This is a genomic window from Micromonospora sp. NBC_00858 (assembly GCF_045207365.1).
In the GTDB taxonomy this organism is placed as follows: Bacteria; Actinomycetota; Actinomycetes; order Mycobacteriales; family Micromonosporaceae; genus Micromonospora.
Window position 1 is genome coordinate 6921321 of the sequence record NZ_CP108828.1, and the last position, 112964, is coordinate 7034284.

Consider the following 112964-nt stretch of genomic DNA (forward strand, 5'->3'; position numbering starts at 1 on the left):
GTCTTCGCGCTGATCATCCAGGGTGTCGCGCTGGTGCACGCCGTCACACAGCGCTCCGACGGCTTCCCCGCCATCGGGACGCTGCCCAAGGGTGGCTGGATCGCCATCCTGGCGGTTTGCCTGGTGCTGACCCTTCTCGGCTTCGGTCCGATCAGCCTCTTCGGACTGATCGGCATCGCCGCCGCCCTCATCTACCTGCTCGACGTCCGGGTCGGCCTGCGCGACCTGAGCGACGGCAAAGGGTTCTGGTGAGAAGTTTCCGCTGGCCACCCCCGCCGGACGGTGGGCCCCGCACCTGGGGGCCCGGTCCGGGTGGTCCGCGTACCGGCCGGCCGGCGCTGCCGGAGCCGGAGACCGAGCTGGTCACCACCCCGCACGGGGTACGGCTGGAGCGGCTGGTCACCGGCACCGGTGATCCGGTCACCGTGTTCGCGCACGGGCTGGGCAACGGCATCGCCACCACCCGCCCCTTCGGCAGCGGGGTGACCGGCCGCAAGGTGTTCTTCCAGTTCCGCGGGCACGGCCGCTCCGACGCGCCGGCCGGGCCGTGGAGCTACCTGGACCTGGCCCGGGATCTGCGCGCCGTCGCGGATCTCGGCGGCGCCAGTCGGGCGTTCGGGGTGAGCCTCGGCGCGGGTGCGCTCTGCCGGCTGCTGGCCGAGAGCCCGGAACGCTTCGAGAAGCTGGTCTTCTTCCTCCCGGCGGTGCTCGACCAGCCGCGCGGCCAGGTCGCCCAGGAACGCGTCACGGACCTGCTGGAGGCGGTGGAGAGCGGGGACGCCTCGGCGGTCGCCGACATCGTCTCGCTGGAGCTGCCCACGGCGGTGCGCAACACCCCGGCCGGCTGGGCGTACCTGCGGCAGCGACTCGACCAGCTGCTCCGCGACGGTCTGGCCGACGGTCTGGCCACCCTGCCGGAGCAGGCGCCGCTGCGCGACGCCACCGCCCTGGCGGCGGTCACCGCACCGGCGCTGGTGATCGGCTGTGCGGGCGACGATCTGCACCCGGTCGAGGTGGCCGAGCAGCTCGCGGCCGCGCTGCCCCAGGCCACCCTGCACGTCTACGACCGGCCCGGCGTGCTCTGGACGGAACGCGCCGACCTGCGGGAGCGAGTGTCCAGCTTCCTGAACGAGTAGCGTTCCCTGTCATGGGCGTCACACAACATGGCCGGACGCACCGGCTGGACCTTGCCGACCCGACCCTGCGCGAGTGGACCTGCACGGTCCTGCACGCCGACCCGGAGCAGGGCATCGTGCTGGACCGCTCGGCCTTCTATCCGGGCGGCGGGGGGCAGCCGCCGGACCACGGGGTGCTGCTCTGGCAGGGCGTGCAGACCCGGATCGTCGGCACCCGCAAGGGCGACGACCCGTACCTGATTCCCGCCGAGGGTGACCCGCTGCCGCCGCCCGGCACCGAGGTGACCGGCGCGGTGGAGGACGAGCGCCGCACCCGGCTGATGCGCACCCACTCGGGGCTGCACGTGCTCTGCGGGGTGGTGTTCCGCGACTTCGGCGCGCTCGTGACTGGAAACTCGATGGAACCGGGCGAGGCTCGGATGGATTTCAACCTGCCCGAGGTGCCGGCCGACTTCAAGAGCCGGATCGAGGAGCTGGTCAACGCCGAGGTGGCCGCCGACCGCGCGGTTGCCGTCCGGGTGCTGCCGCGCGTCGAGGCGCTGTCTTTGCCGGACATCATCCGCACCCAGTCCAACCTCATTCCGCCGGACGAGCAGGAGGTCCGGATCGTCGACATCGTCGGGCTGGACGTGCAGGCCGACGGCGGCACCCACGTGGCCTCCACCGCCCAGATCGGCAAGGTGCAGGTGGTCAAGGTGGAGAGCAAGGGCCGGGCCAATCGCCGGGTCCGCGTCCGGCTCGCGGACTGAGGGGCGCTGTCGCTTGGTGGACTGAGGGCGCTGCCGCCTGGTGGACTAGGCGTCCCGGCGGGCGCGCAGCGACCGGACCTTGTGCCGGTTGCCGCAGCGCTCCATGCTGCACCAGCGGCGCTGCCCGGGGCGTGAGGTGTCCACGAAGACCAGGTAGCAGTTGTGCGCGCCGCACTCCCGGATCCGGTCGGCGTACGGCCCGCTGAACAGGTCGATCGCGTCCCGGGCGATGCTGGCGAGGGCCTGCTGCCCGCTGGCCGGGAGCACCCAGTGCCGCGTCCCGTCCGCATCCAGCCGGGGCGCCAGCGGCGCAGCGGCCGCCGCCTCGTTGAGGGTGTCGAGGTCGCCGGGCGTCGCGTCGAAGTCCGTGGGCGTGGTGGCCGGTGGCCGGGTGCCGGTGCGGGCGCACACCAGCCGCCACAGCGCGTCCCGCAGGCGCCGCGCGGTGGCCAACTCCGCCGGGTCGACGTCGACCCGGGCAGGGTCCAAGCGCAGCCGCGACCGCCCCAGCCAGTCGGCGAGATCCGCCGGGCGGTGCAGCACCTCGAAACGGGCCCCGATGCCCGGCCCGCCGCTGGTGAGGAACTCCAGGCAGAGCGCTCCTGGATCGAAGAGGAAACGGGCCCCTTGCAGCGACACCAGGGTGATTCCACTTGCGACGTCGGTCACGTAACCACTATAAACGGTTACAGGGGTGGTCCGCACGCTGCGGGTCGCCGACGAAGGTGAAGGGGATCCAGATGGCCCTGGCATGGAAGCTCGTCGTCGACTGCGCGGAGCCGATCGCGCTGGCCCGGTTCTGGGCGGCGGCCCTCGAATACGAGGTCGAGGACAACAGCGCCCTCATCGACCAGTTGGCCGCGGCCGGCAGGGTCGGTCCGGACGAGTACGTCGAGGTCGACGGCCGGCGGGCCTTTCGGGAACTCGCGGCGGTCCGCCACCCAGAGGACCCGGTCCAACCGGTCAGCGGCATCGGTCTCGGCCGCCGGCTGCTGTTCCAGGCCGTGCCGGAGCCCAAGCAGGTCAAGAACCGGCTGCACATCGACCTGCACGCCGGCCCGGACGAGCGGGAGGCGACGGTGCAGCGGCTGGTCGGGCTTGGCGCCACCGTGCTGCGCGAGGTCGCCGACCGGGGCAGCGTGCACACCACCATGACCGACCCGGAGGGCAACGAGTTCGACGTGCAGTGACAGCCGGGCAGCCGTTCGGCCGGGCATGACTGGATGCGGGCCTGTCGAGCTGCCCCAGATATGGGGCGTGGTACGGGTGGCTCGCCGCCCGTCGAGCGGGCCCAGACGTCGAGCGGGCCAGACGTCGAGCGGGCCTAGACGTCGAGCGGGCCTAGACGTCGAGCGGGCCTAGACGTCGAGCGGGCCTAGACGTCGAGCTGCCCCACAAATGGGGCAGCTCGACAGGGCGGCGTGGATGCCCGCCGGCCGCTCGTGACCCGATCCGGAATTCGGACGGAGGCTGTCAGGTATTGCTGGCAGCCTCGAAGGCATGACACAACCGCTCGCAGGAAAGATCGCGCTCGTCGCCGGCGCTACCCGGGGTGCCGGTCGGCAGATCGCCGTCCAGCTCGGCGCCGCCGGGGCCACCGTGTACGCCACCGGCCGCAGCAGCCGCGCCGGCCGCTCGGAGATGGACCGGTCGGAGACCATCGAGGAGACCGCCGAGCTGGTCACCGCCGCCGGCGGCGTCGGCATCCCCGTCCGGGTCGACCACCTGGTGCCCGAGCAGGTCCGCGACCTGGTCGCCCGAATCGACGCCGAGCAGGGCCAACTCGACGTGCTGGTCAACGACATCTGGGGCGGCGACCCGCTGGTCACCTGGGAGAAGCCGATCTGGGAGCAACCGCTGGACGCAGGCTTCCGCACCCTGCGCCTGGCCATCGACACGCACATCATCACCAGTCACTTCGCGCTGCCGCTACTGATCCGCAAGCCTGGCGGCCTGGTGGTGGAGATCGGCGACGGCACCAAGGCGTACAACGACGACAACTATCGACTCTCGGTCTTCTACGACCTGGCCAAGGCCTCGGTCAACCGACTCGCCTTCAGCCAGGCGCACGAGCTGAAGCCGCACGGCTGTACCGCCGTCGCTCTCACCCCAGGCTGGCTCCGCTCCGAGGCGATGCTGGAGATCTTCGGCGTGACCGAGGAGAACTGGCGCGACGGGGCGGCCACCGACCCGCACTTCCTCATCTCGGAGACGCCGGCCTTCGTCGGACGCGCGGTCGCCGCGCTGGCCGCCGACGAGGACAAGGCCCGCTGGAACGGCGAGTCCGTCGACGCCGGCTCGCTGGCCAAGGTGTACGGGTTCACCGACGTCGACGGCAGCCAGCCGGAGGCCATCCGGTACATCACCGAGGTGGTCAACGCCGGCAAGCCGGCGGACGTCACCGGCTACCGGTAGAGCTCGCGGAGCCGGTCCGCCGCGTCGGCGAACAGCTCCCGTAGCGCGGGTGGTTCGAGGACCTCCACCTCGGGGCCGAGCCCGAGAAGTTGGTGGTACGCCACCTCGACGGACTCGACCGGCAGCCGGGTTACGACCCGCCCCTGCCCGTCGGGCTCGTCGGCGGTGGCGACCACCTCGTCGTACACGAAGGGGGCGTCCACCAGGTGCCGGAGCTGGCGCAGGCCGGCCGGGCTGAGCCGGACGGTGACCTCGGCGCGCAGCATGGTCCGCAGGAACGACCCGGCCTGCTCGCGCCAGTACCCGGCCAGGTCAAAGTCCTCGTCCCGGTCGAAGCTCTCCTCGCCCACCTCGACCCCGGTCACCCGGTCCACCCGGTAGGTGCGGGCGTCCTCGCCGACCCGGCCGACCAGGTACCAGACCCCGCTCTTGAGCACGAGCCCGTACGGCTGCACCCGGCGGGTCGCCTCCCGGTCGCCGCGCCGGTACCCCAGCTGCACCACCCGGTCCCGCCAGACCGCCCGGGCCAACTCGGTCAGCCATGGCGGCGGTCCGGTCTCCCGGAACCAGCCCGGGACGTCCAGGTGGAACCGCTGCCCGGCGCGGGCCGGGGCATCCCGCAGCGCGGGAGGCAGCGCGGCGAGCACCTTCAGCTCAGCGGCGGCGACCGCGTCGGCGAGCCCCATGTCGCCGGCCGGCCCGGGCAGGCCGGAGAGGAAGAGCGCCTCCGCCTCGTCCCGGGTCAGCCCGGTCAGCCGGGTCCGGTAGCCGCCGAGCAGCCGGTACCCGCCGGCCCGGCCCCGGTCGGCGTAGACCGGCACCCCGGCGGCGGAGAGCGCCAGCACGTCCCGGTAGACCGTCCGCTCGGAGACCTCCAGCTCCCGCGCCAGCTCGCCCGCGGTCATCGACCCGCGGGCCTGCAACAGCAACAGCAGCGAGATCAGTCGGGAGGCGCGCATCCGCCCATCCTGCCCGGCCCCCGCTCACCGCCCGCCGGGGGTGAGCAGGCCCCGGTCGTACGCGACGGCCACGGCGGCGGCACGGTCGTTGACCCCGAGCTTGGCGTAGACGTGCAGCAGGTGGGTCTTCACCGTGGCCTCGCTGATGAACAGCCGGGCGGCGGCCTCCCGGTTGGACGCGCCCTTCGCCACCAGGGTGAGCACCTCCAGCTCCCGCTGGCTCAGCGGCTCCTCGGCGGGCGCGCGGAGCCGTCCCATCAGCCGACCGGCGACGCTGGGGGACAGCACCGACTCGCCCCGGGCGGCGGCCCGTACCGCTCGGACCAGCTCGTCCCGGGGAGCATCCTTCAGCAGGTAGCCGGTCGCGCCGGCCTCGATGGCCGGCAGCACGTCGGCATCCGTGTCGTACGTGGTGAGCACCAGCACCTTGGCGGAACTGCCGGAACGGGCCAGCCGGCCGATCGCGGTCACCCCGTTCATCCCGGGCATCCGCAGGTCCATCAGCACCACGTCCGGACGCAGGTGCGCGGCCAGCGCGAGCGCCTCGGCACCGTCACCGGCCTCGCCGACCACCTCGAAATCCGGGTCGCCGGTGAACATGCCACGCAGGCCGTCCCGTACCACCGGGTGGTCGTCGACGATCAGCAGCCGGACCGGGGCGTTCACCCGGCACCCCCGGAAAGTGCGGGCACGGACGCCGAGACGGCGGTGCCGCAGCCCGGCTCACTCTCGACGGCCAGCTCGCCGCCGACGCCGGCCACCCGCTGCCGCATGGCGATCAGACCGTATCCGCCGTCGGGACGGTGGAGGGCGGGCGGGTCGGTGACCGGGAAACCCGTGCCGTCGTCCCGGATGTCCAGGGTGACCACGTCACCCATGTACGACAGGGTGAGCCCGACCCGGGACGCCTTGGCGTGCCGGGCCACGTTGGCCAGCGCCTCCTGAGCGGTCCGCAACAGGGTCACCTCGACCTCCGGGTGCAGCGGGTGGGCGTCGCCGGTCACGTTCACCTCGGCGCGTACCTCGTTGATCGTCGACCAGCGCCGGGTCAGCTCGGCGAGCGCCTCGGGCAGCCGGGCGGCCTCCAGCGCCTCGGGGCGGACCGCCCGCACCGAGCGGCGTGCTTCGGTGAGGCTCTCCCGGGCCAGGGCGACCGCGGTGTCCACGTGCCGCTGCCAGTCGGCGTGCCGGTCCCGGGCCACCCCGGCCGCCTCCAGCTGGGTGATGATGCCGGTGAGGCCCTGCGCCAGGGTGTCGTGGATCTCCCGGGCCATCCGCTGCCGCTCGTCGGTCACCCCGGCCTCCCGGGCCTGGGTGAGTAGCTGGGCGTGCAGCCCATCGTTTTCCCGCATCGTCTCGGCCAGCCGGCGGTTCGCCTCGGCCAGCTCCTCGACCAGCCGTTTGCGGTTGGCGTGCTGCCGCTCGGCGATGGTGGCGAACCAGATCATCCCACCGGCCGCGCCCAGGTTGAACAGCACCAGCACGCACCAGAGCAGCCAGTGCGACAGAGAGTGCGGCAGACCGCCGCCCTGCGCGGTGCCTGCCAGGACGGCCGAGGCAGCCACCCCGGCGAACCGCCAGTTGCCAGGCAGCATCATCGCGTGCAGGAATCCGGCCCAGCTGAAGAAGCCGTACCAGGGGCTGCTCAGCACCAGCATGGCGCTGAGCGCGAGCAGCCCGACGTAGTAGACGACCATCAGCGTGCGCCGGGTCGCCCAATCGGGGTGCAGGCTGACGAACCAGGCAATCCAGCCCGCCGCGATTGCGGCGACGAGCAGGTGGGGGATCGCTGAGCGGCCCAGGGGCGCCGGCGCGGCGGTGGTGAGCAGTGCCCCGACGGCCAGCCCGATGAACGGGAGCACCCGGTGGAGGCCCGCCTCCCGGGCCTCCCAGGTTGCCAGCCGGTCAACCTGCTCGGCGATGCTGGTCATCGGACCCCCGCTCACTCCCAGCGGAACAATTTCGCCGCGACGGAACCAGCGAGCACGGCGATGACCGCCATTATCGCCAGGTGCAGCGGCTGCGGAGCATCCGCGGTCCAGGCATCGAGCAGCGCCTGCACCCCGGGTGGCGTGTAGTCGCCGATCCGGACCAGGAAGTCCGGCAGGAGGAACCGAGGCACGTAGACGCCGCCGAAGAACATGACCGCCATGAACAGCGGCACGGCCAGCGCCTGCGCCGACTTGGTCGTCCGCGCCACCGCCGCCACCAGCAGGCCCAGCCCCAGCAGGGCCGCCGTACCGAGGATGAGGGCCAGCGTGAAGCCCAGTGGGTGCTGGGGCAGCGGTACGTCGAACGCCAACCGGCCGACCACGACGAGCAGCACGGCGCTGACCAGGATGGTGCCGAGCGAGATGACCAGTTGGGCGGCCAGCAGCGCGGCCGGGCTGGCCGGGGTGGTGGCCAGCCGGCGCAGCACCCCACGTTCCCGGTAGGTGGCCAGCACCGTGGGCAGGATGTTGACCGCCGACATGGCGAGCGTGATCACCAGCAGCGAGGGCGCGAAGTACTGGACGAAGGACAGGTCGCCGAACTGCGCCTCTGGGTGGCGTCCCGCCGGAATCAGCCCGAACACCAGCAGCAGTGCGAGCGGCAACGCGACGGTCGTCAGCGGCGAGCCGAAGTCCCGCAGGAAGAGTCGTGTTTCGATCTTGAGGATCTGCCCGAAGGCGTGCATGTCGGTTCTCCCTCAGGCGGCGGGCCGGTGCCCGGTCAGCTCGACGAACGCGTCGTCGAGGGTGGACTGTTCCAGCCGCAGGTCGGCGGCGATGATCTGGTTGCGGGCGAGCGTCGAGGTGACCGCGTGCAGCACGTCCCCGGTGCCGGTCACCACCAGTTGACTGCCGGTGCGGTGTACGGAGATCACCTCGGGCAGGTCCGTGAAGAGCTGGTCGTCGACCGGGGCGGACGGCCGGAACCGGACCCGCTGCTCCGGGGCCACCGTCGACACCAGGCCGGCCGGGCTGTCCAGTGCGACGACCCGTCCCCGGTCGATCACGGCTACCCGATCGCAGAGCCGCTCGGCCTCCTCCATGAAGTGGGTGACCAGCACGATCGTCACGCCGCTGTCCCGAATCTGCTCGATGAGGGCCCAGGTGTCCCGCCGGGACTGCGGGTCCAACCCGGTGGTCAGCTCGTCCAGGATCGCGACGCTCGGGTTGCCGACCAGCGCCAGCGCGATCGACAGCCGCTGTTTCTGGCCGCCGGAGAGCTTCTTGTACGCGGTGTTCCGCTTCTCGCCCAGACCCAGCCTGTCGATCAGGCCCGCCGGGTCGGCCGGGTTGCGGTAGAACGAGGCGTACAGCTCCAGCGCCTCGGCGACCCGCAGCTGGTCCGGCAGTTGGCTCTCCTGGAGCTGCACGCCAACCTGCTGGCGGAGTTGGGCCGCGTCCCCACGGGGGTCGAGCCCGAGGACCGACACCCCGCCCCCGTCCGGGACGCGGAGCCCCGCGACACACTCCACCGTGGTGGTCTTGCCGGCGCCGTTCGGGCCGAGGACCCCGAAGATCTCCCCGGCCTCGACCGTGAACGACACGTCGTCCACGGCCACCAGGTCGCCGTATCGCTTGTGCAGGTTGGTCACCTCAATGACCGGCATCGTGCCGCCTTCCGCCGTCGTACCCGTACCTCTTCAGCGTGGCGGCGGCGGCTCGGCGGCGAATCGACCAGCCGTTGGTGATCTTTCGTGGCAGCGGCTGACCCCGGCGATCCACCAACCGGTTGATGTGCACGGACGGGATCCCTGTCAACGCGCCGCCCGGCGGCGGTTGGCACTGATCGCTAGGCTGCTCGGTCGTGGACGCCAGCAGAATCGCCAGCCCGGTGACCGGGGTCGTCGGACGCTTCTTCGCCGGGGTCGGGTTGCTCCTGCGTGGGCTCGGCCTCTACGTGCGCAGCCCCGGGCTGATGCTGCTCGGCATCGTGCCAGCGTTGATCTCCGGTGCGCTCTTCGTGGCCGCGATCGCCACCCTGGCGTATTTCGTGGACGACATCGCCGCACTGGTCACGCCGTTCGCCGACGACTGGTCGACCACCGCCCGCAACCTGGTCCGGGTGATCGCCGGGTTGGCCATCCTGGGTCTCGGCGGGCTGCTCGGCGTGCTCACCTTCACGGCGGTGACCCTGGTGATCGGAGACCCGTTCTACGAGAAGATCTCCGAGCGGGTGGAGGAACGGCTCGGGGGCACTCCCGGCGCGGTGGAGGTCTCCTTCTGGCCTTCGCTGCGCCGCAGCATCGCCGACTCCGTACGGCTGGTGGCCCTCGCGGCGCTGGTCGGCATTCCGCTCTTCGTCGCCGGTTTCATCCCGGTGGTCGGTCAGACGGTGGTCCCGGTGATCGGGGCGGCGGTGGGCGGCTGGTTCCTCGCGCTGGAGCTGGTCGGGGCACCCTTCTACCGGCGGGGGATGCGGCTGCCGGACCGCCGGTCGGTGCTGAAGGCGGACCGACCGATGGCGCTCGGCTTCGGAGTGGCGGTCTTCGTCTGCTTCCTGATCCCGCTCGGCGCGGTGCTGATCATGCCGGCCGCGGTCGCCGGTGCGACTCTGCTGGCCCGCCGATCCCTCGGCCAGCCCATCGACGAACGGGTGCCCGCGCCGCCGGTCGGCCACCCCATCGAGGGGCGCTGACATGCAGATCAACCTCGTCGAGGGCAACATCACCGTCCAGCGGGTGGACGCGATCGTGAACGCCGCGAACTCGTCCCTGCTGGGCGGCGGCGGAGTGGACGGTGCCATCCACCGGCGCGGCGGCCCGGCCATCCTGGCCGAGTGCCGGGCGTTGCGAGCGTCCCGGTACGGCCGGGGTCTGCCCACCGGGCAGGCGGTGGCCACCACGGCCGGGGAACTGCCGGCCCGCTGGGTCATCCACACCGTCGGGCCGGTCTGGTCGGCCGGCGAGGACCGCTCGGCGCTGCTGCGCGACTGCTACGCCAACAGCCTGCGGATAGCCGACGAGCTGGGCGCGTCCACCGTGGCGTTCCCGCTGATCTCCGCCGGCATCTACGGCTGGCCGATCGAGGACGCGGTCCGCCAGGCGCTGTCGATGCTGCGCCCTGCCGCGCCGGCGAACGTCACCGAGGCCCGCCTGGTCCTCTTCGGGGCGGACACCCACGCCACCGCGCGCCAGGTCTTCGACGCCGACCCCTCGGCGTAGCGAAAGCCCCCGGACGCGCCGGGTTCCTCGTGCCGACCGAGGCTGGTCAGGTCAGGTCGGCCAGGCAGGACCACTGGGACGCGACCGGCCGGTAGCCGAGCCGCGCGTTGATTGCCAGCATCGGCGCGTTCGCCTCGTCGTTCGAGGTGTACGCGACGCGGACGCCGCCGGCGGCGGCCCGCTGCAGCGCCGCCGTCTTGACCAGCCGGGCCAGCGCTCGACCCCGGTACGCCGGGACGGTGCCGGTGTAGTCCGACCACATCCGGTCCCCGTCCCGCTTCACCAGGCTGAACGCGGCGATCTCCCCGTCGACCTCGGCGGCCGTGCTGGCCGTCTTGTCCAGCCCGAGGTTCTCCCAGACGTCGTACTGCCAGCTCTCGTAGCTGACCGCGTCGATCGGGACGTCACTCGGCTCGTCGGCCCCCGCAGCCACGTTCGCCACGTACAGCCGGTGCGGGTCCAGGTCCGCGATCGGGTGCAGCCGTACGCCCGCCGGCAGGTCCGGCGCGGGCGGTGCCGGGTCCAGGTCGAGCGCGGAGTACCGCACCTCCCGGCTTGGCTCGAAGCCGTGCCGGCGGGCGAACGGCAGCGAGTCCGGCTGCGCCCAGGAGCGCAACCTGCGGATCCCCAGCGGGGCGAGGTGGTCCGTCGCGGCGGCCAGCACCGCGCTGCCGATGCCGCGCCGCCGGTGCTCCGGGTGGACGTGCAGCAGGGCGATGTCGCCGACGTCCGGCGTCGAGGTCCAGGCAACGCGCTGGGCGGAAGCCCAGCCGACCACCTGCCCGTCGACCTCGGCCACGAAGGCGGTCCACCCCTCCTCGGGCGGCGGTTCGGCGAGCATCTTGCGGGTCGACTCGACCCCGCGTACCAGGTACGGGTAGACGATGGCCCGCAGCGCCACCACGGCCGGAGCGTCGTCGGGTCGTGCCACGCGGATCCGCATCAGGCTCCCGTCCGAACGGCGGCGACGGCCTCGACCTCGACGAGCTGATCGGTGTAGCCGAGCACGGCCACCCCGAGCAGGGTGCTGGGCGGGTCGTGGTCGCCGAAGAAGTCCCGTACCACCTCCCAGGCCGTCACCAGGTCCGCCTGCCGTGACGACGCCACGTAGACGGTGGTCTTGACCACGTCGGTGAGCTGGGCCCCGGCCGCATTGAGGGCGGTCTCCAGGTTCGCCATCACCTGCCGGGCCTGCGCCGCGTGGTCGCCCGGCGCGACGGTCCGTCCCTCCGCGTCGAGCGGGCACGCGCCGGCGGTGAACACCAGCCGGGCGGGCGGCTCGACGGTTGCCGCGTACGCGTACTCGGCGACGTCGGTGAGGGCAGGGACGTGCAACAACGCGACGGATTGCGGCATGCCGGCGAGGCTAACCACGATCGGGTATCGGGGCGACGCATTAACCGGCGGCAGGCAGTTGTGTGGATCTTGTGGGCGCGCCCCGGCGAGCGCGGCCCGGCCGACTCAGGCCGAGTCGCGCAGGATCAGCTCGGTGGGGAGCATGACCGCCGGCTCGATGGTCTCGCCGGCGGCCAGCCGGAGCAGCTGTCGGGTCATCCGTCGGCCGATCTCCACGATCGGCTGCCGGACGGTCGTCAGCGGCGGCTCGGTGTACGCGGCGGTCTCGATGTCGTCGAAGCCGACCACCGCGACGTCCTCCGGCACTCGCCGACCGGCCTCGCGCAGCGTCCGCATGGCGGCGTGCGCCATCAGGTCGGAGGCGGCGAAGACCGCGTCCAGGTCGGGATGCTCGGTGAGCAGCCGGTGCATCGCCGCAGCCCCGGACTCCCGGGTGAAGTCGCCGATCGCGACCAGCTCGGGTAGCCCGGCGGCGGCAACCGTGTCGCGGTAGCCAGCGAGCCGTTCGATCCCGGCCACCATGTCCTGTGGCCCGGCGATGCTGGCGATCCGCCGGCGACCGCTGTCGATCAGGTGCCGCACGGCTGCCGTCACGCCGCCGACGTGGTCGACGTCCACGTACGGCACGGGCACGTCGCCGAGCGGCCGGCCGCTGCACACCACCGGGATGCCGAGTCGGGCCAGCGTTCCGGGCAGCGGGTCGGCGCCGTGCAGCGACGCGAAGAGCACACCGTCGACGTGCCGGCCGGTGGTGAACCGCTCGACCCGGTGGTGCCCGGCCGGTGACCCGGCCAGCATCAGCACCAACTGCTTGTCGGCCGCCTCCAACTCCTGGCTCACCCCGCGGATGATGCCGGGGAAGACCTGGTCGTCGGAGAAGACCCGGGTGGCCGCCTCCGGCATGACCAGGGCGATCGAGTCGGTGCGCTGGGTGACCAGGCTGCGGGCGGCCAGGTTGGGTACGTACCCCAGCTCGGCGACCGCCCGGTTGACCGCCTCCCGGATCGGCTCGGCGACGGTGGTGGAGCCGTTGACCACGCGCGACACGGTGGCCCGGGACACCCCGGCCAGCGCTGCCACCGCCTCGAGCGTCGGCCGTTGCGCCGTCGTCATAGCGCCTTCCCCCCGCTCGTCACAGCCCGTTCCGGGAGATCACCTCCTGGTACCACCGGGCGCTGGCCTTCGGTGTGCGCCGCTGGGTCAGGTAGTCGACGTGCACGATCCCGAACCGCTTGCGGTAGCCCTCCGCCCACTCGAAGTTGTCCAGGAATGACCATACGAGATAGCCGCGCAGGTCCACGCCCCGGGAGATCGCCTCGTGTGCGGCACGCAAATGCCCGTCGAGGTAGGCGATCCGGTCGGTGTCGATCACCTGCCCCGGCCCGTCGGGCGAGTCGGCGCCCGGCTTGTCGGGGAACGCCGCGCCGTTCTCGGTGATCAGCAGCGGCACCCCGGGGTAGTCGGTGGCGATCCGTTCCAGCAGCCGGGTCAGCCCGGCCGGCTCGATCATCCAGTCCATGTCGGTGAGCGGCCCGGCCGGCGGCAGGAACTGCACCGCGCCCTCGGTGCCCGGGTACGCACCGCCGCCGCCAGCGCCGTCGGGCCGACCGGCGACGTAGCTGGGCTGGTAGTAGTTGATCCCGAGGAGGTCGATCGGGGCGGCGATCAGCTTCTCGTCGCCGTCCCGGATGAACGTCGGCTCGACGATCCGCGCCACGTGCTCCCGCACGTCGTCCGGGTAGCCGCCGGCCAACAGCGGGTCGAGGAAGATCCGGTTGTGCAGGCCGTCGACCAGGCGGACCGCCGCAGCGTCGGCGGCGCTCTGCGGATCGGCCGGCCGCACGTCGGCCGGATTGAGGGTGATGCCCACGCTGCGTGCGCCGGCCGCCCGCAGCGCCCGCGCCGCCAGGCCGTGCCCGAGCAGCAGATGGTGTACGGCGGTGAAGGCCGCCGCCGGGTCCCGCTCGCCCGGGGCGTGCACCCCGTTGCCGTAGCCGAGGTAGGCCGAGCACCACGGCTCGTTCAGCGTGGTCCAGACGTCCACCCGATCGCCGAGCCGGGCGTACATCGCCGTGGCGTACGTGGCGAAGTGCTCGGCGGTGTCCCGGTTGGTCCAGCCGCCCCGGTCGCCAAGGGTCTGCGGCAGGTCCCAGTGGTAGAGGGTGACGATCGGGTCGATCCCCCGGTCGAGCAGCGTGTCGGTGAGCCGGTCGTAGAAGTCCAGGCCGCGCGGGTTGACCGGGCCGGTGCCGTCCGGCTGGATCCGTGGCCAGGCGACCGAGAACCGGTACGCCCGCAGCCCCAGCTCGGCCATCAGCGCCACGTCGTCGGCGTACCGGTGGTAGTGGTCGCAGGCGACGTCGCCGGTGTGGCCCTGGTACACCCTCCCCGGTGTGCGGCTGAAGGTGTCCCAGATGGACGGGCCGCGTCCGTCGTCGCGGGCCGCGCCCTCGATCTGGTACGCGGCGGTGGCCGCTCCCCAGAGGAAGTGCTCGGGAAACCGGAGTTCATTCACGCCTTGACCGCACCTTCCATGATCCCGCCGATGATCTGCCGGCCGAACAGCACGAAGACCAGCAGCAGGGGCAGCGTCGCGATGGCCGTCCCGGTGAACACCTGCGACATGTCCTGGTAGTACCCGTCTGACAGCGCCCGCAGGGAGAGCTGAACGGTCGGGTTCGCCGGGTCGTTCAGTACAGCGTACGGCCACAGGAAGTCGTTCCAGGTGGTCATGAACGTGAGCAGGCCGAGCACGGCGGCTGCCGGTCGCAGCGCGGGCACCACCACGTGCCACCAGATCCGGGCCGTGCCGCAGCCGTCCATCCGGGCGGCCTCGATCAGCTCGTCGCTGACCGCCTGTCCGGCGTACTGCCGCATCATGAAGACCCCGAACCCGGTGACCAGTGCCGGCACGATCACCGCGGGCAGCCGGTCGTTCCACTGCAGCCGGGTCATCAACATGTACAGCGGGATCACGCCGAGCTGGGTCGGCACCATCATGGTCGCGATGATCGCCAGCAGCAGCGCGTTGCGGCCACGGAACCGTAGCTTCGCGAAGGCGAAGCCGGCCAGGCTGGCGAAGAACACCACGGAGACGGTCACCGTGCAGGCCACGATCGTCGAGTTGATCAGGCCGGTCAGGAAGTACGCGTCGGTGTTGTCGAACAGCCGGGCGATGTTGGCTCCCAGGTTGCCGCCCGGGGTCATCGGCGGCGGCAGTTGACCCATCGCGTCGCTGGACCGGCTGGCCACCACGAACATCCACCAGATCGGAAAGACCGACATCCCAGCGGCGATCACCAGGGCCAGGTACGTCAGCGGGCTGGCCCGCCAGAGCCGGCTCATCGAGCCGCTCCCTTCCCGGGACCGGGTCCCGATCCGCCGCCCATCCGGCGCAGGACCAGCACGTTGACCGCCGCCACGATCGCGATGAGCGCGAAGAGCAGCCAGGCCACGGCCGAGCCGTACCCGAAGTTGTAGTGCGGTGCGAAGGCGTTCTCGAACATGTACATGGTCACGGTCTGCGACTCCCGGAGCGATCCGCCCCGGATCGGGTTGGTGCCGGAGTGGAACAGCCGGGGCTCAGTGAAGAGCTGCAACCCGCCGATTGTGGAGATGATGACGCAGAAGATGATCGTCGGCTTGAGCAGCGGCACGGTGATCGACCAGAACTGCCGGACCCGGTTGGCGCCGTCGATCGCCGCCGATTCGTACAGGTCGCGGGGGATAGCCTGCATCGCGGCCAGGAGGATCAGCGCGTTGTAGCCGGTCCACCGCCAGTCGACCATGGCGGAGATGGCCACCCAGGAGGCGACCCGGTCGGATTTCCAGGCCACCGGGTCGACCCCGACCAGGTCGAGCATCCAGTTGATCATGCCGAACTCGCGGCCGAAGAGCACCCCGAACACGATCGCCACGGCGGCGGTGGAGGTCACGTTGGGGACGAGCACCGCCATCCGCCAGCCGGTACGGGCCCGCAGCCCTCGGTTGAGCAGGTTGGCCAGCCAGAGTGCGGCGAGCAGTTGCGGGACGGTGGAGATGACGAAGATGCCCAGCGTGTTGACCACCGCGTGCCAGAAGTCGGCGTCGGCCAGCAGTTGGGTGTAGTTCGCCGCGCCGACGAACGGGTGGTCGGTGCCGAGCAGGTCCCAGTCGTGCAGCGAGACCCAGAAGGTGTACGCCAGCGGGTAGACCCCGAAGACCGCGAAGAGCAGGAAGAACGGGGCGATGTAGAGGTACGGGGAGTAGCGGGTGTCGAGTCGGGTGAGTCGACCCGACGATCGGCGGCGGCTGCCGGGCGTCGGTGCGGCCGGCGGGCGGGCGTCGAGCTGGACGGTCATGCCCGGGAGCTCCTTTCGCGGTGCGGGCGGGACTCCGGCAGCCGGAGCCCGCCCGCACGCTGGGTCTGGCTACTTGGCGGCGGCCTTCTTCGCGTTGGCCACCGCGTCGGTCCAGCCCTGCCCGGGGTTGCGCTGCCCCAGCTCCACGGTCCGTACGGCGTTCTCCACCTCGGTGCGGACGGCCTGGTTCTTCGGGCCCATGTAGACCGGCTTCAGGCTCTTCGCGCCGGTGCCGAAGATGGCGCCGACCGGTGCCCCGGTGAAGTACGCGTTGGTCGCGCCGGTGATCGCCGGATCGTCGAGCGCCTGCGGCGAGGAGGGCAGCGGGCCCTTGGCCTTGAACGCGCCGATCTGGCCCTTGGCGCTGGTCAGGAACTTGGCCAGCTCGATCGCCTCGGCCTGGTGCTTGCTCTGCTTGGGTACGGCGAGGTGTGACCCGCCCCAGTTGCCGCCGTTGCCGGGCACCCGGGCGATGTCCCACTTGCCCTGGGCGGTCGGGCCGGCGTTGCTCTCGATGACCCCGGTCATCCAGGCGGGGCAGGCGATGGTGGCGAACTTCGACTGTTTGAAGGCGGAGACCCACTCCTCGGACCAGGAGCCGTACTTTCCGGAGAGGCCCGAGTCGATGATGTCCATCGTGGTGTCCCAGGCCTGTCGTACCGCCGGGTTGCTGTCGACGACCACGTTGCCGCTGGTGTCGTAGTAGCTGTACCCGGTCGTGTTGCCGGCGGTCTGCAGCAGGATGGTGTTGAAGGTGTTGGTTGCCGCATCGAGGAACGACGCCCCGGTCTTCGCCGCGACGAACCGTTCGCCGGTGGCGATGTAGTCCTGCCAGGTCGGCCAGAGCTTGGAGACCTCGTCCCGTTCGGTGGGCAGGCCGGCCTTGGCGAAGAGATCCGAGCGGTAGCAGATGGCGATGCCGCCGACGTCGGTGCCGAGGCCGATCAGCTGCTTGCCGTCGGCGGTCAGCCCGGCGTTCCACTTCCATTCGAGGAAGTTGCCCTTGAGGTCGGCGGCGCCGTGATCCAGCAGGTTGACGAAGTTGCCGGGGTTGGCCTTGTACTCGACCATCAGGCCTTCCTCGATGGCCACCACATCGCCGGCCCCCCGGCCGGCGGCGAGCCACTGGGTCAGCTTCGGCGAGTACTCGTCGAGGTTGGTGCCGGCACCGCGTTCGACGATCTTCACGTCGGGGTGCGCGCTCATGTACTCCTGGTAGAGCTGCTCGTAGCCGAACTGGCCGAAGACGTCGACGGTCAGCGTGACCGGTCCGTCCCCGTCCGCCTCGTCGGCGCCGCCGCAGCCGGCGGTGGCGAGCAGGGCGGTGGCGGCGGCGAGGGCCACCGCGGCGAGGCGGCGGCGCGGGAAGACAGCCATGGGATTCGGACCCCTCTCAAGGTGATCGGGTGGTGGCAAGTGGCTGGGAGAGCGCTCTCACGGACAGGGTGCTGGGTCGTTTCCGCGCTGTCAAGAGAGCGCTCTCTCGGTTTTCATTCGTTACCGAGACATAGACGCCAACGAGGGCGCCACCCCTGCGGGGTGACGCCCTCGACGTGCGGGCCGGGTGGCGGTCAGTCGGTGCGCAGGCCGTCGAGCAGGGTCCGGTCGCCGCTGACATCCAGCGTCTCGAAGCTGACCCGGCCCCAGAGCGCCAGCAGCAGGTCGCTCGCGTTGCCGCTGACCTGCGCCCGGGCGTGATGGTCGTCGTGGTCGAAGATGGTCGAGGTGTCGAGCAGCGCCACCCCCTGGCCGCGCAGCCGCAGATACCACACCTGGGCCGCGTCGACCGCGGAGAGCTGCACCACCCCGTGCCAGTCGCCCGGCACCTGCCGTCGGCCCGCGGGCAACCAGGTGTCCAGCACCTCGCTAACGCCGTCGGCGGCCAGCTTCGCCTCGACCGGGTCACCGGCTCCGATGGCGAGCTGGGCATCCCAGCGGTGTACCGCCGTCTCGTGTGCCATCCGGCGCGGCCAGAAGCCGGCCTTCTTCGGCTGTGGAGCCCAGTTCCACGCCGGGGTCTCCGGGTCGAGCCCGTCGAAGAGGGTCATCAGCTGGTCGTACCCCTGCTGCCAGAACTGGAGAGCGCTCAGACCCCGGGCCGCCTCGGCCCGGTCCGCCTCGACCTGGACCCGGGGGGCCGGCGCGGTGGTCACGCCGGAGCCGGCGAACGAATAAACCCAGTGGTAGATGCCGGCGAGGTGCAGCGTGAGATCGTTGACCGTCCAGCCGGGACAAGACAGCACCGGTGTCTCCGGCGGTGCCTCGGCCACCGCTGCGGCGAAGGCCGGGCCCTCCGTTCGGAGCGCCCCGATCCAGAAATCCTTGCTGCCGTGCAGTCTGCTCATCGCCATCCTCCCGGGGGTGCCGGGCCACCAGTGGGTGCCGCGGCTACCCCTCAGCCTAAGGTGAAAGACGTGTCAGACGCCTACGCCCAGTCGACAACCGAAGCCGATCGTGCCATCCCTGGTCCACTGGCCAGCTACACCACGCTGCGGATGGGCGGACCGGCCGGGCGCATCGTGGCCGCAGGCGGTGCCGACGAGATCATCCGGGCCGTGCAGGCCGCGGACGAGCCGGTCCTGATCCTCGCGGGCGGCAGCAACGTGGTGATCGGCGACGCCGGCTTCCCCGGCACGGTCGTCCTGGTGCGCTCCGGTGGCCTGCGGGTCGTCGCCGAGGATGCCGGGTCAGTCACCGTACGGGTCGAGGCCGGCGAGCCGTGGGACGACCTGGTCGCCGCCACCGTGGCCAACGGCTGGGCCGGCGTGGAGTGCCTCTCCGGCATCCCCGGCTCAACCGGTGCCACCCCGATCCAGAACGTCGGCGCGTACGGCCAGGAGGTCGCCGAGACCATCACCGGGGTCGAGGTGTACGACCGGGTCGGGGGCACCCGTCAGTTCATCCCCGCCGCCGACTGCGGGTTCGCCTACCGGGGCAGCATCTTCAAGTACCGGGACCGCTGGGTGGTGCTCTCCGTCGACTTCCGGCTCGCCCGGTCCCCACTCTCCGGCCCGGTGCGCTACGCCGAGCTGGGCCGGGCGCTCGGAGTCGAGGTGGGCGAGCGGGTGCCGCTGGCGGACGCCCGGGCGGCGGTGCTGCGGCTACGCGCCGGTAAGGGCATGGTGCTCGACGCCACCGACCCCGACACTCGCTCGGTCGGCTCCTTCTTCACCAACCCGGTGCTCGACCGGGCGACGTACGAGCTGCTCCGGGAGCGCGCCGTCGAGCTGGGCGAGCCGCCCCACTGGCCCGGGGCCGACGACACGGTCAAGGTGAGCGCGGCCTGGCTGATCGACAAGGCCGGCTTCGTCAAGGGCCACCCGGGCCCGGACGGGGTGGCCATCTCCAGCAAGCACACGCTGGCACTCACCAACCGCACCGGCACGGCTCACACTGCCGACCTGATCGCCCTGGCCCGCGACATCCGCGACACGGTGCACACCCGCTTCGGCGTAACCCTCCACCCGGAACCCGTCCTCATCAACTGCACGGTGTGATCCCGCCCCGGCACCCCTCGCCGATCTTGCGCTGATGGGGCAAACCGGCCTTGACGGTGCAAAAGCGGCGAAAGTGCGGGGACCGAGATCAGGTTCGGGGGGCGATGGTGGGCCAGGGGAGGGTCAGTTCGCCCTGGCGCCAGCGGTGCGGGCCGTCGAGGATGGGCCAGTCGGCGCTCTTGAGCTGGGTTACGGCTCGTAGCCAGCGCTGGCGGGGGCCGAAGGGGGCGTACGGGGCGGCGGCCTGCCAGGCGTCGTCCAGCGCCCGGATCAGATCGTGCACCGGTTCACCGGGGACGTTGCGGTGGATCAGCGCCTTGGGCAACCGCTCGGCCAGCTCGGCGGGGCTACCCAACGTGACGAGCTTCGCGGCCAGGGTCAGCGTCCGGGGGCCGTCAGAGTCGATCAGCAGCCAGCTGGCGAGTCGGCCCAACTCGTCGCAGGTGCCCTCGATGAGCGCCCCGCCCGGGGCGAGCGCGGCGGTCATCGTCCGCCAGGCCTCGGGCACCTCGCTCTCGTCGTACTGGCGCAGCACGTTGAACGCGCGCACCAGCACCGGCCGGAGCCCAGCCAGCTCGAACCCGCCGCGAGCGAAGGTCAGGCCGGGCGGGTCGGCGGCCGGTGCCGCGGCGGCCACCCGGGCCGGATCGATCTCCAGCCCGACCAGTCGTACGTCCGGACGGACCCCGGCGGCCAGCCGGGCCCGCAGCTCCACCGCGGTCACCGGGGTGGCGCCGTAGCCGAGATCGACCACCAGGGGGTCGGCCGTTGCCCGCAGTCGGTCGGCGCACGTGGCGACGATCCAGTTGTCCACCCGGCGGAGCCGGTTCGGGTTGGTCGTGCCCCGGGTGACCACGCCGAGCGGCCGGCGTCGCGCCGCTCCGCTCATCCCGACCTCCCGCCCCGGCTCACTCCTCGCGCTTCACTGCCGATCCCGTTCGCGACTGCGGGGCTCGCAGGCCCGGCTCACTCCTCGCGCTTCACTGGCCGACGCGGTGCACCTTGTGCTGGGCAGCCTGCGCCCGCGGCCGGACCACCAGCCGGTCCACGTTGACGTGCTCCGGGCGGGTGGCGCACCAGGCGATGCAGTCGGCCACGTCCTCGGCGACCAACGGCCCGGGCACCCCGGCGTAGACGGCGGCGGCTCGCTCCGCGTCGCCGCCGAAACGGACCAGGCCGAACTCGTCGGTCTTCACCATGCCCGGGTCGATCTCGATCACTCGCAGCGGCCGACCGCACAGTTCCAGCCGGAGCGTGCCGGCGATGGCGGTCTGCGCGTGCTTCGCGGCGGTGTAGCCGCCCCCGCCCTCGTACACGGTCAGGCCGGCGGTGGACGAGACCACCACGATGGTGCCCGCGCCCGACGCCTCCAGAGCCGGCAGCAGCGCCTGGGTCACCCGCAGCGTGCCGAGCACGTTGACGTCGTACATCCACTGCCAGTCGGCGACCGACCCGGACTCCACCGGCTCCAGGCCGCGCGCGCCACCGGCGTTGTTGACCAGCAGGGTCACCGGCCCGGGTGCCCGTGCGGCGGCCTCGGCCAGCCCGGCCACCGACTCGTCCGAGGTGACGTCGCAGGTCACCGCGGTGGCCTTTCCACCGGCGGCGGTGATCTCGGCGACCAGGTCGGCGAGCCGGTCGGGGCGGCGGGCGGCGGCGAGCACGTGGAAACCCTCGGCGGCGAGCCGGCGGGCGGTGGCCGCGCCGATCCCGCTGGACGCTCCGGTGACGATGGCGACAGAGGTCATCCCGTCATTGTCACCCCGCCGATCTGACCCGCTCCGGGCGGGCGTGGGGGCCGCCGCAGGCGGGCACGGAGGTGAGGCACGGAGATGAGGTCCGTCACCCCCGGGGGACCGCCGGGGAATTTCCGTAGCCCGATGGGGAAGATGACATCCGGCGTACAGGTTGAGCGAGAAGCGCCGGTCGTGCGACGGCATTAACCGTGACAAGAGGAGCGGACGTGGCGGAACTGCACACCGGTGTCGGTCGTCAGCGAGGTACGCAACCGTGGCCCCGGCCCCGTCGTATCGCGACCCTGTCCGTACACACCTCCCCACTGCACCAGCCCGGCACGGGTGACGCTGGCGGGATGAACGTCTACATCCTCGAGGTCGCCCGGCGGCTCGCCGAGGCCAACGTCGAGGTGGAGATCTTCACCCGGGCCACCTCCGGCGACCTGCCCCCGGTGGTCGAGATGGCGCCCGGCGTGCAGGTCCGGCACATCACCTCCGGCCCGCTGGAGGGGCTCACCAAGGAGGAGCTGCCCGGCCAGCTCTGCGCCTTCACGGCCGGGGTGCTGCGGGCCGAGGCGTCCCGCCCGCCCGGGCACTACGACCTGATCCACTCCCACTACTGGCTCTCGGGCCAGGTCGGCTGGCTGGCCAAGGAGCGCTGGGGGGTGCCGCTGGTGCACACCGCGCACACTTTGGCGAAGGTCAAGAACGCCCAGCTCGCAGCCGGCGACCGGCCGGAACCCAAGGCCCGGGTGATCGGCGAGGAGCAGGTGGTCGCCGAGGCGAACCGCCTGGTCGCCAACACCCGGGTGGAGGCCCGCGACCTCGTCGAACGGTACGACGCCGACCCGACCCAGGTCGCCGTCGTCCCGCCGGGCGTCGACCTGGAGCGGTTCCGGCCCGCGCCGGGCGACCGGTCCGCGGCCACCCGGGCGGCCCGCCGCCGGCTGGGGCTGCCGGTCGACGGGTACGTGGTGGCCTTCGTCGGTCGGATCCAGCCGCTCAAGGCCCCCGACGTGCTGATCCGCGCGGTCGCCGCGCTGCGGGAGCGCGACCCGGCCCTGGCCAACGAGGTGACCGTGGCGATCTGCGGCGGCCCCAGCGGCAGCGGGCTGGACCGGCCCACCGCGCTGATCGAGCTGGCCGCCAACCTGGGGGTCACCGACCGGGTGCGCTTCCTGCCGCCGCAGACCGGGGACGACCTGCCCGCCCTGTACCGGGCCGCCGACCTGGTCGCGGTGCCGTCGTACAACGAGTCCTTCGGGCTGGTCGCCCTGGAGGCGCAGGCCTGCGGTACGCCCGTACTGGCCGCCGCCGTCGGCGGGCTGGTCACCGCCGTGCGGGACCAGGTGAGCGGGGTGCTGATCGACGGGCACGACCCAGCGGACTGGGCGGTCGCGCTGGCCCGCCTGCTGCCGGATCAGGCCCGGCGGGCGGAGCTGTCCCGAGGCGCCGAGCAGCACGCCCGCCATTTCTCCTGGGACCGTACGGTCGCCGGCCTTCTCGCCGTCTACGGCGAGGCGATCACGGCGCACCGCGCCCGCCTCGCCGCCGACCTGGCGGGCGATCCCGCGCTCTCCTGCTCCTGGTGACCGGGGCTACCGGTCGCCGCCGGGTGCACCGGCCGGGTCGGTCGTAGAGTGGGTCCGGTGAGCCCGAAGAGCGACCTTGCGACCCTGATCGAGTCCGTCTGTGCCGAGCGGGACCTGGCCTGGGAGTCGACCGGGCCGGGTTCGTACGCGGTGACCCTGCCGGGCACCCACAAGCTCAAGACGGTCTGCAACCTGATCGTCGGCGAGCATGCGCTACGCGTCGAGGCGTTCGTGATGCGTCAGCCGGACGAGCGGCGCGAGGAGCTGTGGGCCTGGCTGTTGCAGCGCAACGCACGGATGTACGGGGTCTCCTTCTCCACGGACGCGGTCGGCGACGTGTACCTGACCGGGCGGGTCAACCCGGCCGGGGTGGACGCCGACGAGCTGGACCGGCTGCTCGGCGCGGTGCTCACGTACGCCGACGAGTCCTTCGACACCATGTTGGAGATCGGCTTCGGCAGCTCCATCCGCCGGGAGTACGAGTGGCGGGTCAAGCGCGGTGAGTCGACGGCCAACCTGGCCGCCTTCGCCCACCTCTTCGAGCCGTCCGGCGCCGGCCCCGACCCCGCCTGACGGTGGGCCCAGACCCCGCCTGACCGTCTGTCCTGACCGGTCCGACCCGACTGTCTGCCGGCTGGTGGTTCGGACCGCTCCTGACGGGTATGCCGCACCGCGCGGTGCGGCACAGGGACCCCCGCGCGCCGAGGACGGAGTGTCGAGGAGCGTGAGCGTCCCATGGCTCAGCGGAACAGCTCAGGTCGCGGCGGGACTGCGACCACTACCAAACGACAGGCTGGCAACCAGACGCCGAACACACCGGGGATCTCCGAGTCGGAGATCTCCCGGATGCGGGTGGACGACATCCGCGGGCAGCTGCGCAAACGCGGGGTCTCCGGGATCTCCGCACTGCGCAAGCCCGACCTGGTGAAACAGTTGGTGCGCTCGTTGCGGGCCGAGCGTGGCGGGGCCGGCCGACGCAGCACCGGCCCGGCCGGCCGGGCCACCGGCACCAGGGCGTCGGCGGGCCGTGCCGCCGCGACGAAGAAGTCGGCGGCCAGGGCGGTGCCGAGCCGCGCGAAGGCCGCGCCGGCGAACAAGAGCGCCCCCGCGAAGCGGGCCGCCGCGAAGAAAACGGCCGCCGTGCGAAAGACGGCGGCGGCGAAAAAGACGACCGCCGCGAAGAAGACAACGGCGGCGAAGAAGACAGCCGCCGCGAAGAAGACGACGGCAGCGGCGAAGTCGACGGCCGCCCGTAAGACCGCGCCCGCCCGTAAGACGACGGCCGCGCGCAAGACTGCACCCGCGCGCAAGTCGACGACCGCCCGCAAGGCGACGGCTGCCCGCAAGACGACGCCGGCACGTAAGACGGTTGCCGCCCGTAAGACGGCGGCCGCCCGCAAGACGGCGCCGGCGCGCAAGACGACTACGGCCCGTACCGCGCCCGCGAAGAAGGCCCCGGCGAAGAAGGCCCCGGCGCGACCGGCGGCGAAGCGGGCGGCGCCCGCGAAGCGCGCTGCGCCGAGCCGGCCGGCCGGCGGTGGCACGACGGCGGGTGGGATCCGGGTAGGGCGAAGCACCGGGCGATCGGTTCGCAGCTCGCAGGTGATCTCGTCGATCGCGGACCGGCCGGAGCGCCCGGGGCGGAGCCTGATCACGGCGAACCACGAGGTGATCATGCGCTGGGCCCGGGAACGCGGGGCGAAGCCGGCGACCATCGCCGGCACCGAGCGGGACGGCCGGGCGGGGGTTTTGACCTTCAACATCCCCGGTTACCGGGAGAGCAGCCGGATCCGCGAGATCACCTGGGATGCGTGGTTCCACACTTTCGACCTGCGGCGACTGAACCTGATTTATCAGGAGCAGATGCGCGACGGTCGGCAGAGCAACTTCTTCCGGACGGAATCACCGGATCGAGAGGACGGTTGAGGTGTTTGCGGGAATGCGCGACGGGTATGCGGCTGTTACCAAAGACCGAGGCCCGAGCAGCGGATACTCGCGAGTTGTGATCGGCGAGACAGCCGATCTGGGTTGAATCCAGAATCCGGGCGAACTAGCTTTATTGCACCGCGTCACGCTTGGAAACGTTCGGGGGAGCGGCGGATCGATCAGATCCGTGCACCGAGTGAGACGCGAGGGGACGGGTGGATCAACCGTTGGGGGACGGTGCCCACCTGTTTGGACCGGCGGCGTGAGCGGGCGATGCTTACGGGGGTGAGTGTTGCCCGCCGCCGCCGGCCCCGCCGGCGGGCGCCCACCACGACCTTCGGGCCGTGGTGGGCGCTTTGCGTCTGTCGTACCCCGTGGGCGGGGTGGGTAGGTCACGCAGCCGGCACGCGGTCCGCGGGCGGTGTCGGCTCCCGGTCGGCCCGGCGCAGCGCGGCGACGTGCCGCTCCCGGGGCGGTCCGGCCAGCAGGTGGCCGAGCGCGGCCAGCAGGCCGAGCCCGCCGACGATCAGCCAGTGCCGGTCGCCGAGGTATTGCAGGCTCACCCCGCCGAGCGTGGGTGCGACGAACGCCGCGGCCGGGAACGTCAGGTAGAAGACCGACTGATACCGCGCGCGCAGCTGCGGCGGCGCCAGATCCGCGTTGATCTGCGCGTTGGGAGGGGCGGCGAGCATCGAGCCGACCGTCCAGACCACCGCGGCGCCCAGGTAAACGGCCAGTTCGTCGGCGACGGCGAGCGCGCCGAAGCCGAGCGCGAGCAGGGCGGTCGAGGCCGCCAGCACGACGGCCTTGCGATGCCGGTCGATCAGCCGGGGCACGAACAACTGGCCGATCACGATCAGCGCTCCGCCGAGCGCCACCACCAGCCCGTACGCCGACGGACCCAGGCCGTCCGCGCGCATGGCCAGCGGCATGATCGTCGAGGTCTGCAGGGTGAGTACGGCCAGCACGAAGGTGAGCCCGACGAAGACCAGGAAGGTCCGGTCGGTGAGTGCGGTGTGCAGGCCCGGCTGCCGAACCCGGCTCGCCCCCGGCGCCGATGGGGTGGGCGGCGGGAGGTCAGCCGTCGGTGCGGTGCGTCGAAGCGTCTCCGGCACCTTCCAGGCGATCACGCCGGCGGCGGCCAGGGTGGCGCCCGCGTCCACCAGGAACAGCGCGGTGAAGCTCGCCTCGGCCAGCACGCCGGCGAGCAGCGAGGCGACCGCCATGCCCAGGTTGAACGCCCAGAACTGGAGGTTGAACGCGCGCGAGCGACGCTGCGCGGGCACCACGTCGACGATCGCCGCGACGAAGGCCGGGCTCGGCATCGAGTGCACCACGCCGACCAGCGCGGAGAGCACCGCGATCAGCACCAGGGGTCGGCTGAAGGCCAGTGCCACCATCAGGCCGGCGGTGGCCAGGTGCGCGGCGAGCAGGGTGGCTCGGCGACCCCACCGGTCGGCCAGCACCCCGCCGAGCAGGACGCCGGCCGCCCCACCGGCCCCGTACGCGCCGACCACCGTGCCGGCCAGCGCCTCGCTGGCCCCCCGCGCGTCGGTGAGGTACAGCGACAGGAAGAGCATGGCGAACGCGCCGGCTCGGTTGATGAGCAGGCCGGCCCAGAGGTACCAGAAGGTGGCGGGGAGCCCACCTGCGGTGTCGTGCCACCAGCGCCGCAGGGTGTGCACCCGACCTCCCGACAGTTCAGTTTCCTAACCGTTTCTCCTGCACGGTAGGAACTCGGGCCCGGTCCCGCTAGTCGATTTCCTGATCATGGGCCCTTCGTCACAGCGATGGGGCCACCGTCAGACGGCAGCCTCGGCGGGCTGCGACGCCGGCGGCCGGGGGTTCTCAACCGGTGCCAGCGCCTCGCCGGAGCGACGCAGCGCGGTGGCGCGGCGCTCGCGCGCCGGGCCGGACACCAGGTGGGCCACCGCGGTCAGGACGCCGATCGCGGCGCAGCCGAACCAGAGCGTGTCGTTGCCGGCGTGCTCGCGCACCAGGCCGCCGAGGATCGGCGCACAGGCCCCGGCGATCTGCCAGGAGAGGGAGAAGACGCCCTGGTACCGGCCACGTAGCTCGGCCGGGGACAGCTCGGCGATCAGGGTGGAGTTGGACGGTGAGTTCAGCATCTCGCCGACCGTCCAGATCAGCACGGTCAGCCCGTAGAACCAGGGGGTGCCGGCGAACGCGGTCAGCCCGAACCCGACACCCATCACCACGGCGGCCAGCGCGAGCACGTGCGAGCGGCTCCGGCCCCGGATCAGTCGGGGCACGAAGAGTTGGCCGACCACGATCAGGACGCCGTTGAGCGCGATCACCGAGCCGTAGGTGGCCGGGCTGAGACCGTCGTCGCCCATGGCGATCGGCAGCATCGAGATGTGCTGGAGGAAGACCAGCGCGGCGAACAGGTTCAGCGCCACGAAGCCGAGGTAGACCCGGTCGTTGAGGATGGTGCGCAGTGCGCCGCGTTGGGCGGTGGCCGCGGGGGTGACGGTACGTCCGGTCTGCTGGGTCTCCGGCACCTTCACGAAGATGATCAGCGCGGTGATCAGCATGGTGGCCGCGTCTACCACGAACAGCAGCAGGTAGTTCGCCTGCGCGGCGAGGCCGGCGAGGATGGCGGCGCAGGCGAAGCCCAGGTTGATGGCCCAGTAGTTGAGCGAGAAGGCGCGCAGGCGGTCCTTCGCCGGCACCACGTCGATCATCATGGCACCGAACGCGGGCCGGGCCGCCTCGGCGAACATGCCGAGCAGCAGCGCACCCAGCGCCACCGCCCAGAGGTCCCGGGCCAGCCCGAGGCCCAGCATCATGGCGGCCGCGCCCACGTGCGCGGTGAGCAACGTGGGTCGCCGTCCCCACCGGTCGGCCAGGGTGCCGCCGGCGGTGGTGCCGATCGCGCCGCCGACGCCCCACAGGCCGAGCACCAGGCCAGCCTGGGACGCGGAGAAGCCGCGTTCCTGGGTCAGGTAGATGGCGAGGAAGACGAGCACGAACGAGCCGAGCCGGTTGATCAGGGTGCCGCTCCACAGGTACCAGAAAGTGGTGGGCAGGCCGCCGGTGGTGTCCCGGAACCAGCTCCGCATCGTCCGCACGTGGTTCCCCCGCTTGCAAGTAATGACCGATGTGACTACAGCGCCTTACAACCCTAGTGCTGGGCGGATCCGCAGGTCACCCGCTTTTTCACGTGGTGGTCGTCACCACAGTGCCCGCGTGTCACGTCCCCGGGTGGGGCAGGATGATCCGCATGACTGCGAGCGAGGGGCCCACCGTCGGGACGCTGGTCCTGCTGCGGCACGGTGAGAGCGACTGGAATGCCAAGAACCTCTTCACCGGCTGGGTGGACGTCGACCTGACCGAGAAGGGCGAGGATGAGGCGCGGCGCGGCGGCGAGCTGATGCGCGAGCACAGTCTGCTGCCGGACGTCGTGCACACCAGCGTGATGCGCCGGGCGATCCGCACCGCCGAGCTGGCGCTGAACGCCGCCGACCGGCACTGGATCGCGGTGCGCCGGTCGTGGCGGCTCAACGAGCGGCACTACGGCGCCCTGCAGGGCAAGAACAAGAAGCAGACCCTGGAGGAGTACGGCGAGGAGCAGTTCATGCTCTGGCGCCGGTCGTACGACACCCCGCCGCCGCCGATCGCGGACGACGACGAGTGGTCGCAGGTGGGCGACCCGCGGTACGCGCTGCTGCCGACCGAGCTGATGCCGCGCACCGAGTGCCTCAAGGACGTCGTCGACCGGATGCTGCCGTACTGGTACGACTCGATCGTGCCGGACATCCTGGCCGGCCGGACGGTGCTGGTGGCCGCGCACGGCAACTCGCTGCGCGCCCTGGTCAAGCACCTCGACCAGATCTCCGACGAGGCGATCGCCAAGCTGAACATCCCGACCGGCATCCCGCTGCGCTACGACCTCGACCCGCAGCTGCGCCCGCTCACCCTGGGTGGCACGTACCTCGACCCGAACGCCGCCAAGGCGGCCGCCGCCGCGGTGGCCAACCAGGGCCGCTGAGCCTACGGCGAAGGCCCCCGGGAACCCGGGGGCCTTCGCCGTACCTGGATCAGCTCGCCGTGGGCGAGGTCTGCCCGGTGATCAGGTAGACCACGTGCTCACCGGCGTTGACCGCGTGGTCGGCGAAGCGCTCGTAGAAGCGACCCAGCAGGGTGGCGTCGATCGCGGTCTCCACCCCGTACGGCCAGTCGTCGCCGAGCAGCACCGCGAACAGGTTCTTGTGCAGCTCGTCCATCGCGTCGTCGTCGCGGTCCAGTTCGCCGGCCAGGTCGGCGTCGGGCTTGGCCAGCACCGAGCCGATCTTCACGGCCATCCGGTCGGCGATCTCGGCCATCTCGGTGAAGATCGTCCGCAGCTCGGCCGGCACGGCGGGCGAGGGGTGCCGGCGCAGCGCGGTCTTCGCCACGTGGTCGGCAAGGTCGCCCATCCGCTCCAGGTCGGCGGCCACGTGCAGTGCGGTGATCATGGCGCGCAGGTCGGAGGCGACCGGCGCCTGCCGGGCGAGCAGGTCACAGACCCGCTCCTCCACGTGCCGGTAGAGGTCGTCGATCTCGGCGTCCCGCTCGATGACCGTCTCGGCGGCCTGCCGGTCGGCGGTGAGCAGGGCCCGGGTGGCCTGGCGCATGGCGGCGCGGACGCCCTCCGCCATGTCCACCAGCAGTTGGCTGACGATCTGGAGGTCGGCCCGGAACTCGTCGCGCATCATCACGTCCTGTGGTCGGTCGCCGCCGACGGGTGCCGGCGCAGGGGTTGAGCAGGTGCGACGCCAACGGTAGGTGGCGCGGACGGACCCCGGATGAACCCCGGTGAACGGCACCGGACGCAGGGGTGAACATTCGCGAAAGTGAGGGTGGTTCGTCCTGGTCTGTGTGGTAGCCAGGTTAACAATGACCCTACGATCGCCGGGTGGAGTGGGTGGTGGCGGTCGTGGTGGCCGTGGCGTTGGTGGCCGGGTTGGCCGCCGGTTTCCTGCTGCCCCGGTTCCTGCGGACGCGGGACGGTCTCTCCACGTCGACGGGGAGCGCGAGCTCCCGCTGGAGCAGGGGGAGGCCCGCGATAGTCGACGAGCAACAGGCCGGGCTCGGCCGCCGGACGATCGACTCGCTCCGGGCCGGTGTCGTGGTGCTGGATGACGACGACGTGCCCGTGCTGATCAACCCGGCCGCCCGCGCGATGGGTCTGCTGCGTACCGGCAGTACCGCAGGGTCGATCGCCGCGCACCCGTTGATCCGTACTCTCGCTGGCCAGGTGCGGCGCACCGGGGTGCGGCGCGAGATCGAGCTGGACCTGCCCCGGGGTCGCGACAGCGCGGGGGAGAACCCGCTCGGCGTGCACCTGCGGGCGATGGGTCTCGGCAACGGCTTCATCGCGGTGGAAGCGGTCGACGTGACGGAGTCGCACCGGCTGGCCCGGGTGCGACGCGACTTCGTGGCCAACGTGAGTCACGAGCTCAAGACCCCGATCGGGGCGCTCCAACTGCTCGCCGAGGCCTTGCTGGACGCCACCGAGCCGGCCGACGCCGCGACGCCCGACCTCTCCGAGGACCTGGTCGCCGCCCGTCGGTTCGCCGAACGGATCCAGCACGAGTCGACCCGGCTGGGCCGGCTGGTGCAGGAGTTGCTGGAGCTGACCCGGTTGCAGGGCGCCGAGCCGCAGCCGCCAGCGGAGCCGGTCGCGCTGGACTGGGTGATCGCCGAGGTGGTCGACCGGACCCGCACCACCGCCTCCGCCCGGGGCGTCGAGGTGACGGTGACCGGCGAGCGCGGCCTCACCGTGTACGGCAGCGACACCCAGCTCGCCACGGCGGTGGCGAACCTGGTGGAGAACGCCATCAACTACTCCGGCGACGACACCACGGTGCGGGTCACCACCCGCGGTGACGACGAGCACGTCGAGATCGCCGTCGCCGACCAGGGCATCGGCATCGCCCCGACGGACGTGGACCGGGTCTTCGAGCGGTTCTACCGGGCCGACCAGGCCCGCTCGCGTGCCACCGGCGGCACCGGGCTCGGATTGGCCATCGTCAAACACATCGCGAGCAACCATGGCGGAAGGGTGGAGGTGTCGAGCACTCTTGGTGGTGGATCGACGTTCACCCTCCGGCTGCCCGCCAGTCCACCGGACGACCTGCTGGCGACACTGCCGCCGGCTGGGATCGAGGCCGGTCCGGCCGAGCTACGGCAGGTCTGACAGCAATGAAAGGAACACCCCGTTGAGCCGCGTTCTGGTGGTCGAGGACGAGGAGTCGTTCTCCGACGCCCTGTCGTACATGCTCCGTAAGGAGGGCTTCGAGGTTTCGGTCGCCGCGACCGGCACCGACGCCCTCACCGAGTTCGACCGGACCGGCGCGGACATCGTGCTGCTCGACCTGATGTTGCCCGAGATGTCGGGCACCGAGGTCTGCCGGCAGCTCCGGCAGCGCTCGGCCGTGCCGATCATCATGGTCACCGCCCGGGACAGCGAGATCGACAAGGTGGTCGGGCTGGAGATCGGCGCCGACGACTACGTCACCAAGCCGTACTCGCCCCGGGAGTTGGTGGCCCGGATCCGGGCGGTGCTGCGCCGGCAGAGCCCCGAGGTGGCCGACGCGGGTGTCCCGACGCTGGCCGCCGGGCCGGTGCGGATGGACATCGAGCGGCACGTGGTGACCGTCGAGGGCGGCGCGGTGCAGCTGCCGCTCAAGGAGTTCGAGCTGCTGGAGCTGCTGCTGCGCAACGCCGGCCGGGTGCTGACCCGGGGTCAGCTCATCGACCGGGTCTGGGGCGCCGACTACGTCGGTGACACCAAGACGCTGGACGTGCACGTCAAGCGGCTGCGCTCCAAGATCGAGCCGGAGCCGTCCGCGCCGCGCTTCATCGTCACCGTTCGGGGTCTGGGCTACAAGTTCGAGCCGTGATCGGCGTACCGAAGGGGGCCCGCGCGCGGCGCGGGCCCCCTTCGGCGTTTCCGGCATCGGTCAGAACAGTTTGCGCAGGGCGGCCGCGATGTCGCCGACCTCGGTCACCCGGCTCTCCGCCACGCTGATGACCAGGTCGTACGCGACGTCCTGGTTGGTTTCGTCGAGCTGGGCCACGGTCACGGCACGGTTCTGAAGCAGGAAGGCAACGGCCACGATCCAGCCGATCCGCTTGTTGCCGTCGACGAAGGGGTGGTTGTTGACCAGCGAGTGCAGCAACGCCGCCGCCTTGGTCCACAGGTCGGGGTAGGCGTCCTCGCCGAACACGCTTGTCCTTGGGCGGGCCACGGCCGATTCGACGAGGCCGGCATCCCGGATCCCGACGCCGAGCTTGCGGGCGATGCCGGCGACGTCGGTGAGCGTGGGGTAGTGGACCTCGGTCATCACTCCGCCAGGCGAGCGAGCAGTGCGGAGTGGCGCTCGATGATCTCGTCTGCGAGTTCGCCGAACTGACGGGCGTTGCGCCGTGCCAGGTAGTCGTCAATGGCGGTGACGACGACGGCGTGCATCGACCGCGTCTCTTCCTCCGCGACAAGACGGAGTCGCTGTTCACGTTCGTCGTCGAGCCGGAGCGTCATGGCCATACCTCGAATGGTAGCAAGAGTGCTACCAAGATCACGCTGACTCGTCAGATGTCGTCGGCGGGGTGCGGGGCGACCAGGCCCTGCTTCGTCCGGGCGGCGCACAGCTCGGCCAGCCGCTCGTACGCGGCCGCGCCGATCAGCGCGGTCAGCTCGGGGGAGTACGAGAGGTACATCGGCTCGGCGCCGACGTGCGCGTCCGTCGAGGAGGTGCACCACCAGTCCAGGTCGTGCCCGCCGGCACCCCAGCCCCGCCGGTCGAACTCCGACAGCGTGGAGACCAGCACCTTGGTGTTGTCCGGCCGCTTGACCCAGTCCTGGTCCCGCCGGATGGGCAGCTGCCAGCAGACGTCCGGCTTGTACTCCAGCGGGTGCACACCGTCGCGGAGCGCCTGGGCGTGCAGCGCGCAGCCACCCCCGCCAGCGAAGTCGGCGTCGTTGAGGAACACGCACGGCCCCTCGGTGCCCTGGGTGGCGGTCCGGCGGGCCGGGGTCTTGCCGTCGATGGTGTCCTCGTCGGTCCAGTTCCGGAACCCACGCCGGAAGTGCTGCCAGGTCGACGGGGTGAGCCGCTTGACGGCGTTGCGGACCCGCTTCTCGTCGTCCGAGTCGGTGAAGAACGCGCCGTGCGAGCAGCAGCCGTCGGCGGCCCGGCCGGCGATGATGCCGTGGCAGCCCTGGCCGAAGATGCAGGTCCAGCGGGAGAGCAGCCAGGTCAGGTCCGCCCGGATCAGGTGATTCTCGTCCGCCGGGTCGGCGAACTCGATCCACTCCCGGGGAAAGTCCAGTGGGACCTCGCGGCTGCGCGGGTCGCCCGGGTCGTCCACCACCACGCGGAGCTCCATCGTCACCCGGCCCAGCGTACGCGCGGTGACCTCCGCGGGCCGGCGAGCCGCGCAAACGTGTTGCACCTAGTGTCTTCACCATGCGACTGGGTGTCCTCGACGTCGGATCCAACACGGTGCACCTGTTGGTGGTGGACGCGCACCACGGCGCGCACCCGTGGCCGGCGCACTCCGAGAAGGTGGTGCTCCGGCTGGCCGAGCAGATCGGCCCGGACGGCGCGCTGACCGACGCGGGCGCGGACAGCCTGGTCAAGGCGGTCGGCATGGCCAAGGCGGCGGCCGCCGGGCTGGAGGCGGACGATCTGATCGCGTTTGCCACCTCGGCGGTACGCGACGCCACCAACGCGGCCGAGGTGCTGGCCCGGGTCCGCGACGAGACCGGCGTACGCCTGGCGGTCCTGTCCGGGGCGGACGAGGCGCGGATGACCTTCCTGGCCGTGCGGCGCTGGTTCGGCTGGTCGGCTGGCCGGCTGCTGGTGCTGGACATCGGTGGCGGCTCGCTGGAGATCGCCGCCGGGATCGACGAGGACCCGGACGTCGCCGTCTCACTGCCGCTCGGTGCCGGTCGGCTGACCCGGGAGCGGCTGCGGGTCGACCCGGACAGCGCGGCGCCTCCATCCGCGGAAACCGTCGAGAAACTGCGGGAGTACGTGGACGGTCGGCTGGACAAGGTGGTCGACCAGATGACCGAGGTGGGTTGGGAGCGGGCGGTGGCCACCTCGAAGACGTTCCGCACCCTGGCCCGACTGGCCGGGGCGGCGCCGTCCGGGGCCGGGCTCTGGGCGCGGCGCAGCCTGACCCGCGCCGGGTTGCGGCAGGTCATCGGCTTCATCCGGCACATCCCGCCGGCCCAGTTGATGGAGCTGGAGGGGGTCAGCGCCGGCCGGGCTCACCAGTTGCTGGCCGGGGCGGTGGTCGCCGAGGCGGTGATGCGCCGCCTCGATCTGGACTCGCTGGACATCTGCCCGTGGGCGCTGCGGGAAGGGGTCATCCTCCGTCGGCTCGATCAACTCGAACCGGTATGACCGGGCCGGGTGGTTACGGCCGATTTGCCGGCGCTCGTCACGGTGGCCCTACCCGCGCCGGGCTACCCTGGCTGATGTGACTTCCCGCGTTCCGGTGCTCCTGTCCAGCTCGTCGGTCTTCCCCGAGCCGACCGCGGCGGCGTTCCAACTGGCCGCGGCGCTCGGCTATGACGGCGTCGAGGTGATGGTCTGGACCGACGTGGTCAGCCAGGACCTGGGCGCGCTGCGCGGCCTCTCCACCCACTACGACGTGCCGGTGCTCTCCGTGCACGCGCCCTGCCTGCTGGTCACCCAGCGGGTGTGGAGCCCGGACCCGTGGGAGCGGCTGCGCAAGGCCGCCGAGCTGGCCGAGACGCTGGGGGCGCCGACCGTCGTGGTGCACCCACCGTTCACCTGGCAGCGCGACTACGCGCGCACCTTCACCGAAGGGCTCGCCGCGGTCGCGGACCGGTTCACCGGGCTGCGCTTCGCGGTGGAGAACATGTACCCGGTGCGGATGGCGGGCCGGCAGTTCGTTCCGTACGTGCCGGGTTGGGATCCCACGGAGACCGGCTACCCGTCGTACACCCTGGATCTGTCGCACTGCGCGGCCTCGCACAGTGACCCCCTGGAGATGGCCGACCGGATGGGCGCCGGGCTGGCCCACGTGCACCTTGGCGACGGCACCGGCGAGGGCCGCGACGAGCACCTGGTGCCCGGGCGCGGCACCCAGCCCTGCGGCCAGCTGCTCTCCTCGCTGGCCGGGCGGGGCTTCACCGGGTCGGTGGCGGTGGAGGTGGCCACCCGGGGCGCGAAGAGCCGCGCGGTACGCGAGGCGGACCTGCGCGCCGCGCTGGAGTTCGCCCGCCAGCACCTGACCGCGCCGTCCCCGGTCGACGCCTGACCCGTCGTCCCCACACAGGGCGGGCCGACCGGTACGGCGTCAGCTAGCTGACCGGGGTGAGCGACTCGGCGCCCGCGGTCGGCTGCGGGGCGACCGTCACCTGCTCGCCGACCGCAGCCCGCTTGCGGGCCCGGTGCGCCGCCACGTGCGAGCGGGTGGCGCAGCGCTCGGAGCAGAACCGCCGGCAGCAGTTGGACGACGTGTCCAGGTAGACGTTGCCGCACCGCTCGTCGGCGCAGACGCCGAACCGGGCGCTGCCGTACTCGCAGAGCCAGACCGACAGCCCCCAGACCGCACCGGCCAGGTATTCCGCGCTGACCGATGCGCCCCGGCTGGTCACGTGCATGTGCCAGTCGCTGGAGTCGTGCCCGGAGATGCGCGGTTGGACCGGGAACGCCTCGAGCAGCGCGTTCAGCTCCGTCACCGCCTGGGCGTCCCGCCCCGAGGTGCCGTACTCGAAGACGTCGCGCAGCCGCTTCTGCGCCCGCCGGAAGGTCGCGACGTCCCGGTCCGCGACCTCGTCGCGCATCCAGGCGTTGTCGTCGGGGAAGATGGCCCGCAGGTCGTCGAGGTCGTCCAGGCGGGCGTTGACCAGGTCAACACCGGTCCGGGCGTACGCGTCGAAGTTCACGCCCCCAACGGTAGACGACTCACGGGGTGCGCGGCGCGTCGATGTAGTGCGGCAGGAACCGCGCGTAGCCGTCGGTGATCAGACTGGCGCTCTCCCGCACCCCCACCCCGGCCGATTCGCCGTCGACGATCCAGCTGCCCAGCACCATCCGATTGCCGGCGAACTCTGGCAACGCCCGGAATTCCTGGTAGCACCAGCCCTCGTCGCCGTAGATGCCCGGGTTGGTGATCTCCTGCTCGGCGGTGACGATGCGCACCGAGCCGCCCTCCCGTCCGAGCAGCGGCTTGGCCACGTACTCCGACATTCCGCGGGGCGAGTCGAGGTACGCCGGGAGCAGGTAGTCGTGGCCCGGGTACAGCTCCCAGAGGACCGCGAGCAGCGCCTTGTTGGACAGCAGCAGCTTCCAGGCCGGCTCGATCCAGGTGGTCGGGGTGCCCGGAGCCAACGCCGCCGGCCCGTACGGCTCGGCCAGCATCCACTCCCACGGGTAGAGCTTGAAACAGGTGGTCACCGGGCGGTCGGCGGCGTCGACGAACCGCCGGCCGTCCCAGCCGATGTCCTGGATCGGCAGCAGGTCGACGGTCAGCCCGGCCTGGCGGGCGGTCTCCGCGAGGTAGCCGGCGGTCATGTGGTCCTCGCCCGACTCCTCCTCGCTCGACCAGAGCACGTGCACCCGGGGATCGTGCAGCCCGGCGCCGATCTTCGCCCAGGCGCCGACCAGCCGCTCGTGCAGGCTGTTCCACTGGTCCAGCTCCGGTCGGGTCTGCTCCAGCCAGTACCACTGGATGATGCTCGCCTCGACCAGCGCGGTGGGGGTGTCGGCGTTGTACTCCAGCATCTTGGGCGGCCAACTGCCGTCGTAGGCGAGGTCGAAGCGCCCGTAGAGGGTGGGTGGCGCCTCCCGCAGCGACCGGGCCACCGCCTCGGCCGCCCACTCCGGGATGCCGAACTCGGCGTACCGGTGGTGGGCCACCACGTGCTCGGCGGCGGCCACCGACATCCGGTGCAGCTCCTCGGTGGCCTCCTCCAGCCGCAGCACCTCGTCCAGGTCGAAGGCGTACGCGGCGGTCTCGTCCCAGTACGACATGATCCCGCCGTCGGGCAGCTCGGTGTCGACGTAGACCAGCCCCTGCGCCCGGATGGTGGCGTCCCAGTCGGGTCGGGGCGCGACCGATTCGCGGCGCACCTCAGCCGCCGCAGGAGGCGAGGTGGGTGCCGAACCCGCCGCGCTCGGGCACGGCTGCGGTCGTCGGCTCCGGTGCGGCGCGGCCGGCGGTCGGCTCGGCGACCCGCATCGCCAGCGCGACCGTGTCACCGCCGCCGGCCGGCCCGAGGGCGCAGTCGTCGTCATCGTCGTCGTCCGAGGTCATGTTGCAGCCGGAGAGGGCGAGCGCGAGAGCGGTGAGCGCGCCGAGCTGCACGGAGGCCGACCGGAGCCGGCGGCGGGGGCGTTGGTCCACGGCATCGTTGTAGCCGATCGACGCCACTGCCGCCGCCCCGCCCCACGGTGAGGAACGACTCCTTGTTATCGGATTTTGTTGTGCAAGGGGCACTTTCCAACTCGGGAGTCGGGTGCTGGCTGCCCCTCGGCGGAGGGCCCAGCAGGGGCGATACGCTCGGCTCATGCTCCGTTCCGTCATCCTCGCCGCCTCCCGGTCATCCCAGGTCGAGCGGCTCGTCGCGACTGCCCCGTACACCCGGGACGTCGTCCGCCGGTTCGTCGCCGGCGCCGCCACCGACGACGCGTTGCGCGCGACCCGCGAACTCGTTGACGACGGTCTGGCGGTCACCCTCGACAACCTGGGTGAGGACACCGTCACCCCCGAGCAGGCCACGGCCACCAGGGACGAATACCTGCGGCTGCTGAAGATGCTCGCCGGGGCGGGGCTCACCCCGGCCGCCGAGGTGAGCGTGAAGCTCTCCGCTCTCGGCCAGATGTTCGACGAGCAGTTGGCGTACGACAACGCGCGGGCGATCTGCGCGGCGGCCGACGCGGCGGGCACCACGGTCACCCTGGACATGGAGGACCACACCACCACCGACTCGACGCTGGAGGTGCTGGGCAAGCTGCGCAAGGACTTCCCGTCGACCGGCGCGGTGCTCCAGGCGTACCTGCGCCGGACCGAGTCGGACTGCCGGGAGCTGGCCTACGCCGGGTCGCGGGTGCGGCTGTGCAAGGGCGCGTACAAGGAGCCGGAGTCGGTGGCGTACCAGTCCGCCCGCGAGGTGGACAAGTCCTACGTCCGCTGCATGAACATCCTGATGTCCGGCGACGGCTACCCGATGCTGGCCACCCACGACCCTCGGATGATCGCCATCGGTGAGGACCGGGCCCGCTGGTTCGACCGGGGGCCGGAGCGGTTCGAGTTCCAGATGCTCTACGGCATCCGCCCCGAGGAGCAGGCCCGGCTGGCCGGCGAGGGCTACACCGTGCGCACCTACGTCCCCTACGGCGACGAGTGGTACGGCTACCTGATGCGCCGGCTCGCCGAGCGTCCGACCAACCTGGTCTTCTTCGGCCGTGCCCTGATCTCCAAGAAGTAACCCGGACGGACCGGCCAACGGGCCGGCGGTGACCCTCGTGGTCCCCGCCGGCCCGTTCGCGTATCCGGCTTGACGATGCTGGCTAATGGGGTTAGCTTTATGGCTATGACAACTAGCCAGATGCGGCGGGACGGCGGACACATCGCGTACGAGGTGCACGGGGAAGGCCCGCTGGTCGTCCTCTCGCACGGCATGGGTGAGAACCGGGCGAGCTACCGGCACCTGGTGCCGCTGCTGGTCGCGGCCGGCTACCGGGTCGCCTCGGTCGACGTCCGGGGGCACGGGGAGTCCAGCGTCGGCTGGCCCACGTACGCCCCGGCGGAGGTCGGCGCCGACCTGCTGGACGTGGTCCGCGACATCGACGCCGGCCCGGCCGTGCTGGTCGGCAGCTCATCCAGCGCGGCGGCGGTGGTGTTCGCGGCAGCCGAGGCGCCCGACCTGGTCTCCGGCATCGTGCAGATCGGCGGGTTCGTCAGCCAGCCGAAGCTCAACCCGCTGATGCGGATGGCGCTGGCAGCGGTGGTGCGCAGCCCTCGACTGTTCGGGATGTTCCACAAGACGCTCTTCCCGGTGCACCGGCCCGCCGACGACGCGGCGTACCGCCGGTCGATGGTGGCCAAGCTGCGCGAGCCCGGCCGGATGGCCGCGACCCGCGGCGTGGCCGAGCCGGTCGAGCCGCACTGGACCGCCCGCGCCCCGCAGGTCCGGCAACCGGTGCTGGTGCTGATGGGTGCCAAGGACCCGGACTTCCCCGACCCGGGCGCCGAGGCACGGGCGGCCCGCCGGCTCTTCGGCACCGCCGAGGCCCGGATGGTCGAGGAGTCCGGGCACTACCCGCACGCCGACCGGCCGCAACGGACCGCCGAGGAGATGCTCGGCTTCCTGAAGGTGTTCACCGGTGCCTAGGGTCGGGCTCAACCAGCAGACCGTGGTGCGGGAGGCCGCCCGGCTGGCCGACGAGGTCGGCCTCCCGCAGCTCACCCTGGCCGCGCTCGCCAGCCGGCTTGGCGTGGCGCTGCCCAGCCTCTACAAGCACGTCCGAGGCGCCGACGCGCTGAGCCAGAAGCTCTCCGCGCTGGCCACCACCGAGTTGGCCACCGACCTGACCACCGCCGCCGCCGGCCGCGCCGGCGGGGACGCGCTACGGGCGATGGCCGATGCCTACCGCGGCTACGCCCAACGGCACCCCGGCCGTTACCCGACCACGCTGCGGGCGCCCGATCCGGCCGACCCCGAGCACGTGGTGGCGGGCGAGCGGGCGGTGGGCGCCATCTACGCGGTTTTGCGCGGGTACGGGCTGACCGCCGACGACGCGGTGGACGCCACCAGGGCGCTGCGCAGCGCCCTGCACGGGTTCGTGTCGCTGGAGGCGGCCGGTGGTTTCGGGCTGCCCCGCGAGGTCGACCGGTCGTACCACCAACTGGTCGCCGGCCTGGACGTCGCGTTCCGATCCTGGCCGCGCGCTCGTCGCGCCGTCGACCAGCCGGACCAGCCGTGATCCGGGCACTCGGGCTGCTCCTGGTCTTTCTGCTGGAGTTGGCCGTGCTGGCCATCGGCGCCCGGTGGGGCTGGTCCCTGGACGCGCCGACCGCCGGCCGACTGCTCGCCGCCGTCGGCGTGCCGCTGCTCCTCGCCGGGCTCTGGGGCGTCCTCGGCTCACCGCGCGCCCGGGTGCCGCTGCGCCCGCTGGCCAAGCACACCTTCCAGGCCTGCTGGTTCGTGTTGGGTGGCGGGATGCTCGCACTGCTCGGGCAGCCGTGGCTCGGCCTCGCCCTGGTCGTCGTCTGGGCGGTAGTCATCATCCTGCTCCGCCGCGCCGGCCGCCCGGCCTGAGTGCGGTCCAGGGGGTGGGGCGGGGCCGTGCCGGCCTCGCCCGATCCGTCCAGAGGTCGTACCCTTCGCCGGGTGACTGACGGGGTGCATCAGCCATCGCTGCGGCGGTTGTGGCCACTGTGGACCGGGCTCGTGGTGGTCGTCCTGCTGCTGGGCTGCGGGCTGCCGGCGCTGCTGGTGGCGGGGGTGGTTCGGGAGTCCGGCGACCGGGCCACGGTCGGTCGGATCGGTGCCTCGGCGACCGACGACCCGGCCACCGCGGTCGCCCGCGGGCTGGCCGACCGGATGACCGCCCAGCTTCAGCGGCAGTCCACGGCGCTGCTCGGCGGTGACTCGGCGGGCTTCCTCTCCGTCGCCGAGCCGGCCACGCACACCGACCTGCGCCGGCGCTTTGCCGCGCTGCGCGCGCTCAAGGTGACCGTCTGGCGGCCCGAGCCGAGCGGCCTGCCCGCTCCGGTCGTCGGCAAGCCGGGCGAGTGGCGACTGCTGGTGCGCTTCCAGTACTGCTTCGTGGTGCCGGGCTGCCGACCCAGCCCGGTGCTGATCGGCACCCGCTGGCGGGAGAACGGCGACCAGCCCCGACTGGTCGCCCTGGAGGAATCCAAGTCCGCGGAGACCGGCACCCGGCCGTGGGAGATCAGCGACCTGGCCGTGGCGGTCGGCGCGCGGACCATCGTGGCCACCACCCCGGCGCAGCGGGGCAAGCTGCCCGGCCTGCTCGCGCAGGCGGAGGCGGCGGCAAAGGTCGCCGACGGGTACGTGGTGGCCGGGGCTCCACCGGACCGGTACCGGATCTTCTACGCCGGCCGGGCCGAGTGGCAGCGCTGGTACGGCGGCGGACGACCACAGTGGACCGGGGGCTACGCGGTGACCGTGGGCGGCGGCCACCACGAGGTGGTGCTCAACGCCGAGGGTCTCTCCAGCAGCAGCGCCGATGACCTGCTCCGGCACGAGCTGACCCACGCCGCCTCGCTGCCGGAGCGCGGCTATCCGGGCAAGACGACATGGTGGCTGGTGGAGGGGCTGGCCGAGTTCGCGGGCGCTGGCGGGCAGCCGGTTGACCGGTACGAGGGGCTCGCCGAGGTGCGAAAGCTGGTCCGAGGCGGTTGGGACGGCCGGCTGGAGGGCATGACCCCCGCCGATGACGCCTCTGCCGAGCGGGTCGGCGGCAGCTATGGCGCCGGCTACCTCGCCGTCCGGCACCTCGTCGACCGGTACGGACCGCAGCGGCTGCTCACCTTCTTCAAGGCAGTGGTGCATGACCGCAAGGCCCTCGACGCCGCTGCCCAGGAGGCGTTCGGCGAGCAGTGGTCGACGTTGCACGACGAGTGCGTGGCGTACGTCCGGGCCACCGCCGTCTGACGACATGTCAGCGCTGTGACGGTGAGCCGTACCATCGATGGGTGCGCCGCACCCACTCGCCGCGGCCCGCCAGCCTTACGCGGCCCCGCCTGCTCACCGCCCTGACCGCCCTCACCGTCCTCGCCGCCACCACGGCCGCCTCGTGCGGCGACGACCAGCCGCCCGTCGCGCTCGCCTCGGCGGCCCGCAGCCCCGTCACCGAGGTGATCGACGCGCCGGCGACGGTGACCGCCCGGGCCGCCGCCACCCTGACCGCTCCCGCCGACGGCACCCTGGCCAGCCTGCGGGTTCAGCCTGGACAGCGGGTCACGCGTGGTCAGGTGCTCGCCGTGGTCGCCTCCCCGTCGGCGCAGGATCGGCTGCGCCAGGCCCGGGAGGCGCTGGCCGCCGCCAAGCGCGCCGGCCGGGGCGTCTCCACCGGCGACCTGACCGGCAGCCGGCGCGGCACCGACAAGGCCGCCGACGAGGCGTTCGACGCCGCCCGGAAGGCCGCCGAGAAGATCGCCGACCCGCAGTTGCGGGATGCGCTGCTGACCCAGGTGACCTCCGCCCAGCGGCAGTACGCCGCCGCCGCACGCAGCGCCGACCAGGCCGTCCGGGCGGTGCAGCGGGGGATCAGCGGGCTGAACTCCGCCGTCGGCGCGCTCTCCGCCGCGCAACGGCTCCAGGCCCAGCAGGCGTACGACCTGGCGAAGGCGACCGTCGACGCGCTGACCCTGCGCGCCCCGATCGCCGGGGTGGTGCAGCCGGGCGGCACCCGGGCCGGCGGCGGATCGAGCGGTGGTCTGGCCGGGCTGCTGGAGCAGGCCGGCGGCGCTCAGGCGGCGGGGATCGACCCGTCGGTGCTGGCCCCCGGCCAGGGCGGGCCGCCCGCCGGGGTGGACGACGCGGTCGCGGTCGGCGGCCAGGTCACCGCCGGCACGCCGGTGCTCACCGTGGTGGACACCGGGCAGCTGGGGCTGCTCGCCGAGGTGGACGAGACCGACGTGCTGCTGGTCAAGAGCGGCGTGACCGCCACGGTCGAGCTGGACGCGGTGCCCGGTGCCAGCTACGACGCCACGGTCCGCTCGGTCGACGTGCTCCCCACCAACTCCGCGCAGGGTGGGGTCACCTACCGGGTACGTCTGGCGCTGGGCGCCGGGAAGCTCGCCGAGGACGAGTCGGCACCGGCGCCGCGCCCCGGGATGAACGCGATCGTGCACCTGCGGGTACGCGAGGCCGCCGACGCGGTGACGGTCCCCGCCTCGGCGGTGTTCTCCGCCGACGGCCGGGACGCGGTCTGGGTGGTCCGGGACGGAAAGGCGGACCGGGCGGCGGTGACCGTGGGCGTCCAGGGTTCCGACCTGGTGCAGATCCTCAACGGCGTGCAGGCGGGCGACCGGATCGTGGTGCGCGGCACCGACCAGGTGCGCGACGGCCAGGAGGTGCGGTGACCGGATCCCCGCCCGCGATCGAGGCGGTGAACGTGTCCCGGACGTACCAACTGGACGGGGTGTCCGTCGAGGCGCTGCGCGGGGTGTCGCTGGTCGTGCAGCCGGGTGACCATGTGGCGCTGGTCGGGCCGTCCGGCTCGGGAAAGTCCACCCTCATGCACCTGCTCGGCGGGCTCGACCGGCCCAGCGGCGGCCGGCTGGTGATCGGCGGGCGGGACGTCAGCGCCCTCTCGCCGCCGGAGATGGCCACCCTGCGCAACGAGACGATCGGCTTCGTCTTCCAGGCGTTCCACCTGCTGCCGCGGACCTCGGCGGTGGAGAACGTGGCGTTGCCGCTGGTCTACCGCGGCGTACCAGCCCGGCGGCGTCGGGAGCGGGCGGCGGCGATGCTCGGCCGGGTCGGCCTCGGGCACCGGCTGGACCACCGGCCCAACCAGATGTCCGGCGGCGAGCAGCAGCGGGTGGCCATCGCCCGCGCTCTGGTCACCGAGCCAACGGTGCTGCTGGCCGACGAGCCCACCGGCAACCTGGACAGCGTCACCGGCGCGGCGGTGCTGGAGCTGCTGGAGCAGCTGAACATCGAGTCCGGTGTGGCGCTGGTGATGGTCACCCACGATCAGGAGGTGGCCGCCCGGGCCCGTCGCCGGATCACCATGCGCGACGGCGTGGTGGTGGCGGACAGCGCCACCGGTGACGACCCGGCCGCCCTTCATGATCGACCGCCGTCCGTTGATCACGGTCGACCTGCGACACTGGTCTCCGCTCCCAGCGCGGAGCCTCGGTCCGCGTCCGGAAGCGGGCCGGGGCACCCGTCCGGTGGCTCCGGCGGCGCCGCCGGAGCCGCCGGACGCCTTCCGGATCCGCCCGGCGTAGGCAGCGGGACCGGTCACGCCGGCGAGGCGACCGGCGGCGGGAGTGGGTCGTGAGGGTCGCCGAGGCATGGCGGGTGGCACTGGACGCCTTACGGGCCAACCGGTTGCGCAGCGCGCTGACCATGCTCGGGGTGATCATCGGGGTGGCCTCGGTGGTGCTGCTGGTGGCCATCGGCACCGGAACCAAGCAGAAGGTGGAGCAGCAGGTCGAGGGGCTCGGCTCCAATCTGCTGCTGGTCGTCCCCGGCAGGATCGAGGTGGGCAACGCGCCGGTGGTCTCGCCGCTGACGCTCAAGGACGCGGACGCGGTCTCCCGGGTGGTCGGCGACCCCGAGCGGGTGGCGGTCACCGTCGCCTCCGGGGCGACCGCACGGGCCGGCGCCCGGTCCGACTTCACCACCGTGCAGGGCGTGTTGGAGACCACCCCGGCGGTGTTCACCCGGTCGCTGGCCCGAGGCCGCTACCTCACCGGCACGGACGTGGACACCAGCCGACGGGTGGCGGTGCTCGGCGACTCGGTGGCCCGCGCGCTCTTCCCCGACCGGGACCCACTCGGGCAGCAGGTGACGCTGGCCGGCGTTCGGTTCCGGGTGATCGGCATCTTCGCGCCGCTCGGGCAGAGCCTCGGCGTCGACCGGGACGACGAGGTGCACGTGCCGGTGACCGCCGCGCAACGGCTCTGGGGCACTCAGCGGGTGGACGGCATCGCGGTGAAGGCGCCGGACCGGGAACGGATCGACGAGCTGGGCGAGCGGATCGTCGCCGAGTTGAGCCGTCGCCACCCGGACACCGAGTTCAGCGCGGTGACCCAGCAGCAGATCCTCGGCGTGCTCGGCGACATCCTCGGCGTGCTCACCGGCGTGCTGGCCGCCATCGCCGGCATCTCGCTGCTCGTCGGCGGGGTCGGCGTCTCCAACATCATGCTGGTCAGCGTCCGGGAGCGGACCCGCGAGATCGGCCTGCGCAAGGCCGTCGGCGCCCGCCCCCGCGACATCGGGGTGCAGTTTCTGCTCGAGGCGGTGCTGCTCACCACGATCGGTGGGCTGACCGGGATGGCGCTCGGCGTGGGTACCGCGCTGCTGGTGGACGCGTTGTCACCGATCCCGGCGGCGATCACCTGGTGGTCGTTGGCGCTCGCCTTCGGCGTATCGGCCGTGGTGGGCATCGTCTTCGGCGTGGTTCCCGCGCAGCGCGCCGGCCGACTCGACCCGGTGGTCGCGCTGCGCGCCGAGTGAACCGCAACCCGGACGCCGGGCGCAGGCTGGGAGATACCGGGAGCGCGGATCGGGTGAACCAGCGGCCGAAACATGATCAGTTGTACGAAGGGATCGCGCCGGTCACAGCCGCCCCGCTACCGTACTGGTAACACGCGCGTCGCCGGCCCGGCCCGGAGCATCCGTCGGGTTGGCACGCGCCGGGCATGGGATGGGTCGGTGAGCCATGGCCGGGTCGCAGTCCGACGGACGGCTGTCGGAGGTCAAGTTCCTGACCGTCGCCGAGGTGGCAACGGTCATGCGGGTGTCGAAGATGACGGTCTATCGCCTGGTGCACAGCGGTGAGCTCACCGCTGTCCGGGTTGGCCGGTCATTCCGGGTGCCCGAGCACGCGGTGCACGAATATCTGCGGGGTGCTTTTCAGGAGACCGCCTGAGCCACCGCCCCGCACGTCGAGCGCGACGTAACGGACATCGGTAGGGCCTCGATGGGGGCGCGTTGGTCCGGCTGACCCTCTCCGGCTACCCTGGAGCCCGACCGAGACCCCACCGGTGCGCCCCGCCGCCCAGACTGGTCCGGTCCGTTGTCCGCAAGCGGTCGCCGTCGCCACCTGCGTGGTGTCATCCGGTCCGCCCCGCACGTTGTATCGAAAGGCTGTCGTATGGGCTCGGTGGTCAAGAAGCGCCGCAAGCGCATGGCTAAGAAGAAGCACCGCAAGCTGCTGCGCAAGACCCGCGTCCAGCGTCGCCGTCTCGGCAAGTGATCGCCGCCGGGCCAGCGGCCCGGCGTCCGGCGTCACTTGCCAACTGTCGACCCCCGGAGGCTCAGGTGATCAGGCCGTGGTTGTCCCGGCTCGATCCCTCCTGCCGGGGTAGGTGCGGCAGATGACCCCCGGCAGCACCTCAGGTGCTCCGGGGGTTGTCGTCGTCACCGGGGTCGGCCGCTACCTGGGCGCCCACGTGGCGGCCCGGCTGGCCGCCGACCCGCGTATCGAGCGGGTCATCGGAGTGGACGCGCCGGAGCCCGGCGCCGAGTTCACCGATCTGCTGGACCGGGTCGAACGGATCCGCGTCGACGCCGGCTCGATCGGCGGGCTGCTCGCCGATCTGGACGTCGACGCGGTGGTGCACCTCGCGCTGGTCAGCGCTCCCGACCCGCAGCACGGTGGCCGGTCGGCGATGAAGGACCAGAACGTCATCGGCACCATGCAACTGCTCGCCGCCTGCCAACGGGCACCCCGACTGCGCAAGCTCGTGGTCCGCTCGTCCACCGCCGCGTACGGCGTGTCGTTCCGGGACCCGGCGGTGTTCACCGAGGAGACCGAGCCGCGCGAGGTGCCCCGCGGCGGCTTCGGCCGCGACATCCTCGACGTCGAGGGGTACGTCCGCGGTTTCCGCCGCCGCCGGTCCGACGTCACCGCGACGGTGCTGCGCTTCGCCCCGTTCATCGGCTCGACCGCCGACACGACGTTGACCCGCTACTTCTCGCAGCCGCTGGTGCCCACCGTCTTCGGCCGTGATCCCCGGTTGCAGTTCCTGCACTTCGACGACGCGTTGGAGGTGCTGTACCGGTCGATCGTGGAGGACCACCCGGGCACGTACAACGTCGCCGGCCCGGGGGTGCTGTCGCTGTCCCAGGCGATCCGGCGGGCCGGTCGGGTGGCCGTGCCGGTGCTGGAGCCGGGCCTCTCCGGCGCCGCCGCGCTGGCCCGCAGCATGGGCTTCGGCCGCTACGGCCTGGACCAGGTCGACCTCTTCGTGCACGGCCGGGTGGTCGACACCACCCGGCTGGAGCAGGAGTACGGCTTCACGCCCCGCTCCACCGCCGCGGCCTTCGACGACTTCATCCGCGCCCACCACGGCGGTGTCGTGGTCACCCGGAGCCAGTTGGCCACCGCCGAGCAACTCGTCCTGGACGGCATCCGGCAGGTCCGCTCCGCGGTGCGGGAGCGGTCGTGACCGGGCCGGGCGAGGGGCGCGATCCGGCGGGCATCGGCCGGTTCGACGTACCGCCGGGGCCGGCCGCACCGGGCACGGAGCCGGCGCGGCGCAACGGACACCGGTCGGCGGCCCGGATCGCGCCGATCCAGTCATCGTCCGGCGAGACCGACACTGCCGCCCCCGACGAGACCGCCGCCGTGGCTGACCCGACCACCGACGAGCCGACGGGTGCGGCTGACCCGGTCACCGGCGAGCCGGCCGACACGGGCGACCCGGCCACCGGCGGCGAGCCGGGTGGCACCGAACCGGCCGTGCCGGACCGGCCGGGGGACCACTGGGACCGCAGGGTCGCGAACGGGCTGGCGTTCCTGCGTCGGAGGCTGTCCGGCGACTACGAGGTCGACGAGTTCGGGTTCGACCCGGAGTTGACCGACGCGGTCTTCCACCCGCTGCTGCGGCTGCTCTACCGGGACTGGTTCCGCACCGAGGTCAGCGGGGTGGAGCACGTACCCGTGGACGGGCCCGCCCTGGTGGTCGGCAACCACTCGGGCACGGTGGCACTGGACGCGTTGATCCTCTCGGCGGCGCTGCACGACAAGCACCCCGCCCACCGCTACCTGCGCCTGCTCGGCGCCGACCTGGTCTTCCGGATGCCGGTGGTGTCGGAGATCGCCCGCAAGACCGGCGGCACGGTGGCCTGCAACCCGGACGCCGAGCGGCTGCTCGGCGGCGGCGACCTGGTCGGTGTGTTCCCCGAGGGTTTCAAGGGCATCGGGAAGCTCTACTCCGACCGGTACAAGCTGCAACGCTTCGGCCGAGGGGGGTTCGTCTCGGCGGCGCTGCGCACCGGCACCCCGATCGTGCCGGTCGCCATCGTCGGCGGCGAGGAGATCTACCCGATGCTCGCCGACATCAAGCCCCTCGCGCGGCTGCTCAAGCTGCCGTACTTTCCGGTCACGCCGACCTTCCCGTGGCTCGGGCCACTGGGCATGGTGCCGCTGCCCAGCAAGTGGCTGATCCAGTTCTGCCCGCCGATCCCCACCGCGCACCTGACCGACTCGGCGGACGACCCGCTGGTGGTCTTCAACCTCGCCGACCAGGTGCGGGAGACCATCCAGCAGACCCTGCACACGCTGCTGGAGCGCCGTCCCGACCCTTTCGGCCCCTGACCCGCGGCGTCAGCCGGTGCGACGGCGGCGCTGCAGCGCCAGGCCGGCGGTCACCGCTCCGGCGACCAGGCCGGCCGCCGCGGTCGACGGTACGGCGATCTTGACCGCCCGGCGGCCGGTGCGGAAGTCCCGCACCTCCCAGCCGTGCTGCCGGGCCTGCCGCAGCAGGGTGCCGTCCGGGTTGACCGCCACCGCCCGGCCCACGGCGGAGAGCAGCGGCAGGTCGTTTGCCGAGTCGCTGTACGCCGAGCAGAGACTCAGGTCCAACCCCTCCACGGCGGCGAGCTGGGTGACCGCCTCGGCCTTCGCCGGCCCGTGCATCAGGTCGCCCACCAGCCGTCCGGAGTACGCCCCGTCCAGCACCTCGGCCACCGTGCCGATCGCGCCGGTCAGGCCGAGCCGAGCGGCGATCACCCGGCCGATCTCCACCGGGGCGGCGCTGACCAGCCAGACCCGCTGACCGGCGTCCAGGTGGCCCTGGGCGAGCCGGTGGGTGCCGGCCCAGATCCGGGGGGCCATCAGCTCGTCGAAGATCTCCTCCGTGAGGCGCTCCACGTCGTCCACCCGCCAGCCCTCGACGAAGGCCAACGCGGCCTCCTTGGCCTGGGACATGTCACCGGCGTGCTCCCGGGCGAGCAGCCGGAACCGGAGCTGCTGCCAGGCGAACCGGGCCAGGTCGGCGGTGGTGAAGTAGTTCCGGGAGGCGAGCCCGCGCGCGAACCAGTAGATCGACGCGCCCTGCATCATCGTGTTGTCCACGTCGAAGAAGGCCGCGGCGGTCGGGTCCGGTGCGGGTCCGGTCGCCGGAGCCAGCTCGGTCTCCACCCAACCGGCGGTATGACCATGGGCGTCGGTGCTGACCGTCACCTTGCGGCTACGCGCCACGCGACTCCCTTCCTCGCCGAATGCCTCCAGCGAGGGTAGCCGGCGTGCCTGGTCGAACGGCTGGGCACACAGCGAACTGTGCCGTGGCCCGCAGGACCTGCGGTATAGGGGAGTGGCCGGGGGGCGGGTGGGCGCCGACTGGGGTCAGCGGGTGCCGGGGCAGGCGGTCGGGACAGGGCCGAGGGCATCACTGCCGGTCGGCGCCGGCAGGCCGCAGCCGATCGCCGCGCGCAGCCCGTCCGAGCGCTCCCGGACGCTGTCCAGCAGCTCCAGCGACCGCCGCGTCCGCTCCCGGTCGGCCCGGGTGGCCCCGTCGACCAGGTTGCCCACCGCCCGGCGCTGGCCGGTGACGAAGGTGTTGACGGTGTCCAGACTCGCCGGCTCGGCCCGCTGCACCGCCGCGGCGGTGAGCAGGCGGACACCCTGCCGGGTGTCGGCGTCCATGTCGTCGAGGACCGCGCTGTAACCGATCCGGTCACCGCGTAGCTCGGCGGCCTCGCCGAGCCGGGTCCGGGCGAAGTCCAGGAAGAGCTGGCCACGGCTGATGTCCGAGCTGGCCAGGGCGAGTTGGGCGCGCTCGGTCGAGCGCTTCATGCCGTACAGCGCGTCGCCGGGGACCGCGTTCTCGCTGGCGGCCGAGATGCCGGAGACGGCGATGGCGCCAGCGGCGATGCCGATCAGGATCGCGCCGCGGGCGCGGGCCCGACGGGCGGTCACCGCCGGCAGCAGCGAGCCACGGGTGGCGGCGGCGGGACGCGTGGCGGCCGGTTCGACAGCCGCCGGGGTGCCCAGCCCTTCCCGTTCGGCGGTGGCGAGCAGCATCGCCCGCAGGCCGGTGCGGAAGTCGGGGTTCACCTCGACCGCCGGAGGGTCGACGCTGAGCCGTTGGCCCACTGCGACGAGCGGCGCGAGCTGGCCGTCGGCCCGGGACCGGACATGGTGTCGCCGGCCGCCGTTGGCCTCGTCGAGAAGCTGCGCGAAGCGCTCGGCGCGCCGGCGGGAGAAGAGGATGTTGTCCACCGCAGGCACCTCCTCTCGCTGGTCACGGCCGGTCGGCCGCCGTCGTTGCCAGCGACCGGGCGGCAGTGTGACACCACGGAGGTGGGGCCCCGTCCGGTATGCCGGTCGGACCCCGGTGACCCGGGCCTGCCGGGGCAACCACCGGTCGCACCCGGAGAAACGCGGCGGACCGGGCACGGGTTACGGGCCTGGTGGGGCGGAAATCACCGAATGTGATCGTTATCACCAGTTGGGACCGACTTGAGCTGCCCGGACATCGATCGATGCCCATCGGTCCCGCGGAAGGAAGCTATGGCTGGAAACCGTCGGGCAGGAGTCGGGCCAGCGCGCGGACCGCCCGGTACTGGAGGGCCTTGATGGCACCCTCGTTCTTGCCCATGGCACGGGCCGTCTCGGCGACCGAGAAGCCCTGGAGGAAGCGGAGCACGATGCACTCCTGCTGCTCCGGGTTGAGCTGCTTCACGGCGGTGAGCAGGGCGACGTTGGTGATGTGCTCGACCACCGCCGCCTCCGGGCTGCCCTCCGGGCCCCGGTCCTCCCGATCGGCGTCGAGCACGTCGCCGGTGGTGACCTCCAGCCGGTACCGGCCGGACTTGAAGTGGTCCGCGACCAGGTTGCGGGCGATGGTCACCAGCCAGGCGCCGAGGTCGCGGCCCTGCCAGGTGAAGCTGCCGATCCGCTTGAGCGCCCGCAGGAAGGTGTCCGAGGTGAGGTCCTCGGCGAGCTGGCGATTGCCGACCCGGAAGTAGACGAACCGGAACACGGTGTCCACGTACCGGTCGTAGATCAGACCGAACGCCTCGGACTCACCGGCCTGAGCCCGTTCGACCAGCGTCCAGACCTCGGTGGCGGGGTCGGACGGGTCCGGTCGGCTCGGAAAGCCGGTCGGGGTGGTGGTGGCCGGCACCGCCGGGATCACCGCCGTCTCGCCCGCCGACGGATCGGTGGTCGCCGTCGGCGTGTCGCCGACCCGTCGGCCCTGGACCGGCATCGTCGGACGGGCCGGCACAGCGACCCGACCGCCGGCCGGTTTCGCGTTCCCACCGGGCACCGCCGGTCGTGGCGGCGGCTCGTTGTGGTGTGGCCGGTTGCGGATCCGCTTCGCCGTTCCGTCACCCCGCACGGCGGTGCCGTGTGGATCGTCCAGCGGCGCGCGGGCCGCTGGACGCTCGTTGACGTGGGAGCGTGCCGCCGAACCGGTCAGGCCGACCGGGCGTTCCGCGTAACCGAAGGTGGTCACCGCGACGCCCCCGTCCCGTCGGTCACCGGACGGGCCGGTTTGCGGGTCGTTGGTGCGGACCGACCGGGGTTCCGGTCGGGCAGGACGGTTCCGGGGTGTGCCGACGGGCGGCAGTTCCCCTTGAGGTGCTGGTCCAATGCGCTCACAGGCACGGGGGCCTCCTCGGGCTGAGGGGTGTCGACTCACGGCAAATGGGGTGAGCCGACCCGAGTGATGATAGGGCCAACGTCACCCGCGCGTGGCAAGTCCGTTACACAGGGCGGAAGTATTTCCTTCTCCGTCGCACCGTCGGCGGACCGGTTGTCCGTCGTGTGCGATTGACTTTGGACCGGCTTGATGATCCAGGGTGGATCCCCTGGTCGGGGTGCGTCGTCCGTTCGGCTGACCCGCCCCGACGGGTGGTCGGTGCGGGCCCGGCCGAACCGCCGGCGGAAGGGTCATCCGTCCCATCGGCGGGACCTGATCGGGTCGCTGGCGGCATCGTGGCTGGTCCTACCTACGGGACTCGCGCGGCACGGTTGTCCAGCCGCTGGCCCGACCGTCGGGCGTGGCCTGTCGCCGTCCGCTGTGCCAGACTCGGTCACCGTGCAGGACGCAGCGGAAAACCCCGCGCCGAACCTCGCCGACCGGGTCCGCCGGGCGGCTCTCGACCACGGTGACCGGGCCGCGCTGCACTGGCGCGACCGGACGCTCAGTTGGTCCGAACTGGATGCCTCGGTGGACGCCGCCGCGCACGGCCTGGCCACCGCCGCGCCGCCCACCGACCCGGACGGTACGCCGCCCCGCGTCGCGATCGCCCTGCCCAACAGCCCTGACTTCGTGATCGGCTGGCTCGGAGCCCTGCGCGCCGGGCTGATCGCGGTGCCGGTCAACCCCGGCTTCACGGCACCGGAGCTGCGGCACGTGCTGGCCGACTCCGGCGCGTCGGTGCTGATCGGCACCGACCGGGTCCGGGGCCTGGTCGCCGAGGTGGCCGCCGAACTGCCCGCGCTCACCGCCGTGCACGGCGCGCCGCCACCGCCGGCCGCCGACGCACCCGAGCAGCCGCGCCCGCACCGGGGCGGTGACGACCTGGCAGTACTGCTCTACACCTCCGGCACCGAGGGCCGGCCCAAGGGCGCGATGCTCTCGCACCGCGCGCTGCTGGCCAACCACGAGCAGGTCGACCGGATCGAGCCGCCGGTGGTCGGTCCGGGCGACACCGTGCTGCTGGCTCTGCCGCTGTTCCACGCGTACGGGCTCAACTCGGGGCTCGGCGCGGTCGTCCACCATGGCGCGACCGGCGTGCTGCTCGACGAGCTGGGGCCGACAGTGGGGCTGGACGAGATCGCCCGGCACCGGGTCAGCGTGCTGGTCGGCGTACCGTCGATGTTCCTGGCGTGGGCCGGTGCGGACGAGGTCCGCGCGGCGACCGCGTCGGTGCGGGTGGCGGTCTGCGGCGCGGCGCCGTTGGAGCCCGCGGTCGCGGCGCGCTTCACCGAGGTGAGCGGTCATTCGGTGCACGTCGGGTACGGCCTCACCGAGACCGCGCCCGTGCTCACCTCCACCCTGGTCGGCGGGGTCGCCAAGGTCGGCTCGATCGGTCGGCCGCTGCCCGGCGTTCGGCTGCGCCTGGTCGGCGCGGACGGGGCGGACCTGTGGCGCGACGGCCTGGCCGTCCCCGACGATGACCCGGATGAGCTGGACATCTCCGACGTGGCGCCGGGCACCGACCCGGGGCAGATCGTGGTGTCCGGCCCCAACCTCTTCTCCGGCTACTGGCCGGACGGTCGGGGCGGCCCGGACGCCGACGGCTGGTGGGGCACCGGCGACATCGCGTACGCCGACGAGGACGGTGACCTCTTCCTGGTCGACCGGCTCGGCGAGCTGATCCTGGTCAACGGGTTCAACGTCTATCCGCACGAGGTGGAGGTGGTGCTCGCCGGGCACCCCGGGGTGGCCGAGTCGGCGGTACTGGGTGTGCCGCACCCCCGGACCGGCGAGACTGTGCGGGCGTATGTGGTGCCGGCGCCGGGACGGCCGGTGACCAGCGAGGAGTTGCTCGCCCACTGCGCACGGAACCTGGCCCGGTTCAAGTGCCCGACCGCGGTCGAGTTCGTCGACGCCCTGCCGCACTCGGCGATCGGCAAGGTACGCAAGACCCAGCTCCGGCCGGCGACGCCGGCCGACGCCCGCACGGAGGTAACCGATGTCCACTGACGCCCGGCTCGCCCTGATCACCCGGCCCGGGTGTCATCTGTGCGACGACGCCAAGGCGGCGCTCGACCGGGTGGTGGCGGTGACCGGGGACAAGTGGGTCGAGTGGGACGTGAGCGGTGACCAGGAGCTGGAGCGGGAGTACGGGGACCGGCTGCCGGTGGTGATGCTCGACGGCAAGGAGCACGGCTACTGGCGGGTGGAGGAGGAGCGGCTGCTGCGGGACCTGACCACGCCGCAGCTCTGAGGAGTGCCTATGGTGCTCTGATGACCCCTGCGCACCCCCACCTGGTGTGGGACTGGAACGGCACTCTGCTCAACGACCTCAGCCTGGTGGTGGCCGCCACCAATGCGGTCTTCGCCAGTGTGGGCGGGCCGGCGGTCACCTCCGAGGAGCACCGGGTGCGGTTTCGCCGGCCGATCGCCGAGTACTACGCCGAGGTGCTCGGCCAGGCCGTGGACGACGACGAGTTTGGCCGACTGGACCGGATCTTCCACGACGCGTACCGCAGTGGGTTGACCACCTGCGAGCTGGCTGCCGACGCGCGGACCGCGATGGCCTCCTGGACGGGCAGCCAGAGTCTGCTCTCCATGTGGTTCCACGAGGAGCTGGTCCCGACCGTGCACACCTACGGGCTGACCAGCCACTTCGCCCGGGTGGACGGGTTGCGGGCCACGGTCGGTGGAGGCCGCAAGGCCGAGTCGCTCCAGCAGCACCTGGCCGAGCTGGGCGTGGACGGCACCTCGGTGGTGCTGATCGGCGACTCCATCGACGACGCGGACGCGGCGCTCGCGGTGGGTGGCCGAGCGGTGCTCTACACCGGCGGGTTCACCGACCGGGCACGGCTGCAGGCCTCCGGTCACCCGGTGGCCGACACCCTCACCGACGCCGTGACCCTGGCCCGGGAGGTCAGTTCCGCAGGTAGGTGAGGACGGCCAGCACCCGTCGGTGCTGCTCGGTGTCCGGCGGAAGCGTGAGCTTGGTGAAGATGTTGCGCACGTGCTTCTCCACCGCGCCGTCGCTCACCACCAGGGCGCGGGCGATGGCGGTGTTCGAGCGCCCCTCGGCCATCAGGGCGAGCACCTCGCGCTCGCGCGGGGTCAGCTCGCGCAGCGGGTCGTCCCGACGGCGTCGGGCGAACAGTTGGCCGACCACCTCCGGGTCGAGCACGGTGCCGCCGGCCGCCACCCGGCGCAGCGCGTCCAGGAACTCGTCGATCGCGGCCACCCGGTCCTTGAGCAGGTAGCCGATCCCGCCGCCGGCACCGCCCGTGGTGGCCAGCAGGTCGTCGGCGTACGAGACCTCGACGTACTGGGACAACACCAGGATCGGGGTACGCGGCACCAGCCGACGCGCCTCCACGGCCGCCCGCAGCCCCTCGTCGGTGTGCGACGGGGGCATCCGGACGTCGACGATCGACACGTCCGGCTGGTGCTCCACCACCGCCGCGACCAGCGCGTCGCCATCACCGACGGCGGCCACCACCTGGTGCCCGCTCTCGGTCAGCAGCCGCACCAGCCCCTCGCGGAGCAGGACGGCGTCGTCGGCGATCACAATGCGCATGGCTGTGTTGTCTACCATGTCCGGCCTGTCGTGCGGGCTCGGAGCGGGCTCACAGCGGCAGCTCCGCGCGGAGCTCGGTGGGCCCGCCGGTGGGGCTGACCACGGCCAACTCGCCGCCGGCCGCCCGGACCCGGTCGGCGATGCCGACCAGCCCGTGCCCCTTGGCCAGGTGCGCGCCACCCTGCCCGTCGTCGCCCACCTGCACCAGGAGTCGGGTGCCCTGCCGGGACACGGCGACCAGGGCTTCGGTGGCCCGACTGTGCTTGGCGATGTTGGTCAGCGCCTCGGCCACCATGAAGTACGCGGTGTTCTCCACCGCCGGGTCGAGTCGCCCACCCGGCGTGCCGAGTTGCGGGTCCACCTGGAGGTCGATCGGGATCAGCCCTCGGCCGGCGAGCGCTGCCAGGGCGCTGGGCAGGCCCCGGTCGACCAGGATCGGCGGGGCGATGCCCCGGGACAGTGCCCGCAGCTCGGCCAGCGTGTCCCGGGTCTGGGTGACTGCCTCGTCGATGGTCCGGCCGGCAGCCTCCGGGTCGGAGGCGAGTTGCAGCCGTGCCCGGCTGAGGTCCATCGCCAGCCGGACCAGACGCTGCTGGGGGCCGTCGTGGATGTCGCGCTCCAGCCGGCGCAGCGCGGACGCCTCGGCGGAGACGGCGGCCCGCTTCTGCTCCTCCAGCACGGTGATCCGGTCCCGCATCTCGGCCACCCCGGTCAGCATGGCCCGGGCGAAGGTGGCCTGGAGCAGCGCGCAGCCCCGGACCACGATCGGCAGAGTGATCAGGAAGAACACCCCGACCGCGGTGGTCAGCCCGATCCGGGCGGTGGTCGAGTCGCCGAGGCCGAGCAGTTGGGCAGGGTCGCTGTCGCCGTCGCTGCGCGGCAGCGCCCAGTCGTACGCCCAGTAGAGCGAACCGGCGGCCGCCGCGGCCCACCAGACCAGCGCCACCACGAAGGTGATCACCGCCACGATCAGCCGCAGGATGCCGTGCGCCAGATCGAGCCAGGACTGGGCGTCCCGCATCGGCACGAAGATCCGCCGCCAGGCGTTCGCCCCCGCCTCCGCCAGCCGGTAGTGCGGCCGGATCCGGGGCTGCCGGAGCACGGCGGGCAGCCGCAGCCGCTCGATGTCGGCCAGCCCGCGGGCGGCGTACAGGGTGCCGCTGAGGATCGGCAGACCGATCACTGTGACCACCAGCCCGACGCCGACCGCGAGGCCCACGACGAGGACGACGAAGCTGGCCAGGGCCAGGGGCAGGCCGAGCAGTACGTACCCGGAGTCGACGAAGAGCTGGCGGGGGATGCTCGGTGCCAGCGTCGGTTGGTCGCTGGTGGCGGCAACGGCGGTCATGCCCCAAAGGCTAGGCACCCGCGGTCGGCCAACCCATCCCGAAACCCCGCCTCTCCCTCGTAGTGCTGCCCCTACCACGACCCCCTTCGACGCGTCGATCTTGCACCTGTGGTCGCCGATTCGCGCGGTATGGGCCTGATGCGGGGCGGAAACTGCAAGATCGCGGGGGTGGGTGCGGCGGCGCGGGATTGGTCAGAGAAGTCGGGATTGAGCAATAATCGCCTCGGGCGGTGGGGGTGCGGGGCCGCTGGATCGATCTTGCCGAAAGGAGGTGCTGGTGGAGTCGCGTCACGGAGCGACAAGATCGCGATTTGTGCACGTCTTCACAAGCGCCTACTCTCTAGTTCCGACGCGCCCTGCTAGCACAGCCGGCAATCTCGGTCGCCAGCGGGAGTCCATAAGCGGCCGACCAGCGGAGTTGGCCGAGGAACGCACCGCACGGAGTCTCATGAGTCAGCATCGTCACCCAGGCGCGTCCGGCCGCGCCGGTGCCGTACCGGTGCTCCCGGACCTACCCGAGGCCACCGTCGCTCGGCTCCCGGAGTACCTGCGCGCGCTGCACAACCTCGCCGACGCCGGGCACGAGACGGTCTCCAGCGAGGGCCTCTCCGCCGCCGCCGGGGTCAACTCCGCCAAGCTCCGCAAGGACCTCTCACACCTCGGCTCGTACGGCACCCGGGGCGTCGGCTACGACGTCGCGCTGCTGATCGAGCAGATCGAGTACGTGCTCGGGCTCACCCAACGCCGGGCGGTCGCCCTGGTCGGCGTGGGTAATCTCGGTCACGCTCTGGCCGGCTACGACGGCTTCGCGGGCCGGGGCTTCCGGATCGCCGCGCTGCTCGACGCCGACCCCTCCCGGGTGGGTGAAGAGATCAACGGCCTGGTTGTACGGCATGTCGACGAGCTTCCGGCGGTCGCCGAGGCCGAATCCATCGCGATCGGCGTGATCGCCACCCCGGCCGCCGCGGCCCAGCGGGTCGCCGATCAGCTGGTCGCGGTCGGCGTGACGAGCATCCTCAACTTCGCACCGTGCGTACTCTCGGTTCCGGAGGGGGTCGACGTGCGCAAGGTCGACCTCGCCATCGAGCTGCAGATTCTGTCCTTCCACGAGCACCGCAAGGCGTCGCTCACGGCGCTGCCCGCCACCGGCGGGTCCGGCCTGACCGCCCTGCCCGGCGGGCTCGCGGCCACCGACAACCAGGAGGCGATCGGCACGTGAAACTGCTCGTCGTCGGCGCGTCCTATCGGACCGCCCCGGTCGCCACGCTGGAGCAGCTGGCTGTGCCCCCCGCCGACCTCACCCGCACCCTGGACCGCCTGGTCGCCCAGCCGTACGTCACCGAGGCCGTGCTCGTCTCCACCTGCAACCGGGTAGAGGTCTACGCCGCCGTGTCCGGTTTCCACGGCGGGCTCGGCGACATCTGCGCCGTCCTGGCCGAGCAGGCCGACTGCACGCCGACGGCGCTCGCGAGTCACCTCTACGTGCACTACGACGCCGCAGCCGTGGACCACGTCTTCCGAGTCGCCAGCGGGCTGAACTCGATGGTGGTCGGCGAGGCGCAGATCCTCGGCCAGCTGCGCGACGCGTACCACTGGGCCACCGGAGCCGACTCGGCCGGCCGCCTGCTGCACGAGCTGATGCAGCAGGCGCTGCGGGTCGGCAAGCGGGCCCACTCCGAGACCGGCATCGACCGGGCCGGCCAGAGCGTCGTCACCGCCGCGCTGGAGCTGGCCGCCGGGCACCTCCAGGGCGACCTCGTCGCCCGCCCGGCCCTGGTGGTCGGGGCCGGCGCGATGGGCTCGCTCGGGGTGGCCACGCTGTCCCGGCTGGGCGCCGGGCCACTCACCGTCACCAACCGGGGCGCCGACCGGGCCGTCCGGCTGGCCGAGTCGTACGGGGCGAACGCCGCGCCGATGACCGAGCTGGCCGACACCCTCTCCACAGTGGACATCGTAGTGGCCGCCACCGCGTCCACCGAACCGGTTCTCACCCGAGCGGTGGTCGGTGCGGCGCTCGCCGAGCGGGACCCGTCCCGAGGGCCGCTGGTCCTGCTCGACCTGGCCGTCCCGCGCGACGTCGAGGAGGGCGTCACCGAGCTGTCCGGCGTCGAAGTGATCGACATCGACCGGATGGCGGCGCTGCTCGCCGACGGTCCGGCCGCCGCGGACGCCGCCGCCGTCGAGCGGATCGTGCTCGGCGAGGTGGAGAGCTTCCTCACCTGGCTGCGCGGCGCCGACGTGGCACCCACCGTGGCCGCGCTGCGCGGTCGGGCCGACGACGTGGTCACCGCCGAGCTGCGCCGGCTGGCCCAGCGCCGCCCCGACCTCGGCGACGACCTGCGGGCCGAGGTGGCCCGGACGGTGCACCGGGTGGTGCAGCGGCTGCTGCACCAGCCCACCGTCAAGGTCCGCCAGTTGGCCGCGGAGCCCGGCGGCGACCAGTACGCGGCGCTGCTGCGCGAGCTGTTCGACCTCCAGGTGCCGCAGACCTCGCCGGTGGACACCGTCCCCGACGTGGTGGCCCCCGACCTCGGCGCGGCGTTCACCGGCATCGACCCGATGCTCGGTGCGGACGTCACCGACCCGACTCCACCCACCGGAGGTGCGCGATGACCGCCCCCCTGCGCCTCGGCACCCGCGGCAGCGCTCTGGCGATGGCCCAGTCCGGCCAGGTCGCCGAGGCGCTGACCGCCGCCACCGGCCGCCAGGTCGAACTGGTTGAGGTGGTCACCGCTGGCGACCGCTCCAACGCGCCGGTGCACCGGCTCGGCGTCGGGGTGTTCGTCTCCGCGCTGCGCGACGCGCTGGCCGCCCGGACCATCGACTTCGCGGTGCACTCCTACAAGGATCTGCCCACCGCAGCCGCTGGCGGGCTGCACATCGCGGCGGTGCCGACCCGGCAGGACCCGCGCGACGCGCTGGTCGCCCGGGACGGCCGGACGCTCACCGAGCTGCCGCCCGGTGCCACCGTGGGCACCGGAGCGCTGCGCCGCATCGCCCAGCTGCACGCGCTCGGCCTGCAGCTGGAGGTCACCCCGATCCGCGGCAACGTGGACACCCGCCTGTCGCGGGCGCTCGGCCCGGAGGCCGACCTGGACGCCGTCGTACTGGCCCGGGCCGGGCTCGCCCGGCTCGGCCGGGCCGACGTGATCACCGAGACGCTGGACCCGATGCTGATGCTGCCCGCGCCCGCTCAGGGCGCGCTGGCCGTGGAGTGCCGGGTCGACGACCAGGACCTGGTCGAGCTGCTTGCGGTGCTCGACCACGCACCGTCGCACGCCGCGGTCACCGCGGAGCGCGCGTTGCTGGCCACCCTGGAGGCCGGGTGCAGCGCACCCGTCGCCGCCTATGCCGAACTCGCCGAAGGCGACGCCGGCGATGAGATCTACCTGCGCGGGGCGGTGATCAGCCCGGACGGCACTCGTGACCTCCGGCTGTCCCGCACCGGAACGCCCGCCGACGCGGCGGAGATCGGTAAGGCACTCGCCGCCGAACTCCTCGAGCTCGGCGCCGACTCGATCCTCGGCCACGAAGGACGCACCGGCCCGGGGACCCAGCAATTTGGGAGCACAGAATGACCCGCACCCGTAAGCCCGTCGGCCGTATCGCGTTCGTCGGGGCTGGCCCCGGCGACCCGGGCCTGCTGACCCGTCGGGCGCACGACGCCCTGGTCGACGCCGATCAGGTGATCTACGACCGGGGAGTCCCGGAGTCGTTGCTCGCCGTCGTCCGCGCCGAGGCCAGGGACGACGCCGAGTTCACCCCGGCCGAAGGCGTGCCAGGGGATGTCGCGAAGGTGCTGATCTCCGCGGCCCGGTCCGGGTTGAACGCGGTGCACCTGGTCGCCGGCGACCCCTTCGGCCACGACTCGGTGGTCAAGGAGGTGCAGGCGGTGGCCCGTACCGCCGCCCACTTCGAGGTGGTGCCCGGCGTCGGCCAGGCCGAGGGCGTCGCCACCTACGCGGGTGTCCCGCTGCCGGGCGTGCGTACCGCCGCCGACGTCGAGGACGTCAGCGTGCTGGACTTCGAGGCGCTGGCCGCGGCCGTCGGCCGGGGTTCGCTCGCGCTCGCGGTGGACGCCGGTGACCTCGCCGCCGTCCGGGACGGGCTGCTGTCCGCCGGGGTCGACGGCACCACCGGCGTCGGGGTGACCGGCGACGGCACCGGCGAGACCCAGTACACGACCACGTCGACCGTGGACAGCTTCGTGGCCGCCGCGCTCGGCTTCACCGGCCGGGTGGTGCTCACCGTCGGCGCCGGGGTGGGGCAGCGCGACAAGCTGAGCTGGTGGGAGAACCGCCCGCTGTACGGCTGGAAGGTGCTGGTCCCACGGACCAAGGAGCAGGCCGGCGTGATGAGTGCCCGGCTGCGCGCGTACGGGGCGATCCCGTGCGAGGTGCCGACCATCGCGGTCGAGCCGCCGCGTACCCCGGCGCAGATGGAGCGGGCGGTCAAGGGCCTGGTCGACGGCCGGTACGCCTGGGTGATCTTCACCTCGGTGAACGCGGTCCGCGCGGTCTGGGAGAAGTTCGCCGAGCACGGGCTGGACGCCCGGCACTTCGGCGGCGTCAAGATCGCCTGCATCGGTGAGGCGACGGCGGACGCGGTCCGCGCGTTCGGCATCCAGCCGGAGCTGATCCCCGCCGGGGAGCAGTCCTCCGAAGGGCTGCTGGCCGAGTTCTCGCCGCACGACGAGATCCTCGACCCGGTGGGCCGGGTGCTGCTGCCGCGCGCCGACATCGCCACCGAGACGCTCGCCGCCGGGCTCACCGAGCGCGGCTGGGAGGTCGACGACGTGACCGCGTACCGGACGGTGCGGGCTGCGCCGCCGCCCGCCGAGATCCGGGACGCGATCAAGTCGGGCGGGTTCGACGCGGTGCTCTTCACCTCGTCCTCCACCGTGCGGAACCTGGTCGGTATCGCCGGGAAGCCGCACGCGCGTACCGTTGTAGCCGTAATTGGGCCCAAGACGGCGGAGACCGCGACGGAGTTCGGCCTGCGGGTCGACGTCCAGCCGCCGCACGCCTCGGTGCCCGACCTGGTGGAGGCGCTCGCCGCCTACGCCGTCGAGCTGCGCGAGAAGCTCGCCGCCATGCCGGCCAAGCAGCGTCGCGGCTCGAAGGTGCAGGGGCCGACCGCGTTGCGCTTCCGGTAGTCGTCCGAGGAGGACCTCCCATGCCGTATCCCGAGATCCGGCCCCGCCGGCTGCGCCGCACCCCGGCGGTGCGGCGGCTGGTGTCCGAGACGCAGGTCGACCCGGCCCAGCTGGTCGTGCCGATGTTCGTCAAGGAGGGGCTGACCGAGCCGCGGGCCATCGCGTCGCTCCCGGGGGTGCTCCAGCACTCCCGGGACTCGCTGCGCAAGGCGGCGGTCGAGGCGGTCCAGGCCGGTGTCGGCGGGATCATGCTCTTCGGGGTGCCGGCCCAGCGGGACCCGTCCGGGTCCGGCGGTATCGACCCGAACGGCATCCTGAACGTCGCCATCCGTGACGTCGTGGCCGAGGTTGGCGACGCCACGGTGGTGATGAGCGACCTGTGCCTGGACGAGTTCACCTCGCACGGGCACTGCGGTCTGCTCACCCCGAGCGGCGACGTGGACAACGACGCCACGCTGGAGGCGTACGCCGAGATGGCGGTGGCCCAGGCCGCCGCCGGGGTCCACGTGGTCGGGCCGTCCGGGATGATGGACGGCCAGGTCGGCGTGGTCCGCCGGGCGCTCGACGCGGCCGGGCACCAGGATGTGGCCGTGCTGGCCTACGCCGTGAAGTACGCCTCGGCCTTCTACGGCCCGTTCCGGGACGCGGTGGAGTCGGCGCTGGAGGGCGACCGGCGTACCTACCAGCAGGACCCGGCCAACCTGCGCGAGTCGCTGCGTGAGGTGGCGTTGGACGTCGCCGAGGGCGCCGACATGGTGATGGTCAAGCCGGCGCTGCCCTACCTCGACGTGGTGTCGGCGGTGCGGGCCGCGGTGGACGTCCCGGTCGCCGCCTACCAGGTGTCCGGCGAGTACGCGATGGTCGAGGCGGCCGCCGCGAACGGCTGGATCGACCGGGAGCGGGTGATGCTGGAGACGCTCACCTCGATCCGGCGGGCCGGCGCGCAGATCATCCTCACCTACTGGGCGGTCGAGGCCGCCGGTCTGCTCCGCCAGCGGTACTGACCGGTTCGTTCACCGCCACCTCGGGTTCCGCCGGGGCGGCGCCTGCCTCCGCGCTGGGCGGGGCGGCCGGAAGTCGCCGGCTGGTCAGCCAGGCGAGCGCCAGCAGCACGGCGGACACCGCCAGCGCGAGCCGAGTGGCCTGCGCCAGCTCCGGTGCGAAACCGGCACGGGTGAGCGGGTCGAGCCGGGTGGCGGCCGCTATGCCCCCGCCGCCCAGGCCCGACGCGAATCGATCGGCCAGCCAGGACAGGGCTGCGGCGATCAGCGCTGTGCCGACGGCGACCGAGGTGTGCGACACCGTGGTGAGCAGCGTGGAGCCGGACGGCAGGTCGTCGGGCCGCAGCGAACGGCTGGCCGCGGTCATCGTCGGCATCAGCGTCGCGCCCATACCCAGGCCGATGACCGCGCCCAGCGCGGCGAGCAGCGGGTACGACGTGTCCGCGTCGAGCACCAGCACTCGGGCGATCGTGCCCGCCAGCGCGGTCGCGATGCCGAGCCCGACCACCCGCCGCGCGGAGACCCGGTCGACCAGCCGGGTGGCCACCTGAAGCATCAACCCAGTGGTCAGCGCCTGCGGGATGCCGATCACACCGGCCAGGGTGGCGGAGTCCCCGCGTACCACCTGCACGTACGCCGGGATGATCAGGAACGAGCCGAAGTACCCGGCGGCGAAGAACGCCACCGTCGCGGCGCCACCGGCCATCCCGGGCGCGCGCAGCACGGCCAGGCGCAGCAGTGGCTGCCGCACCCTGCCCGCCCGCCAGGCGAAGGCGGCCACCAGGGCGGCACCGAGCGTGAGCGGCAGCAGCACGGACGCGGTGACGACTCCGCCCCGGTCGCCGGTGACGCTGAGCCCGAACACGGCCAACGCCAGGCCGGGGCAGAGCAGCAGCAGCCCGACGACGTCCAGCCGGACCGGTGGTCGTCGCGGGTCGGCGGCCGGCAGCACCGACCGGCCGAGCAGCACCGCCAGCAGCCCCACCGGCAGGTTGATCCAGAAGATCCACCGCCAGGACGCGTGGTCGAGCAGCAGCCCACCGAGCACCGGCCCGATCAGCGGCCCGACCAGGACCGGCAGACCGAGCAGGCTCATCATCCGGCCGCGCCGGTGCGGAGGCACCGCAGCCAGCGCGACCGCCATCCCGACCGGGTTGAGCAGTCCACCACCCAGCCCCTGGAGGACCCGGAACGCGATCAGCGACCCGACGTCCCAGGCGGCCCCGGCCAGCACCGAGCCCAGGGTGAACAGCAGTAGCGCGGTCAGGTAGGTGCGGCGGGCACCGAAGCGCCCGATCGCCCAGGCCGCGGTGGGCATCACCGCGACCAGGGCGAGCGCGTAGCCGCTGGTGACCCACCCGATCGTGGTCAGGTTCGTGTCCAGGTCGTCGACCAGCTTCGGCAGAGCCACCACCGTGACGGTGGTGTCGATCACCGCGAGCAGACCGCCCAGGGTCAGGTACCAGCCGAGCCGGCGAGCGGAAGCGTCCACGTCGGCGGCCTCACGGCCGGGCCCGGCGGGCCTCGGCCCACCAGGACAGCTCGTTCAGCGTTGTCATGCCGCAGACGCTAGGACTTGAACCAATGATGAAGTCAACGGTTGCGGGAGAGTGCCGACGGTCAGGGCAACTGCCCCAACCGGTCGACGACGGCCATCCGGGTGACGGCGGTACTCGTGTAGAGCGACTCCTTGCCGTCCCGTACCAGAACGTCGCGGGTGCCGAGGTAGGCGTGGGTCTCCCGGTCGAAGATCAGGTCGATGTGTGCGCCGATCACGCCCGGAGTCCGCAGCGCCACCCCCCGCCGGCCGGCGGCGTCCCGCACCTCGCCGGGCATCACCCTGGCCCCCGGCACCTGGGTCATCGCCTGGAACAGCGCGCCGAGCGACTGCGGCGGCAGGTGGCCCTGGAGCATCCAGCTCCCCTGGGTGAAGGGCAGCTGGGGATCGTTCCTGATCGCCTCCAGGTCGGCGCCGGCGGGCAGCGGTACGGGAAACGGCTGGTCCCGCAGGTATCGGACCATCTGCACCGGGTCGGTCGGCAGATCCTGGTAGTAGCCGGGTGGCGGAGCCAGGTGCGAGACGTCGTCGGTCCGCCACTGCTCCGGGTGGCTCTCCGGCCGCCGCCGCTGCTGCCAGGTCGAGCTGTCGCCGACCGGCACCCAGCGCTGGAGCCGCTCCTCGATGTACGGCCCGGCAGCCGGCAACTCCCGCTGGGTGAGTCGCAGTTCGATGAAGAGGAACTGGCCCGGGTGCGCCACCAGGTCCGGCTGCTGCCGAGCCGTCACCGCGGCCTCGGTCAGGATCTCGGCCGCGCTCGCCGTCGGTGGAGCGTCGCCCAACGTCTGGGCCATCAGCCCACCGACGGTCAGCAGGGCGACCAGCCCACCGACGCCGGCCAGGCGCCAGCCCGGCGCGCGCCACCGTACGCCCCGGCGCGTCGTGCGGACGGCGGTCGGGGCCGCGTCGGCGGCCCGGGTGCTGACGTGTTCCTTCAACTCGGCGAGAAGTCGTTCCTCGAAGTTGCCCTGTGGCGATCGGGTGTGGGTCATGGTGATCTTTCCTCCGATCAGACGAGCGCGGATTCGGAATGCGCGAGCGCGAGGCGTACCGCCCGGCGGGCCCGGTGCACACGGACCCGGGCGGCGACCGGGGACATCCCGAGCGCGGCGGCCGCGTCCGCCATGGACAGGCCGTCGACGGCGACCAGCTCCAGTAGGGCGCGGGTGCGCTCCGGTAGGCCGCGGAGGGCCTGATAGGTGCGGCGGGCCAGCGATTCCGCGTCGATGCGCTCCTCGATCCGGGCGATGTCGTCGGCATCCAGCAGCCGTCGTCCCGCGGCGCGACCGCTGGCCCGCAGGTGTCGGGTCACCCGGCGGTGTTCGGCCGCGATGACGTTGCGGGCCACGCCGAAGAGCCAGGCCAGCTCGCTGCCCCGCTCCGGCCGGTAACCCGCCGCGGAGTCGATCACCGCCAGGAACACCTCGGCGGTGAGGTCCGCCGCGGTGTGTGGATCGTCGACCCGGCGGGCGACGAACCGGCCGATCGTCTCGACGTGCCGGCGGTAGAACTCCTCGAACGCCGCCGGGTCCGTACCGATGGCGGCGAGATCGTCCCCGCCCGGGCTTGGGTCACTCACAGGCCGTCCTCTCGTTGGCCGTCGTTGCACCCCTTCATTGGCTCGGCGGGGGCGCCACGTTACATCCGCGAGCGGTACGGAAACGGCCCGCCGCCCCGGGCAGGTACCCGGGGCGGCGGGCCGTCGTCGGCCTGATCCAGGATCAGTCGTCGTTGGTGATGGTGCCGACCGCCAGCGGGTCGCTCAGTCGCAACCCGGGCACGCCCGCCACCAGCAGCGTCAGCTTCTCGTCCGACTCCCGCTTCCGGTCACCGCGCACGGTCACCGGGAGGGTCAGCGAGGTCTGCCCGGCGGCCAGGGTCCGGCAGCCGACGTACGGGTCGAAGTCCGAGCCGGCCTGCGCCGTGAGACCAACGGTGGCGGCGCAGAGCAGCACCGGCTGGGACAGCGGCCGGGACACGGTGGCGGTGAAGGCGAGCTGCCGAGTGCCCTGGTTGCCCTCGACCACCGTCGCGTCGGCGACGGTCAGCGACGCCCGGGACCGGAATCGGGCCACCTGCGGGTCGTGGTCGCTGGAACCGCGCGACCCGTCGCCGGTGAACTCCGCAGGCCAGTCGGCGTTGATGTGCGCCGCCCGCACCTGCACCAGGTCGCCGTAGAGCGCGTCGTTGACGAACAGGTGGTCGAGCGTCTGCGCCTGCCCCTCGAAGCTGTACGAGTAGGCGGAGGCCGGCACGTCCGCGACCAGGTTGTCCCACAGGTTGTGCAGGCCCGCCTGATAGAGCGGGGCGAGCTGGTCCGACGGGATGGGCTGGCTGCCGGTGGCGATCGGGTCGTCCGGGCGGGGGAAGACGTTCAGGTCCCCGCCGTAGACCACCCGAGCGTTCTGGTCGGACGCCTCGATCGCGGTGACGATCGCCGCGCCGTACGCCGCCTGCTCCCGACGCTGCCCGATCCGGCTGTCCGGGCCGGACGAGTAGTGGTTGCTGAGCGCGTACAGGGTGTACCGCTCGGACGAACCGGGCGTCGCGGCCACGCTGAACTTGCCCAGCTGGGGAGCACGGGTGAAGACGTTGTTGCCGTCCCGGCCGGTGGACGTGTCCACGTCGGACGGCAGCACCGCGTTGAGTGCCTTCGGGTTCTGCACGTCGGCGTTGGCCGGCAGCCCCGGGGCGCGGTACTGGACGGTCGGCGCGGAGCCCAGCAACGGGTCGCCCGCCGCCGCGGCCGCCAGCGACAACCGGTCGGTGCGGTACAGGAACGCGGCGGTGATACCGCGGGCGTCCGCGCCGGTCCGGTCATAGGCGGCGGCGTACGACGGCCCGCCGGCAGCCGCCACCGCGACCGCCAGCTCCTGGATGCTGTCCGGCGCACCGTCGGCGTTGTTCGTGTCGCCGCAGGCCAGCGCCGCCCCGGACACCGTGCAGATGTCCTGGTCCTCGGCCTCCTGCACCAGGATCAGGTCCGGCGCGTGCAGGTCTTTGACGATCTGGTCAGCGAGTGCCGTGAGGTGCTCGCGGTAGTCCGCCTCGCTGCTCGGCACGTAGTCGAACGGCGGGTCGACGCCCGGGCAGCCGGCGTTACCGGCGAAGTCGCAGCCGTCGAACGGGTCGTCCCGGTAGTCGTACAGGTTCTCCACGTTGTAGGTGGCGACCGCCACCTCCTGCGACCGGTCGGCCGGCTTGGGCGGGTTGTTCTTCGACGGGTCGGCCCCGGCGTCGAACTCCGCCCGCTCGACCTGGACGCCGTACTTCTCGAACGAGTAGTAGACCCCGCCCACCGCGTCCGCGCGCAGCGTGTCGAAGGTGTGTGCCGGCGGGAGCAGCGCGGTGCTGTCCCCGGCGGTGGCCTTCACGCCCATGCTGCCGAGCAGCACCCGCTGGCCGTTGCCGTCGTCGAAGTGGCGGGTCGGGTCGTTGTCCAGCGGGTGGGAGTCCCGGAACACCCGCCGGGCGTACGGGTCGGCACGGTCCAGCAGCGGGTCGTCGCGGTCGACCACCCACAGCTCCGCGTCGGCGGTGGAGGCGAAGACGTCCCGGCCGCTCACCGCGCCGCTGCCCGCCCGCACCCGCAGCCGGGTGCCCTCCTGTCGCTCCCAGTAGCGCTGCGCGTCGGTCAGTTCGACCGGCGGCGCCGCGTCGGCCACCGCGACTGCGGTGCCCACGTCCAGGCCGGAGGCGATCCGGCGGACCAGCGAGGCGCCGGAGAGCTGGGTGAGGTTGAAGTACTCCGACACTCGGGCGCGGAGCACCACCTCGTCGCCGACCGTCGGGACGTAACCGCCGATCAGCGAGGTGAACGTTCCCATGAACACGAAGATGCCGTCGGAGCTGGTCGGGTCGCCGTCGGTGTCGCCGGTGCGGCTCTGCAGGAAGAACCCGTGCTGCTCCGCCCCGGCCGAGGTGCGGGCCAGGGTCAACTGGGTGATCACGCCGCGTACGTCGTACAGCGTGCTGCTGGTGCCGTTGCCGCTCGCCGGTGCGAGCGGCGACCGGTCGGTCGCGCCGGACTCGGCGTCGGTGGTGGTGCCCTGCACCTCGCCGACGGTCAGCTCCCGGGTCACCTGCACGACCAGGGCGCAGCTGGCGGAGCCGCCGCCCGCGTCGGTCGCGGTGACGGTGACGGTGTACGCCCCGGCGGCGAGGTCGGCGCTCGCACCGATCGTGGCGCGGGCGGTGCCGCCCAGCCCGTCGGCCGGGGTGAGCGCGGTGCGGGCGATCGAGCCGGTGGCCGGGGTCGGGCTGACCTGGGTCACCGCCAGGTCGACGATCGTGTCGTCGGGGTCGGTGGCGGTCACCTCGCGGGTCGCCGCCGTGCCCGCAGCGGTGACCAGCGGCCCGCCGCAGGTCAGCGTGGCCGGCGTGTCGACCGGCCCACCACCGTCCACCGTGTGCGTGCCGAGCCCGTCGAAGGTGTCGACCGGGAAGCCGGCCCACTGCGCCGCAGGGTCGAACGCGTCCGACGGGTCCGTGTCGCCGGCGGTCACCGTGGGCAGCCGACGCAGCGTGTTGTCCGCGGTGCTGGTGGCCCCCGCGCCCCACTCGGTGCCCGGGTCCACGCCCACCTGGCCGATCGAGTCGAGCACAGTGGTGCCCCGGCGCAGCACGAGCGCGTCGTCGCCGTTGAACAGGCTCGCCCCGGTGGTCTGGTCGGCCTGGGCGATGATCGCGGGGCCGGCCGAGGCGCTGGCGAACACGAACGCGTCGCCGGCGGCCACCGTCCCGGTGAGCGCGATGGTGGTGGCCGTGCTGGAGCCGTTGAAGAAGAGCTGGAGCTGGTAGCCGCCGGCGGTGAGGTCGACGGCGGCGTCGGTGCCGTTGAACAACTCGATCGCCTTGTTGTTCGACGAACCTTCGACGTACTCCGAGATGAACAGGTCGGTGGGCGCGGCGCTTGCCGCGGTGGGTGCGACGCCGACTGCCGTGATGGTCACGGCGGCGGTGGCGGTCGCGAGCGCGGCGATTGTGCGGCGCGGGCGCATAGGGCCTCCACGATGGGTGGACGAGTCAACGCACGTTAAGGTGCGCAGCTGTCCACCGTCCATCCCCCATTGGACAGTTTCGTGAGTTCCTTCAGCGTGGCGGATCGAGGCGGTGCACCAGCTCAGCGATGTCGACGCTGTATTCGCACCAGTCCCGGTCGGGCCGGTAGCCCAACTCCGCGTTGACCTTGAGCATCGCCTCGTTGGCCTGTGCGTTCCAGGTCTGCACCTCGGCCAGCTCCGCCTCGGCGGAGCGCAGCTCCAGCAGCATCCGGGCCTTGATCGCCCGGTCGATGCCGTAGCCGCGGTGGTCCTGCGCCACGATCGTGTCGTACTGGTCGGCGCGGGTCGGGTGCTGTGCCGGCACCACCACCTCGGTCAGGCCGGCCACCTCACCGCTCTGCTCGTGCCGGGCCAGCACGATGTACGGCTTCATGCCACGCCGGTGCAGGGTGTCCAGGCTGTCCCGCAGCCGCTGCGGGTCGTAGGAGCTGGGCCGCAGCTCACCGTCGTCGACGTCGCGCACCTCGGCCTTGGCCCGCGCGTACGCCTCAATCAGGTCGTCCGGCGGCCCGCCGGGGAAGAACTCCAGGTGGTAGCCCGCCCCGATGCCGGTGGCCATCTCGGCCAACTCGGCCCAGTCAACCGTGGCCAGGTCGAGCACGCTGCGCGTCTCCACGTACTCACGGGTGAAGCCGAGTGCCTCGTAGAAGGCCACCGCCGGCGTGTCGCCGACCACCTCGACCCCGATCGACCGGAAGCCCTCCTGGTAGACCCGGCGGGCGGCACGCAGCACCAGGTCACGGCCGAGCCCGGCGCGCCGCACGGACGGGTGCACCAGCACCTCGAGCACGCCGATGTCACCGAGGAGCAGCACGTGGACCTGCCCGAGGATCGCGCCCGGCTCACCGGGGACGGTCGACTCGCCCTGGGCGACCCAGGAGATCCGCCGTTCGCCGGGCATCACCTCGGCGAGGTATTCCCGCAGGGAACTCTCCCGCCACGGCGGGTCCTGTGGTAGATCGACCGCCAGGACTGCGTTCAGCGTGTCCACCAGCGACCCGATCTCGGCGGACGACGCGGTCCTGGGGTCCCACTCGCGCACCATCACCCGTCTAGCTTGCCGCTAAGCGCTGCCCGGGGGAAGTGTCCAGTTCTACAATGTATGTGAACGATCACTTCACGTGCGGCTGGCCCGTCCGTACCGATTTGCGGTGTCGTAGACGTCCTGGGCGTACCGGCGCACGTCGTTGTACGACAGGATGGCGTTCCACCAGTCGCCCGGGATGCTCAGGTTGCGGCCGCCCTTGCACAGGTAGTTTCCCGCCGCCAGGGCGGCGTCGTCCAGGTCGTGCGGGTCCTTGACCCCGTCGTTGTCCGCGTCCGCGCCGATCTCCTGCCAGGTGGTCGGGATGAACTGCATCGGCCCGATCGCCCGGTCGAAGGTGGCGTCCTTGTCGAGCAGCCCGCGGTCGGTGTCGATGATCCGCATCCGGCCGTCCTGCCCGTCCAGCCGCAGACCGATGATCTGCGGCAGCGCCTTGCCGTCCTGCCCCAGTCTCGCGCCGTTGGCCGAGCCGTGCCCGGACTCGACCTGCCCGATCGCGGCCAGCGTGGTCCAGCTCAGCGCGCAGCTGCGGTTGGTCTGGGCGAGCACCAGCTCGGCATAGCCGTACGCCTGCATCGCCGCTGGTGGGACGCCCACCTTGGCGCCGACCTGCTGCGCCCAGCCGGCCAGGGCGTCCGAGGGCCGCCCACCGGTCACCGGCCCGATGGCCGGTCCGGTCGGCAGCCCACCGGTCGGGAGTGGCCCGGTCGGCAGCGGGCCGGTCGGGAACGCGCCGGTGGGGAGCGGGTCGGTGGGCAGGGGTACCCCGCCGGACGGCATGGCCGGCGGAACGTTCGCGGAGGCGTCGACCGCAACCGGCCGGGGAGCGCGGATGGTGGCCGGGACGAGCAGTGCGCCGGCCGCGGCGGTCGCGGCCACCAGGGCGAGCAGGAAGACCCCGGGCAGGGTGAGCCGGCCGCTGGGGCGGCGCGCCCAGGCGCGGGTCGCCCGGGCTGCGGTCGCCGCCGCCTGGCGCGGCGGCATGCGGACCGCGTGCGCGAACGGCATCCGCCGCCGCCGGCCGGTGCCGGACGTCGGCGCGCTGGCGCTCGCAGTGGCCGTGGCCGTGGCGGTGGCAGTGGTGCTGGCGGTGGTGTCCACGGTGGTCGCCGTTGGGTCCGCCGCAGCGGCGTCGGTCGACGTCGCGGCCTTCGGATCGGCCGGCGTCTCGGCACTCGGCCCGGCCGGGGAAACCGCGGTCGATTCGGTGGCCGGGGTCAGTGCTGTCGTACCGGCGGCAGGAGGTTCGGTCTTGGGTGTCTCGGCGGCGGGCGGTTCGGTCTGCGGGGCCTCGGCGGCGGGGGTTTCCGTCTTCGGGACCTCGGCGGCGGGGGCCGCTGGCGGCGTGGGGGTGCCTGCGGCCCGGCCACTCAGCCAGGGGCTACGGGGGCGGGGCACGGCTCGTGGCACCGGATCCGGCGCGGCTCCCGACCCTTCGAGCGGGCCATCGAGCGGCGCTGCCGGCCGTAGCGGTCGTACACGCGTCTGGTCCTCGCCGTCCACCACCCGTCGAGTATCACCCATGCCCCGCCGGGAGTCAGGCCCACGTACCCTGGGTTCCATGCCCAGGTACGAGTTCCGCTGCCGCGCCTGCGGCGACACCTTCGAGGTCAACCGTCCAATGGCGGCGGCCGGTGCGCCGGCCGCCTGCCCGCAGGGACACGCCGACACGGTCAAGTTGCTTTCCGCGGTCGCGGTGACCGGCCGGGGCGCGGGCGGCCCGGGCGGCGGCACCGCGGCTCCCGCCGGGGGCGGCTGTTGCGGCGGTGCCTGCGGCTGCTGATCCGGTCGATTCATGGCCGCCTGGTGGGCCACCCTTGCCGGGAGCGGGTCCGAGTGGCACCTTGAGGCGGCACCTGCCCGGCCGTTCTCACGATGCGTGATTGGTCGGATTCAGGCAGCATGAACCCGACGTCACGGGCGGAGGTTCCACGCATGTCGCCACGGATCCAGCTCCCGAGCGGTTGGGTGACCTTCGTGTTCACCGACATCGAGGGCTCGACCCGGCTGGCCCAGCTGCTCGGCCCGGGTTACCGCCCAGTGCTCGCCGAACACCGACGTCTGCTGCGCCGGACGCTGGCCAGCACCGGTGGCGCGGAGCTGTTGACCGAGGGCGACTCGTTCTTCCTGGCCTTCGATGACGCGGCGGCGGCGTTGACCGCCTGTCTGACCGCTCAGCGGGCTCTGGCGAGCCACGACTGGCCCACTGAGGAGTCCGCGCCCCGGGTGCGGATGGGGCTGCACACCGGCTACGCCGAGCCACGCGACGGGGAGTACGCCAGCCCCGAGGTGCACCGGGCGGCCCGGGTGGCCGCCGCCGCGCACGGCGGGCAGGTGCTCTGTTCGGCGTCCACCGTCCGCCGGGCCGATCCGCTGCCACCCGGTGCCACCCTGCTCGACCTGGGCCTGCACCGGTTGCGCGGCTTCGACGACCGGGAACGGCTGTTCCAACTGGTCGCGCCCGGTCTGGAGCGGCAGTTCCCGCGGCCCCGTACCGCCGACGCCGTGGCACACAACCTGCCGACCCAGGTGACCTCGTTCGTTGGCCGACAGGCCGAGCGGGCGGAGCTGAGCCGGCTGGTGGAGGAGTACCGGTTGGTCACCGTGCTGGGCGCCGGCGGTGCGGGCAAGACCCGGCTCGCGGTGGAGCTGGCCAGTGGGGTGGTCGAGGCGTACCCGGACGGGGTCTGGTTCGTCGACATCGCCGCGGTGACCGACCCGGGGTTGGTGGCGTTCGCCATGGCCGCGGTGCTGGGGCTGCGACCCGAGCCGGGCCGACCGATGCTGGACACCCTGGTCGAGTACGCCGCCGCGCGCCGGATGCTGGTCGTGCTGGACACCTGCGACACCCAGCCGGCGGCCTGCGCGGAGGTCATCTCGCGGTTGCTCTCCGGTGGGCACGGCGTGCGGGTGCTGGCCACCAGCCGGGAGTCGTTCAGCCTGCCTGGCGAGGTGGTGTGGCGGATCCCGCCGCTCTCGGTCGAACCGAGCCCGGACGGCGCGGAGAGCGACGCGGTGGCGCTGTTGCTGGACCGTACGATGGCGGCGCGCGGTGGCCGGCAGCCGGACCCCGCTGAGTCGGCTGATCTGCGCCGGGTGGTGCAGCGGCTGGACGGGCTGCCGCTCGCCATCGAGCTTGCCGCCGCGCGGCTGCGGGTGCTCTCCGTCGGCCAGCTCGCCGAGCGGCTGGACGACATGCTCGGCACGCTGGACGCCGGCCGGGAGGACCCGGAGCCACCGCCGGTGGAGCGCGGCTGGTCGGGCAACCAGCAGGACACCGTGGACCTGGTGGCCGCGGCGGTCGGGGTGCCGCCGCCCAGCCCGGCGAGCAGGGCGGTGCAGCGCTCGGCCACCGAGCGGCACCTGACCATGCAGGCCACCGTCACCTGGTCGTACCGGACGTTGGGGCCCCGGGCCGCCCGGCTGCTGCGCTGGCTGGCGGTCTTCGCCGGGCCGGTGGACCTGGCGACAGTGGAGTGGCTGCTGGGGGATGACCCGCTGGATCCGCTCTCGGTGCTGGTGGACAAGTCGATGGTGCTGGCCGAGCCTCGTGCCGCCGGCAGCACGTACCGGATGCTCGACCCCATCCGGGCGTACGCCGCGCGGCGGCTGGTCGCGGCGGGCGAGGAGCACGCCGCCCGGAACCGGCATGTGGCCTGGTCGGCGCACGCGCTCGAGCGGGCTCGCCTGGGCCCGGACGGTGGGCCGGTGACGCTGTCGCTGTACGCGCTCGACCCACTGGCCGGGGAGCTGCGGGCCGCGTTGCGCTGGTGCGCCACCGGCGGCAGCGCCCGCGCGGGCCTCGGTCTGGCCGGCGGCCTGGACCAGTGGTGGCGCGAGCGTGGGCTGGCCCGGGAGTGTCGGCTCTGGCTGTTCCGGTTGTACGGGCGGATCGCCGAGACCGGCGAGCGGATCCCGGAGGCGGAGCTGGCGGCGGCGTACCACATGCACTCGCTGCACGCCGGCGCGGACGGCGAGTTCGCCGAGGAGCTGCGTTACTCCCAGAGGGCGGAGGCGGCCGCGCGGCAGGCCGGTGACGCCGGGCTGCTGGCCCGGGTGCTCGCCGGGCGGGCCGCGCCGCTGGTCGACATGGGCCAGTTCGTCGAGGCCGAGCGGGTGTGCCGGGAGGTCATCGACTGGGCGCACGGGCAGGACGTGGTCGGCGAGGCGCTGTTCGCGGTGTTCAGCCTGGCCGAGCTGCTCTGGCGGCGGGGCGCGCTGGAGGAGGCGGCGGACCTGTTGGGGGCGGTTCGTCCGGTGGAGGCGGCCCGGCCGGTGGAGCGGGGTCGGCGGTCGGTGGACATGCTGCTCGGCATGGTGGCGCTGGCGCGGGGCGACGTGATCGCCGCGCACGAGCACCTGCTGGTGGCGCTGCGCTCCCGGATGGGTCACGGCTACCACGGCCGGGCGTGCGACACGCTGAACGCGATCGCGGTGCGCTGCGCGGCTGGCGGGGACGGGCTGACCGCGGCCCGGTTGTTCGGAGCGGCGCAGGCCACCCGGGCCAGCATGCGAGCCACGCCGGGCATCTACGGCGGCTACTGGGCCGACGAGCAGGCGAAGCTGCGTGAAGTGCTGGGCGACGCGGCCTTCGACGACGCGTACGGCGAAGGCGCCGAGCTGGGGTTGGACGAGGCTGCGGCGCTGGCGCTGGACGTGGAACACCCGGACCTGGCGGCGGATTCGACCCGGTTCAGCACCGGGCTGTCCCAGCCCGCACCGCGTCGTCTCGTCGACCCGGACCGGCACCCGGCCACCCGGACCGAGCGGGCCTGAGCGGTTGGGCGTGGGCCGCGCCGCCGGGGGAGGTCCCCAGCGACGCGACCCTCCGTCGGGTGCCGGTGTCAGGCGCGTACGCCTGCGCGGCGCTCGGCGTCGGCCTTCATCCGGGCGGCCCGGTCGATGTCGGCCTGCTGCACGGCCGCCACCGAACCGAAGATGCTGACCGCCTGGTAGTAGGTCCAGGCCAGGCTGTTGCAGGCCGGTCGGACGATCGCGTTGTAGGTGGCGCAGACGCGCTTCAGGTCCTGGTAGAAGGCGCTGTCCAGACGGGACTTGTTGGCCGAGAACTGGCCGACGGCCTTGTAGTTGCGGTAGCCGAAGTCGTGCCGGTAGCAGCCGAGGTTGAAGGTGAACCCGAGGGGGTTGTCCGGGCTCGACGAGCAGTAGTCGGTGGACCAGTCGAAGGCGTACTCGGCCCAGGGTGCCCGGTTGGTCCGGGCGTTGTTCCAGGAGTTGTAGCTGGAGGCGCTGGTCTGGGTCCAGCTGGAGAGCACGGAGAGCCGCTGTTGGGGGGTGACGGCGGCGGCGGGGGAGGCGACGGCGAGGGTGGCGAGCAGCGCGAGCGCGCCCGAGGCGATCAGGGTGGCGAGACGTCGGGGCACGGGTTACCTCCGCGGGGGTGAGCGGGTGGGACGGAAGTTACCGGCGGGTTACCGGATGTCGATCAGTCTCGATTAACTGATCAACCTGTCGGTATATGTCGCGCCACCTATTGGTGACATACGTTGAAACAGACGAATGCCCCGGGTGCGCGGTGGCACCCGGGGCATCCGGCGAGGGTCGTACGGTCAGCGCAGAACGAAGGCCGGCGGGCTGACCGGGCTCTCGTTGGCCGACCGGTCCAGCGCGGTCACCTGGTAGGTGTACCGCTGCCCGGCCTCCGCCGAGGTGTCCACCCAGGACTGCTTTCCACCGGGCGTCGCCCGGACCGTGTCGACCAGGTGCGCGGCGTCCGCGGTCCCGCACCGACCGGGCAGCGTGGTGCCGTCGAACCGGTAGATCGCGTACGAGGTGGCGGTGCCGAACGGTCCGACGCCGTCGGCCGGTTGGTGCCAGGTCAGCCGAACCCCGTCGGCCTCCCGGGCGGCCTTGGTGACCACCGGGAAGAGCAGGGGCTTGGCCGGCAGGTGCGACATGGCTGGCACCAGCGCCGGGCGGGAGTAGTGCTCGGCGGCGTAGATGTCCGTGGCGCCGAGCCGGTTGGCCCGCACCTGGACGGCGGAGAAGTGCACGTTGCCCTGCACCTCCGGGTACGCCCGGTTGAGCGTCAGGTGGTCGGACAGCTCGCTCGGGTTCTGCCAGAACGGCCCGAACGCCGGGTCGCCGCTCTTGTAGTCGGCCTGGCCGATGTAGAGCTGCACGCGGGTGCCACGCACCGTCTCGGCCCACCACGGGACCAGCCGGGCGTAGTCGGCCGCCGGGTACTGGCCGATGTACCAGTAGAGCTGCGGCACCACGTAGTCGATCCACTCCTCCTTGACCCACTTACGGGTGTCGGCGGAGATGATGTCGTACGACTGACTGCCGGTGGTGTCCGAGCCGAGCGGGTCGGCGGCCTTGTTGCGCCAGATGCCGAACGGGCTGACCCCGAACTTCACCCACGGCTTCGCCGCCTTGATCTTGCCGTTCATCTCCTGGACCAGCAGGTTGATGTTGTCCCGCCGCCAGTCGGCCCGGTCCGTGAAGCCCCTGTTGTACGCCGCGAACGTGGCGTCGTCCGGCACCTGGTGGGTGCCGCTCGGGTACGGGTAGAAGTAGTCGTCGAAGTGCACGCCGTCGATGTCGTACCGCTTGACCGCGTCCATCATCGCGGTCTGTACGAACTCGCGGACCTCCGGAATGCCGGGGTTGTAGTAGAGGCGGCTGCCGGCCACCCCGGCCGGTGGATAGGCGAAGGTCCAGTCCGGGTGCTGCCGGGCCGGGTGGTCGGGGGCGAGCTGGTTGATGTCGGCGCCGGCGCCACCGGGGGCCGGCATGGAGACCCGGTACGGGTTGAACCAGGCGTGGAACTCCAGGTTGCGCTTGTGCGCCTCGTCGACCAGGAAGGCCAGCGGGTCCCAGCCCGGGTCCTGGCCGCGTACGCCGGTCAGGAACTCCGACCAGGGCTCGTGCGGCGAGGGCCAGAGCGCGTCCGCGGTCGGCCGGACCTGCACCACGACGGCGTTGTGGTTGAGTCGTTCGGCGAGATCGAGCAGGCCGCGGTACTCGGCCTGCTGGGCGGCGATCCGGTCCGGGTCGGTCTGGGACGCCTTGCTGGGCCAGTCGATGTTGACCACCGAAGAAATCCACATGGCCCGGAACTGCCGCTTGGGGGTGGCCGGGTCGGTGGTGCAGGTGGCTGAGGTGGTGGCGGTGTCGGCGCCGGGCGCGGCGCTGGCGGGGGTGGCGGCGACGAGCGTGCCGAGCAGGGCTGCGACCAGCCCGGCGGCTCCGAGCCGAGTTGCCTTCATGCGGTGTGTCCCTTCGTTGGGGCTCCCGGGTGTTCAGCGCGGCACTTCCGGCAAGATTCGCCGCAGGCTATCTGCCGCTGGAAGGAAATTTTCACACTCGGGTCGTTACCGCAAGAGTTCGCACCCGGTCGATTCGATGGAGGCCAGCTCAGGCGGTTGACAGTTCTCGCCGCTGGGTGGCGAAACCCGATCGCCGACAGCTGATCCGGGATGTGCGGAAGGGCCCCCTGCGGTCGCAAGGGGCCCTTCCCTTCCACGTCAGGGGCGGGGCTGGGGTTCGCCCGTCGGGCCCTTGACGACCGGCTTGCCGTCGGCCCAGGTCACCTCGTCGAGCCAGACCTGGCGGCCCGGGTCGGTGCTGCCCTCCTGGCCGGGCGGCCAGGCGTGGTACAGCAGCCAGGTCCGGCCGTCCTTGACCACCATCGAGGCGTGGCCGGGGCCGGAGGCAACCTCGTTGGTCTTCAGAATCGGGTTCTCGGCGGCCTTCACGCACGGACCGCTCGGGCTCTCGCAGACCGCGTAGCCCTCGGCGTACTCGGCCCGGTCGTAGGCGTTGGCGGCGAAGAAGAGATGCAGCCGACCGTCCTGGCGGTGGAAGAACGGCCCCTCGATCAGGGTGCCCTCCCACGGCTCGGTCTGCTTGAGCAGCTTCGTCGGCTCACCGAGAAGGGTCAGGCCGTCCTCGGCGAGGCGCTGGGACCAGAGCCAGGTGTCCACCCCGATGGCGTTGCCGTCGTTCTTCCACAGCAGCCACAGGCTGCCGTCGGTGTCCCGGAACGGGCTGGCGTCGATCGCCCCGCCCAGTTCGGCCTGGCAGATCAGCGGGCCGGTCGAGTCGTCCCGGTACGGCCCCTGCGGCGCGCTGGCCACCGCCCGCCCGACGCACTGCCGCCCGGACTCCCGGCCCGCGACGGTGTAGTAGAGCAGGAACTTTTCCGGTGCCAGCTGGATCGCCTCCGGGGCCCAGGTCCTGCCGGCGTCGGCCCAGTCCGGCAGCGCCGGCAGGGCGTCCCCGGCCTCGGTCCAGGCGACCAGGTCGGGGGAGGTGAGCACCGGGACGTTGCGGCCCCCCGAGTTGGTGTGGAACAGGTACCAGGTGTCGCCCACCTGGATCGCGTGCGGATCCGGGGCGTCGGTGCGTACGACCGGGTTGGTGAACATGCTGGGGTCGCTCCCGCTGCTCGTGGGGGTGGGTTCGCTGCCGTCGGCGCAGCCCGCGACGAGCAACGCGGCGGCGATGATCGCCGCCGCGCCGCGTCGCCGGGTGGTTACCCGGGTCATCCCTTCAGACCGCTGCGGGAGACACCCTGGATGATGTGCCGCTGGGCCAGCACGAAGAGGATCAGCACCGGCAGGCTCGCCAGCACCGCCCCCGCCATGATCACCGGGTAGTCGGTGACGTACGAGCCCTGGAGCAGGCCCAGGCCCGGCGGCAGAGTGAGCTTCTCCGGGCTGAACAGCACGAAGATCGGCCAGAGGAAGTCGTTCCAGTTGGTGAGGAACGACAGCACGGCCAGGGTGGCCAGCGCCGGCTTGGACAGCGGCAGCACCACCCGGAAGAAGATCTGCCACTGGTTGGCGCCGTCCAGCGTGGCGGCCTCCTCCAGCTCGTTGGGGAGCGAGAGGAAGAACTGCCGCAGGAAGAAGACGCCGAACGCGCTGGCCGCGCCGGGCACCACCACCACGGCGAGGGTGTCGATCCAGTCGAGCTGGTCGACGATCAGGAAGTTCGGGATGATCAGCGAGGTCGGCGGGATGAACAGCGTCCCGACGATCAGCGCGAAGCTCACCCCGCGCCCTCGGAACCGCAGCCGGGCCAGCGCGTACGCGGCCATCGAGGCGGTCACCAGCACCAGCAGCGAGTGCAGCGTGGCGGCCAGCATGCTGTTGAGGAACCACCGCAGCACCGGGTTCGCCGAGTTGTTGAGGATCTGCTCGTAGCCGTAACCGGCGAGCGGGTTCGGCAGCCAGCTCGGCGGGATCTGCTGGGCGGCGGTGTACGTCTTCAGCGAGGTGATGACCATCCACACCAGCGGCATCAGGAAGATCAGGGCCAGCGCTACCAGGGTGGCGTAGAGCACGACCCGGCGCAGCGCGGTGGCCGAACCGCGGGTGGTCGGCGTGGGCGTCGTCATGGCGGTCCCCTCAGTCTTCCTTGTAGCGGAAGAGGCGGAAGTTGGCGATGCTCACGACGGCCAGCATCAGGGCGAACACGATGCTCATCGCGGCTGCCCGGCCGGCGTCGTTGTCCCGCAGGCCCTCCTCGACGATGAACCAGACCACCGTGCGCGTCTCCGTGCCGGGTGCTCCCTGGGTGATCAGGAACGACTGGCCGAACATGTTCGCCGAGGCGAGCACGGTCGTGGTGATCACGAACAGCAGCACCGGGCGCAGCCCGGGCAGGGTGACGTTGCGGAACCGCTGCCAGGCGTTGGCGCCATCCATCCGGGCCGCCTCGTACAGCTCCGGCGAGATGTCCTGCAGGCCGGCCAGGTAGATCACCGCGTTGAACCCGGAGGTCCACCAGACGGTCACGCCGACGAGTGAGATCCACGCCCACGGCATGTTGGTCACCCAGGGGGTGTCCGCCGGCAGCCCGACCACGCCGAGGAGCCGGTTGACCAGGCCCAGGTTGGCGTCGAGCAGGAACCGCCAGAGCAGGCCGATCACGGCCACACCCAGCACGTACGGCGCGAAGTAGATCGCCCGGAAGAAGGTCCGGCCCGGGAAGGAGCGGTTCAGCAGCAGCGCCAGCCCGAGCGGTACGACCACGAGCAGCGGCACCGACAGCACCGTGAAGATCGCGGTGGCTCGGACGCTCTCCCACCAGTCGCCGTAGACGGCGGAGTCGCTGGAGAAGAGCTCCTTGTAGTTGTCCAACCCGACGAACGGCCGATTGGGCAGCTGGAAGTCCCACTGGTGCACGCTGAGCCACAGGCCCAGGATGATCGGCAGCAGGCCGAACACCCCGAACAGGATCAGGTAGGGGGCGAGGAACAGATACGGCGTCGCCCGTCCGGTCCGGCCCGCCGAGGCGCCCCGGCGGGGAGTCTTGGCCGCCGAGGGCGGCGCGTCATCGCGCGCCGCCCCGACCTCGATCACGTCCGCCACGGGTTATCAGCTCCCGTACTTCTTGCGGTTGTCCTCGAGCTGCTTGTTGGCCTTGGCCACCCCGTCGTCGAGCGCCTGCTTGGGCGACTTCTTACCCAACGCGGCCTCGTTGAAGGAGTTGTAGAAGGTGGTGATGACCTCGCCCAGACCCGGCGCCGCCGGCGGGAAGGCCGCGTACTCCAGCTCGGGGGCGAGCACGGAGATCTCCGGCAGGGCCTTGAACTCGGCGCTCTCGCGGACCGCCTTGCGGGCCGGCACCTGACCGCCCTTGGCCCAGTCCAGCGAGTGCTGGCTCAGCCAGTTGATGAAGACCTTCGACCCGGCGACCTTGTTGGCGTCGTTGGCCCGCTGCTTCACGATGGTGAAGTTGTGCGAGTTGGCCCAGGCCGCCTGCTTGCTGCCGATCTGGGGCAGGGGGGCGACGCCCCACTGCACCTCGGGGCTCTTCTTCAGATCGTTGATCTGCCAGATGCCGTTCCAGGTGAAGGCGTTCTTGCCGCTCTTGAACGCCAGGTACTCGGCGTCCTGGCCGACGTTGGCCGGCGAGTGGCCCTGCTTGATCATGTCGACCAGCCAGGTGCACGCCTCGACCGCCGGGTCGGAGTTGAAGGTGGCCTTGGCCACGTCCGCGTCGAAGAGCGTGCCGCCCCACTGGTTGAGCAGGGAGTAGAAGGTCATGCCGCCGGTGAACTGGAACGGGCTGACCCAGAAGCCCTGGACGCCGGCCTTCTTCAGCTCGACCAGCGCCGCCGTGAAGTCGTCCTTGGTGGTCGGCGGCTTGTTCGGGTCCAGGCCGGCCTTCTGCATGACGGACTTGTTGTAGTAGAAGCCCAGCGGGTGCATGTCCAGCGGGATGCCGTACCGCTTGTTGTTGTAGAGCCCGCCCTTCCACACCGTCGGGGCAAAGTCCCCCTCGGAGAGCTCCAGGTTCTTGGCCACGTCGTCCAGCTCGGTGATCACGCCGCGGGCGGCGAAGGTGGCGAGCTGGTCCATGTGCATGACCGCGATGTCCGGGCCGTTGCCGCTGGAGGCCGCACCGGGGAGCTTGTTGTAGTAGTCCTCCCACTGGTAGGTGGCCACCGAGACGGCGATGTTCTGGTGCTCGGTGTTGAACTGGTTCACCAGCGTCTTGAAGATGTCGCCGTCGCCGCCGGTGAAGCCGTTCCACAGCTTCAGGTCAACCTTGGGACCGGTGTACTCCTTGCCGCCGTTGCCGGCCGCCGGCCCGGAGGTGCTGTCATCGCCGCCGCCGCAGCCGGCGAGGGTCAGCGAGGCCGCGGCACCGAGTCCGAGACCGAGGCCGAGCAGGCGGCGCCGGCTCATGTCGTTCTGGATCATGCTGGTATCTCCTTGGAGGGGGACGGAATGAATTGTGCCTGGTCAAACCCGGTGCGACTTCAGGCGCTGGTCGGGCCGAAGCGCAGCACGCTCCAGGACACGGCGGGCAGGCGCACGGTGCACCGGCCGCCGTCGGGGGTGGGGGTGGGCATTTCCCGGGGCGTCACCCGATCGGGCTCGGCCTCGGTGTTCATCGCCGACGGGTCAGATCCGGCAGCGAGGCTCAGGAAGGACAAACCGGACAGTCCCGGCAGGCCGCGCAGGTCGATCTCCAGGGGGAGATCCTCCTCGCCACGGTTGACCGCGAAGACGGTCAGCTCACCGGTCTCCTCGTCGTGCACGGCGACCGTGTCGAGCACCGGCACGTCCCCGTACTTCTTCGTGTCGTAGCGCGGCGACACCGGCTCGGTGCGCAGCACGGTGCCGCGGGCGTACCGGGCGGTCAGCGCGAACGGGTGGAAGATGCTCTGCCGCCAGGCCGGGCCGCCGTTGCGGGTGCGGATCGGCGCGATCACGTTGGCCAACTGGGCCTGGGCGGCCACCCCGACCCGGTCCGCGTGCCGGAGCAGGGTGATCAGCAGGTCGCCGACGACCACCGCGTCGACCGCGGTGAAGTCGTCCTCGATCAGCGCCGGGGCTTCGACCCAGCCGCGCCGGTCCAGGTCGGCCTGGAGTCGGGACTCGTACCAGACGTTCCACTCGTCGAAGGAGATCTTCAGCTTGCGCTTGTGCCGCTGCTTGGCGGCCACGTGGTCGGCGGTCGCGACGACCTCGGTGATGAAGTTGTCCATGTCGACGGCCGAGGCCAGGATGCTGGCCCGGTCGCCGTCGGACGGGTCGTAGTAGGTGTGCGCCGAGATGTAGTCGACGTGCTCGTAGGTGTGCTCCAGCACGGTCGCCTCCCACGCGGCGAACGTGGGCATCCGCCGGTTGGAGCTGCCGCAGGCGATCAGGCTGATCGACGGGTCGATCATCTTCATGGCGCGGGCGGCCTCGGCGGCGAGCCGGCCGTACTCGTCGGCGGTCTTGTGGCCGACCTGCCACGGGCCGTCCATCTCGTTGCCCAGGCACCACAGCCGCACCCCGTACGGGTCCTCCGCGCCATGCTTGCGCCGCAGGTCGGACAGCTCGGTGCCGCCTGGGTGGTTGGCATACTCCAGCAGGTCCAGCGCCTCCCGGACGCCGCGGGTGCCGAGGTTGACCGCCATCATCGGCTCGACACCGGCCTCGGCGGCCCAGGTCATGAACTCGTCCAGCCCGAACGCGTTGGTCTCGATCGTTTTCCAGGCCAGGTCGAGCCGGCGCGGCCGGTCGCCGACCGGGCCCACCCCGTCCTCCCAGCGGTAGCCGGAGACGAAGTTGCCACCCGGGTAGCGCACCACCGAGACGCCCAGCTCCCGGGTGAGCTCCAGCACGTCACGGCGGAGGCCGCGGGAGTCGGCGCTCGGGTGGCCGGGCTCGTAGATTCCGCCGTAGACGCACCGCCCCATGTGCTCGACGAAGGAGCCGAAGAGACGTCGGTCGGCCGGGCCGATCGCGAAGGCCGGGTCGATCGTCAGCTGCGCGGTCCGCAAGGGTGCCACCTTTCCTCATTGCCGGTGCCGGGTGACCGCAGTCACCGCCCACCCGGTATCAGTCGTTTCTACAACGTTGTAGGCAACGTTGTAAAGAGTTGATGTCGAGGTATGGTGCGCTGGGTTACCTCGGGGAGGTTGCGGCGTGCGAAACAGGCTGAAGGACGTGGCCGAACGGGCCGGCGTGTCGGTGAAGACGGTCTCCAACGTGGTCAACGGCTACGTGCACGTGCGGCCGGACACCCGCGCCCGGGTCGAGGAGGCGATCGCCGAGCTGAACTACCGGCCCAACCTCTCCGCCCGTCACCTGCGCAAGGGCCGCACGGGCGTGATCGCGCTGGCCGTGCCGGAACTGGACATTCCGTACTTCGCCGAGCTGGCCCGCCACGTCGTCACCGCAGCCGCCCAGTTCAGCTGGACCGTGCTGATCGACCAGACCGGAGGCCGGCGCGAGCAGGAACGCGTGGTGGCCTCCGGCATCACCGACCACCTGATCGACGGGTTGATCTTCAGCCCGTTGGCTCTGACCGCAGAGGACCTGACCGGCCTGGACGGCACGCCGATGGTGCTGCTCGGCGAGCGGGTCGACCACGGCCCGGCGGATCACGTGGTGATCGACAACGTCGGCGCGGCCCGGGAGATCACCGACCACCTGATCCAGCTCGGCCGGCGTCGGATCGCGGCCATCGGCTCGCAGCGCACGCCCGAGGGCGCCAGCGCCCGGCTGCGCCTGACCGGCTACGCCGACGCGTTGCGCGCCGCCGGCCTGGACTACGACGAGGCCCTGGTGGCGCCCGCGTCGGCCTGGCACCGCGCCGACGGCGCCGCCGCCATGCGCGGTCTACTCACCTCCGGGGTACGCCCCGACGCCGTCTTCTGCTTCAACGACACGCTCGCCCTGGGTGCCCTGCGCGCCCTGCACGAGGCCGGCCTGCGGGTGCCCGAGGATGTGGCGGTGGTCGGCTTCGACGACATCGAGGACGGCCGGTTCTCGATCCCCACTCTGACCACCGTCGCCCCCGACAAGGCGCAGATCGCCCGGCTCGCCGTCGAGTTGCTGGCCGAGCGCCTCGACGGCGACCGCTCCGCCCCTGCCCGCGAACTCTCCGCCCCCTATCGCCTGGAAATCCGCGAATCCACCCAGACCCCCTAACCGGTCGACCCGGTTGGGGCGGGCCGGGGTGGGTTGGTCAGTCGAAGAAGCGGGCCAGGTGGGACTGGGTTGCGGCGTCGGCGTCGGGGGGTAGCGGGGTGAGGTCGGCGAAGATCGAGGCACCGTCGCAGCCGGCGTGCAGCGGGTACCAGCGCGGGGTGCCCGGCGGCCGGAGTTGGCAGATTCCCTTGAACGTCTGCACGTCCATCAGTCGGACGTGGGTCGGGTCCGCCACCGCGTTCACATGCCCCCACCAGGGGCTCATCACGTGCAGTACGCCGCCCGGGCGGAGCACCCGGTGGCACTCGTCCACCAGCGGCAGGAAGTCGATCAGGTGCTCCAGGATGTGCACCGCGAAGAGGACGTCCACCGAGTTGTCGGCCAGCGGTAGCGAGCCGGAGAGGTCCGCCACGGCGTTGACCCCCGGCGCCGGGTAGATGTCCAGCCCCAGGTTGCCCGACCACTGCTTGGTCGGCCCGCAGCCGAGGTCCACCACCACCGGCTCCCGCCCGCCAACGCCGACCCGGCACCAGACGCCGTAGACCCCAGCCAGCCGCCCCACCAGGTCCCGGACCAGCCGCAGGTCGTCGGGCTCGGCCACCTCCCCGCTGAGATGGGCCACCCCCCGGTCGAACCGCACCTCGACTGCCAGACCACGCAGCCGGTCGTCGTGCCGGACCTGGTCCGCCCACGCCTGAGCGAGGAACTCGTCGATCGCCCGCAGCCGGTCGGCCGAGGGCGGAGTCTGTGCCAAAGCGACCATTCGGGTCACCTCCCGCCGCGCGATACCCGCATCCGCGCCCGGTATGCCCCGCTCGTCTACCGCGTCGGCGGGTCGGAGTGCCGTTGATCGGCGTGTCGCAGTCTTCGAGGCCAGGCCGCAGCGAGCGTGATACCTCAGAGTCACAAAAATGCCTCTGAGGTATCACGCTCAACTGTGACTGGTGCCCGGCCGAGCCGGAACCGCACATCCGGGCACGGCCGAGCCGGACCCGTAAGGCCGGGCATGGGCAGAGCCGGACCCGCACGGGCCGGGCACGGGCCGAGCGGGAACCGCAGGGCCGGACCGGGTCAGTACGCCGAGCGGTCGCAGTGGTCAGCCGGAGAGGGTGCGGCGGCCGGGCCGGCCGCCGCCGCGCATCCGCTGCCGGGGCGGCGCGGCGGCGGGCTTCGGCCGCTTGAGGTGGTAGCGGTGCAGCTCATGGTTGCCGGGCAGGGACGGGTCCTCGCTCATCGCGACCAGTTCCCAGCCCTGGTCGCCGGCCCGGTTCAGGTGGGCCAGCGCGGTGTCGCCGTACGGCGTCACGTCGACCATCGAGCCGTCCGGGCCGTACCAGACGAAGACGACTTCCCAGCCCAGGTCGTTGGTCGCCGCCTGGCGACGGCGGACCAGCAGTGCGTACTCCCACTTGAGCATGGCGTCATTGTCACCCCGCGGCGACGCGCCGGCACGGATCAATCCTCGGCGATCCGCCCGGCGTCGACCCGCAGTCGACGGTTCGTCTCGATGGCGGCCAGCATCCGCCGGTCGTGGGTGACCAGCAACAGCGTGCCCGGATAGCTGGCCAGCGCCGATTCGAGCTGCTCGATGGCGGGCAGGTCCAGGTGGTTGGTGGGCTCGTCGAGCACCAGCAGGTTGACCCCGCGCCCCTGGAGCAGGGCCAGTGCCGCACGGGTCCGCTCACCGGGGGAGAGGGTGGCCGCCGGCCGTGGCACGTGCGCCGCGCGCAGCCCGAACTTGGCCAGCAGGGTCCGCGCGTCCGCCGGCGACATCTCCGGTACGGCCGCCTGGAACGCGTCGATCAGCGGCGCGTCGCCGAGGAACAAACCCCGGGCCTGGTCCACCTCGCCGACCACCACCCCGGGTCCGAGTGAGGCGGTGCCCGCGTCCAGCGGCAGCCGGCCGAGCAGCGCGGCCAGCAGGGTGGACTTGCCCGAGCCGTTCGCCCCGGTCACCGCCACCCGGTCCGCCCAGTCGATCTGGAGGTCGATCGGGCCGAGGGTGAAGTCGCCCCGGCGTACCACCGCGCCGCGCAGCGTGGCCACGACGGCGCCGGCGCGGGGGGCGGCGGCGATCTCCATCCGCAGCTCCCACTCCTTGCGGGGCTCCTCCACCACGTCGAGCCGTTCGATCAGCCGCGCGGTCTGCTTGGCCTTGGCCGCCTGCTTCTCGCTGGCCTCGCTGCGGAACTTGCGACCGATCTTGTCGTTGTCGGTGGCCTTGCGCCGGGCGTTCTTGACGCCCTTCTCCATCCACGCACGCTGGGTACGAGCCCGCGCCTCCAGCCCGGCCCGGGTGTCGGCGTACTCCTCGAAGTCGGCGCGGGCGTGCCGCCGGGCCACCTCGCGCTCCTCCAGGTAGGCCGCGTAGCCGCCGCCGTAGTGGTGCACCTGCTGCTGCGGCAGATCCAGCTCCAGCACGCGGGTCACCGTGCGGGTGAGGAACTCCCGGTCGTGGCTGACCAGCACGGTGCCGGCGCGCAGCCCCGTGACGAACTCCTCCAGCCGCTCCAGCCCGGCCAGGTCCAGGTCGTTGGTCGGCTCGTCGAGCAGGAACACGTCGTAGCGGCTGAGCAGCAGCGAGGCCAGCCCGGCCCGGGCCGCCTGGCCTCCGGAGAGCCCGGTCGTCGGGTGGTCCAGGTCGATGGCGAGCCCCAGGTCGGCCGTCACCTGCTCGGCGCGTTCGTCCAGGTCCGCGCCGCCGAGGGCGAGCCAGCGCTCCAGCGTGTCGCCGTAGGCGTCATCGGCGCCCGCCGTCCCGGCGGTCAGCGCCTCGGTCGCGGCGTCCAGCGCCGCCTGCGCGGCGGTCACCCCGGTCCGCCGGGCCAGGAAGCCGCGCACCGTCTCGCCCGGTCGCCGGTCCGGCTCCTGCGGCAGGTGTCCGACGCTCGCGGAGGGCGGGCTGAGCGTGACACTGCCGGCTTCCACCGGCAGCAACCCGGCGAGGGTACGCAGCAGTGTCGACTTTCCGGCACCGTTCGGCCCGACCAGGCCGACCACGTCGCCGGGGGCGACCACCAGGTCCAATCCGGCGAAGAGTGGGCGGTCACCGTGCCCGGCGGCCAGGTCCTTGACGATCATCGTGGCGCTCATCAGGACGGCAGCCTATCCGGCCGCCCGCATATGACCGGCCGGCAGCGGGCAGACTCATCGACGTGGTGACCACACTGGCGATCGACTGCGGTGGCGGGGGCATCAAGGCGTCGGTGCTCGATGAGGCCGGCACGATGCGGGCCCGGCCGCTACGGGTGCCGACCCCGTACCCGTTGCCTCCTGCGCTGTTTGTCCAGACCCTGCTCGACCTGGGCGCTCGGCTGCCAACGCCGGACCGGCTGACGGTCGGCGTGCCCGGGATGATCCGGCACGGCGTGGTGGTGACCACACCGCACTACGTGACCCGCAGCGGCCCCCGTACCCGCGTCGACCCGGACCTGCTGGCCGAGTGGTCCGGCTGGGACGCGCGAGGCGCACTGGCCGAGGCGTTCGGGGTGCCGGCGCTGGTGCTCAACGACGCCGAGGTGCACGGTGCCGGGGTGGTCGCCGGCACCGGCTGCGAGCTGGTGCTGACCCTGGGTACCGGGCTGGGTAGCGCCCTCTTCGATGGCGGGGTGCTCGCCCCGCACCTGGAGCTGTCCCACGCGCCGGTGCGTTGGGGCACCACCTACGACACGTACGTGGGCGAGCCGGAGCGCCGCCGGCTCGGCGACGCCTTCTGGTCCCGGCGGATCCGCCAGGTCGTGGACGGGCTCCGCCCGGTGTTCCGCTGGGACCGGCTCTATCTGGGCGGGGGCAACTCCCGGCTGATTCGGCCTGAGCAACTGGCCCGGATGGGCGATGACGTGGTGGTGGTGCCGAACACCGCCGGGATCGTCGGTGGCGTCCGTGCCTGGGAGTTGGCCGCCGGGCGCCGGGACGCCCGCGCCTGACCCGCCGAGGGCCGGATTCGGCCCGATCTCAACCCGGGAACAGTCGCTAAACGGCCAGCGTTGTGCCAGCGTCGGAACAGGTGACGGCGCGACCCGAGGAGGTGGGCAGATGGATCTTCTGGCGGACTACCGGCGGGCGACCATGTTCTTCGAAACCGGTGACCCGAGCGGAGCGGCCCGACTGCTGGAGCCGATCGTGGACGCCGAACCCGGCAACGCGGCGGTACGGCAGCTGCTGGCCCGGGCCTACTTCCAGTCGGCCCAGCTCAGCCGGGCCGAGGAGCAGTTGCGGGAGCTGGTCGACCGGGACCCGAGCGACCACTACGCGCACCACGTGCTGGGGCGGACGCTGGAGCGGCTCAACCGGCACTCGGACGCGCTGCGACACCTGCGGATCGCTGCCGCGATGTACGCGGCCAACGACGACTACCGGGTCGCGCTGGAGCGGGTGGAGACCCGCGTGGGCGGCAGGCGCTGAGCGCGGACAGGTGACATGCACGGGGCGGCCCTTCGGGGTCGCCCCGTCATCGTGCGACGGGTGGGCCGACGGGCGTGCCTAGGATGGCGGACATGGGACCTGACCGGCCGGGGGCTGCGGCATGAAGCTCAAGCTGGATCTGCACGAGATCTTCAACAAGGGCCAGGACATCGACCGGGCGTTGCGCGGGATCATGGACGAGGCGGTGGCGAAGAAGGCCACCCTCGTGGAGATCATCCCTGGCAAGGGGTCGGGCCAGCTCAAGAAGCGGGTGCTGCGGTTCCTCGATCAGAAGGACGTCAAGCAGCTCTATCACCGGGTGGAGAAGGACTCCAAGAACTTCGGCCGGCTCTTCGTGCACTTTCGCTGGAAGTAGAAGCCCCGGCAGTACGGCGATCAGTTCCGCGTGCCGTAGCCGTCTTCGGTGGCGTCTGGCACAGTCGCGGTTGTGATCGACTGGCCGAGGACCCGGGCTGCGCTGAGCTGGACGGTGTTGGCATACACGTTCGTTGGTCTTGCCACTGCGCCGCTGGCGGCGGCACCCAGGCCCGCACACCCGGTGCCGTGCGAGGAGATCACCGGGGATCCAGCTTGGTTGGTCTGGGTGTTCCGCGAGACCGTGTGGCTCTCCCTCGCGTTCTCGCTGCCCCTGGCCGCCGTGGTGACGGCCGTGTTCGTTTGGCGAACTGGGCTGTCCAGCAAAGGCGCGGCAGCCCTCGGTGTCGGTGTCGGCCTCGTGCTGGCGGCAGCCACCGTCGGCTATTCCATAGCGGGCGCTACCTGCGGATACAACCTGGAGCGGGCTCACCCGTGACAGCAGAGAGCGTGGGCGGCGTTGATCCGTGACCACGACGGAGATCACGAGCCGGCGAGCTGACTCGGCGACGGCTCCTGTGACCTGTCGGGTCAGTGAGTCGTCGGCTCCGGGCGGGCACCGTGGCCGGTCGGGCGCCGGGACCAGCACTGCGGGCGCTGCCGGATGGCGAGCTCAAGTGCCTGATGGTCTGACTCGATCATTTCCCGGGCTATTCGACGCGCCATCTCCAGGCGGTCGGTCTGCCTGTCAAGATCCGTCGGGCCGGCGCCAGCCATATCGAACTCCTTGTCAGCGTTCGAACTAGTCGCATCATCCGTCAGGCCGGGGACTGTCACCATTCCCCGATCGGCGGAATCCAACCGCCGTACGGCTCTGTACGCCGTACCCCCGTTGCGCCGATGGTAGCGGTGTCCGCGCCACCCCATCCGGAACTGCGGAAACTGTTCGCGGCATGTGGCGCGGTCAATGTCGATGGCCCCGGCCCGGTTGCCGTCGGTCGGTACATTGCACGGTGCGCTGTCGTGGGGCGCGACATGTCCGGTGAGGGATCTTCGCAACAGGAGGACCGCCGTGCAGCAACCGAGGAAAACCGACCCGCTGTTCGTCGCCGTCGAATCCGAACTGATCACCCGAGCGGACGTCGCCGGGCTCGTCGCAGGGCGGCTGGCTGCCGTCCGGGTGCCGGGCCTGCTCTCCCCGGCCCGCTGTCACGCGATCACCGCCGCCCTCGCCGCCGCCCCGATGGACCGCTACGAGGAGCGCCGGGTGTTTCCGGTCGTCGCCAAGTTCGGCCCGGCCATCAACGACCACCGCGATGCCGGTGACCTGCGTGAGGACTACTGGGATGCGGCCCGCGCGGCCGAGAAGACCTGGTCCACGCTGGGCCTGTCGGACGCGCCGCGGGAGCTGTGCCTGGCCGCGTTCCGGGCCGCCTGGCCGGACGTCGCACCCGGGCGGCGGCAGCGGCGGGAGATGCACGTCGGCATCGTCCGCGAGATCAACGCCGGCCTCCAGGTGCACTTCGACGACGCCGTCCGGGAGTACGCCGGCCGACTGCTCGACACCGACGTGGTGGCCCAGTTGGCCTTCAACATCTACGTCCGCGTGCCGCCGGCCGGCGGCGAGACCGTGCTGTGGCGGCGGCGGTGGCAGCCGGACGACGAGGACCTGCGCGTTCCCGGCGGGTACGGCTATGACGAGTCGGTGACCGCCGACGCGCAGTCGTTGACGCTGCGACCCACGCTCGGCGAGGGCTTCCTGTTCGACCCGCGGCACTACCACACGGTGCGTCCCGCGACGGATGGCCGGCGGATCTCCATAGGATGTTTCGTCGGGCTCACCGACGACGGTCGACTGGCCCTCTGGTCGTAGCGAAGGGCGTTTTCCCATGGTGGACAGAAGCGACGTCGAGGCGGCTGCGGCGCTGGTCGAGGGGCGGGTCCGGGAAACCCCGGTGTTGACCATCGACGGTGCCGATCTGGGTGTGCCGGGGCAGCTCAGCCTCAAGCTGGAGTTGCACCAGCACACCGGCTCGTTCAAGCCGCGTGGCGCGTTCAACCGGATGCTCCAGGAGTCGCTGCCCTCGGCGGGGGTGATCGCCGCCTCGGGTGGCAACCACGGCCTCGCCGTCGCGTACGCGGCCCGCTCGCTGGGCGTGCCGGCGGAGGTCTTCGTGCCGGTCACCGCCTCGCCGGTGAAGGTGCAGCGGCTGGCCGGGCTGGGCGCCCAGGTGCGGCAGGTTGGCCAGCACTACGCCGAGGCGTTGGCGGCGAGCACCCAGCGGGCCGAGGAGACCGGCGCGCTGGTCGTGCACGCGTACGACCAGCCGGAGGTGGTGGCCGGTCAGGGCACCGTCGGCCGGGAGCTGGAACGGCAGTTGGACGGGATCGACACCGTGCTGGTGGCGGTCGGCGGCGGCGGGCTGGTGTCCGGCATCGCCACCTGGTTCGACGGGTCGGTACGCGTCGTCGCCGTCGAGCCCGAGCAGATCCCCACCCTGCACTCCGCCCTCAAGGCCGGCCGGCCGGTCGACATCGAGGTGGGCGGCATCGCCACGGACTCGTTGGGCGCCCGTCGGATCGGCGAGATCGCCTTCGACACCGCCCGCCGGACGGGGATGGTCTCCGTGCTGGTCCGCGACGAGGACCTGGTGCGGGCGCGCCGGCTGCTCTGGTCGGAGCTGCGGGTCGCCGCCGAGCTGGGCGGCGCCGCGGCGCTGGCCGCGCTGGTCGGTGGCGCGTACGTGCCGCAGGCGGGGGAGCGGGTGGCGTTGATCGTCTGCGGCGGCAACACCGACCCGAGCGACCTGGGCCCGGCCGCCCCGCACTGACCCCGACGCCTGTTGCGCCGAGCCGGGTGCCGGTCGTCGGTGCTCAGCGTCCGCCGGTGGGCCCGGCCGTGTCGTCGCCGTTGCGCAGGCGACGCAGCGCATGTTCCACCTGGAGAGTGTCCAGGTGGGTGTCTCCGAGCAGCCGCCGCCGGTCGGCCAGCAACTGCTCGTACGCCTCGATCGCCGGGTCGAGACGCCCGTCGAGCAGCAGGAGCGCGGCCAGGGTGGCCCGGATGGCGAGCACCTCGCTGCGGTCGGCGTGCCGAGGCTCCACGGTTGCCAGGGTGGCCCGCAGCTCCGTCTCCGCCTCGTCGAGCCGGCCCTGCTCCTGCATGCAGCGGGCCAGCGTGTGCCGGGCCTGCCAGGTCTCCGGCTGGTTGAGCGGCCAGGTGCGGTACCGGACCTCCAGGATGGCGTGCAGCATCTCCTCGGCCTCGGCGGCCCGGTGTTGGGCGAGCACGGCCAGCGCGAGGCTGTGCCGCACCACCATGGTGTCCCAGTGCTCCGGACCGCGGACCTGGTCTTCGGCAATGACGATCTGCCGCAGCTCCAGCTCGGCCTCCGGCCACTGACGCTGCGCCATGATCGCCTTGGTCAGCTTGTGCCGGCTGGCCAGCGTGTCGGCGTCGTCGCTGCCGAGCACCCTGGTCCGGTCCGCGATCACGTCGCGGAGCACCCGCTCGGCCATCTCCGGCTGGTTCCGCTCCAGCCAGGTGCGGCCCAGCTCGTGCCGCAGCGCCAGTACCTGGGGCCGGTCGCGCTCGTGGTCGTACGCGGCACAGCCGCGCACGATCGGGTCGAGAATGTCGAAGGCCGAGCCCGGCAGGCCGACCGCGATGAGGTAGCGGGCGGTGAGCCGGGCCAGCTCGAGCGCCCGGCGTACCGTCTCGGGGCCGTGTTTCTGCTGCTGCGGCACGAGGTATTCGCGGACCGCCTCGACCAGGTGCGGCACCAGCACGTCCCAGTTGGCCCAGACGGCCGAGTCGTCCGGGCTCTGCCCCTCGGTGGCGGCGAGCAGCAGCCTCATGACCAGCCCGTGGTACTCGGCGATCTGCTCGCGGACCTCGTCCCGGTCCCGGAACATCGCGTGCACCAGCGGGTGCAGCGACAACACGTGTGCGAAGGCCGGGTCGGTGACGTCCTCCCGGACGTCGAAGTCGACCAGGGCGAGGTCCCCGATGCCCTCCAGCACCTTCACCCGCTGCCGACCGGTCAGCCCTTCGAACAGTGGCGACCCGGCCAGGATGGCCGGCTTGAGCACCACCTCGTAGGGCACCGGGGAGATGCTCAGGCAGGCCAGCACGTTGAGCAGTGGGCGGCTCTGCTGGAGCTGGCGGCGGGCCAGCAGGTCCAGTGAGATGTCGTCGACCTCGCGGACGATCTCCAGGCCGAGTGACTCGTCGAGGTCGATGTCGGCGGCATCGCGCGGCGAGCGGAACCGGCGCTCCACCGCAGCCCGGTAGTCGGCGAAGGTGGTGATGGTGGAGGAGCCGCGCCAGACCGGGCTGGCGTTGACCGACCGGAGGTAGTTGCCGGCCGCGCGCAGGGCCAGCGGTAACCCGCCCAGCTCCCGGGCCAGCTCCCGGGCGTCGGCCAGGTCACCGGCCTGCGGGCCGGCCCGGTCGATCAGCACCTGCGCGCCGGCGTCGGCGTCGAGCGGGCGCACCTGGTGCAGAGTCGACCAGGTGCCCCAGGTGCTCCGGTTGCCGTCCCGGGTGGTCACCAGGACCATGCCGTCCTCGGCCTCCGGGCTGCGCAGCCAGCCGGTGCCGTCGGCAAGCACCCCGTCGGTGGGGCCGAGCGTGCCGGGCTCGTCCACGCTGTCGAAGATCAGCAGCCAGGGCTGCCCGGCCTGGTTGAGGTAGCGCCAGACCAGGTCCGTTGCGCTGATCATCCCGGCCCATGCCTGGTCGACCTGGGTTTCCGAGGCGCCGAGTTGGCTGACCACCTCGCGCATCCCCGAGTTGAGCCGGCCCGCCTGCACCCACCAGACGGTCCGCCCGTCCGAACGGGCACGGCGGGCGATCTCCAGGGCGACGTGGCTCTTACCAGAGCCGCCCATGCCGCAGAGGATGTGCACCGAGGCCCGATCCCCGGCGACCTCCCGTGGCTGCACGATTTCGTCGATCAGGTCATCCCGCCCGTGCAACGGGCAGTCCAGCCGCCCGAGCGGCGGGTCGACAGAGACCCGACTCGGCCGGTCGTAAGCCGGCCGGGGCACGCCGGCATCGTCGGGTGGAACGTCCGCAGTCAATGCGGTCCCCCTTCGGTGGCGAAATTGCGGCGGGGTAGGCGACAGAAAAGATCATGTCCAGCTGGTGGACAGTGGGAGGGATTGTCGCTCGCACCACGCCAACCGCAAGGATATCCACCACCGTACTGACTCGCACACTCTCCGTTTAGGTCACCCGCGTGACCGGAATCGGTGCCGCCATTTCCATTTCGCGATGGATTCGGGCCGATCCGCCGTACGGGACACTCGCCTGGCGCATCCACGATGGACGCATGAACTGGTCGCCACACCAGGCCGCCGTCGACTGGGGTTCCGTGCCGGACTGGTTTGGCGCGGTCGGCTCGATCGCCAGCGTCCTGTTCGTCTACCTTGGACTGCGCCGGGAGATCCGTGCCCGCCGGACCGACGAGCTGCGGGTCCGGGCCACCCAGGCCCGGCTGATCTCGGCGGTGGCCGAGATCCGGGGCAACTCAGTGCTCCGGGTGACCGTGGCCAACGAGAGCGACGCCCCGGTGCTGGACGTGACGGTGCTGCCGCGGCTCGTCCCGCCCGACGATCCGGAGGGCACGCCCACCGAGTTGGCCGCGGTGAAACAGGTACGCCGGATACACGGTCGGGACAGTCACGAACTGTTCGTCACCGTGACGGCGGAGCATCGGTTGCGCGCGGCCGACACCGTTCTGGTGGATCTCACGTACACCGATCACGACGGAAACCGCTGGCGGCGCAGCGGCGCCGGCCAACCCGAACCGGCGAGCTGACCGGATATCGCCGGACGGATCCGCAACGACGCCATGCGGCATTTCCGATCGGTACGCAGGGCCGGTGGCCCGCCGGAGAACTGGCTCCGCCGGACCACCGGCCCGTCCGTCACAGGGGATAGGTGCGGGCAACCGCCAGCATCTCGGAGCTGTGCGAGCCGACGACGCCGACGGCTGGCGGCCGGGGGCGGAAGCCGGGCAGCGCGTCCAGCCCGTCACTGGCGTCCATCGCCCGCAGCGCCACCTGCCCGGCGATCGGTCGCAGGGTCAGCGTGACCTCGATCCCCTCGGCCGGCGGGGCGTGGAAGACCAGCCCGAAGCCCCACCTGCCCGCGCGGGGCTCCACCGGCACCGACCGACCGGCCACCTCGGCCCGCAGCACTGTGGCGGTCGACGTGTCGACGTGCAGGGTGGCCAGCCGCGCCACCCGCTGCGGGGTGAGCCGCAGCCGCAGCGTGCGTTCGCCGCCCGCGACGCTGTCGGCCAACACCTCCAGCTTCGGCGCCGGCAGGCTCGCCGCCTGCGCCGGGCCGGCCCGCAGCTCACCATCGCCGAGCCCGGGGAATTCGTCCCCGACGTCGGTCACCCCGTCCACGTAGTCATCGGTCCACGGCTGCGGATCGGTCTCGTGGCTCAGCCAGCGGGCCTGGCCGGTGCCCGCGTCCATGGCGTACATCAGGTGGGTGGGCGCGGGGTGGGCGGCGTCGAAGCGGTCCACGGCCAGGCCGACCCCCGCGAGCACCACCGCCGCCACGGCGGCGGCCCCGGCCGGCAGCACCGCGAGCCGCCGGGCCCGCAGCGCCCGCATCCCGCGCTGGCCACCGGCCTGCGGATGCAGCAGGTCGACCACTGGCAGCGCGGCCAGGCCGAGCAGCACCGCGACCAGCGCGGCCACGCCGCCCATGGCCATTCCCAGCGCGGGGAAGAGCAGCACCACGGTCGGCAGCAGGATGACCACGCCGACCGCGCTGGCGGCGGTCACCGCCACCACCGGCCACGGCCCGGTCTGCCGGGTGCGCAGCGCGACCAGCCCGCCGAGGGCGCCAGCCAGCGCCGGCAGGCTGGTGAGGTACGCCCCGCCGGGCACCGCCACGGCGAGCAGCACCCCGAGCAGGGCCAGCCAGGCCAGCCCGCCGACGGCGAGCGCGGCCGGCCCGATCCGGCGGCGGGTCAGCGCGTACCAGGTGAACAGGATGGCGGCGGCGAGCGCCAGCACGGCCAACCGGAACCAGATCGGCCGGTACGGGTCGAGCAGTTCGGCGTACCCCGGCCGGATCGCGGTGATCGCCATCCAGAGCAGCTGTGCGGCGAGCGGCGCGGCCACGATCGGCACCAGGGCCAGCCCGAAGCCGGCGGCAAGCCGGCCGGTGCTGGCCCGACCCCGCCGACGGGTCAGCCAACCCAGCGCGGCCACCGCGAGCACCGCCAGCAGGGCCAGCGGCAGGGTGAGCCAGCCGGGGTAGCGGACCAGCCCGCCGGGGACCGGGAAGTAGGTGGCGTCGTTCCCGGAGCGTAGGTCGGTCAGGTCGGTGCGGCCGAACTCCCGGGCCAGACCCAGCGCGTTGTCCCCATGCTGCTGGAGGCTGCCCCGATCCATCGATGCCGGGGTGTCCAGTGGCGTGTGGTAGATCGCGCCACCGTCGATGTACGCCGAGTTCAGCCCGACGAACTTCCGGTCCAGGAACGCGGTGAAGTCGGTGTCGTTGGGCAGCGCGCGGTAGATCTCCACGGCGAACGAGGTGCCGACCGGGTGCGGGGCGGCGCGGCCGAAGACGTCCACCAGCTTCGCGTTGTTCCGGGACGTCTCGAACATGATCACGGGGCCGGTCGAGCCGCGCGCCTCCAGGTTGAGCACCACCCCACCGTTGGCGGCCAGCGGATGGCTGGCGGCGAACGCGGAGGCGCCGCAGAGGCACGCCTCCTCGGCGTCGGTCAGCACGAAGACGATGTCGTTGCGCGGCCGGGGGCCGGCCGCCAACGCCCGGGCGACCTCCAGAATGGCGGAGGTGCCGGCCGCGTCGTCGTTGCCGCCCGGCCCGGTCTGCACCGAGTCGTAGTGGGCGACCAGGAAGACCCGGCCCGTGGGGTCGGTGCCGGGCAGCCGGGCCACCACGTTGCGTACCCGGGCCAGGGTGGCCCCACCCGCCGCCCCGCTGAGTTGGCCGGCTTCCGGGGCGACGGTGTCCTGCACCTCGGTCTCCAGGCCCAGCCCGCGCAACTGCTGCTCGATGTGCGCGCGGACCTGGTCGTTGGCCGGGCTGCCGGCGACGTGCGACCGGGCTGCGATGACCTGGACGTCCTCGTACGCCCGGCTGGCGCTGAACGCGTCCGCCGGCGCGTCGGCCGACCTCGGCGCCGGGGTGCGCAGGTCCAGCAGGCCGCCGGCGCCGACGGCGACCAGCGCGACGAGGGCGGCCACGGCGGCCGCGAGCCGCCGGCGGGGCCGGGCCAGCGCACGATCGGCGAGGGGTACGTCCGGACCCGTGCGGGCCGGCCTGCCCTTCGTGACGGGGGTGGGGGGTGCGCCCACGGGAACTCCTCGGGGGTGGTGGGGCCTGGGGTGGCACCATCCTGCCCCTCCGCGGCTCGGGGTGGGACGGCCGGACGTCCTGGCCTCCACCGCCGCCCGGTTTGTCCTTCGCGGGCAGTGATCCGGCCCATTGCCGGTCGCGCCGAGGCCATCGTGTTGTGTCCGACCGTTGTCTAATACAGGATCAGCAGGGCACTCGGAAGGAGCCCGACATCACCAGCGATCTCCCGCGCCTCGCGGCGGTGACCCGGCCGCACCGGGGAGCCGGCCTGGCCGGTTCCCCCGTTGTGCCGTACCCGCACGGCGGCCTGTCGAGGCACGCCAACCTGCCGCCGGGCGAGCGGTTGCGCGTGCTGCTGGTGGAGGACGACGAGGGTGACGCCTTCCTCGTCGGTGAGCTGCTCGCCGAGACGAACTCGATGATCGACCTGCTGATCGCCAGCAGCCTCAGCGAGGCGCGGCAACGGATCAGCAACGTCGACTGTGTCCTGCTCGACCTGGGCCTGCCGGACGCGCAGGGGCTGGACGGGCTGCGCCAGGTGCTGGAGATGTCCAGCGGCGCGGCGGTCTGCGTGCTCACCGGCCGCTCGGACGAGCACCTCGGCATCGTGGCGGTCGCCGAGGGCGCGCAGGACTACCTGGTCAAGGGCCAGGTCGACGGGGTGCTGCTGACCCGGGCGCTGCGCTACGCGGTGGAGCGCAAACGCGCCGACGAGAACGCCCGCCGGCTGCGCGAGGTCGAGCTGCGCCAGGCCGAGTCGGCTCGGCTCGAACGCGGCCTGCTGCCCCAGCCACTGATGACGACCGACCAGGTGGCGGTGCACACCTTCTACCGGCCCGGCCGGCACGCCGCGCTGATCGGCGGCGACTTCTTCGACGTGGTGCAGACCAGCCCGGACCGTCTCTACCTGATCGTCGGGGACGTCTGCGGGCACGGCGTGGACGAGGCCGCGCTCGGCGTCGAGCTGCGGGTGGCCTGGCGGGCACTGGTGCTCGCCGGCGTACCGGACGACGAGGTGCTGCCCGCGCTGGAGCAGGTGCTGATGAGCGAGCGCCGGCTCCAGGAGATCTTCGCGACGGTGGCCACCGCCCGACTGGACCTGGACGCCAACCGGGCCACCGTCCGACTCGCCGGGCATCCGCCGCCGCTGCTGCTCTCCGGCGGCCGGGTCGTTCCGGTGCCCGCGCCCGGCGGCCTGCTGCTGGGCGTACGACCCCGCCGGCCGATCGCCTACGACCTGGAGTTCGACACCGATGACTGGTCCCTGCTGATGTACACCGACGGCCTGATCGAGGGGCGGGTGGGCACGAGCAACGAGCGGCTCGACGTGCCGGGTCTGAGCGGGCTGCTCGATGAGCCGGCGAACCGCCAGGTGCCGCTGCCCGAGCTGCCGGCGTGGCTGGTCGGCCGGGCCGAGCAGATCAACGGTGGCCCGCTCGCCGACGACGTTGCCATGCTGCTGGTCAGCCGGGGCGGTGGCCGGTGACGCCGGTGGTCGGCGGCTGGAGCCTGCGCCGCCGGGTCATCACCCTGCTCACCGTCGTTGGCGTGCTGCTGATCGGCCTGGCCGCCGCCGAGGCGGCGATGGCGGCCCGCAACCGCACCCAGATCGACGCCATCCTGAACAAGACCGGCCCGCTGCGGGTGCAGGCGCAGGAACTGCTCAACGCGGTGCTCGACCAGGAGACGGGGGTCCGCGGGTACGCGGTCAGCGGTGACCCGGCCGACCTTGAGCCGTACCGGGCGGGGCTCGACCAGGAGAAGGACCTCGTCGCCTCGATGCGGACGCTGCTCGATGACTATCCACAGATCGGCCAGGAGCTGCGGACCGTCGAGGAGCGTGCCGAGCAGTGGCGGCAGGTGGTGGCGGAGCCGGTGATCACCACCACCGACCAGCGCGGCACCACCGCCGGCCAGGCGTTGGTCAACGACCAGGCCCGGCAGCAGTTCGACCAGGTCCGGTCGGCGGTCGGCGACCTTCAGCAGGAGATCCTGACCGCCCGGGAAGAGTCCGCCGCCGCCGTGCGTAGCAGCAGCAACGTGCTGGTCGTGCTCCTGATCATCGCCGCGTTGGTGGTGGTCGTCGCCGGCACGGTGCTGCTGCTCTCCCTGGACCGGATGGTGATCCGGCCACTCGTCGGGCTGGCCGACCAGGTCCGCGAGGTCGCCGACGGCGACTACCAGCACGGCATCGCCACCACCGGCCCGCCGGAGTTCATCCGGCTCGCTGAGGACGTGGACGCGATGCGCCAGAAGATCGCCTCCGACCTGGCCGAGGTGCGGGAGGCTCGCGAGCGCATCGAGTGGGTCAACACCCAGCTCCAGAAGCAGGCCGAGGAGCTCACCCGGTCCAACCGCGACCTGGAGCAGTTCGCGTACGTGGCCTCACACGACCTCCAGGAGCCGCTGCGCAAGGTGGCCAGCTTCTGTCAGCTGCTCCAGCGCCGCTACGCCGGGCAGCTCGACGAGCGGGCCGACCAGTACATCGCCTTCGCGGTGGACGGCGCGCAGCGGATGCAGCGGCTGATCAACGACCTGCTCGCGTTCTCCCGGATCGGCCGGCTCACCGCGGGCTTCGTCGACGTCGACCTCAACAAGGTGATGGGCGACGTGGCCGGCCAGACCGAGGCCGCCCGGCAGTACGCCGACGCCGAGCTGACCTGGACCGAGCTGCCGGTGATCCGGGGCGAAGAGCCGCTGCTCACCAACCTGCTGGCCAACCTGGTCAGCAACTCGATCAAGTTCCGCCGCCCGGACGTGCCGCCGAAGGTGCACGTCTCGGCCCGGCTGGTCGGGACCGAGTGGGAGATCACCTGCCAGGACAACGGCATCGGGATCGAGCCGGAGTTCGCCGACAAGATCTTCGTGATCTTCCAGCGGCTGCACTCGAAGGATGCGTACCCGGGCACCGGCATCGGGTTGGCCATCGCCAAGAAGATCGTGGAATACCACGGCGGCCGGGTCTGGGTGGACACCGACGTGCCGGAGGGCACCGCCATCCGGTTCACCCTGCCAGCGCTGCCCGAGGCCATCGAGGCGGCCGCCACGGCCGCCGAGACGCCGGAGCAGCCGCCGGTCGAGGGTGACGCTACGGGCGAATCCGAGCCCTCGGCCGAGACGCCGCCCGCGCTGCCGGAGCAGTCCGCCGAGGCGGACCGGCCGGACCGGGCCGACGGGTCCCGGGAAAGCGGTAGAACGGGTGACATGAGGGAGACGGTGGGATGACCGCGCCAGCGGACGGCAAGAGCCCGATCGAGGTCCTGCTCGTGGAGGACGATCCGGGTGACGTGTTGATGACCCAGGAGGCGTTCGAGGAGCACAAGCTGCGCAACCGGCTGACCGTCGTGTCCGACGGCGCCGAGGCGCTCGCCTACCTGCGGCAGGAGGGCCAGTACGCCGACGCGGTGATGCCCGACCTGATCCTGCTCGACCTCAACCTGCCGCGCCGGGACGGCCGGGAGGTGCTGGAAGAGATCAAGAAGGACGAGGAACTGCGCCGGATCCCGGTGGTGGTGCTCACCACCTCGCAGGCCGACGAGGACATCCTACGCAGCTACCAGCTGCACGCCAACGCCTACGTGACCAAGCCGGTGGACTTCGAGCGCTTCATCTCGGTGGTCCGCCAGATCGACGAGTTCTTCGTCAGCGTGGTCAAGCTGCCGCCGCGTGGCTGACACCCTGCTCGACGACGTCAGTGACCTGCTCCGGGAGGCCGCCGACCAGATCGTGCTGCCGCTGTTCCGCAAGCTCGACGAGGCGGACGTGTCGGAGAAGGCGCCCGGCGAGGTGGTCACCATCGCCGACCGCCGGGCCGAGGAGCTGATCTCCGCGAGGCTGCGCCGGCTGCGGCCGGGCTCGATGGTGGTCGGTGAGGAGGGCGTCGCCGACGATCCAGGGCTGCTGCGGCACCTGCGCGACGGCGGGGACGTCTGGCTGGTGGACCCGATCGACGGCACCGCCAACTTCGCCGCCGGCCGCCGGCCGTTCGCGCTGATGGTGGCGCTGCTGACCGACGGGCGGCTGACCGCCGGCTGGATCCTCGACCCGATGGCCGAGACCCTGGCTGCCGGCTGGGCCGACGACGGCACCCTGCTCAACGGTCGGCCGGTGGGCGGCGCGGTCGGGGTGCCGCCGCTGGGCGAGCTGCGCGGCGCGGCCATGACCCGGTTCCTGCCACCGGAGGCCCGGGACCGGGTCCGCGCCGGCGGCCGGCGGCTCGGCGAGTTGCTGCCCGGCCAGCACTGCGCCGGCCGCGAGTACCTGGACATCCTCACCGGCGAGCAGCAGTTCACCCTCTTCTGGCGCACCCTGCCGTGGGACCACGCCCCAGGCGCCCTGCTGGTCCGCGCGGCCGGTGGCGTTGCCCGCCGGTTCGACGGCGTCGACTATCACCCTGCCGGCGAGGGGCGAGGCCTGCTCGTCGCGGCCAACGAGCAGGTCTGGGCCGAGGTGCACGACGCCCTGCTCGGCTCCTGATCCACGCAGTCCGCGACGGTGGCAGCACGCTGCGTCGACACCGGAGCGGCGGGGCGGGCACGGGGCTGGTCACCGGCGCTCGTTCCGGTATCGTGACCGGCGGTCTCCGCCAGCAGGCCGCCGATCGGCGCCGGCGGGGACGCCGCCGTGCAGTGGAGTTCACCGGGGGCCGGCGGTCGACGGAAGGACGCTTTCGTGCCCAGGACCAGGCTCAGTCAGCTGCTCGCTCTGCTCGCTACCGTCACGCTGGTGCTCGCCGGTGGTGCGGTGCCCGCGTACGCGGAGCCCGGTGAGGGCGGCAGCAAGAAGCTGCAGGACGCGCTGGAGCTGACCGCCAAGGGCCACATCGAGGCCAAGGCCAAGCTGGACAACTCCAAGCGCCGGCAGACCGCCCTCAGCGGCGAGCTGACCACCGTCGAAGCCCGGCTGGTCGGGCTCACCGCCCAGGTTGGCGAGGTGGCCGCGCAGTCGTACCGGGTCGGTCGGCTCACCCCGGCGTCGATGCTGCTCAACACCGCCACGCCGCAGGCGTTCCTGCAACGCGCTTCCGACCTCGACCTGATGGCGCAGCGGGACAGCAAGCGGCTGCGCGATCTCGCCGACGCCCGGCAGCAGGCGCAGCAGGCCAAGGTCGCCATCGACGCCGAGGTCCGCGAGCAGCAGAAGCAGCTCGCCGTGATGGCGAAGAAGAAGAAGGAGGCCGAGGCGGCGCTCGCCGAGGTCAGCTCGGGCAGCAGCAACGGTTTCAGCGGCGGCAGCTCCGCCTCGGCGAAGCCGGCGCCGCGCAACCCCGACGGTTCCTGGCCGTCGGAGTCCTGCTCGGTGGACGACCCGACCACCTCCGGCTGCATCACCCCCCGCACCCTCAACGCGCTCAAGCAGACCCAGGCGGCCGGCTACAAGCGGTACGTCTCCTGCAAACGCGAGGGTGGCGGCGGTGAGCACCCGAAGGGGCGGGCCTGCGACTTCGCGGCTGCCACCAACGGCTTCGAGGACCGCAACGCGACCGGCGGCGACAAGGCGTACGGGGACAGCCTGGCCGCCTGGCACGTGCGCAACGCCGACCGGCTGGGCGTGCTCTACGTGATCTGGTACCGGCAGATCTGGCACCCCGGCACCGGCTGGCGCTCGTACAGCGGCAGCGGCAGCCCGGCAGCGAGCCACACGAACCATGTTCATCTCTCGATGTACTGACCCGGAGCACCAGCTTCGCTGCGTACCATCGCGACGATGAGCTCCCCACCGTCCGACGTGGCGGCCCCGCCGGCGTCCTCGGCCTCGTCCGTGCCCATCACCGGCCGGGCGCTGCCCAACGGCCTGGCCGCCTTTCTGGTCTTCTTCTCCAGCGGCGCCGTACTGGTGCTGGAGACCGTCGCGCTGCGCCTGGTCGGCCCGTACGTCGGGGTGACCCTCCAGGTGACCAGCTCGGTTATCGGCATCGCGCTGGCCGCGATCGCGTACGGGGCGTGGTCCGGTGGCTGGTTGGCCGACCGGCGCAACCCGCGGGGTCTGCTGGCGCCGGCGCTGGTGCTGGCCGGCATCGCCACCGCGATCACCCTGCCGGTGGTCCGGTACGCCGGTGAGGTGCTGCGCGGCGGTGCGGCGACCGCCATCCTGCTGCTGGTGGCGCTGGCCGTGTTCGTGCCGGCGGCGCTGCTGGCGGCGGTCACCCCGCTGGTGGTGAAGCTCCAGCTCGCCGACCTGCGCCGGACCGGCCAGGTGGTCGGGCGGCTGTCCGGGATCGGCACGCTGGGCGGCATCACCGCCACCCTGCTCACCGGCTTCGTGCTGGTCGCCGCGCTACCCAGCACGGTGATCCTGCTCGCGCTGGCGATCGCGCTCGGTCTGGCCGGCATCGGCCTCGGCTGGTACCTGCGCCGGCAGGCGCCCACCGAGCTGCCCGGTCCGGCCCGGGCCCGGGCCGCGCTGGCCGTGCTCGGCCTGGTCGGGGCGGGGCTGACCACCGTGGCGCCGAACCCGTGCGACATCGAGACGGCGTACCACTGCGCCCGGGTGACGTCCGACCCGGACCGGCCCAGCGGGCGCACGCTGCTGCTCAACTCGGCCCAGCACTCGTACGTGGACCTGGCCGACCCGAAGCACCTGGAGTACGCGTACACGAAGTGGATCGGCGCGGTCGCCGACGTGGCCGCGCCGGCCGGACAGCGGTTGGACGCGCTGCACCTGGGCGGCGGCGGGTTCACCGTGCCGCGCTACCTGACCGCCACCCGGCCGGGCACCGACAACGTGGTGTTCGAGATCGACGGCGGGCTGGTCGAGCTGGGCGAGCGGGAGTTGGGCGTACGCCCGGGGCCGGAGCTGCGGGCGGTGGTGGGTGACGCCCGGATGCTGGTCGTGGGTGAGCCGACGGACAGCCGTGACCTGGTGGTCGGCGACGCGTTCGGCCACCTGGTGGTGCCGTGGCACCTGGCCACCCGCGAAATGGCCGCCGAGGTCCGGCGGGTGACCCGCCCCGGTGGGGTGTACGTGCAGAACGTCATCGACTATCCGCCGCTGCGGTTCATCCGCGCGGAGCTGGCCACGGTGGCCGCCGAGTTCGAGCACATCGCGTTGATCGCCCCGCCGGAGGCGCTCGCCGAGGAGCAGGGCGCCAACTTCCTCATCGTCGCCTCCGACGCGCCACTGCCGCTGGCCGCCGTCCGCGCCCGGCTGGACGAGGTCGATCGGCAGGTGAGCCTGCTGTCCGGCCCGGAGCTGACGGATTTCATCGGTGCCGCGTTGGTGCTGACCGACGACTACGCCCCGGTGGACCAACTGCTGGCGACCGCCTGAACGGGTGACATTCCTGACCGATTCCGATACTTGAGGTGTAGCCGGGCCCCGTGCGGGCAACAACGGCCACCATGGGTGGTGAGGACCGGAACAGCGCGCAACTCCTCGATGAGCGGTACCGGCTCGTCGAGCAGCTCGGCGCGGGCGGCATGTCGGTGGTCTGGCGGGGCTACGACGAGGTGCTCGGCCGCCAGGTCGCGGTGAAGGTGCTGGCCTCCCGGCTGGCCAGCGACCGGGCCTTCCGGCACCGGATCCGGATCGAGGCGCAGGCCGCCGCGCGGCTCTGCCACCCGCACATCACCAACGTGTACGACTACGGCGAGTCCCAACAGGTCGGCCTGACCGTGCCGTACGTGGTGATGGAGCTGGTCGACGGCGGTTCGCTGGCCAACCGGCTGGGCCGGGAAGGCCGCCTGCCCTGGCGGGAGGCGGTGACCGTCGGCGCGGAGGTCAGCTCCGCGCTCGCCACCGCGCACGCCCGCGGCGTGGTGCACCGCGACGTCACCCCGGGCAACGTGATGCTCACCTCGACCGGGGTCAAGGTGGTCGACTTCGGTATCTCCGCGCTGGTGGGGGAGAGCGAGAAGGGCCCGGACGGGACACTGCTGGGCACGCCCGCGTACCTCGCACCGGAGCGGCTGGACAACGGCCAGGTCTCCCCGGCCACCGACGTGTACGCCGTGGGGCTGCTGCTCTACCGGATGCTCACCGGCCGGCTGCCGTGGCAGGCCAGCACGACCACGCAGATGCTGCGCGCGCACATGTACAACGAACCGGAGCCGATGCAGGCCGTGCCGGGGCTGCCCGACGAGGTGACCGACCTGGTGCGGCGCTGCCTGGCCAAGCAACCCGGGGACCGGCCGGCCACCGCCGAGCTGGCCCGCACCCTCGCCGACGCGGCCGGAATGCTGGCGGCGGTGCCGGTCTCGCCGGCCGCCGGACCGCTGGACCCGGCCGCGCTGGCCAGCGCGGGCACCACGATCCTGCCCTGGTCGGCGGAGACCGACGCGCTGCCGCTGTCCCGTACCCGCAACCGGATCCGGCGGGCGAACCGGCGCCGGCGGGTGGAGGCCGGAGTGGCCGCCGCCAGCCTGATCGCCGTCACCGGGGCGCTGTGGGGGTTCACCTCGCGCAGCCCGGCCAGCGGTGAGGACCGGCCGCCGACCGAGGCCCGGATGGGTCTGCCGAAGGCGGCGCCCTGCGAGGTGGCGTACGCGCTGCGTGCGGACTCCGGCAAGGACTTCGCCGCCGAGCTGACCCTGACCAACACCGGGGGCAGCGAGCTGCGTGACTGGACGATGAGCTTCACCTTTCCCGGTCAGCAGACGGTGACGAAGGCGGAGCCGACCCCGGTGCACCAGCAGGGGCGCACGGTCCTGATCCGGCCGGCGGCCCAGCGCGCCACGTTGGCGCCCGGCGCGGCCGAGAAGCTCACCCTGGCCGGGAAGTACAGCGGGGCGAACCCGCTGCCGGTGGAGTTCCGGCTCGGCGACGCGACCTGCGGGGTACGGGTCTCCGGGGTGGCCGGCACGGCTCCGTCCACCGCCCCGCCGAAGAAGCCGGCCACGAAGGCCCCGGCGAAGGCGGCGACGGTCCGTGGCGGCTCGGGTTCGGGCAGTGGCACGACGAAGACCAAGCCCGCGAAGCCCAGCAAGGGCAAGGGTGGCGGTTCGGGAAAAGCGGAAAAGTGACCAAGGGTCACGGCGGCGGGAAGAAGTGGGCCGCTCAGCGCTGCCCCGCGAACCGTTGCACCTGGTCGATCCCGCCCTCCACGACCAGCACCACACCCTCGGACAGCGCCATGCTGTCGGAGGCGTACCGGAAGCGCTCGCCCGGCAGCTTCGCGCCGACCACCCGGACCCCGTAGCGCTCCTCCGGACGCAGGTCGAGCAGGGTCCGCCCGACCAGGGACTCCGGCACCCGGACAGTGGCGACCGCGAAGTCGTCGTCGAACTCGATGAAGTCGAGCAGCCGGCTGACGATCAGGTGCGCCACCCGATCGCCGGTCTCCGCCTCGGGGAAGATCACGTGGTGTGCACCGACCGACGACAAGATCTTGGCGTGCTTCTGCGAGGTCGCCCGCGCCCAGATCTGCGGCAGGCCCAGCTCGACCAGCGCCAGCACGGTGAGGACGCTCGCCTCCACCGAAGCCCCGATGGCCACCACCGCCCGCCCGAAGCTGGCAACGCCGAGCTGCCGCAGCGCCCCCTCCTCGGTCGCGTCGGCCTGGACGACCCGGTCGAGCTGAGCCGACCAGCGCTGGACCTGTTCCGGGTTGCGGTCGATGGCCAGCACCTCGCGGTCCATCCGGCTCAGCGACCCCGCCAGGTGGCAGCCGAACCGACCCAGCCCGATCACCACGACGCCGCGGCCGTCCGCGCGTCTAGCTGACACCTCGACCCTCCTTGCTGCTAACCGACAACGGGTTGTTCCTGGGGGTAGCGGTAGAGCCGGCGCCGGGTGTTCAGGGCGATCGCCGAACCGAGGGTGAGCGGCCCGACCCGGCCGATGAACATCAACACGGTCAGGGTCAGTTGGCCGCTGGCCGGCAGCGTGCCGGCCAGCCCGATGGTCAGGCCGGTGGTGCTGAAGGCGGAGGTGACCTCGAACAGGGCCGCGACGAAGCGGACCCCCTCGGTGAGCAGCAGCAGGGTCATCGTCCCGGCCGTGACCAGCGCGACGCTGAGCAGGGCCACGGTGATGGCCTGTCGCTGGCTGGCGGTGGCCACCCGGCGGTGCCCGACCGTCACGTCGGGCTCGCCGCGCAGCTCCGCCCAGAGGGTGAACGCCAGCAGAAAGAACGTCGAGACCTTGATCCCGCCGGCTGTACTGGCGCTGCCGCCGCCGATGAACATCAGCACGATCAGTAGCGGATAGCTCTCCTCCTGCAGCGCGGTGGTGTCCAGGACGCTGATGCCCCCGGTGCGGCTCAGCGCGATCTGGGTGAACGACGCGAGCGCCTTGCCCCGGACGTCGTACGGCCCGATGGTGCCGTCGTTGGTCCACTCGGCGGCGAGCAGGCCGGCGAAGCCGAGCAGCAGCAGCACGGCGCTGCCCCAGATGGTCAGCTTGGTGGCCACCGCCCAGCGCGTCGGCTGCCGCCACTCGCGGACCGCCTCGAACAGGGCGGGGAACCCGAGCCCACCGACGATCGCGCCGAACGCCAGCGGCAGCGACACCCACGGGTCGCGGTCGAAGGCCAGCAGACCGTCGGAGTAGAGCGCGAAGCCACCGTTGTTGAACGCCTGGACGGCGTGGAAGACGCCCGACCAGAGGGCGCGCCCGGGTGGGTAGTCGTAGGCCAGCCACAGCCGGCCGGCGACCAGCGCGGTCATCACCGCCTCGCAGGCGAAGACGGTCACCGCGATCCGGCGCAGCAGCCGCCCCACGTCACCGATGCCGAACTCCGCCGTCTCGGCCTGCACCAGTAGCCGGTTACGCAGCCCGAGCTGGCGGGAGACCACCAGGATGACCAGCGCCGCGACGGTGAGGATGCCGAGGCCGCCGAGCTGGGTGAGCAGGGTGATCACCAACAGTCCGCCGCCGGACCAGTAGTTGGGGGTGTCGGTGACGGCCATGCCGGTGACCGACACGGCGGAGGTGGCGGTGAAGAGCGCGGTGACCAGGGGTGGGCGCTGGTGGTCGACGGTCGCCCAGCGCGTCATCAGCAGCCCGGTGCCGAGCAGGATCGGCACCAGGAACCCGAACGGCACCAGCCGCACGGGGTTGCGGAGAAACCGGCGCACCAGACAATCTTCCTTTTCCGTGTCATCAGGGGAGTGGGAACGCTCATTCCGGAGATTCATCTGCCGGCCAGTCACCGACCAACTCCCGGTCAATCGAAGCCGATCTGCTGAAGCGGTTCCCCCGACGACAGGAGACGGCGTTGCGACGTACCCTCTCGACCCTCGGCCTGGCCGGCGTGTTGCTCGCCGCCGCCTTGGCAGTACCGACCATCGCCACCGCCGACCCGGCGGCCAAGACGGACCGCTCCCGGGCGTCCGACCGGCCGATCGTGATCGGTCACCGTGGCGCGAGCGGCTACCGGCCGGAGCACACCCTGGAGGCGTACCAGCTGGCGATCCGGATGGGCGCCGACTACGTCGAGCCGGACCTGGTCTCCACCTCCGACGGCATCCTGGTCGCCCGGCACGAGAACGAGATCTCGGGTACCACCGACGTGTCGGCGCACCCGGAATTCGCCGCCCGCAAGGCGACGAAGACCATCGACGGTGTCGCGGTCACCGGCTGGTTCACCGAGGACTTCACCCTGGCCGAGCTGAAGACACTGCGGGCCAAGGAGCGGCTGCCGCAGGTCCGGGTTGCGAACACCGCGTTCGACGGTCGCTTCGAGGTGCCCACTCTCCAGGAGGTCATCGACCTGGCCCGTGCCGAGGGGCGGGCACGGGGCCGCACGATCGGCATCTACCCGGAGACCAAGCACCCGAGCTACTTCGCCTCGATCGGGCTGCCGCTGGAGGAGCCGCTGGTCCGGGTGCTCCGGCAGAACAAGCTGACCAACCGCAACGCGCCGGTCTTCATCCAGTCGTTCGAGACGGCCAACCTGCGCAAGCTGAACCGGATGATCGACGTCAACCTGGTCCAGTTGCTCGACGCCACCGGCCGCCCGTACGACTTCACCGTCGCCGGTGACGCCCGTAGCTACCAGGACCTGGCCAAGCCGGCCGGGCTGAAGTGGATCGCCGCGTACGCCGACGGCATCGGGGCGAACAAGAACCTGATCGTGCCCCGGGACGCGGCCGGCGCGCTGCTCGCCCCGACCACGGTGGTGCGCGACGCGCACCGGGAGCGGCTGCTCGTGCACTCCTGGACGTTCCGCGCGGAGAACCAGTTCCTGCCGGTGGACTTCCGGATCGGTACCGACCCGAACGGGCGCGGCGACATCACCGCGGAGTACGAGCTCTTCCTCGGTCTGGGCCTGGACGGTGTCTTCACCGACCAGCCGGACACCGCCGTCGCCGCCCGCGCCGGTCTCGCCGAGAGCTGACCCGGCCCGGAGCTGATCGGCTCCGAGCCGTACCGCCGGGCTGATCCGCGCCTGGCTCGCAGGCTGGCCCGTCGTCCGTCACCCGGACGGCGGGCCAGCGGCACCTCCACCCCGGGCCACCCACGCTCACCGACGGCCCGCTCGCAAGATCGCCCCGGGCTCGCGGATGGCGCGCGACGACACAGGGCTCGGGCGGTCCGTGGGGGTGCGGGCCATCGGGCGACCGGGCTTTCGCGTGGTAGGTCGGCCCGTTGTAACGCCCGGCCACCTCATTCCTGTTACTTGTGTGTTTCCGCCACATAGCTCGTGGGTGACGTCACTTCTAGCGTGAGCCGACACGAAGAAGTTCTCTCCCTCCGAGTCCTCATGTGGAGTCGCAATGACGGTCCGGACGACGCGGCGGGTGTTCCTCTCCGCCGCCACGATGATGGCCGCGGCGTTGGCCGCCACGGCCTGTGGCAGCCCGCAGGACACCGCCACCGGCGGCGGCGACAGCGCCGCACCGGTCAAGGTCGGCCTGGTGTACTCCCAGTCGGGAGCCCTGGCCAGCTATGGAAAGCAGTACAGCGAGGGTTTCAAGGCGGGGCTCGACTTCGCCACCCAGGGCACCGGCAAGGTCGGTGACCGGAAGATCGAGCTGACCGAGGTCGACGACGCGGGCGACCCGGCCAAGGCGGTCTCCGCGGCGAAGGACCTGATCGGCAAGGGCACGAAGATCATTGCCGGCTCCACCGCCTCCGGCGTGGCGCTCCAGGTCGCGCCGATCGCGGCGCAGAACAAGGTCCTGTTCATCTCCGGACCGGCCGCCACCGACGCGGTGACCGGTGCGAACAAGTACACCTTCCGCTCCGGCCGCCAGTCCTACCAGGATGTGGTGACCGCCAAGTCGTTCATCGGCGACCCGTCCGGCAAGAAGGTCGTGGTCTTCGCCCAGGACGGCGCGTTCGGCGACGCCAACGAGGCCGCCGTCAAGGCGGTCATCGGCGGCGCTGGCGCCACGGTGAGCAGCGTCCGGGCGCCGGCCAGCGCCACCGAGTTCACCCCGTTCGCCAGCCAGATCAAGACGGCGAAGCCGGATCTGCTCTTCGTCGCCTGGGCCGGTACCACCGCCCCGGCCATGTGGCAGAGCCTCGACCAGCAGGGCGTGCTCTCCTCCACCACGGTCGTCACCGGCCTGGACATCCGTTCGTCCTGGCCGACGTTCGGCGCCGCCGGCACGAAGATCTCCTTCCTGTCGCACTACTTCGACGGGGCCAGCGACACCGAGGCGTCCAAGGCCGCCAAGGCGAAGATCCCCGGCGGCACGCTGGACCTGTTCCACCCGGACGGCTTCGCCGCCGCCCAGATGGTGGTCCGCGCCGTGCAGGAGGGCGGGGACGACGTCGACAAGATGGTGACCGCCCTGGAGGGCTGGAGCTTCGACGGGGTCAAGGGCAAGATGACCATCCGGGCCGCGGACCACGCGCTGCTCCAGCCGATGTTCCAGGCCAAGCTGACCGGCAGCGGCACCGCCTTCACGGCAACCGCGCAGAAGAGCCTCACCGGTGACGAGTCCGCGCCGCCGGCCGTGGCCATGAAGGGCTGAACCATGCTCGCCACCCGCGGTCTGACCTGGCGGATCGGTGAGGTCGCCATCGTCGACAGCGTCTACCTCGACCTGGCGCCCGGGGAGTTCCTGGGCGTGATCGGGCCGAACGGCGCCGGCAAGACCTCACTGTTCAACCTGATCACCGGCCTGCGCCAGGCCACGGAGGGCCGGATCACCCTGGACGGGCAGGACATCGGGGCGCTCCCGCCGCACCGGCGGGCACGCCTCGGGCTGGGCCGTACCTTCCAGGCGTCCTCGGTCTTCGGCTCGCTCAGCGTGCGGGAGAACGTCCGGCTCGCCGTGCAGGCGCACCGCGGGGGCTCGATGAAACTGTGGCGGCGGGCGGCGGCCGACCGGGAGGTGGCCGCCGCCGCCGACGCGGCGCTCGACCGGGTCGGTCTCGGCCACCGGGGTACGGCGCTGGCCGGCACCCTGGCGCACGGCGAGAAGCGCAAGCTGGAGATCGCTCTGCTGCTCGCCGGCGAACCGCGGGTGATGCTGCTGGACGAGCCGATGGCCGGGGTCAGCGCCGAGGACGTGCCCGAGCTGGTCTCGGTGATCAAGTCGTTGACCGGGGACAGCGGCCGGGCGGTGCTGATGGTCGAGCACCACATGGACGTCATCCTGGAGTTGGCCGACCGGATCGCCGTCATGCACCACGGCGCGCTGCTGGCCTGCGACACCCCGGAGACGGTGATGGCCAACCCCACCGTGCAAGAGGCCTATCTCGGAGAGTCGCTATGACCGAGCCGATCCTCAACGTGGAGGACCTGTCGGTCCGGATCTCCGGGCTGCACATCCTCCAGGGGGTGTCCTTCACGGTCGCCCCGACCGGCGTGACCGTCCTGCTCGGCCGCAACGGCGTTGGCAAGACCACCACGCTGCGCGCGATCGTCGGCCTCACCCCGCCCGCCGGGGAGATCCGCGGCACCATCCGGATGGGCGCGCAGAGCCTGCTGGCCCGCCCCACCCACCGGCTGGTTCGCGGCGGGCTCGGCTATGTGCCCGAGGACCGCTGCGTGTTCGCCGGCCTCACCGTCGCGGAGAACCTGCGGCTCGCCGAGCGGCGCGGCGTGATCCCGGCGTACGACAAGGTCTTCGCGCTCTTCCCGGAGCTGGACCGGCGCGGACGGCAACGGGCCGGTTCGCTCTCCGGCGGGCAGCAGCAGATGCTCGCGATCGGCCGGGTGCTGCTCAACGACAACCGGCTGCTGCTGGTCGACGAGCCGACCAAGGGGTTGGCGCCGAAAGTGGTGACCGAGGTGGCCGAGGTGCTGGAACGGGTCGCGGAGTCGGTGCCGGTGCTGCTCGTCGAGCAGAACCTGGCAGTGGTACGGCGGCTGGCCCGAGACGCGGTGGTGCTGGCAGCCGGCAAGGTCGCCT

General features: G+C 72.3%; 106 protein-coding genes and 1 pseudogene (2 of these 107 cut by a window edge). 57 read left to right on the forward strand and 50 right to left on the reverse strand.

The genetic code is table 11. The features are described 5' to 3' along the window. The 3 genes in view from OG990_RS32235 to OG990_RS32245 are tightly spaced (at most 11 nt apart) and all read left to right on the forward strand, a layout consistent with a single transcriptional unit that may run on beyond the window. Positions 1–252, forward strand: partial view of a DUF2516 family protein gene (locus tag OG990_RS32235; protein ID WP_328420864.1) — the 3' portion only. It extends 63 nt beyond the left edge of the window; the window shows 252 of its 315 coding nt (coding positions 64–315); the start codon falls outside the window, past its left edge; it ends in the stop codon at positions 250–252. Continuing rightward, on the forward strand, positions 249–1136 hold the full coding sequence (locus OG990_RS32240; protein ID WP_355601624.1) for an alpha/beta hydrolase: 888 nt from the start codon (positions 249–251) through the stop codon (positions 1134–1136). Before OG990_RS32235 ends, OG990_RS32240 begins: the two co-directional genes overlap by 4 nt. Positions 1137–1147: 11 nt before the next feature. Beyond that, entirely contained in the window at positions 1148–1885 is a 738-nt protein-coding gene (locus OG990_RS32245; protein WP_406078144.1) for an alanyl-tRNA editing protein, read from the forward strand. A gap of 45 nt (positions 1886–1930) precedes the next feature. On the opposite strand, the gene OG990_RS32250 is transcribed toward OG990_RS32245, so the two are convergent. Continuing rightward, positions 1931–2554, reverse strand: coding sequence for a CGNR zinc finger domain-containing protein (locus OG990_RS32250; RefSeq protein ID WP_406078145.1), 624 nt, complete (start codon positions 2552–2554; stop codon positions 1931–1933). 71 nt (positions 2555–2625) lie between these two features. Here OG990_RS32250 and OG990_RS32255 point away from each other — a divergent pair, with 71 nt between their 5' ends. Both OG990_RS32255 and OG990_RS32260 read left to right on the forward strand, forming a co-directional pair. Then, positions 2626–3075 (forward strand): VOC family protein, encoded by a 450-nt coding sequence (locus OG990_RS32255; protein ID WP_328420856.1) that lies wholly within the window; start codon positions 2626–2628, stop codon positions 3073–3075. A 310-nt stretch (positions 3076–3385) separates the two neighbouring features. After that, positions 3386–4300 carry an SDR family oxidoreductase gene (locus tag OG990_RS32260; protein WP_328420854.1) on the forward strand — a complete coding sequence of 305 codons (915 nt, stop codon included), beginning with the start codon at positions 3386–3388 and terminating at the stop codon, positions 4298–4300. Here the strand turns inward: OG990_RS32260 and OG990_RS32265 are convergent. The 5 genes from OG990_RS32265 to OG990_RS32285 are packed head-to-tail and all read right to left on the reverse strand — an operon-like array spanning position 4291 to position 8857. After that, positions 4291–5259 carry a YafY family protein gene (locus OG990_RS32265; RefSeq protein WP_355601618.1) on the reverse strand — a complete coding sequence of 323 codons (969 nt, stop codon included), beginning with the start codon at positions 5257–5259 and terminating at the stop codon, positions 4291–4293. The genes OG990_RS32260 and OG990_RS32265 overlap by 10 nt on opposite strands. Before the next feature lie 24 nt (positions 5260–5283). Continuing rightward, a complete protein-coding gene (locus tag OG990_RS32270) occupies positions 5284–5925 on the reverse strand; it encodes a response regulator transcription factor (RefSeq protein WP_328420850.1) in 642 nt (213 codons plus the stop codon). Continuing rightward, positions 5922–7190: a sensor histidine kinase gene (locus tag OG990_RS32275; RefSeq protein ID WP_406078146.1), complete on the reverse strand. Its 1269-nt coding sequence runs from the start codon at positions 7188–7190 to the stop codon at positions 5922–5924. Before OG990_RS32275 ends, OG990_RS32270 begins: the two co-directional genes overlap by 4 nt. 11 nt (positions 7191–7201) lie before the next feature. Then, on the reverse strand, positions 7202–7936 hold the full coding sequence (locus OG990_RS32280; RefSeq protein WP_406078147.1) for an ABC transporter permease: 735 nt from the start codon (positions 7934–7936) through the stop codon (positions 7202–7204). A gap of 12 nt (positions 7937–7948) precedes the next feature. Further along, complete coding sequence (locus OG990_RS32285; protein ID WP_406078148.1) at positions 7949–8857, reverse strand: ABC transporter ATP-binding protein; 909 nt, start codon at positions 8855–8857, stop codon at positions 7949–7951. A 197-nt stretch (positions 8858–9054) separates the two neighbouring features. Between OG990_RS32285 and OG990_RS32290 the strand changes: the two genes are divergently transcribed. Both OG990_RS32290 and OG990_RS32295 read left to right on the forward strand, forming a co-directional pair. Next, the gene (locus tag OG990_RS32290) at positions 9055–9885 is read left to right on the forward strand and encodes an EI24 domain-containing protein (RefSeq protein ID WP_406078149.1); all 831 of its coding nucleotides are present in this window, start codon (positions 9055–9057) and stop codon (positions 9883–9885) included. Position 9886: 1 nt separating this feature from the next. After that, a complete protein-coding gene (locus OG990_RS32295; protein WP_406078150.1) occupies positions 9887–10411 on the forward strand; it encodes an O-acetyl-ADP-ribose deacetylase in 525 nt (174 codons plus the stop codon). A gap of 46 nt (positions 10412–10457) precedes the next feature. Here the strand turns inward: OG990_RS32295 and OG990_RS32300 are convergent, their stop codons facing one another. The 8 genes from OG990_RS32300 to OG990_RS32335 form a co-directional block, all read right to left on the reverse strand. After that, the gene (locus OG990_RS32300) at positions 10458–11354 is read right to left on the reverse strand and encodes a GNAT family N-acetyltransferase (RefSeq protein WP_406078151.1); all 897 of its coding nucleotides are present in this window, start codon (positions 11352–11354) and stop codon (positions 10458–10460) included. Continuing rightward, complete coding sequence (locus tag OG990_RS32305; RefSeq protein ID WP_355601603.1) at positions 11354–11767, reverse strand: RidA family protein; 414 nt, start codon at positions 11765–11767, stop codon at positions 11354–11356. Before OG990_RS32305 ends, OG990_RS32300 begins: the two co-directional genes overlap by 1 nt. A 105-nt stretch (positions 11768–11872) precedes the next feature. Further along, entirely contained in the window at positions 11873–12880 is a 1008-nt protein-coding gene (locus OG990_RS32310; RefSeq protein WP_328420834.1) for a LacI family DNA-binding transcriptional regulator, read from the reverse strand. 19 nt (positions 12881–12899) lie between these two features. After that, positions 12900–14282, reverse strand: a complete 1383-nt coding sequence (locus tag OG990_RS32315; protein WP_406078152.1) for a GH1 family beta-glucosidase — start codon at positions 14280–14282, stop codon at positions 12900–12902. Continuing rightward, entirely contained in the window at positions 14279–15112 is an 834-nt protein-coding gene (locus tag OG990_RS32320; protein WP_328420829.1) for a carbohydrate ABC transporter permease, read from the reverse strand. Before OG990_RS32320 ends, OG990_RS32315 begins: the two co-directional genes overlap by 4 nt. Further along, on the reverse strand, positions 15109–16107 hold the full coding sequence (locus OG990_RS32325) for a carbohydrate ABC transporter permease (RefSeq protein WP_406078153.1): 999 nt from the start codon (positions 16105–16107) through the stop codon (positions 15109–15111). Before OG990_RS32325 ends, OG990_RS32320 begins: the two co-directional genes overlap by 4 nt. Before the next feature lie 69 nt (positions 16108–16176). Further along, on the reverse strand, positions 16177–17484 hold the full coding sequence (locus tag OG990_RS32330) for an extracellular solute-binding protein (RefSeq protein WP_328420825.1): 1308 nt from the start codon (positions 17482–17484) through the stop codon (positions 16177–16179). Between the two features lie 194 nt (positions 17485–17678). Next, positions 17679–18458, reverse strand: a complete 780-nt coding sequence (locus OG990_RS32335; protein ID WP_406078154.1) for a maleylpyruvate isomerase family mycothiol-dependent enzyme — start codon at positions 18456–18458, stop codon at positions 17679–17681. 63 nt (positions 18459–18521) lie between these two features. On the opposite strand from OG990_RS32335, the gene OG990_RS32340 reads away from it, so the two are divergent. Next, positions 18522–19604, forward strand: coding sequence for a UDP-N-acetylmuramate dehydrogenase (locus OG990_RS32340; RefSeq protein ID WP_406078155.1), 1083 nt, complete (start codon positions 18522–18524; stop codon positions 19602–19604). A gap of 88 nt (positions 19605–19692) precedes the next feature. Here the strand turns inward: OG990_RS32340 and OG990_RS32345 are convergent, their stop codons facing one another. Beyond that, positions 19693–20493, reverse strand: coding sequence for a class I SAM-dependent methyltransferase (locus OG990_RS32345; protein ID WP_406078156.1), 801 nt, complete (start codon positions 20491–20493; stop codon positions 19693–19695). A gap of 91 nt (positions 20494–20584) precedes the next feature. Then, positions 20585–21352, reverse strand: coding sequence for an SDR family oxidoreductase (locus OG990_RS32350; RefSeq protein ID WP_355601590.1), 768 nt, complete (start codon positions 21350–21352; stop codon positions 20585–20587). 215 nt (positions 21353–21567) lie between these two features. On the opposite strand from OG990_RS32350, the gene mshA reads away from it, so the two are divergent. The 3 genes from mshA (at position 21568) to OG990_RS32365 (ending at position 24858) form a co-directional block, all read left to right on the forward strand. Further along, the gene (gene mshA, locus OG990_RS32355) at positions 21568–22932 is read left to right on the forward strand and encodes a D-inositol-3-phosphate glycosyltransferase (RefSeq protein WP_406078157.1); all 1365 of its coding nucleotides are present in this window, start codon (positions 21568–21570) and stop codon (positions 22930–22932) included. Positions 22933–22989: 57 nt separating this feature from the next. Next, positions 22990–23505: a YbjN domain-containing protein gene (locus tag OG990_RS32360; protein ID WP_406078158.1), complete on the forward strand. Its 516-nt coding sequence runs from the start codon at positions 22990–22992 to the stop codon at positions 23503–23505. 273 nt (positions 23506–23778) lie between these two features. Then, a complete protein-coding gene (locus tag OG990_RS32365; protein WP_406078159.1) occupies positions 23779–24858 on the forward strand; it encodes a hypothetical protein in 1080 nt (359 codons plus the stop codon). A gap of 392 nt (positions 24859–25250) precedes the next feature. Here OG990_RS32365 and OG990_RS32370 read toward each other — a convergent pair whose 3' ends face one another. Both OG990_RS32370 and OG990_RS32375 read right to left on the reverse strand, forming a co-directional pair. Beyond that, on the reverse strand, positions 25251–26543 hold the full coding sequence (locus OG990_RS32370) for an MFS transporter (protein WP_406078160.1): 1293 nt from the start codon (positions 26541–26543) through the stop codon (positions 25251–25253). A 117-nt stretch (positions 26544–26660) separates the two neighbouring features. Continuing rightward, the gene (locus OG990_RS32375) at positions 26661–27950 is read right to left on the reverse strand and encodes an MFS transporter (RefSeq protein ID WP_328420810.1); all 1290 of its coding nucleotides are present in this window, start codon (positions 27948–27950) and stop codon (positions 26661–26663) included. Positions 27951–28102: 152 nt separating this feature from the next. Between OG990_RS32375 and OG990_RS32380 the strand changes: the two genes are divergently transcribed. Next, entirely contained in the window at positions 28103–28870 is a 768-nt protein-coding gene (locus OG990_RS32380) for a phosphoglyceromutase (RefSeq protein WP_386988058.1), read from the forward strand. Between the two features lie 49 nt (positions 28871–28919). Here the strand turns inward: OG990_RS32380 and phoU are convergent, their stop codons facing one another. After that, the gene (gene phoU, locus OG990_RS32385; protein WP_328420805.1) at positions 28920–29573 is read right to left on the reverse strand and encodes a phosphate signaling complex protein PhoU; all 654 of its coding nucleotides are present in this window, start codon (positions 29571–29573) and stop codon (positions 28920–28922) included. Positions 29574–29776: 203 nt separating this feature from the next. Between phoU and OG990_RS32390 the strand changes: the two genes are divergently transcribed. Continuing rightward, positions 29777–31060 carry a sensor histidine kinase gene (locus tag OG990_RS32390; RefSeq protein ID WP_406078162.1) on the forward strand — a complete coding sequence of 428 codons (1284 nt, stop codon included), beginning with the start codon at positions 29777–29779 and terminating at the stop codon, positions 31058–31060. 22 nt (positions 31061–31082) lie between these two features. Continuing rightward, on the forward strand, positions 31083–31766 hold the full coding sequence (locus tag OG990_RS32395) for a response regulator transcription factor (RefSeq protein WP_328420801.1): 684 nt from the start codon (positions 31083–31085) through the stop codon (positions 31764–31766). A 60-nt stretch (positions 31767–31826) separates the two neighbouring features. Here the strand turns inward: OG990_RS32395 and OG990_RS32400 are convergent, their stop codons facing one another. From OG990_RS32400 to OG990_RS32410, 3 genes are read right to left on the reverse strand one after another with little or no spacing between them, the layout of a single operon-like run. Beyond that, positions 31827–32210: a type II toxin-antitoxin system death-on-curing family toxin gene (locus OG990_RS32400; protein WP_355601575.1), complete on the reverse strand. Its 384-nt coding sequence runs from the start codon at positions 32208–32210 to the stop codon at positions 31827–31829. Next, the gene (locus tag OG990_RS32405) at positions 32210–32410 is read right to left on the reverse strand and encodes a hypothetical protein (RefSeq protein WP_328420797.1); all 201 of its coding nucleotides are present in this window, start codon (positions 32408–32410) and stop codon (positions 32210–32212) included. The genes OG990_RS32400 and OG990_RS32405 overlap by 1 nt, the downstream gene beginning before the upstream one ends. Positions 32411–32454: 44 nt before the next feature. Beyond that, complete coding sequence (locus tag OG990_RS32410; RefSeq protein ID WP_386988526.1) at positions 32455–33252, reverse strand: hypothetical protein; 798 nt, start codon at positions 33250–33252, stop codon at positions 32455–32457. Positions 33253–33332: 80 nt separating this feature from the next. Between OG990_RS32410 and OG990_RS32415 the strand changes: the two genes are divergently transcribed. Both OG990_RS32415 and OG990_RS32420 read left to right on the forward strand, forming a co-directional pair. Beyond that, positions 33333–34277 carry a Ppx/GppA phosphatase family protein gene (locus OG990_RS32415; RefSeq protein ID WP_355601571.1) on the forward strand — a complete coding sequence of 315 codons (945 nt, stop codon included), beginning with the start codon at positions 33333–33335 and terminating at the stop codon, positions 34275–34277. Positions 34278–34353: 76 nt separating this feature from the next. Continuing rightward, entirely contained in the window at positions 34354–35160 is an 807-nt protein-coding gene (locus OG990_RS32420) for a sugar phosphate isomerase/epimerase (RefSeq protein ID WP_328420793.1), read from the forward strand. Between the two features lie 43 nt (positions 35161–35203). Here OG990_RS32420 and OG990_RS32425 read toward each other — a convergent pair whose 3' ends face one another. From OG990_RS32425 to OG990_RS32435, 3 genes are read right to left on the reverse strand one after another with little or no spacing between them, the layout of a single operon-like run. Then, entirely contained in the window at positions 35204–35791 is a 588-nt protein-coding gene (locus OG990_RS32425) for a CGNR zinc finger domain-containing protein (protein WP_328420791.1), read from the reverse strand. Between the two features lie 19 nt (positions 35792–35810). Next, positions 35811–36977 carry a glutathionylspermidine synthase family protein gene (locus OG990_RS32430; RefSeq protein ID WP_406078166.1) on the reverse strand — a complete coding sequence of 389 codons (1167 nt, stop codon included), beginning with the start codon at positions 36975–36977 and terminating at the stop codon, positions 35811–35813. Position 36978: 1 nt separating this feature from the next. After that, the gene (locus OG990_RS32435) at positions 36979–37251 is read right to left on the reverse strand and encodes a hypothetical protein (RefSeq protein WP_406078168.1); all 273 of its coding nucleotides are present in this window, start codon (positions 37249–37251) and stop codon (positions 36979–36981) included. Positions 37252–37414: 163 nt separating this feature from the next. On the opposite strand from OG990_RS32435, the gene OG990_RS32440 reads away from it, so the two are divergent. The 12 genes from OG990_RS32440 to OG990_RS32495 all read left to right on the forward strand — a co-directional run bounded on the left by OG990_RS32440 (position 37415) and on the right by OG990_RS32495 (position 48158). Beyond that, entirely contained in the window at positions 37415–38335 is a 921-nt protein-coding gene (locus OG990_RS32440) for a proline dehydrogenase family protein (protein ID WP_355601564.1), read from the forward strand. A gap of 105 nt (positions 38336–38440) precedes the next feature. Continuing rightward, positions 38441–39241, forward strand: coding sequence for an alpha/beta fold hydrolase (locus tag OG990_RS32445; RefSeq protein WP_406078170.1), 801 nt, complete (start codon positions 38441–38443; stop codon positions 39239–39241). After that, a complete protein-coding gene (locus OG990_RS32450; protein ID WP_328420781.1) occupies positions 39234–39833 on the forward strand; it encodes a WHG domain-containing protein in 600 nt (199 codons plus the stop codon). Before OG990_RS32445 ends, OG990_RS32450 begins: the two co-directional genes overlap by 8 nt. After that, positions 39830–40168: a DUF2568 domain-containing protein gene (locus OG990_RS32455; protein ID WP_328420779.1), complete on the forward strand. Its 339-nt coding sequence runs from the start codon at positions 39830–39832 to the stop codon at positions 40166–40168. Before OG990_RS32450 ends, OG990_RS32455 begins: the two co-directional genes overlap by 4 nt. A 72-nt stretch (positions 40169–40240) precedes the next feature. Continuing rightward, positions 40241–41530 (forward strand): hypothetical protein, encoded by a 1290-nt coding sequence (locus tag OG990_RS32460; RefSeq protein ID WP_406078173.1) that lies wholly within the window; start codon positions 40241–40243, stop codon positions 41528–41530. A gap of 41 nt (positions 41531–41571) precedes the next feature. After that, on the forward strand, positions 41572–42963 hold the full coding sequence (locus tag OG990_RS32465; RefSeq protein ID WP_406078175.1) for an efflux RND transporter periplasmic adaptor subunit: 1392 nt from the start codon (positions 41572–41574) through the stop codon (positions 42961–42963). After that, complete coding sequence (locus OG990_RS32470; protein ID WP_406078177.1) at positions 42960–43889, forward strand: ABC transporter ATP-binding protein; 930 nt, start codon at positions 42960–42962, stop codon at positions 43887–43889. The genes OG990_RS32465 and OG990_RS32470 overlap by 4 nt, the downstream gene beginning before the upstream one ends. Continuing rightward, complete coding sequence (locus OG990_RS32475; protein WP_406078179.1) at positions 43886–45070, forward strand: ABC transporter permease; 1185 nt, start codon at positions 43886–43888, stop codon at positions 45068–45070. Before OG990_RS32470 ends, OG990_RS32475 begins: the two co-directional genes overlap by 4 nt. A 205-nt stretch (positions 45071–45275) precedes the next feature. After that, positions 45276–45485, forward strand: a complete 210-nt coding sequence (locus OG990_RS32480; RefSeq protein ID WP_007465625.1) for a helix-turn-helix domain-containing protein — start codon at positions 45276–45278, stop codon at positions 45483–45485. Positions 45486–45710: 225 nt separating this feature from the next. Further along, a complete protein-coding gene (locus OG990_RS32485) occupies positions 45711–45812 on the forward strand; it encodes a 30S ribosomal protein bS22 (protein WP_007465623.1) in 102 nt (33 codons plus the stop codon). A gap of 121 nt (positions 45813–45933) precedes the next feature. Then, the gene (locus tag OG990_RS32490; RefSeq protein WP_406078181.1) at positions 45934–47007 is read left to right on the forward strand and encodes an NAD-dependent epimerase/dehydratase family protein; all 1074 of its coding nucleotides are present in this window, start codon (positions 45934–45936) and stop codon (positions 47005–47007) included. Positions 47008–47300: 293 nt separating this feature from the next. Beyond that, positions 47301–48158: a lysophospholipid acyltransferase family protein gene (locus OG990_RS32495; RefSeq protein ID WP_328426119.1), complete on the forward strand. Its 858-nt coding sequence runs from the start codon at positions 47301–47303 to the stop codon at positions 48156–48158. A gap of 9 nt (positions 48159–48167) precedes the next feature. On the opposite strand, the gene OG990_RS32500 is transcribed toward OG990_RS32495, so the two are convergent. The 3 genes from OG990_RS32500 to OG990_RS32510 all read right to left on the reverse strand — a co-directional run bounded on the left by OG990_RS32500 (position 48168) and on the right by OG990_RS32510 (position 51303). Then, complete coding sequence (locus OG990_RS32500; protein WP_406078183.1) at positions 48168–49043, reverse strand: HAD family hydrolase; 876 nt, start codon at positions 49041–49043, stop codon at positions 48168–48170. Between the two features lie 144 nt (positions 49044–49187). After that, the gene (locus tag OG990_RS32505) at positions 49188–50063 is read right to left on the reverse strand and encodes a DUF5667 domain-containing protein (RefSeq protein WP_328420765.1); all 876 of its coding nucleotides are present in this window, start codon (positions 50061–50063) and stop codon (positions 49188–49190) included. A gap of 289 nt (positions 50064–50352) precedes the next feature. Then, positions 50353–51303, reverse strand: coding sequence for an ECF subfamily RNA polymerase sigma factor, BldN family (locus OG990_RS32510; protein WP_328420763.1), 951 nt, complete (start codon positions 51301–51303; stop codon positions 50353–50355). 585 nt (positions 51304–51888) lie between these two features. Here OG990_RS32510 and OG990_RS32515 point away from each other — a divergent pair. The 3 genes from OG990_RS32515 to OG990_RS32525 are packed head-to-tail and all read left to right on the forward strand — an operon-like array spanning position 51889 to position 54429. After that, complete coding sequence (locus tag OG990_RS32515) at positions 51889–53502, forward strand: AMP-binding protein (protein ID WP_406078186.1); 1614 nt, start codon at positions 51889–51891, stop codon at positions 53500–53502. After that, positions 53492–53746: a glutaredoxin family protein gene (locus OG990_RS32520; protein WP_328420759.1), complete on the forward strand. Its 255-nt coding sequence runs from the start codon at positions 53492–53494 to the stop codon at positions 53744–53746. Before OG990_RS32515 ends, OG990_RS32520 begins: the two co-directional genes overlap by 11 nt. Before the next feature lie 20 nt (positions 53747–53766). Continuing rightward, entirely contained in the window at positions 53767–54429 is a 663-nt protein-coding gene (locus tag OG990_RS32525) for an HAD hydrolase-like protein (protein ID WP_355601542.1), read from the forward strand. Here the strand turns inward: OG990_RS32525 and OG990_RS32530 are convergent. Next, positions 54410–55063 (reverse strand): response regulator transcription factor, encoded by a 654-nt coding sequence (locus tag OG990_RS32530; protein WP_328420755.1) that lies wholly within the window; start codon positions 55061–55063, stop codon positions 54410–54412. The genes OG990_RS32525 and OG990_RS32530 overlap by 20 nt on opposite strands. A 49-nt stretch (positions 55064–55112) precedes the next feature. Continuing rightward, positions 55113–56411, reverse strand: coding sequence for a sensor histidine kinase (locus OG990_RS32535; RefSeq protein ID WP_328420753.1), 1299 nt, complete (start codon positions 56409–56411; stop codon positions 55113–55115). Positions 56412–56859: 448 nt separating this feature from the next. Here OG990_RS32535 and OG990_RS32540 point away from each other — a divergent pair, with 448 nt between their 5' ends. The 5 genes from OG990_RS32540 to hemB are packed head-to-tail and all read left to right on the forward strand — an operon-like array spanning position 56860 to position 62570. After that, positions 56860–57630: a redox-sensing transcriptional repressor Rex gene (locus OG990_RS32540; RefSeq protein WP_406078189.1), complete on the forward strand. Its 771-nt coding sequence runs from the start codon at positions 56860–56862 to the stop codon at positions 57628–57630. Then, positions 57627–59024 carry a glutamyl-tRNA reductase gene (locus OG990_RS32545; RefSeq protein ID WP_355601539.1) on the forward strand — a complete coding sequence of 466 codons (1398 nt, stop codon included), beginning with the start codon at positions 57627–57629 and terminating at the stop codon, positions 59022–59024. The genes OG990_RS32540 and OG990_RS32545 overlap by 4 nt, the downstream gene beginning before the upstream one ends. Further along, a complete protein-coding gene (gene hemC / locus OG990_RS32550; protein ID WP_328420747.1) occupies positions 59021–59989 on the forward strand; it encodes a hydroxymethylbilane synthase in 969 nt (322 codons plus the stop codon). The genes OG990_RS32545 and hemC overlap by 4 nt, the downstream gene beginning before the upstream one ends. Then, positions 59986–61566 (forward strand): uroporphyrinogen-III synthase, encoded by a 1581-nt coding sequence (locus OG990_RS32555; protein WP_328420745.1) that lies wholly within the window; start codon positions 59986–59988, stop codon positions 61564–61566. The genes hemC and OG990_RS32555 overlap by 4 nt, the downstream gene beginning before the upstream one ends. A 20-nt stretch (positions 61567–61586) precedes the next feature. Continuing rightward, positions 61587–62570, forward strand: a complete 984-nt coding sequence (gene hemB / locus OG990_RS32560; protein ID WP_355601535.1) for a porphobilinogen synthase — start codon at positions 61587–61589, stop codon at positions 62568–62570. Here the strand turns inward: hemB and OG990_RS32565 are convergent. From OG990_RS32565 to OG990_RS32590, 6 genes are all read right to left on the reverse strand, one after another. After that, complete coding sequence (locus tag OG990_RS32565; protein WP_406078192.1) at positions 62521–64059, reverse strand: DHA2 family efflux MFS transporter permease subunit; 1539 nt, start codon at positions 64057–64059, stop codon at positions 62521–62523. The genes hemB and OG990_RS32565 overlap by 50 nt on opposite strands. A 128-nt stretch (positions 64060–64187) precedes the next feature. Beyond that, positions 64188–65117, reverse strand: coding sequence for a hypothetical protein (locus OG990_RS32570; RefSeq protein WP_406078194.1), 930 nt, complete (start codon positions 65115–65117; stop codon positions 64188–64190). A gap of 17 nt (positions 65118–65134) precedes the next feature. Then, positions 65135–65704 carry an RNA polymerase sigma factor gene (locus OG990_RS32575; RefSeq protein WP_406078195.1) on the reverse strand — a complete coding sequence of 190 codons (570 nt, stop codon included), beginning with the start codon at positions 65702–65704 and terminating at the stop codon, positions 65135–65137. Positions 65705–65846: 142 nt separating this feature from the next. Next, positions 65847–69125, reverse strand: coding sequence for a lamin tail domain-containing protein (locus OG990_RS32580; protein WP_406078196.1), 3279 nt, complete (start codon positions 69123–69125; stop codon positions 65847–65849). 91 nt (positions 69126–69216) lie between these two features. Next, positions 69217–70233: a GNAT family N-acetyltransferase gene (locus tag OG990_RS32585; RefSeq protein WP_386988523.1), complete on the reverse strand. Its 1017-nt coding sequence runs from the start codon at positions 70231–70233 to the stop codon at positions 69217–69219. Positions 70234–70305: 72 nt separating this feature from the next. Further along, a complete protein-coding gene (locus tag OG990_RS32590; protein WP_406078197.1) occupies positions 70306–71739 on the reverse strand; it encodes a lytic murein transglycosylase in 1434 nt (477 codons plus the stop codon). A 55-nt stretch (positions 71740–71794) separates the two neighbouring features. Between OG990_RS32590 and OG990_RS32595 the strand changes: the two genes are divergently transcribed. Next, the gene (locus tag OG990_RS32595) at positions 71795–72016 is read left to right on the forward strand and encodes a zinc ribbon domain-containing protein (protein ID WP_328420736.1); all 222 of its coding nucleotides are present in this window, start codon (positions 71795–71797) and stop codon (positions 72014–72016) included. Between the two features lie 152 nt (positions 72017–72168). Further along, positions 72169–75009 carry an ATP-binding protein gene (locus OG990_RS32600; RefSeq protein WP_406078198.1) on the forward strand — a complete coding sequence of 947 codons (2841 nt, stop codon included), beginning with the start codon at positions 72169–72171 and terminating at the stop codon, positions 75007–75009. Between the two features lie 68 nt (positions 75010–75077). On the opposite strand, the gene OG990_RS32605 is transcribed toward OG990_RS32600, so the two are convergent. The 7 genes from OG990_RS32605 to OG990_RS32635 all read right to left on the reverse strand — a co-directional run bounded on the left by OG990_RS32605 (position 75078) and on the right by OG990_RS32635 (position 83488). Beyond that, positions 75078–75617: a phospholipase gene (locus OG990_RS32605; RefSeq protein WP_328420733.1), complete on the reverse strand. Its 540-nt coding sequence runs from the start codon at positions 75615–75617 to the stop codon at positions 75078–75080. A gap of 186 nt (positions 75618–75803) precedes the next feature. Then, positions 75804–77465, reverse strand: coding sequence for a glycoside hydrolase family 10 protein (locus tag OG990_RS32610; RefSeq protein WP_406078200.1), 1662 nt, complete (start codon positions 77463–77465; stop codon positions 75804–75806). A 258-nt stretch (positions 77466–77723) separates the two neighbouring features. Then, on the reverse strand, positions 77724–78746 hold the full coding sequence (locus OG990_RS32615; RefSeq protein ID WP_406078201.1) for a glycoside hydrolase family 43 protein: 1023 nt from the start codon (positions 78744–78746) through the stop codon (positions 77724–77726). Beyond that, a complete protein-coding gene (locus OG990_RS32620) occupies positions 78743–79600 on the reverse strand; it encodes a carbohydrate ABC transporter permease (protein WP_328420727.1) in 858 nt (285 codons plus the stop codon). The genes OG990_RS32615 and OG990_RS32620 overlap by 4 nt, the downstream gene beginning before the upstream one ends. A 10-nt stretch (positions 79601–79610) precedes the next feature. Then, positions 79611–80576 (reverse strand): sugar ABC transporter permease, encoded by a 966-nt coding sequence (locus OG990_RS32625; protein ID WP_328420725.1) that lies wholly within the window; start codon positions 80574–80576, stop codon positions 79611–79613. A 6-nt stretch (positions 80577–80582) separates the two neighbouring features. Beyond that, on the reverse strand, positions 80583–81914 hold the full coding sequence (locus tag OG990_RS32630; RefSeq protein WP_386987990.1) for an ABC transporter substrate-binding protein: 1332 nt from the start codon (positions 81912–81914) through the stop codon (positions 80583–80585). A 59-nt stretch (positions 81915–81973) separates the two neighbouring features. Continuing rightward, positions 81974–83488, reverse strand: a complete 1515-nt coding sequence (locus tag OG990_RS32635) for an alpha-N-arabinofuranosidase (protein ID WP_386987987.1) — start codon at positions 83486–83488, stop codon at positions 81974–81976. Positions 83489–83633: 145 nt separating this feature from the next. On the opposite strand from OG990_RS32635, the gene OG990_RS32640 reads away from it, so the two are divergent. Continuing rightward, positions 83634–84641, forward strand: a complete 1008-nt coding sequence (locus OG990_RS32640; RefSeq protein WP_355601509.1) for a LacI family DNA-binding transcriptional regulator — start codon at positions 83634–83636, stop codon at positions 84639–84641. A 37-nt stretch (positions 84642–84678) separates the two neighbouring features. On the opposite strand, the gene OG990_RS32645 is transcribed toward OG990_RS32640, so the two are convergent. The 3 genes and pseudogenes from OG990_RS32645 to OG990_RS32655 form a co-directional block, all read right to left on the reverse strand. Next, positions 84679–85404, reverse strand: a complete 726-nt coding sequence (locus OG990_RS32645) for a methyltransferase domain-containing protein (protein ID WP_406078202.1) — start codon at positions 85402–85404, stop codon at positions 84679–84681. A gap of 408 nt (positions 85405–85812) precedes the next feature. After that, a pseudogene (locus tag OG990_RS32650) lies at positions 85813–86058 on the reverse strand (hypothetical protein); the annotation flags it as partial. A gap of 38 nt (positions 86059–86096) precedes the next feature. Continuing rightward, complete coding sequence (locus tag OG990_RS32655) at positions 86097–87734, reverse strand: ABC-F family ATP-binding cassette domain-containing protein (protein WP_406078203.1); 1638 nt, start codon at positions 87732–87734, stop codon at positions 86097–86099. A gap of 62 nt (positions 87735–87796) precedes the next feature. Between OG990_RS32655 and OG990_RS32660 the strand changes: the two genes are divergently transcribed. From OG990_RS32660 to OG990_RS32685, 6 genes are all read left to right on the forward strand, one after another. Next, the gene (locus tag OG990_RS32660) at positions 87797–88567 is read left to right on the forward strand and encodes an ROK family protein (RefSeq protein ID WP_328420713.1); all 771 of its coding nucleotides are present in this window, start codon (positions 87797–87799) and stop codon (positions 88565–88567) included. A gap of 109 nt (positions 88568–88676) precedes the next feature. Next, a complete protein-coding gene (locus OG990_RS32665; RefSeq protein ID WP_406078204.1) occupies positions 88677–89045 on the forward strand; it encodes a tetratricopeptide repeat protein in 369 nt (122 codons plus the stop codon). A gap of 121 nt (positions 89046–89166) precedes the next feature. Continuing rightward, positions 89167–89421, forward strand: coding sequence for a Smr/MutS family protein (locus tag OG990_RS32670; RefSeq protein WP_007465523.1), 255 nt, complete (start codon positions 89167–89169; stop codon positions 89419–89421). Positions 89422–89493: 72 nt separating this feature from the next. Next, positions 89494–89859: a hypothetical protein gene (locus tag OG990_RS32675; protein ID WP_406078205.1), complete on the forward strand. Its 366-nt coding sequence runs from the start codon at positions 89494–89496 to the stop codon at positions 89857–89859. 573 nt (positions 89860–90432) lie between these two features. Beyond that, entirely contained in the window at positions 90433–91233 is an 801-nt protein-coding gene (locus OG990_RS32680; RefSeq protein WP_406078206.1) for a hypothetical protein, read from the forward strand. A gap of 16 nt (positions 91234–91249) precedes the next feature. After that, positions 91250–92191 (forward strand): threonine/serine dehydratase, encoded by a 942-nt coding sequence (locus OG990_RS32685; protein ID WP_406078207.1) that lies wholly within the window; start codon positions 91250–91252, stop codon positions 92189–92191. A gap of 43 nt (positions 92192–92234) precedes the next feature. Here the strand turns inward: OG990_RS32685 and OG990_RS32690 are convergent, their stop codons facing one another. After that, the gene (locus tag OG990_RS32690) at positions 92235–94412 is read right to left on the reverse strand and encodes a tetratricopeptide repeat protein (RefSeq protein ID WP_406078208.1); all 2178 of its coding nucleotides are present in this window, start codon (positions 94410–94412) and stop codon (positions 92235–92237) included. 284 nt (positions 94413–94696) lie between these two features. Between OG990_RS32690 and OG990_RS32695 the strand changes: the two genes are divergently transcribed. Next, positions 94697–95185, forward strand: a complete 489-nt coding sequence (locus OG990_RS32695; protein WP_328420701.1) for a hypothetical protein — start codon at positions 94697–94699, stop codon at positions 95183–95185. Between the two features lie 109 nt (positions 95186–95294). On the opposite strand, the gene OG990_RS32700 is transcribed toward OG990_RS32695, so the two are convergent. After that, positions 95295–97715, reverse strand: coding sequence for a M28 family peptidase (locus tag OG990_RS32700; protein ID WP_406078209.1), 2421 nt, complete (start codon positions 97713–97715; stop codon positions 95295–95297). Positions 97716–97957: 242 nt separating this feature from the next. Here OG990_RS32700 and OG990_RS32705 point away from each other — a divergent pair, with 242 nt between their 5' ends. The 7 genes from OG990_RS32705 (at position 97958) to OG990_RS32735 (ending at position 106676) form a co-directional block, all read left to right on the forward strand. After that, on the forward strand, positions 97958–99202 hold the full coding sequence (locus OG990_RS32705; RefSeq protein WP_328420699.1) for a fused response regulator/phosphatase: 1245 nt from the start codon (positions 97958–97960) through the stop codon (positions 99200–99202). Further along, positions 99199–100941 (forward strand): CHASE3 domain-containing protein, encoded by a 1743-nt coding sequence (locus OG990_RS32710; RefSeq protein ID WP_328420697.1) that lies wholly within the window; start codon positions 99199–99201, stop codon positions 100939–100941. Before OG990_RS32705 ends, OG990_RS32710 begins: the two co-directional genes overlap by 4 nt. Further along, positions 100938–101390 (forward strand): response regulator, encoded by a 453-nt coding sequence (locus OG990_RS32715; protein WP_328420695.1) that lies wholly within the window; start codon positions 100938–100940, stop codon positions 101388–101390. The genes OG990_RS32710 and OG990_RS32715 overlap by 4 nt, the downstream gene beginning before the upstream one ends. Further along, the gene (locus OG990_RS32720; protein WP_386987953.1) at positions 101383–102192 is read left to right on the forward strand and encodes an inositol monophosphatase family protein; all 810 of its coding nucleotides are present in this window, start codon (positions 101383–101385) and stop codon (positions 102190–102192) included. The genes OG990_RS32715 and OG990_RS32720 overlap by 8 nt, the downstream gene beginning before the upstream one ends. A 219-nt stretch (positions 102193–102411) precedes the next feature. Further along, positions 102412–103386, forward strand: coding sequence for a hypothetical protein (locus tag OG990_RS32725; protein ID WP_355602007.1), 975 nt, complete (start codon positions 102412–102414; stop codon positions 103384–103386). A 36-nt stretch (positions 103387–103422) separates the two neighbouring features. Further along, entirely contained in the window at positions 103423–104985 is a 1563-nt protein-coding gene (locus OG990_RS32730; protein WP_406078210.1) for a fused MFS/spermidine synthase, read from the forward strand. A gap of 71 nt (positions 104986–105056) precedes the next feature. Beyond that, the gene (locus tag OG990_RS32735) at positions 105057–106676 is read left to right on the forward strand and encodes a protein kinase domain-containing protein (protein ID WP_406081960.1); all 1620 of its coding nucleotides are present in this window, start codon (positions 105057–105059) and stop codon (positions 106674–106676) included. A 34-nt stretch (positions 106677–106710) separates the two neighbouring features. Here the strand turns inward: OG990_RS32735 and OG990_RS32740 are convergent, their stop codons facing one another. Together OG990_RS32740 and OG990_RS32745 are read right to left on the reverse strand one after the other, a co-directional pair. Next, complete coding sequence (locus OG990_RS32740) at positions 106711–107379, reverse strand: potassium channel family protein (protein ID WP_406078211.1); 669 nt, start codon at positions 107377–107379, stop codon at positions 106711–106713. A gap of 17 nt (positions 107380–107396) precedes the next feature. Then, positions 107397–108731: a TrkH family potassium uptake protein gene (locus OG990_RS32745; protein ID WP_406078212.1), complete on the reverse strand. Its 1335-nt coding sequence runs from the start codon at positions 108729–108731 to the stop codon at positions 107397–107399. A gap of 140 nt (positions 108732–108871) precedes the next feature. Here OG990_RS32745 and OG990_RS32750 point away from each other — a divergent pair, with 140 nt between their 5' ends. The 4 genes from OG990_RS32750 to OG990_RS32765 form a co-directional block, all read left to right on the forward strand. Then, on the forward strand, positions 108872–109993 hold the full coding sequence (locus OG990_RS32750; protein ID WP_406078213.1) for a glycerophosphodiester phosphodiesterase: 1122 nt from the start codon (positions 108872–108874) through the stop codon (positions 109991–109993). Between the two features lie 379 nt (positions 109994–110372). Then, positions 110373–111578 (forward strand): substrate-binding domain-containing protein, encoded by a 1206-nt coding sequence (locus OG990_RS32755; RefSeq protein WP_328420681.1) that lies wholly within the window; start codon positions 110373–110375, stop codon positions 111576–111578. A gap of 3 nt (positions 111579–111581) precedes the next feature. Continuing rightward, on the forward strand, positions 111582–112325 hold the full coding sequence (locus OG990_RS32760) for an ABC transporter ATP-binding protein (RefSeq protein WP_328420679.1): 744 nt from the start codon (positions 111582–111584) through the stop codon (positions 112323–112325). Next, positions 112322–112964, forward strand: partial view of an ABC transporter ATP-binding protein gene (locus OG990_RS32765; RefSeq protein ID WP_406078215.1) — the 5' portion only. It continues 86 nt past the right edge of the window; the window shows 643 of its 729 coding nt (coding positions 1–643); the start codon lies at positions 112322–112324; its stop codon lies beyond the right edge, outside the window. Before OG990_RS32760 ends, OG990_RS32765 begins: the two co-directional genes overlap by 4 nt.

Excerpts from the sequence above, each read along its gene's own strand:
- OG990_RS32610 (WP_406078200.1), bottom strand. The coding sequence starts at position 77,465 with ATGAAGGCAACTCGGCTCGGAGCCGCCGGGCTGGTCGCAGCCCTGCTC.
- OG990_RS32265 (WP_355601618.1), bottom strand. The coding sequence starts at position 5,259 with ATGCGCGCCTCCCGACTGATCTCGCTGCTGTTGCTGTTGCAGGCCCGC.
- OG990_RS32755 (WP_328420681.1), top strand. The coding sequence starts at position 110,373 with ATGACGGTCCGGACGACGCGGCGGGTGTTCCTCTCCGCCGCCACGATG.
- phoU (WP_328420805.1), bottom strand. The coding sequence starts at position 29,573 with ATGCGCGACGAGTTCCGGGCCGACCTCCAGATCGTCAGCCAACTGCTG.
- OG990_RS32380 (WP_386988058.1), top strand. The coding sequence starts at position 28,103 with ATGACTGCGAGCGAGGGGCCCACCGTCGGGACGCTGGTCCTGCTGCGG.
- OG990_RS32325 (WP_406078153.1), bottom strand. The coding sequence starts at position 16,107 with ATGACCGTCCAGCTCGACGCCCGCCCGCCGGCCGCACCGACGCCCGGC.
- OG990_RS32330 (WP_328420825.1), bottom strand. The coding sequence starts at position 17,484 with ATGGCTGTCTTCCCGCGCCGCCGCCTCGCCGCGGTGGCCCTCGCCGCC.
- OG990_RS32245 (WP_406078144.1), top strand. The coding sequence starts at position 1,148 with ATGGGCGTCACACAACATGGCCGGACGCACCGGCTGGACCTTGCCGAC.
- OG990_RS32300 (WP_406078151.1), bottom strand. The coding sequence starts at position 11,354 with ATGCGGATCCGCGTGGCACGACCCGACGACGCTCCGGCCGTGGTGGCG.
- OG990_RS32645 (WP_406078202.1), bottom strand. The coding sequence starts at position 85,404 with ATGGTCGCTTTGGCACAGACTCCGCCCTCGGCCGACCGGCTGCGGGCG.
- OG990_RS32655 (WP_406078203.1), bottom strand. The coding sequence starts at position 87,734 with ATGAGCGCCACGATGATCGTCAAGGACCTGGCCGCCGGGCACGGTGAC.
- OG990_RS32535 (WP_328420753.1), bottom strand. The coding sequence starts at position 56,411 with ATGACCGCCGTTGCCGCCACCAGCGACCAACCGACGCTGGCACCGAGC.
- OG990_RS32285 (WP_406078148.1), bottom strand. The coding sequence starts at position 8,857 with ATGCCGGTCATTGAGGTGACCAACCTGCACAAGCGATACGGCGACCTG.
- OG990_RS32540 (WP_406078189.1), top strand. The coding sequence starts at position 56,860 with ATGAGTCAGCATCGTCACCCAGGCGCGTCCGGCCGCGCCGGTGCCGTA.
- OG990_RS32520 (WP_328420759.1), top strand. The coding sequence starts at position 53,492 with ATGTCCACTGACGCCCGGCTCGCCCTGATCACCCGGCCCGGGTGTCAT.
- OG990_RS32440 (WP_355601564.1), top strand. The coding sequence starts at position 37,415 with ATGCTCCGTTCCGTCATCCTCGCCGCCTCCCGGTCATCCCAGGTCGAG.
- hemC (WP_328420747.1), top strand. The coding sequence starts at position 59,021 with ATGACCGCCCCCCTGCGCCTCGGCACCCGCGGCAGCGCTCTGGCGATG.
- OG990_RS32730 (WP_406078210.1), top strand. The coding sequence starts at position 103,423 with ATGAGCTCCCCACCGTCCGACGTGGCGGCCCCGCCGGCGTCCTCGGCC.
- OG990_RS32345 (WP_406078156.1), bottom strand. The coding sequence starts at position 20,493 with ATGAGCGGAGCGGCGCGACGCCGGCCGCTCGGCGTGGTCACCCGGGGC.
- OG990_RS32335 (WP_406078154.1), bottom strand. The coding sequence starts at position 18,458 with ATGGCGATGAGCAGACTGCACGGCAGCAAGGATTTCTGGATCGGGGCG.
- OG990_RS32620 (WP_328420727.1), bottom strand. The coding sequence starts at position 79,600 with ATGACGACGCCCACGCCGACCACCCGCGGTTCGGCCACCGCGCTGCGC.
- OG990_RS32405 (WP_328420797.1), bottom strand. The coding sequence starts at position 32,410 with ATGGCCATGACGCTCCGGCTCGACGACGAACGTGAACAGCGACTCCGT.
- OG990_RS32485 (WP_007465623.1), top strand. The coding sequence starts at position 45,711 with ATGGGCTCGGTGGTCAAGAAGCGCCGCAAGCGCATGGCTAAGAAGAAG.
- OG990_RS32255 (WP_328420856.1), top strand. The coding sequence starts at position 2,626 with ATGGCCCTGGCATGGAAGCTCGTCGTCGACTGCGCGGAGCCGATCGCG.
- OG990_RS32530 (WP_328420755.1), bottom strand. The coding sequence starts at position 55,063 with ATGCGCATTGTGATCGCCGACGACGCCGTCCTGCTCCGCGAGGGGCTG.
- OG990_RS32615 (WP_406078201.1), bottom strand. The coding sequence starts at position 78,746 with ATGACCCGGGTAACCACCCGGCGACGCGGCGCGGCGGCGATCATCGCC.
- hemB (WP_355601535.1), top strand. The coding sequence starts at position 61,587 with ATGCCGTATCCCGAGATCCGGCCCCGCCGGCTGCGCCGCACCCCGGCG.
- OG990_RS32695 (WP_328420701.1), top strand. The coding sequence starts at position 94,697 with ATGAACTGGTCGCCACACCAGGCCGCCGTCGACTGGGGTTCCGTGCCG.
- OG990_RS32525 (WP_355601542.1), top strand. The coding sequence starts at position 53,767 with ATGACCCCTGCGCACCCCCACCTGGTGTGGGACTGGAACGGCACTCTG.
- OG990_RS32580 (WP_406078196.1), bottom strand. The coding sequence starts at position 69,125 with ATGCGCCCGCGCCGCACAATCGCCGCGCTCGCGACCGCCACCGCCGCC.
- OG990_RS32410 (WP_386988526.1), bottom strand. The coding sequence starts at position 33,252 with ATGGAGCTCCGCGTGGTGGTGGACGACCCGGGCGACCCGCGCAGCCGC.
- OG990_RS32600 (WP_406078198.1), top strand. The coding sequence starts at position 72,169 with ATGTCGCCACGGATCCAGCTCCCGAGCGGTTGGGTGACCTTCGTGTTC.
- OG990_RS32665 (WP_406078204.1), top strand. The coding sequence starts at position 88,677 with ATGGATCTTCTGGCGGACTACCGGCGGGCGACCATGTTCTTCGAAACC.
- OG990_RS32310 (WP_328420834.1), bottom strand. The coding sequence starts at position 12,880 with ATGACGACGGCGCAACGGCCGACGCTCGAGGCGGTGGCAGCGCTGGCC.
- OG990_RS32670 (WP_007465523.1), top strand. The coding sequence starts at position 89,167 with ATGAAGCTCAAGCTGGATCTGCACGAGATCTTCAACAAGGGCCAGGAC.
- OG990_RS32295 (WP_406078150.1), top strand. The coding sequence starts at position 9,887 with ATGCAGATCAACCTCGTCGAGGGCAACATCACCGTCCAGCGGGTGGAC.
- OG990_RS32715 (WP_328420695.1), top strand. The coding sequence starts at position 100,938 with ATGACCGCGCCAGCGGACGGCAAGAGCCCGATCGAGGTCCTGCTCGTG.
- OG990_RS32480 (WP_007465625.1), top strand. The coding sequence starts at position 45,276 with ATGGCCGGGTCGCAGTCCGACGGACGGCTGTCGGAGGTCAAGTTCCTG.
- OG990_RS32760 (WP_328420679.1), top strand. The coding sequence starts at position 111,582 with ATGCTCGCCACCCGCGGTCTGACCTGGCGGATCGGTGAGGTCGCCATC.
- OG990_RS32305 (WP_355601603.1), bottom strand. The coding sequence starts at position 11,767 with ATGCCGCAATCCGTCGCGTTGTTGCACGTCCCTGCCCTCACCGACGTC.
- OG990_RS32555 (WP_328420745.1), top strand. The coding sequence starts at position 59,986 with ATGACCCGCACCCGTAAGCCCGTCGGCCGTATCGCGTTCGTCGGGGCT.
- OG990_RS32490 (WP_406078181.1), top strand. The coding sequence starts at position 45,934 with ATGACCCCCGGCAGCACCTCAGGTGCTCCGGGGGTTGTCGTCGTCACC.
- OG990_RS32365 (WP_406078159.1), top strand. The coding sequence starts at position 23,779 with ATGCGGGTGGACGACATCCGCGGGCAGCTGCGCAAACGCGGGGTCTCC.
- OG990_RS32445 (WP_406078170.1), top strand. The coding sequence starts at position 38,441 with ATGACAACTAGCCAGATGCGGCGGGACGGCGGACACATCGCGTACGAG.
- OG990_RS32570 (WP_406078194.1), bottom strand. The coding sequence starts at position 65,117 with ATGACCCACACCCGATCGCCACAGGGCAACTTCGAGGAACGACTTCTC.
- OG990_RS32685 (WP_406078207.1), top strand. The coding sequence starts at position 91,250 with ATGGTGGACAGAAGCGACGTCGAGGCGGCTGCGGCGCTGGTCGAGGGG.
- OG990_RS32400 (WP_355601575.1), bottom strand. The coding sequence starts at position 32,210 with ATGACCGAGGTCCACTACCCCACGCTCACCGACGTCGCCGGCATCGCC.
- OG990_RS32280 (WP_406078147.1), bottom strand. The coding sequence starts at position 7,936 with ATGCACGCCTTCGGGCAGATCCTCAAGATCGAAACACGACTCTTCCTG.
- OG990_RS32595 (WP_328420736.1), top strand. The coding sequence starts at position 71,795 with ATGCCCAGGTACGAGTTCCGCTGCCGCGCCTGCGGCGACACCTTCGAG.
- OG990_RS32735 (WP_406081960.1), top strand. The coding sequence starts at position 105,057 with ATGGGTGGTGAGGACCGGAACAGCGCGCAACTCCTCGATGAGCGGTAC.
- OG990_RS32260 (WP_328420854.1), top strand. The coding sequence starts at position 3,386 with ATGACACAACCGCTCGCAGGAAAGATCGCGCTCGTCGCCGGCGCTACC.
- OG990_RS32275 (WP_406078146.1), bottom strand. The coding sequence starts at position 7,190 with ATGACCAGCATCGCCGAGCAGGTTGACCGGCTGGCAACCTGGGAGGCC.
- OG990_RS32585 (WP_386988523.1), bottom strand. The coding sequence starts at position 70,233 with ATGGTGCGCGAGTGGGACCCCAGGACCGCGTCGTCCGCCGAGATCGGG.
- OG990_RS32320 (WP_328420829.1), bottom strand. The coding sequence starts at position 15,112 with ATGAGCCGGCTCTGGCGGGCCAGCCCGCTGACGTACCTGGCCCTGGTG.
- OG990_RS32350 (WP_355601590.1), bottom strand. The coding sequence starts at position 21,352 with ATGACCTCTGTCGCCATCGTCACCGGAGCGTCCAGCGGGATCGGCGCG.
- OG990_RS32630 (WP_386987990.1), bottom strand. The coding sequence starts at position 81,914 with ATGATCCAGAACGACATGAGCCGGCGCCGCCTGCTCGGCCTCGGTCTC.
- OG990_RS32415 (WP_355601571.1), top strand. The coding sequence starts at position 33,333 with ATGCGACTGGGTGTCCTCGACGTCGGATCCAACACGGTGCACCTGTTG.